Source organism: Symbiopectobacterium sp. RP (assembly GCF_050472005.1).
GTDB lineage: Bacteria > Pseudomonadota > Gammaproteobacteria > Enterobacterales > Enterobacteriaceae > Symbiopectobacterium.
Genome location: NZ_JBGOGS010000001.1, coordinates 1,188,003 through 1,296,326, shown reverse-complemented (window position 1 = coordinate 1,296,326; position 108,324 = coordinate 1,188,003). Strand labels below are relative to the sequence as shown.

Here is a 108,324-nt window from a genome sequence, read left to right as displayed (position 1 = left end):
TGTAAATCACACAGCGCCCACTTAGCGGGTGAGGCTATGACACGAATGAGCACTCTCTACAGCAGGCTTTCATACGGAAGCGGGACGGGCTTAATGGGCCTTGGCGCGTCTGCCAGAGCCTACGCCGCATCAACTACAGAGAGCGTATGGTTGCTTGCAGACAAAATGGCCGGGTTAACGCTCGGTGACTGGGCGATCATCGTCGGTATGGTCTGCACTATCGGCACTTTTGTAATCAACTGGTACTACCGCAGGAAGGAGTATCAGCTGAGGGAAAAAGGCGGTGCATGATGTCAAAAGCAAGCAAACTCAGTGCGGTAATGCTGGCGCTCATCGCTGCTGGCGCGACTGCTCCCGTGATGATGGCGCAATTCCAGACTGAAAAAGAGGGGATGCGTATAAACGCTTATCCTGACGGCGGCGGCATCTGGACGATTTGCGGTGGCGTGACACGGGTAGATGGCAAGCCGGTAGTGAAGGGCATGAAGCTGACCGCCGGGCAGTGCGCAAAGATTGATGCCGCAGAACAGCAAAAGGCGCTCGATTGGGTGGATCGCAACGTTAAAGTGCCGCTCACTGAGACTCAGAAAGTCGGCATTGCCTCATTTTGTCCGTGGAATATCGGTCCCGGTAACTGCTTCACCTCAACGTTCTACCGCAAATTGAATGCCGGCGATCTCATTGGTGCCTGCAAAGAGATTAAGCGCTGGATTTGGGACGGAGGCAAAGATTGCCGTATCCGCGCCAATAACTGTTACGGGCAGATAGCGCGGCGTGACCAGGAGGCGGAATTATCGTGCTGGGGGCTGGGCGCATGAGGCTATATTTCTACGCCGCTCTCGTTGCTCTGCTGGCTACACTGTCATTTGGCGTCTACTACTACCACGACGCATACAGTGATAAAGCGAAAGACCTCGAAGCAGCAGAGCGGCAACAAAAGCAGGCCGAAACCATCGCTGGAAATGTGATCCAGTCGATGCGCATCTTCACCGCCATCACACAGGCCAATCACGATGAAAAACAGCAGATACAGCAGCGGTCGGAAAATACCGGGGTTGACATCCGTGAAAAGTTATCGACTGATGAGTGTGCTGTTCGGCCTGTTCCTGATGATGTCGTTAGCAAGCTGCGAGAGCACGCGGACAGAATACGTAACGGCACCCGTCGTACCGATCCCCGCTGAACTTCTACAGGACTGCCCAGCGCCTGAAATCGCTCATCAAATGACATACGGCCAGAGCGTAGCGCTGAATGAAGAATTGCTGACCGTTATTGAGAAGTGTAACGCCGACAAGCGAAGCATTCGGGAAATCGAAGGATCCCGGAAGCATTTACCTGCCAGGTAGCTGTGCAACTCTGTGAAGAAGTGGCAAGGCTGTGAAACCAAACAATGAGGCTCGGTTAATCCGGGCTTTTTTTGTGTCTTGCAATATCCCCGCGCACCGAAAGCGCATCTAAAAACACCGAACCTGAACCTATGGAATGAGCCTTTGAGGGCGTCAGTTTGTGCTGGCGAGCCTTCGGTGGGCTGACGTTCTATTTCGGCAAAGGTTCATTTCATAGAAAAGGTAAACGCTATGAATAAATTATCGATAATCATAAGCGGCGTTGTGATCAAAACTGATCAATCAGGTTATTTTCGTCTGAATGATTTACAGAAAGCGGCTAAAAAATCAGAGGGGCAAAAGCGCTCAGAAAGAACATTTGAAATACATGAATTCATGCGCCGACCAGATACTAAGGGGTTGATAAGAGAGATAGAAAATGAAACTACGGGAAAACTCCGTAGTTTAGCCTTTTTCACTATTGAGGGGCGAAACGGTGGGACTTACGTGTGTAAAGAATTAGTTTACGCCTATGCTATGTGGATTAGCCCCAAATTCCACCTTCATGTTATACGCACGTTTGATGCAGCCGTTGCCAAAGAGCAGATACGTATTTCGTATCGTGATATGGCCCGGCTTGAGTACCGCCCATTGACCGATGCCATCAAGCACGAGCGTGAGGCACAGGGGAAAAACATTGCCCCTCATCACTTCAGCAACGAAGCTGACCTGATTAACCGCATTGCACTGGGTATGACATCCGCAAAATTTCGAGTCCACCATGAAATAGGTAAGAAAGAATCTCTCCGTGACTATCTGACGCCAGAGCAGATCCACTGCATTACCGAACTGCAACGCGCTAATACGGTATTCATTGGCATGGAATGGGACTTCGAGCAACGCAAAGCCACGCTGATGGGAATATTCAACAAAAACCATCGCCAACCGCTGATTGAAGAACAACACCGACTGGCGGCTTAGTATGACAAAAAGCGAAAGAGAAACCTTGAGGCCCGGTTAATCCGGGCCTTTTCATCGGTGCAGTGCATGCACCCATCACACGTCGGATCTTGTTTAGGAATGAGCCTTTGAGGAAGCAGCTGGCTAGTGCTGCCTTCGACGGGCTGATTTCCTATGCGCCAAAGGTTCATTACCTAAGTAAGGATAAGCACTATGCAAACAATCACCGTTCCGTTTCATGGAAATGCCCTGTATGTCGTTAACTGTAACGATGAACCCTATACCCCGATGCGCCCAATCATTGAGGGTATGGGGTTGGCATACCAGGGTCAGGCGGGTAAGTTGAAATCTCGCTTTGCCAAGGGGGTCATGGAAATCATGATCCCTACCCAAGGTGGCCCACAGAAGATGCTTTGTCTGGCTCTGCGCAAATTAAACGGCTGGCTTCAAACCAAAAATCGATAAGCCTCGTATCTCGTGGGGCTTTTTTTCGCCTGTAGTAAATCAAACCGTGCATTCGCGTACACTTCACTAGAGAGCTTTCCGTAGTGTGAGTCTGAGGCAGGGCGGTGGATCACCTCGTTCCGCTCTCGGCTGCCCATGTCTACGCGAACAGGCTCGCACCACAGAAGGTAAAAACGTCAAGTCGCAGTAGAAAAGCAAGCAGCAAGAAAGTCCACAAATCCGCCAAGCCCGGCGATAACCCACCATAGATCCTGTTTGGAAATGATTCTCAGAGGAATGCCAGTATAGCTGGTGAGCTTCTATGGGCTGTCATTTCTGGGCGCTGAGGGTCATTTCCAAAAGGAATACACAATGAAAGCATTAACGTTTAAAAAACATTCGATTTTGCCGTTTGATAACGGTGACGGGAAAATCTGGTTTACCAGTGCACATATGGCTGAATTGCTCGAATACGCTGATGAGAAATCAGTAAATCGCTTGTATAACCGCAATAAAAATGAATTTACAGACGAAATGAGCCGGGTGGTCAGTGTGACCTCTCGTAATAAAAACAAAGAGATACAATACAATCGTGTGCGTGTGTTTTCTCCGCGGGGAGGCCATCTGCTGGGTATGCTGGCGGATACCAAGATAGCCAAAGCATTACGCCGCTGGTTACTTGATCTGGTTGACAAAGAATCTCAGCCAAATTTGGCACTCATGAATATTAACCAGCTTAAAGAACTGACGCTGAGTGTTCGATATTTCAGCATGAACGCAGTATGGCTCATGGGATAGATAACCATTTTCAGAGGATTATTCTAAATGACCGCAATCACCGAATTAACAGACGTTCAGCAAATGAATCTTGAACTGCTGCGATTGGTTCAATCTGACACAGCAGCGGCAGAAAAGGCCATTGAATTTGTTGCTGGCGTTAAGCTGAATTACGAGCTGTTCAAAGACCAGTACACACTCGCAGCCGCCGAACAAACCCCGCTTGCTCGCACTGAAAAAGCTATCCGCGAGGCAAAAGAAGCGCTGACACTATTTGGATGAGGAAATGATTATGGCAGCGCCAAAGGGTAACCGATTCTGGGAGGCTCGTAGCAGTCATGGGCGCAACCCCAAGTTCGATTCGCCCGAGGCGCTATGGTCAGCCTGCTGTGAATACTTCGAGTGGGTAGAAGAGCACCCATTGTGGGAAATGAAGGCCTTCCCGTATCAAGGGGAAGTGACGCAGGAACCCATTGCAAAGATGCGAGCAATGACATTAACGGGTCTATGCCTGTTCCTGGATATTGCCGAAAGCACGTGGCAACTATATCGCGCTCGTGAAGATTTTATGGTGCTCACTACGCGAGCGGAGAAAGTCATCTACGACCAGAAATTCTCTGGCGCTGCTGCTGACCTGCTCAACGCAAACATCATTGCCCGAGACCTGGGCCTCAAAGAACAGTCGCAGGTTGAAGACGTGACACCTGATAAGGGAGATCGCGGCAAGCGGCTTTCCCGAATTCAGGAGCTTTTACGTGGCAAACGCAGCGACGATTGATATCGATGAGCTAACAGAAGACGAGCAGATAGAATTGCTCGAATTACTGGAAGAAGAAGAGAACTACCGCAAAACCCACCTGCTTTACGGGTTCACTCCATACAGCAGGCAAAGAGAATTTATCGACGCAGGGCATGATTACCCCGAGCGATGCTTTATGGCTGGCAACCAGTTGGGTAAATCTTATACCGGTGGTGCTGAGGTGGCCTTTCATCTCACCGGGCGCTATCCCGGCACTAAAGGATATCCAGATGACGGTAAATACGGCGAGGACTGGAAAGGTAAGCGCTTCTATGAGCCGGTTATGTTCTGGGTCGGTGGTGAGACTAACGAGACAGTAACGAAGACCACACAGCGCATTCTGTGTGGTCGTATCGAAGAGAATGATGAACCCGGCTACGGATCAATCCCGAAAGAGGACATCATTGGTTGGAAGAAGTCACCCTTCTTCCCGAACCTTGTCGATCACCTGCTTGTCAGGCACCACACTGCCGATGGTGTTGAAGATGGCATGTCTATCTGCTACTTCAAGCCGTACTCACAAGGTCGCACCCGTTGGCAAGGTGACACCATCCATGGGGTGTGGTTCGACGAAGAGCCGCCGTATGGCATTTATGGCGAAGGTCTCACGCGAACTAACAAGCACGGGCAATTCTCAATCCTGACATTCACCCCCTTGATGGGTATGTCTGACGTTGTAATCAAGTTCCTCAAAAATCCCAGCAAGGCGCAGAAGGTGGTCAACATGACCATTTATGACGCTGAACATTATTCTGATGAGCTGCGAGAGCAAATCATTGCTGGCTATCCAGAGCATGAGCGTGAAGCTCGTGCGCGTGGCATCCCGACGATGGGTAGCGGTCGCATCTTCCAGATACCGGAAGAGACGATTAAGTGCCAGCCGTTTGGATGCCCTGATCATTTCTATGTTATCGACGCGATGGATTTCGGATGGGATCACCCGCAAGCACAGATTCAACTCTGGTGGGACAAGGACGCGGACACAATATATGTCGCTCGCGTGTGGAAAGACAAAGAGAAAACAGCGGTTCAGGCATGGGGCGCTGTCAAATCATGGGCAAGTAAAATTCCCACGGCGTGGCCTCACGATGGCAATCAGCATGAGAAGGGCGGCGGTGAGCAACTTAAAGCTCAATATGCTGATGCCGGTTTCATGATGCTGCCTGAGCATGCAACGTGGCCCGATGGTGGTAACGCCGTTGAGCCAGGAATCACTGAACTGCGTGACATGATGCTCGATGGTAGGTTCAAAGTGTTCAATACCTGCGAGCCATTCTTTGAAGAGTTCCGCCTCTATCACCGCGATGAAAATGGAAAGATAGTCAAGATTAACGATGACGTTCTGTCTGCCGTTCGCTACGGCTACATGATGCGTCGCTTTGCCAGGCTGATGCGCGACATCAAGCAGCCGAAAGAGAAGAAAATCCCCGCACCAATCAAACCAATCCCACGGAGTAGGTAATGGCCGATAACAATACCCGGCTGAATGACATTCTCTGTCAATTTGACAGGGACTGGTGTTACAGCAAAGAGGCCAGAAACGAGGCGACAAACGATCTGTTCTTTAGTCGAGTGTCGCAGTGGGATGACTGGCTAAGTCAATACACGACATTGCAATATCGCGGGCAATTTGATGTTGTTCGCCCCGTTGTGCGTAAACTCGTTGCAGAAATGCGACAGAACCCAATTGATGTGCTGTTCAAGCCGAAAGACAATGCTAGCTCTGACGCCGCCGACATTCTGATGGGGATGTATCGCACCGATATGCGGCATAACACCGCGAAAATCAGCGTCAACATTGCCGTGCGTGAGCAAATTGAGGCGGGCGTAGGGGCGTGGCGTATCGTCACAGAGCACGAAGACCAGGACCCGACGAGCAATAATCAGATTATCCGCCGCGTTCCCATTCATGAGGCGTGCTCTCATGTGGTTTGGGACTGCAACAGCAAACAAATGGACAAATCTGACGCCAAACATTGCACGGTAATTTGTGCGATGAGTCAGGATGGGTGGAAAGCGTTTGCAGAAGAGCACGGGCTGGATGCTGAGAACATGCCGACATTCCAGTCGCCGGATAGCCATTACCTGTTTCCATGGATAACTAAATCGGTCTTCTATGTCGGTGAACACTACGAGGTAGAGGAAAAGAAGGAAACAGTATTCATCTATCAAGACCCACTGACAGGCGAACCAGTAAGCTATTTCAAGCGCGATATCAAGGATGTTATCGACGAACTGTCCGAGCGCGGCATGGTTAAAATCGGTGAGCGTAACGTCAAGCGTCGCCGTGTGTACAAAACCCTTCTGACGCTTACGGAAATACTGAAAGACCGGGAACTAAAAGCGGGTGAACATATCCCGATTGTTCCGGTATTCGGTGAGTGGGGATTCGTCGGCGATAAAGAAGTTTACGAGGGAGTTGTCAGACTGACAAAGGATGGTCAGCGCCTGCGCAACATGATTATGTCGTTTAACGCCGATATCGTAGCCCGGACACCGAAAAAGAAACCGATATTCTGGCCGGAGCAAATCGCAGGCTACGAATACATGTACGGCGGTAATGATGACTACCCGTACTATCTGATGAACCGCACTGACGAGAGTAACGGTGAGTTACCCGTACAGCCCATCGCATACATGGAAAACCCAGAGGTTCCGCAGGCCAACGCCTACATGCTGGAAGCTGCGACTAATTCAGTGAAAGAGGTCGCTAGCCTCGGTGTGGATGAGCAAGCGGCTAATGGACAAGTGGCATTCGATACGGTCAATCAGCTAAACCAGCGCGCCGATCTTGAAACGTATGTTTTTCTCGACAATTTGGCTACAGCGATGCGGCGAGACGGGGAGATATATTCATCCATCGTCAACGATATCTATGACGTACCGCGATCAGTATCAATGACGCTGGAGGATGGCAGCGAGAAAGACGTTCAACTGATGTCTCAGGTTGTTGACTATCAATCTGGTCAGGTCATCACACTCAATGATGTTCGCGGACGTTACGAGACGTACACGGATGTTGGCCCCTCCTTCCAGTCAATGAAGGAGCAGAACCGGAAGGAGATTCAGGCGTTACTTTCTTCTGTGCCGCAAGGCACACCAGAGTTCCAGATGTTGCTGCTGCAATATTTCACGCTACTTGACGGGAAAGGCGTCGAGATAATGCGCGAGTATGCAAACAAACAGTTGGTAATGATGGGCCTGAAACAGCCAGAGACACCAGAAGAGCAACAGATGGTCAAGGAAGCGCAACAACAACCGCAAGAGCCATCAGCTGAACAAATGCAGGCTCAGGGCGTATACCTGCAAGGTCAGGCTGAATTGCTCAAAGCGCAGAACCAACAGATGCAAATCCAGGTTGATGCAGCGAAGGTCGAAGGCCAGAACCAGCTTAACGCCGCCAGGGTTGCTGAAATCTTCAACAACATGGACCTGGATAAGCAAGCCGCATTCCGTGAGTTCCTGTCTCTCATGGGTAAATTCCAACAACAGAACAGCGATGACGCTCGCGCCAACGCTGAATTGCTTCTTAAAGGCACAGACCAGCAGCACAAGCAGAGGCTGGACGTGGCCAATCACCTGCAATCGCAGAGACAAAATACACCTTCCGGCAGCGTAGCCGAGAAATCACCTCAATAAGAGAGAGTTAATCATGACCGATACCACCGAAATTCAGGAAACTGAAGGCCAACCCCTGCACGTCGATAATGCGGCGGCAACCGCAGTCGATACAGCGCCAAATGCCAACGACGCACAGTCGCAGGATGCAGGCTTTGAGATTGTCCTGAAAGACGATGAGACAAAACCGAAACAAGACCCGGAAACCAATGCCAGGTTTGCAGCTAAACGCCTTGAGCGTAAGCGGCAGCGTGAGATTGAACAGCAGATGCAGGCGGTTCAACGTGGCGAGGTGCCGGAGAATTTGCGGGTTAATCCTGAGTTACCGCCTCAGCCAGACATTAATGATTATCTGTCTGATGCTGCAATGGAGAAGTACGGCTTTGATCAGGGTCGAGCGCTGGCGGCATTCCAGGCCGCTCAGTCTGACTGGCAAATCAAGGCGATGGACGCTCGTAGCAACGCAGTAGCGGAGCAAGGGCGAAAAACTCAAGCATTCACCCAGCAATCAGCGCAATACGTTGAAGCGGCGCGTAAGCACTACGATTCGGCAGAGAAACTCAATCTTCCCGACTATCAGGAGAAAGAAGATGCGTTCCGGCAGTTAGTCCCGGCAGGCGTGGACACTACCATTATGGATCTCTTTCCTGAAAAGTCGGCGGCCATCATGTATCACCTGGGCGCAAACCCAGAGAAATTACGCCGAATCCTGGCGCTTGACGGTCAACGCGCACTCATCGAACTCACTCGACTATCTGAGCAATTAACTCTCAAGCCTCGCGGGACTCAGGTTTCCTCCGCGCCCCCGGCTGACCAATCCATTGCAGGTGATGTGATGGCGGCTAACACCGACGCCATTCGCAGACAGATGGAAGCGGCAGCAAGCAAAGGTGACACGGAAGCCTATCGCGCACTCAAGGCAAAACTTAATAAAGGATCACGATAATGGCTTTGAACGAAGGTCAGGTAATTACCTACATGGTCGATGAAATCATCGAAACCGTGGAAAATATCACACCGATGGCTCAGCGCGTCGGTAAATACACTCCACCCGCTGGCGATATGCAACGTTCGCAAAACACCGTATGGATGCCTCTGGAACAGGAAGCGCCGACTCAACAGGGGTGGGATTTGACTGGTCAGGCTACAGGTATGTTGGAGTTGTTAGTCAAGTGCAACATGGGCGTGCCGGATAACGACTTTTTTACTCTGCGTGCTGATGATTTGCGTGATGAACGGTCAATACGCCGCCGTGCTGCTGCATCTGGTCAGAAACTGGCTAATAACGTTGAGAACGCTATCGCAAAACAGGCGGTTGAAATGGGCTCTCTGTTAGTTGCTAGCACGTCTCCGATTGGTTCCGCTAAAACAGGATGGGATTTCATTTCCGAGGCAGAGGCGCTTGTCTTCTCTCGCGAATTGAATCGCAGTGCTGGCCTGTCATTCTTCTTCAACCCTACCGATTATCGCGGTGCGGGTCAGGAATTGGTGGGTAAAGACTTCTACGGCCGCATTCCAGAGGAGGCATATAAATCTGGCACGATTCAGAAACAGGTCGCCGGGTTTAATGAGGTGCTTCGTTCACCCAAAATGCCAACGCTGTTAGCCTCTACGGCAACGGGTATCACGGTATCCGGCGCACAGAAATTCAAGCCGCAAGCATGGGTTGCTGACGCTGACGGTAACCGTGAAAACGTGGACAACCGCACGGCAACAGTGGCGTTAAGTTCTGGAACGGGACTGAAACGCGGCGACAAAATTTCGTTTGCTGGCGTCAAGTACCTTTCTCAGATGGCTAAAAACCTGCTGACACAGGATGCAACCTTTTCTGTTGTAGCTGTTAACGGCGCTCAAGTCACCATCACACCAAAGCCTATTGCTCTGGATGACACAGCATTGCTGCCGGAAGAACGCGCATACGCCAACGTAAACACCTCATTGGCCGACACTATGGCGGTGAACATTCTGAACACCACCACTGCGCAATCCAACGTGTTCTGGGCTGATGACTCTATCCGCCTTGTATCACAGCCGATCCCCATCAATCACGAATTGTTCTCTGGCATGAAAACCCAGAGCTTCTCAATCCCGAATGTGGGGCTGAACGGCGTTGTAGCCTATCAGGGTGATATCAGCACCCTGTCCGGTAAATGCCGCATCGCGTTGTGGTACTCGGCATGTGCGGTTCGCCCCGAGGCAATCGGTGTTGGGTTGGCTAATCAGGCATAACAAACAGGGGCTTCGTCCCCTTTATTTTGAGGTGCGCATGTCACAGATGATTTATAAGCCGGGCGGAAAAACGAAAGTCTGGAACACTACGGCTCACGTTATCGTCATTGATGAGGCTGACCTGGAAGAATATCTGGCTGATGGCTGGCTAGACCATCCGGGTAAGCTGTTTGATTCTCCTGAGCCTGTTCAACGCAAGAAGCCGGGGACAAAGCCCAAGGCGGTGAGTGATGCTGATAGCAACTAAAGGTGATTTGGTTAGGGCTGCGTTGCGTAGGCTGGCTATTGCCTCCAATGCCACCCTGATCGATGTCGAACCGCAGTCAATGCAGGATGCGGTAGACGACCTCGAAACAATGATGGCTGAGTGGTATCAGGACGGTAAGGGAATTATCACCGGCTATGAGTTTGCCGACATGAATAACCTGCCAGCGGAAGGTGACGACCACGGATTACGCTCTGGCGCTGTCAGTGCCGTATACCACAACCTGGCTTGCCGAATTGCTCCTGACTACTCACTCGAAGCTACCGCGAAAATCATCGCCACCGCGAAATACGGCAAAGAATTGCTCTATAAGCAGACCGCGATTGAGCGCTCCAGGCGAGCGCCTTACCCCAGCCGGATGCCGATTGGCAGCGGCAACAGTCCTGCCACGCTGAACGGCTGGCATTACTTCCCCGGAGAGAAGCCAGATGCCGATACAACAACTTCCCCTGATTAAGGGCGTTGGAAAAAACTTCCGGGACGCTGACTATGTTGATCTGCTTCCGGTCAATATGTTGGCGACACCCAGGCAAGTGCTGAACAGCAGCGGATATTTGCGCTCATTCCCCGGCATAGACAAGCGATCGGATGTTGCAGGTATATCGCGTGGCGCAATGTTCAACACTGCTCAGAATGCCGTATATCGCGTTTGTGGAGGTAGTCTGTATCGTGGCGCGTCGGTGGTTGGTTCGTTGTCTGGCTCTGGTCGTGTGCCGATGGCGCATAGCCGCAACTCTCAGGCGGTGATCGTCGGCGGTCAGGTTGTGCAATATGGCTACGATGGCACGGTGAAAACTGTTGCTAACTGGCCTGTATCGAGTGGCACCACGCAGTATCAGCTGGGCTCATCGCGTGATATCTGCTGGTCACGCGGTAACTACGTGTGGTCGAAAGATGGGACTGATTCGTTTTTCATCTCTGATTTGGATGATGAGGCTTTTCCCGATAAATACCGTGCTGAATACCGTGCGGAGTCACAACCAGACGGCATTATTGGTGTTGGTTCATGGCGTGATATGGTTGTGTGCTTCGGCACAACCACGACTGAGTATTTTTCTCTGACGGGTAACTCTGGTGCGGGTCAGGCGGTATACATCGCTAACCCGGCGTACATGGTCACAAAAGGGATAGCTGGGACGTTTTGCAAGTGCCCGTTTATGGACGCATTCGCCATTATCAGCAACCCGGCAACAGGCGCACCGTCTGTCTACCTGATTGACTCTGGTCAGGCCAAACCCATCGCATCAGCAACGACTGAGAAAACGCTACGCGAATACACTAACGCTGAGCTATCAACTGGCGTCATGGAGTCATTGCGTTTCGACTCTCACGAACTGCTGATTATCCACCTGCCACGTCATGTGCTGGTGTTTGATTCGTCGGTGAGCGAGAGCGGTCCACAGTGGGCCATCCTGAAAACGGGCCTGTTTGATGACGTGTACCGTGGGATTGATTTCTTCTACGAAGGCGGCGCTATCACATGCGGTGACAAGCTGGAATCTGTGACCGGACAGCTTAATTTTGCATCGTCTGCCCAATATGACAAACAACAGGAGCACTTGCTCTATTCCCCGCTCATCAAGGCGGACAACGCGAGACTGTTCGACCTCGAGCTTGAAGTATCGACGGGCGTTGCTCAATTCGCTGAACGGCTGTTTATCTCTACCACCACTGATGGCATCAACTACGGCAGGGAACAAATGGTGCCGTGGAATGCACCGTTCCGCTATGACCAGAGGGCGCTATGGCGTCGGATTGGGCGTGTGCGCAAAAACATCGGCTTCAAGTTCAGAATTATTACTAAAAGCCCGGTAACCCTATCAGGGCTACAAGTGAGGGTTGAGTGATGGCTGATGACTCACTAAACACGCCTGTGAAAGTTCGTGCTGTCAGTATCAAGGCTGTATCTCTTCCGGTCGGGTTCTCCCCGGCATATCAGCAATACGTGCTTAGCCAGGCGATGGACTTCACTCAGGTTGCAGGTAAGGCAAATCAGGCCGCCGATGGCGCATATAACGCTCAGGTTGTGAATGATGCTCAGAACGTGACACTTGCCGACCACGAGGGCCGGATTGCGCAATTGCGCATTGATGTTGATGGACATGAGATTCGAATAACAGCCAACACCAATTCGATCGCCGCTCTGGATGTCAGAGTAACTAGCGCCGAGGGGGCTATAACCCCCCTTCAGACGAGAATGACGGCAGCAGAGGGCAACATCACAACTCTGCAAACCAGCGTAGCAGCTATCCAGACTGATTATGCATCCAGGTCTGCCACCGCGCCCCAATCTCTCGCCAGCCCGCTAAACGTGGCTGCATCCTACTCTGTCAACGGCACCAAAGTATTAGGCCCGCAGCAAACCGGATGGACGGCAGCAGCCGGCACAGCATTTCTCGGCGCATTCAACGCTGACCAGTCATATGCAGCAGGTGCAACCTGTTCGCAGGCAGATATTCAGGCGCTGGCTGCTGGCCTCGTTGAAGCTCGTCAGCGCACAAAGGCGCTTGAAGATGCTTTACGCGCGCACGGCCTGATTAACTGAGGTTTCCCCATGATTAGCTTCACTCCCACCCGTAACATTGATGTTATCGAGACGGTGGCTAATGAGCCTGATATTCAGGCCGGAACAGCCAACGGAAACCATTTTTCATACAACCCTAACGAGCTTTATTTCGAAGTCGGCGTGTATCACAACTTCGCCGGGATCGTTCGGGCTATCGAGGTTCAGCCTGAATCGTACGAGTGTCACGCCATGTTTTTAGAGCATATGCGCGGGTTCAGTAAAGATATCGGACTGGCCTTCTGGCAATACTTTTTCACCTACTACGATGCTGAGTGCGTCCTGTCTATGGCCTCTGACAAGTTCAGAAAAGGCAAGTTTTACTGTGCGTCAATCGGGTTAAAGCGCCGGGGAGTAATCCCCAAATTCCTTGACGGCACAACTGACGTAACGATCTATTCAGCAACACGCGAGGAGCTAGGCTATGGGCGGCGGTAAAGGCGGAAGTAAAAATAATGGTGCGGCGGCACAAGCTGACGCCACGAACAGAGCCACAGAATTACAAAGAGAGCAATGGCAGACGGTGATGAATAATCTTTCGCCTTTTACGCCATTAGCACAGCAGTACGTCACTCAGTTGCAGGATTACTCATCCCTTGACGGTCAGAACAAAGCGCTGAATGAGTATTACAACTCCGCACAATATCAGGGCTTGGCAGACCAGGCGCGTAACCAGATTTTACGCTCGGCACAAGCTACAGGCGGACTAGGCTCTACTGCAACGGGAAACCAGTTGTCGTCCATCGCTCCCACGCTAGGACAGAACTGGCTATCCGGCCAGATGAATAATGCGAACAATTTGGCAAACATCGGATTGGGAGCATTGCAAGGGCAAGCCAACGCAGGTCAAACCTACACCAACAACACTGGGCAGTTATTGCAGCAGAACGCGGCGCTCGCCGCGGCCAACGCTAATAGGCCATCGGCGCTACAGCAGAGCATTTCTGGTGGATTTGGTGGTGCTCTTGCTGGCGGCGGCATTGCTAGTGCTCTGGGCATGTCTACGCCGTGGGGGGCTGGTATCGGTGCAGGTATCGGAATTCTAGGCTCGCTATTTTAAGGTGTGAACATGGCTACTTGGCAGCAGAATATTAACTCTGGCGGCTTTTTTGGTGGCGTTGGTCAGGTAAACACCAATGCACCACAAGCCAGTGATGTTAACGCAACGCCAGGACTGATTCGACAGAACAACGACTTTGCCCGCGCTGGCGGTAACAATATCGGCTTGCAGGCATTACAGGGGCTGCAAGGGCTGTCTGATGCTTACAAGCAAGACCAGCTACAGAAAACGCAAGCCGCATTCAATCAGGCCCATGCCAACGCATGGAAATCTGGTGACACGTCAGCATTGCGCGATTTCGCTGTGCAGAACCCGGCATTCATAGGTCAGGCTCAGCAGGCTGTTTCCGGCCTTGATGCTGGTCAGCGTTCCGATATGACCAATCAGGCCGCAAAGTTGCGGCTAGCACTGTCTCAGGGTCCGGATGCATATGCTCAGTATCTGCAAAAAAACTCAGGTGAGTTGTCTCGTGTTGGCGCTAATCCGGGCATTCTGGCGCAAATGGGGATACAAGACCCACAGGGTGCCGCGCAACTGTTTGACACTCTTGGTATGGCCGGGAGCGGTGATAAATATTTCGACATCCTGGATAAACTGCAAGGACGAGAGATTGACCGCGGCAAGCTGGCGGTTGATCAGGATAAAGCGGCGGAAACGGCGAGAAGCAATCGCGTTGGTGAGGCTCAAGGCTGGGCCAATGTTGATATTGCTCAGCAAAACGTCAAAGTGCGCAAGTTGGAGCTACAAGATAAAGCGCTGGACAGGAAAATACAAAACGAAACCAATCAGGTGCAATTGGGAATTTTGCAAGATAAACGAGCAGCAACGCAACGGGATCTTGGGCAGGCCAGGACGGATAAGGTCGACGCATACAATACCAGCATGGATACGATGACTCGCACCATTGACACGGCAAATAAGGTTCTTGACAGCCCCGGATTCACAGGATATTTCGGCGTCAACCTAATACCTGGCACTAACAGATGGATCCCCGGTACCGACGCGGCAGACACTAGCGCTCTGGTAGACACTCTCAAATCTCAGGGGTTCATGTCAGGAATTCAGCAAATGCGTGGACTTGGAGCCTTGAGTAATGCTGAGGGTCAAAAGGTGATGGACGCGATCGGAAACCTTTCGGCAAGCCAGTCTGAAAAATCGGCACGCGCATCGATAAAGGCCATCATTGACACAACGCAGATGGCTCAGAAGCGACTGCAACAAAAATATGGGAAGGATATCCCTGTGCAGCAGCCCAATCAGCAGCAATCACAGATGTCAGATGATGATCTGGTAAATAAATATCTCGGGGGCAGATAGTGGCATACGACCGCGAACAGCTTATGACCGCGTTACGCAACGCTGACGCGGCAGGGGATACGGAAGGTGCGACCAGGATTGCTCAGATGATCCAGTCTCAAGGGCAGCGAGCTCACTCACCTCAGCCATCATCACCAGGGGTATCGGCAGAGGAAAGCGCCAGACAGGAAAATGTGGTTAACAACGCCAATGGCTTCGACCGCTTTATGTTTGGGGTGATCAACGGGTTGATGGATGTTGGCAAGGGTGTTGGTTTGTTTGACGACATGACACCAGAAGAACAAGCGGCGATCAAGTCGGTTCAGCAGAAGCTGGCTGCCAAGCCATCTACTTCACAGGATGTTGGTGAGTTTGTCGGACAGGCTGCGCCATTTCTTGGCGGTGGCGGTCTGATAGCTCAAGCGCCTGCTCGTGCTGCAAGGCTAGCGGCTGCTGCTGGATTAGGTGCGGCAGAGGGTGGCATTGTGGCGAAAGGGACAGGCAATGATGTTGCCACTGGTGCCGCAGTGGGTGCCGTTGCTGGCCCTGTAGCTGATCTTGTTGGACCTGCCGTTGGTAAGGTCGCGGGGAAAATAAAAGAGGGTGCTGGCGATCTGTATCGCGCCGCCACAGGCATAGGTGGAGATTCTACTAGCGCTACGCTTGATAAAGCATCCAGCGCAATGAGTAATAGAATTATTGGAAACCAGAGGGCAATGCAGGGTTTTGCTCAAGAGGTTAGCCCTGACCAGAATGCCATTAATGCCATACGTGAACTGGGGATGGAGAATTACACCACTCCCGGCATGGTATCAAAAAACCCCACAGTCAGGGCGCTAGACAATGCAGTTGCCACGCTTCCAGGCACTGAAATCAATGAAGGGCATAAGCGATTCATCTCTGAGCTTGGGAAACGCGCCGATGAGTTGATCACCTCGTTTGGCGGTGATCTGGATAAGCAGGCAGTTTCCGACAGGCTGGCATCAAAGTTTGATAGCATCATATCAAACCTGCAAAATCAGTCTGACGAAATTTACAATAAGGTTGCTCAAAAGGTCCCAATCCGTGATCGCGTTGAGCCGAACAACACCGTGAGATTCTTGGAGGATCACGCGGACGATTTAGGCGGTATAGATGAGCTTACCCCGATATTAAAGAGGACGCTTTCACGGCTTGACCCAAATACTCTGCCAACATATGGCCGATTGGATAACGTCAGAAAGCAGGTTGGGCAGGCTATCGGTAATAAGGTAGGGTATTTCAAGGATGAAGAGGTTGGCACCCTTAAACAGCTTTACGCTGCCATTACGGATGATCAGCAGGTTGTTGCTGAAAAATATGGCGCTGGTGAATTGTGGAACCTTGGCAAAGAACTGGTGAAAACAAGAAAGGGAATTGAAGATAATGCAGAATTTGTGTTGGGGAAGAAATTACAGCAGTCCGCCGTACCAAAAGTAGAGTCAGCGATGGTGAGAATGTCACAGGGTAATGGATCGGACTTTCGCCAGCTTATGAGCGCCATACCTCAGGATATGAGGAAGGAGGTTGCGTTAACGTCCATGAACAAGGCATTCACCGCGAACGCTAAATCCCCCGGCCAGCAACTTGGCGTTGATGGGTTTGTTAAATGGTACAACGGTATGGCCAGGAATAAGTCGAATATGTCCGCGCTTAGAGATGCGATTGGCAATGACGCAGCGAATAGACTGGATACGATTTATCAGGCGGCAAAAGCCATGAACCGACTAAACACGGGCAAGCAATACGCGAGCAGCCTTGTCGATCAGCAGGTAAATAACTTTCTGAAAGAAAAAAGCGGACTGTCAAAGATATATGGAATTGCATCAAAGGCTGCCGCAGCAGAGGGAGTTACTACGTTATCGGGATTGCACGGAGTAGGTGCGGTAGGAGTAATATCCAGCGCCCTTTCCGCTGGAAAAACGAGCAGGATAAAAGCCGCAGATGCGCTGCTTTCGTCGCCAGAGTTCAAGTCAATGATCTTTCGCTCACAAAGCGCACGTATAGATAGAGCAGAAGTTAGGCGCGTAATTGAAAGTAAGGTGACGCGATCTAAAGCATATGAGCGATGGGCAAGCACATTATCAAGCGACGAGGCTAAAACCCTTGGTCGCGTTGGTTTGATAACGTGGTTATCCCGCGAGGATTAATCAACTCTAGTAATATTTCCATCCTTTTCCTGATAAATCTTACAGTTATCATTTTTGGATAACTTAATCATATCACCCAGAATCTTAAACAGATAATAAGCCGCAACAACGAAAGACACAGCGGTAATCATCGTGAGCGTGATGATTTGTGCTATGGCTTTAAGTGATGGGAATAAATAATAACTAATTGAAAAACTGGCAGTAATAACGATTAATCTGTACACAGACACCTCCGCCATGGATGGCTATTTTTTTACCATTTGGCGGAACACGCCACACATACCAGCATATTTAGACGAAAGCATGAGGTTTGTCACCAGCTCAGCTCCATCACCCAATTCGATACCTTCTCCGCTAACTGATTTTCCAGTAGAGGGGCTTTGTTGAATAATAGGTAATCATGCGGTTTTTCCATGCCAGTTTTGGTTGAAAATGCTTGTCATCTCAGGTGTACACTTTTCTCATGGGGCCTAACTGCATGATTTTACGTTGCGAGGATCCGTCGTTTCGCTGGACTACCAGCATAAAATCTATTTATTCAACAAAGCCCAGTAGCGGATGATGATGAAAAACTAGCCAGCGCCATCAGCGCCACAATAACGTACTTCATCCCAACCTCCCATTAAGGAAACCCCATGACCATAGAAGAACGCTTATCAGAACTTGAACTCACCGTTAAGGTGATGAAATGCCACCTCGGAGACGTTCATCTCGAAAGCCTGAAACGTCAGGTGGAAGAGTCAGAGGCCACAGCTAAAGCAAAGCGTGATAGTTATAATTCTACGCTGGAAGCGATTAAATCCGGTACTTATTGATGTTGGAACTGGTATCCAGATCGTCTCTATCGCCGGTGCGGTTTAGCTCATCAAAAACAGCCTGTCGCTCACTCTGGGGCAGCTTGGAGTACATGAGGAATACCAGCTTTTTCAGCTTCTTGATTTCGCGCTGTAGTTCTTCGTTTGACAAAACCTTACCGCCGTTCCAGTGGTTCATGCTTTATCCTTACCATACATAGTGTTAAGCGTCTTAAACACAACATCCTTGAACTGCTCGGCGTGCCGATCAGCCAATCGCTCTGCTTCGTTAGAGAATCCGGTTATTTTTAGCGGCTCATTTAGGGCGTCTTGTAGAATTTGCACGTACTCAGCGTTCACCGAACGGTTATTTGCTTTTGCTCTGAGCGCCAACTTATCACGCATCCCTTGCGGCATGTGGACAGTGAATTTATCGTCATCCCGCGCCATACCATCCCCCATATGCACATCAGGGGATAATAGGCGGGATTTTTTCCCCCCACAATAAAGGCACAGTGCTTCCATTGCTTTATTAAATAAACCAATTACCGCAGACCAGCGCTGTGGGGACTACTCACGCCCGGAGAAATATTTATGGCCGATATTACGCCAAACGTTGTTGTATCCATGCCGTCGCAACTGTTCACCCTACGCCGGGCGTTAAAATCCTGTAGCAATGGCAAAATTTATATCGGAAAAATCGATACCGACCCCACAATAGCCGAGAATCAGATACCCGTTTATCTGGAAAATGAAGACGGCAAATACACACCCGTAGCCCAGCCGCTCATCATCGGGACAGGTGGCTACCCTGTCTACAACGGGCAGATTGCCAAATTCGTGACAGAAGAAGGCCACGCCATGGCGATTGACGACGCCTACAACGTGCAGCAATTCTATTTCCCGAATGTGCTGAAGTATGACCCGGATCAGTTACGGGTAGAAATTGCATCTCCGGGAGGTGCTGACCTTGTTGGTTTTTCACCGGATAATACATATTTAGTTGGAACTGTCGGTAATGCGATTAAAGGAATTTCAGGAAGAAAAGGCCTTGTAATATATGCATCGGAAAACGGAATTGCAGGCGACGGAAGCAATTCGGATAAATCAAAACTAGAAGATTTAATGTCTACTGCGGTATCAAGAGCAATACCGTTGTATATTGATGTCGCTGGTGTATATAATCCGATAAAGTTCATATCAAATTTAGTTATTCACGTAACAAAAGATCTGACATTAAAATCAAACCCATCCACGACCCCGCAAGGGATTCAGGATTGTTTGTTTGAAATGGTTAACGTAAATGGATTTAAGTTAACATTCGACCCAAATGTTGTCATGCGGTCACAGAATCACGGGGCATATCAGGAGTTTAGCCATTGTATAAAAATTAAAGACGGCTCATCAAATGGCTACATTGGGAAACATATAGCTTATGATTTTGACGGTGATGGTATTTATATCAATAGAATAAGTAGTGTCACTATCGACGACCCAAAGGCATTGAGATGCGGTAGGAATGGAATTTCAGTGGCTGGCACTGCGATTGACGTGGTGATCAACAGCCCATACCACGCTGAGACAAACCCAAAGGGAGAAGCCATAAACTTATCGGCTATTGGCATAGAACCTAACGAATTCTGCGAGATGTCCCTGACGATAAACAACCCGGTTGGTTTTGGGGGCAGAGTTACTGCTTGTGGTTTGAATGTTTACCTTGAGCGGATAGAACGAAACGCTGTTAATCACGGACGTTTTAGCATCGTAGTTAACAACCCTGATTTCACTGAGTATAAGAAAAATATTCAAGCTGCAAGAAATACATGGAACTTAACCAGCGGTTACTCTCCATATGGGCGAGTAGTTATCAACGACCCAATCCTGACAAATCACACAGACAATGCTATTATTGTCGAATCCTGGCAAAGCTTAGGCGGAATAGCTCTTGATATTGTCAGCCCTGTAATTGTTATTACCAAATCACCAAATGGAACGCTTGGCTCAGATAGCGGAAATGTGATTTGCGTTACCAGAAACCAGGGTACATGGGTTGATAATAGCGTAATAGGGAATGTTAACATTAGCGATATAACGATTAATGATCGAACCACGTATGCTCATACTTCGTACTTCAAGTGTCGATATGGTCGATTTTGTAATGTGGTGTCATTTTTAGATATTAGGAACACTCAGTCGTCGATAGAGATCATAACTCTTCCGGAGCACGTTCGCGGTATATTGTCTCACGTGAGCATGACAGCAAGAAACAAACCAGACCAGGCATACACGACGACAACGACCTTAACTCCATCTGCTGCCTTAAGGCGTAACGCCAATACTGGAGGCTCCGTTACAACTATCATTTATACTCTGCCTGTCGTCCCCATTGGTACAGATATTGAAGTAGCCAACGTAGTAGGTGGATCAACGATATCCGTTGCACCTCCACCGGGAATGAGCATTGGCACTCTGGTTGCTGGGGCTGGTTACGACATTGTGAACTCAACTCAGATAGTCAGGTTTACTCGGGTTACTGCGGGGCGGTGGGCCATTCTTTAGAAACAGGCGTGCCGCGTGCGTGTCGCGCTGTGCCGATTTGTGACGTGCTGTGGCGTAAAAATGCGGTGTGAATGTGATTTGTCACGCCTAAGTAAGGGAGTCGGCAGGTCGAAATGGACGGTAAGTTATTGATAAAAAAGTCGTGTATTGTCGTGCTTTGTTGTGTTTTGTTGCCTGTTTTTTGAGCGATAAATTCAGTCAATATATTGATATTTAAAGTTTTTATGTTCTTTTGCTCTGCTATGTGGCTTACAGTAGCGTCAGGGCTACGTCGATATTGCCGCGTGTGGCGTTAGAATACGGGCACACGATATGAGCCTTTTCCACCAGTGTTTGCGCGGTTTCACGCGCCAACCCCGGCAGATCAATTTTCAATTCCACTTCAATATAGCTAAACGACTTAATTTTGATTACACCATATGGACTGAGAAGAAAATCTCTGTATCGCAACCACTCTCTCTTTTTTTGCTTTTTGCTTGTGCCCATTTATGCTCAATGGGGTTAAGATCTGGCGAATATGTAGGCAAATACTCCACCATATACCCTGCATCGATGATGACTTGTTGAATGTTATGTTTTTTGTGAAAAGTTGCATTGTCCATCACGATTACCCTGTTTTTAGGGAGTACTGGGATAAGGACTTGTGTGACCCAGGAATAGAAAACATCGCTGTTAATATTGATATCAAATAATCCGATAGCAAACAGCGTTGTGCCTAATAAAGCGCCGATAACATTTGTTCTTCCCGAGTTATGCTCATTTCTGGTGTACGGGGTTTCGGGGAGGGTGGCGTATCCTGCTGATTGATTTCGTGGATGATTTCAACAACAGAGAGATGATACCCCATGAAAAAGTCTACCCTACAGGTCTCCACAGAATTAGATATTGCCGGTGATCCCTTGCATGAACTCATTCGTAATGGTGCCAGGCAGCTGATAGCTGCCGCCGTTGAGGTTGAGCTCGAAGCCATGCTGCAACAACATGCTGAACGCCGCCTTGACGACGGGCGTCATGCTGTCGTTCGTAACGGCTATTTGCCACCGCGAACCATACAGACGGGTATTGGGGATGTTGAAATTAAAGTGCCCAAGGTCAGGGAGTGCAGCGGCAATGGAATATGCTTCAACAGCGCGTTGTTGCCGCCTTATCTGAAACGTGCAAAAAGCGTCGAAGAGTTGCTACCATGGCTGTACCTGCGAGGCATATCCACCGGTGATTTTTACGAAGCCCTGAGGGCGCTTCTCGGTGAAAAAGCGAATGGCCTCTCTGCCAGTACCATCAGCAGACTGAAACAGCAATGGCTTGAAGAGCACAGGCAATGGTGCCTGCGTGATTTAAGCGATACGCGCTACGTTTATTTCTGGGCCGATGGCATATACAGCCATGTCAGGCAAGATGATCGCCTTTGCCTGCTGGTCATTATCGGCGTCACTGAGCATGGACGTAAGGAGCTGGTTGCGGTCGAAGATGGTTATCGAGAGTCAGAAGCAAACTGGGCCGAACTTCTTAATGGCCTGCGAGCACGTGGCCTAACCGTATCTCCCAAGCTGGCTACGGGAGACGGTGCCCTTGGTTTTTGGAATGCAATGGCAAAGATATTCCCGGACACGCAGCACCAACGCTGTTGGGTGCACAAAACCGCTAATGTGTTGGCTTCACACCCCAAAGCCATGCAACCGAAAGTTAAGGCTGAGCTGCGGGAGGTTTGGCTAGCAGAGAGCCGCGATGCCGCTAATGAAGCCTTTGATGTTTTGTTGGCAAGGTTTTCAGCGAAGTATCGGCTTTGTTGAATAAATAGAACTTTTGGGTAATCATCGGAGCAGATCAACACAGTTGTTTCAAAATCAGGTCTCCATGGCAAAACAAAATTTTAAAATCACCAACTGGCCCTCTTATAACAAGGCCCTCAAGCAGCGCGCTTCTCTAACCGTATGGCTAGATGAATCAGCCATTGCTGCATGGACGGAAAAAAACACTACTGAACGGCGTGGACGACCGCTCCACTACTCAGATATGACCATCACCACAGTCCTGATGATGAAACGCGTGTTTGGCCTTTCATTGAGGGCTTTACAGGGCTTTGGTGACTCGATTTTTAAACTGATTAAATTGTCGCTGCATTGTCCAGACTATTCGCTGCTCAGCAAGCGAGCAAAGACAGTGAACATCATCATAAAAACGCCAACCCGTGGTGAAATCTCACATCTGGTCATTGATGGAACCGGCCTGAAGGTCTTTGGCGAAGGCGAATGGAAAGTCAGGCAGCATGGTGCCGACAGACGCAGGTATGGCGTAAGCTGCACCTGGCAGTAGACAGTGTGACGCATGAGATTATCTGTGCGGATTTGTCGCTCAGTGGTACGACTGATGCCCAAGCTCTACCGGCGCTGATAAACCAGACCCACCGGAAAATCAGAGAGGCATCGGCTGACGGCGCTTAGGATACAGTTTACTGCTATGATGCTCTGGTGAGGAAGAAAATAAGGCCGCTTATCCCGCCACGAAGGGGGGCGCAATATTGGCAAGATCGCTACCACGAGCGTAACCACGCTGTTGCAAATCAGCGCATTAGCGGTAGTAACGATATCTGGAAAAAGAAAGTGGGCTATCACCGGCGCTCAGTGGCTGAAACGGCCATGTTCCGGTTCAAAAGGCTTCTGGGTGGTCATCTAAGTCTGAGAGACTACGATGGTCAGGTGGGTGAAGCCATGGTCATGGTCAAAGCGCTTAACCTGATCACGCTATTAGGAATGCCGAACAGTATTCGCATCACGTAACAATCGACCCGTATGGGGCGCAGTCGTTACAAGTTCTGATTTATTCAACAAAGCCCGAAGTATCCTGCAGCGATGAAGAAGCTGGAGAAAGCTCGAGAAGAACTGCTGGCATTCTACGACTTCCCGTCAGAGCACTGGGCGTCAATAAGAACAACAAATCCGATTGAATCGGCTTTTGCGACTGTGAGGCTACGAAGCAGACGCGCGAAAAAAGGTCAACGAACGGTGGTTCGAGAGAAACAACCCTGTCAATGGTATTTAAGCTGCTCCAGTCAGCTCAGAAAAGCTGGAACCGACTAAGAGGATTTGACCTGCTGACCCTGGTTGTAAGCAACCAATTTAAGGATGGAGAACAGATTCACTAAGCATCAGAGCGGAACGTAGCCTGATCGCCATACACCAGATTTGCTAATAACTCTTTGGGGAATAGCCGTGAGTCCGTGGGGAAAACCACTTTCATCAATAAAAACAATAGGCTTACCTTCTTTTTCATACTGTTGTTTTTTTTTGTTGAAATGCTTGCAGGGCGCTTTCGTCGGCTTTCGGATGACGTATAGCCAAGCGACATTATTTTGATAACAATTAGCTGTATTTTTTTGCCACATATCAGGGCATTGGCTGTAATCATTTTTAAGTCGGTTGGCTATAGAGTTTTTTTATAGGTCAATCCCAGCTTTTTAAGAGCTTGCCAAATGGCTTTCTGACAAACGCCAAAACGCTCTGCACGTTCTTTTTGGTAAGCATCTGGATATGGTTCAACATCTTTTATCAACTCGGATTTATCGCTCTTTCGCTGACGCGTGGTCGATGCTTTTAACGCTATTTGATTAATCCAACGCGATACAGAGGCAGGGCCAATCCGAAATTGCTTCGCTGTTTCTCGGATACTCAACCCTTCTTCTTCCCGTGTAGATATCACTTTACGTCTAAAATCAATTGAATAGCTCATTTAAATAATGCAATCAAAATTAAGTCGTTTAGCTATATAGCAAACCGACTTAAAAATGATTACAGCCAATGCCCTGATATGTGGCAAAAAAATACAGCTAATTGTTATCAAAATAATGTCGCTTGGCTATATTCTCCGCCCAACGCGCGCGTGCTTGTCCTTAAACGTCATCTTTTTCCCGGTTGTCTGCCATGATGGAATAAAAGCGCCATAATCAAAGGGAATACGGGTTGATGACTAGGTTTTCCGGCGTCTGACATGTAGAATGCATCGGTTCTGGTGAAAGGGGAAGGCATTGCCGCCATTTTCATCACATGCGCATGCCAGACGGCAAGAATTTCAGAAATACCAAGGTAGAAAAACTTTTATAATGAAGCATATATGAAATTTCTCCATTATTGCCCATATCGAAAATTGACTGCGAGTCAAGAAGCGACAAGTTCCGCCAAATTACCCAAAAAAACTTCGCCAATGCTGCGTTTCTCAAAAAACCAGTTCAACAAGCTACGACAACTTCAGGCGTGTTAAGTCATCATTTTTGTGTCCATCTGTGTCTCCATATTTTATCATTGCCTCTATATCCGTGTCCGTGGTGGACACGGTTAGGAGTAAATCATTTATATTTCAGATGGTTACCTGAAAGCTTGTTTGAACAAAGAACGGGCAAAGGTAGAAGAAAAGGCGGATCGAGATGGCTTGTGGGTGAGGATATCAAAAAAAGGGGCTGTGACTTTCTTTTACCGCTATCGATTCCTTGGGAAGCAAGACAAAATGACGCTTGGAGGCTACCCGGCTCTGACGCTCAAAGCCGCACGCGAAGAAGTGGAGCGATGGGCGTTAGTGCTGGTTGGCGGCGAAAACCCAAAGATAAGGCGAGATCTAGGCTGTGTCCCTTAATTGCGTAACCGGCGGTAAAACAAGCGGATGCAGCCCAGTTTCACCATTGCTAGATAGTTTCTTGCCATTTTTTCATAACGTGTGGCGATCCGTCGATATTCCTTTAAACGGCCAAAACACCTTTCCACAACGTTGCGACGGCGATAAGCATCACGATCAAGTTGCGAGCGTCCATCTGAAGCCAGTTTTTCATTTGATTTTCTGGGAATAACCGTTTTTTATCCCTCTTTTTTTCAACTCGTTACGTAGTGCATTCCCAGAGTAGGCTTTGTCAGCCAGTACTGCATGGCCACGACGCTTCATGCTGCCGTTCTGGCGTTGCACGCCAATTCCGTCTAGGAGTCGTATAGCAAACCGACTTAAAAATGATTACAGCCAATGTCCTGATATGTGGCAAAAAAATACAGCTAATTGTTATCAAAATAATGTCGCTTGGCTATAACGCAAACAGGCTTTCGTGACCCTGCCCAGCACTCAGTTCGATGTTTAGCGGGATGCCGCTTCCGTCAGTAGCCATGTGGATTTTGGTGCCATAACCACCTCGTGAGCGACCTAGGCTATTATCGTTGGTAATATCGAGATGTTTTTTTGAGCGCCAGCCGCACATTTGAGCGCACGGATATTACTGCCATCCAGCGCAGCGGCTGACCAGTCAACAAGTCCATGATCATCAAGAAATGAAAGTAACTTATTGAAAATAATGTTAATGATTCCAGACTTTGACCATCTATTGAAACGGTTATAAACGGTTTTCCATGGGCCGTAACGTTCAGGTAAATCACGCCATGGTGCGCCTGAACACAGTATCCAGAACATGCTGTTGAAGATTTTTCGATGTTCTGCCCACGGCCGGCCGGCCCGCGGAGATGTCAAAACGGTTGGCAACAAGGGCTCAATGATTGCCCATGCTTCATCAGAAAGATCGTAGCGAGCCATAATCAAAAGTGTCGTAGAAACAGATGGATACTATAGCCAAACGACTTAATTTTGATTACATTATTTAAATGAGCTATTCAATTGATTTTAGACGTAAAGTGATATCTACACGGGAAGAAGAAGGGTTGAGTATCCGAGAAACAGCGAAGCAATTTCGGATTGGCCCTGCCTCTGTATCGCGTTGGATTAATCAAATAGCGTTAAAAGCATCGACCACGCGTCAGCGAAAGAGCGATAAATCCGAGTTGATAAAAGATGTTGAACCATATCCAGATGCTTACCAAAAAGAACGTGCAGAGCGTTTTGGCGTTTGTCAGAAGGCCATTTGGCAAGCTCTTAAAAAGCTGGGATTGACCTATAAAAAAACGCTACGTCATCCGAAAGCCGACGAAAGCGCCCGGCAAGCATTTCAACAAAAAATACAACAGTATGAAAAAAAGGTAAACCTATTGTTTTTATTGATGAAAGTGGTTTTCCACACGATACCCCACGGACTCACGGCTATTCCCCAAAAGGTCAACGGTGTTTTGGCCTGAAGAACGGGGGAGCCAAGGGAAGAACAAATGTTATCGGCGCGTTATTAGGCACAACGCTGTTTGCTATCGGATTATTTGATATCAATATTAACAGCGATGTTTTCTATTCCTGGGTCACACAAGTCCTTATCCCAGTACTCCCTAAAAACAGGGTAATCGTGATGGACAATACAACTTTTCACAAAAAACATAATATTCAACAAGTCATTATCGATGCAGGGTATATGCTGGAGTATTTGCCTACATATTCGCCAGATCTTAACCCCATTGAGCATAAATGGGCACAAGCAAAAAGCAAAAAAAGAGAGAGTGGTTGCGATACAGAGATTTTGTTCTCAGTCCATATGGTGTAATCAAAATTAAGTCGCTTAGCTATATAGATCAAGCAATTAAGGGACACAGCATAGATTAATGCCACCAAAGCACCACTCGCGTTACTTATAACAACAATCAGAGTACAGCTTATGCCATCAAAATTAGAGAATCATATCGCCGGGGCGTTATATGGGCAAATGCTAGGGGATGCGATGGGAATGCCATCGGAGCTGTGGCCGCGAGCACGCATCAAAGCGCATTTTGGGTGGATCGATCGCTTTCTGCCGGGTCCTGCGGATAATATCGCAGCCTGCTATTTCACGGCAGCTCAATACACCGATGACACTTCTATGGCGCTGGCACTTGCCGATGCGCTGATTGAATGCGAGGGTGACGTTGTGCCTGAAGTCATCGGTAACCACATCCTTACTTGGGCGCAACAGTTTGGTGCCTTTGAGAAAAATATTCTCGGCCCCAGTTCTAAAGCGGCGCTTTTTGCCCTAAAACAGGGTGCCTATATCAGCACCCTAGAAAATAACGGCATCACCAATGGTGCGGCGATGCGCATTTCTCCACTAGGCTGTCTGCTGCCGCCCATGCCATTATCCGATTTCATTGATGCCGTGGCGCTCGCGTCTAGCCCTACTCACAAATCAGATATTGCGGTGGCTGGCGCTACCGTTATTGCCTGGGCGATATCTCAGGGTATTGCGGAAAAAAGCTGGTCGGATATTCGGGCGACATTACCCGCAGTGGCACAAGCCGCGCAGGAAAAACGCGTAACCACCTACAGCCCAGCCTTGTCCGCGCGTCTGCAACTGGCATTGGAAACCGTGCAAAATGCACCCGACGACGACACCGCGTTAGAACAAATTTATCAACTGATTGGCACCGGAACGGAGATCATCCAGTCCGTCCCCGCCGCCATTGCGATGATGGAGCTGGCGCACACCGAGCCAAACCGCTGTTCCATTCTGTGCGCCAATCTGGGTGGCGATACTGATACCATCGGTGCCATGGCAACGGCTATCTGTGGTGCGCTCCACGGTGTTGAAAGCATTGATCCGGATTTCAAACGGCAGTTGGATGAGGTCAACGCGCTGGACATCGACGCCTACAGTTCCGCGTTAGCTCGCCTGCGTCAGCGTCGCATGGTGGTTTAAACAGCAGCGCGTGTGACAATGACATCTATCCGATTGGGGCAGGTATTAATCCTCTGAATAGAAGACATACATATCGGCACGGAAGTATAGCCAAGCGACTTAATTTTGATTACACCATATAGACTGAGAACAAAATCTCTGTATCGCAACCACTCTTTCTTTTTTTGCTTTTTGCTTGTGCCCATTTATGCTCAATGGGGTTAAGATCTGGCGAATATGTAGGCAAATACTCCAGCATATACCCTGCATCGATAATGACTTGTTGAATATTATGTTTTTTGTGAAAAGTTGCATTGTCCATCACGATTACCCTGTTTTTAGGGAGTACTGGGATAAGGACTTGTGTGACCCAGGAATAGAAAACATCGCTGTTAATATTGATATCAAATAATCCGATAGCAAACAGCGTTGTGCCTAATAACGCGCCGATAACATTTGTTCTTCCCTTGGCTCCCCAGTTCTTCAGGCCAAAACACCGTTGACCTTTTGGGGAATAGCCGTGAGTCCGTGGGGTATCGTGTGGAAAACCACTTTCATCAATAAAAACAATAGGTTTTCCTTCTTTTTCATACTGTTGTATTTTTTGTTGAAATGCTTGCCGGGCGCTTTCGTCGGCTTTCGGATGACGTAGCGTTTTTTTATAGGTCAATCCCAGCTTTTTAAGAGCTTGCCAAATGGCCTTCTGACAAACGCCAAAACGCTCTGCACGTTCTTTTTGGTAAGCATCTGGATATGGTTCAACATCTTTTATCAACTCGGATTTATCGCTCTTTCGCTGACGCGTGGTCGATGCTTTTGACGCTATTTGATTAATCCAACGCAATACAGAGACAGGGCCAATCCGAAATTGCTTCGCTGTTTCTCGGATACTCAACCCTTCTTCTTCCCGTGTAGATATCACTTTACGTCTAAAATCAATTGAATAGCTCATTTAAATAATGTAATCAAAATTAAGTCGTTTATCTATGCTGGAGAACCAATCCGAGCACGTGGATGCCAATGTGGCGGTACTGACGCGGCGTGAAGATATGATGGGGCGGGGAGAATGGCTGATGAACATCGATTTTGTTGCCGTGGCACTCTGCGATCACCCATTGCATCAACTCCCTGCGCCGTTACGTGAAGAAACGTTGTTGCGCTATCCGCTGGTACGAATCGCTTCCCGGGAAAACAGCATGCCATTGGCGGTATAGCCAACCGACTTAAAAATGATTACAGCCAATGCCCTGATATGTGGCAAAAAAATACAGCTAATTGTTATCAAAATAATGTCGCTTGGCTATAACGGCGGCCACTGAATATTGGACGTTCTCCACCGTAGAATCGGCGATTGAAGAGGTGATGCATCAGGTTGGTTATGGTTGGTTGCCGGAAGAGTGGATTACGGCACCGCTGGCGTCAGGCATGTTAAAAACGCTGGCATTAGGGCACGGCACGCGCCACGCTGCTGCACCTGATTGTCCGGCGGGCGCTGGCACCGCTGGATGAACAGGTGAAAACGTTGCTGACGCTATTTCGGCGCGCCAGCCGCAGTACGCCCCAAATGGGACGTACCGAATAAGCCTGCCTGTGGCTTAACGCGTGGGGAAGATGGGCAGCGGTGCGGCATCGGGGAAATACTCGTCCAGCGTATTCCAGTTGGGGGACTGTGACGATCCTTGCACGGCAACTATACAAGCGGCAACGCGATTGGCCAAATCGACCGCCTGCGCCAGCGGCCAGCCCGCAGCAAGGCCAGCCAGCAACCCGCTACAGTGCGCATCACCTGCGCCAATGCTGTCTACCACCGTGACCGGATACGGTGCCACTGCTTGCGGCTCGGTGTCCGGCGGGCAAATCCATGCTCCGTCCTTATCCAGTCGACAAATCAGCGTAAGCCCACTGCGTGCGGCGTACTGCTGTGCCAGCGCGATAATATCGCCTTCGCCCAGCAGGTGACGCGCCTCGTCTCGGTTTAGCGTCAATAGCGTGCGGCTGCCAAACAACGCCGTGATAAAGCCGGGCGGAATGCCCGGTAGACGAGGGCCGAAATCGATCAGTTTTTGCTGCGGCTGCGCCAGTACCCAGGCGCGCAGTGCGGCACCGCCAGTACCAAACAGCTCGTAGCCATTCACATAAATCAGCGTATCCGCAGCGGGTTGCAGACGTTGCAACATCGCTGCGGTGATATGGGCCTCACAGCCCGTGATGCTGATAAACGTGCGCTCGCCGCCCGGCTCCGCCAATGCCAGACACCAGCCGTTGTCCATATCGGGGTGGCGCATCAGCACAGGCAGATGCAGCGCTTTCATGGCGCTTTCTACCGCGTTGCCCCAGGTACCGTTGCCCACCGGCATACCGTTGAGCACCGGAACGCCAAGGGGGGTGAGTGAGCGCGCGACGTTAAAGGCACAGCCGCCGATTTGCAGTCCGTTGTCTTTGGCTTCCACATCTTCACCGCTGAGCGGCATACGTGGAACGCCCAGCAGCATATCGCCACAAGCACCGCCGATCACCAGTACGTGTCGAAGCGTTTTTTCTTCATGCATTAGTGATTCTCCTTAGGCTGTAGCATGACGTAGAGACCATAGGTTACGCCGCTGACGCCGAAGGAGAGGAACAGCCCAAGGCTGGAGTTCTCGAAGATACCGGTTGCCCACGGGCCATCGGTAAAGCCGGTCTTGGTCACCATCAGCCCGGCAAATGCGCCTAACAGCCAGCACAGTAATGGCACCCAGCGCACGCCGTTATTCTTGCCGTTGACGGCAAACAGCGCGTCGTTATCGTAGCCATCGCGTTGGCGCAGGCAGATATAGTCCAGAATAAACACCGCAGACCACGGGCCGAGAAACAGGCCGCAGAAGATCAGAAAGGCGATAAACGGCGAAAGGAAATCCTGCGATACAAACAGAACGTAGACCGCAACGCCTACCACCAGCACGGCATCCAGAGAAACCGCCACCGACTGGCGCAGTTTTACGCCGATAGACAACAGGTTGAGACTGGCAGAATAGAGGCTGAGCACCGCGATAGTGACGATACCCGCGGTGGCGGTCAGCAAATAGGGCACTGACATCCATGTTGGCAATACGGTTCCGATAAGGGCGATGGGGTTCGCCGAACTGGTTAACTCCGGTAACTGGGCTGAAAGTAAAATGCCCGCCAGCATCAGCAGGACCAGCGGTAACGCCGAGCCGCCGACCACGGCAAAAAAGACGCTGCCGCGCGTGGTGGTGGGGCTTTGATAGCGGCTGTAGTCCGCTCCGGCGATGGCCCAGCCGACCCCGGTACCCGCCGCAATCACGGATACGGCCGGGAGAAAACCAGTCAGCCAGTTGCCAGACGGCAGTGCCAGTACCACATCCCATGGGGTGTTAAACAAGATATAGGCCACAACGATAAGCGTCATGGTACCGAAGATTTTGGTGATCCAGCTTTGCATCAGGATCAGGGTATTTTGCCCAAGAATGCTCACTACAATGGTCAGGCCGCCAAACAGAGTCAGGCAGATAGCGGTCAGCGTGGTGCTGCTGGTAAAACCAACGGCTTCAAACAGGGCTACCAGCGTCAGTGTCCCGGTGGTCAGGTTAACGGCTTCCCAACCCATCAGGGTAAACCAGCCAAAAGCGGTAGGGGCGATATTGCCTTTCAGGCCAAACACAGCACGCGACAGGGTCAACGTAGCCGTGTGGCCCGTTTGCCCGGCAAACGAGGTATATCCTACCAGTGCGAAGCTGGCAACGCCTACAATGGCGGCGAGCAGCGACTGAATAAACGATAATCCGAATGAGACGATGATGGCACCATAAACGATGCCAAGAATACCAATATTCGCAGCGCACCAAATCCAGAACAGTTCTAATGGTTTTCCTGTGCGTTCCGCAGCAGGAACAATATCAATTCCCGTATTTTCAACTTGCCAAGTCTTATTCTGCTGTGTTTCACCCATGACGGCGGCTCCTTGTTGGCCTTAATGAAGCGGGTGGCGGAAAGGGCAGGCATGCAGTGACTATTGATAACGGCAGGCATGCCGAAGAGAGAGTCCGATGTTAAAACATAGCAGCGGAACGGCAGGACAGACAGTAATTTAATGCGTTTGTTGAATTGCGGTGTGAGGAGTACGCGTGGCGCTGGTGAGCCCTGGATGGCAGAGCAGAAAAATAAAGGAGCAGCCAAAATAGAATGACTGCTCCTGTTCTCAGTTCATGCGTGGGTGAAACGTGTGATACCGAGTGACAAAATAAAACAACTGTTAAAGGTGTTGTTATGTGCCTAAGTGTCTGGCACCAAGTATAGCCAAGCGACATTATTTTGATAACAATTAGCTGTATTTTTTTGCCACATATCAGGGCATTGGCTGTAATCAAAATTAAGTCGTTTAGCTATAAGCCAGAATTTGATTACGTCTTTCTTCCAGGAACATGGTCAGCTCGCTGCTGGATATGAGCCTAAAGGAGTGGCTATGGTTAAAAAGTGACTATTGTCATAGGATAATGGGCTTTGTTGAATAAACATATTTTATGCTGCACCCCCGGTGAAACGACAGATCCTCGCAACGCAAAATCATGCCGTTAGGCCTCATAAGAAAACTGTAAACCTGAGGTGACAAGCATTTTCTACCAAAACTGGCTTGGCAAAACAGCATGACTCACTATTATTCAACAAAGCTAGGATAATGGGCAAAACGGAAGTGTGTATGTGGGTGATGTATAACGAATTGCCAGCGCCAGCGATGTTCGTGGCGTGGGCGTCAGGGTAAACAGCCAGTTTATCAGAACAATATTTCAACCCTCTTAATAAAACGATGTGATATTTTTATGACAAATCAATTTGCTAACGGATAAACCACGATGGCAATTCGCCTAACAGCCTTATCTCAGCCACGCTTGGCACAGGCGTTTGTCGACTATATGCAAACGCAGAATATTCAACTGGAGTTACGCTTCTCTGGGCAGGAAGCGGAACTCTGGCTGGACGATGAGGCGCGGTTGACTGAAGTACAACAGGCGCTTGAGGTGTTCATTCAGGATCCGATGCATCCGCGTTATCAAGCGGCCAGTTGGCAGGCGGGATCAACCTCTTCGCCCCTGCGCTATGCGCGTTTCTCTTATTTGCAGACGTTACAGCAGCGCGCCGGCCCGCTGACGCTGGGTGTGATGGTTACCTGCATTGTAGTTTATCTGTGGATGACGATATTCGGTAACGATCGTGCCATGATATGGCTCCCTTACCCAGACGCAGGACAACAAGGCCAGATATGGCGCTGGTTCAGCCACGCTTTCCTGCATTTCTCCTTGCTGCATATTTTGTTTAACCTGATGTGGTGGTGGTATCTCGGCGGGCCGGTAGAGAAAATTTTGGGGACGCGCAAGCTACTGACCTTGGCGCTGCTCTCTGCGGTTGCCAGCGGCTGGATACAATCATTCTTCAGCGGCATCTATTTCGGGGGCTTGTCCGGCGTGGTGTACGCCTTGATGGGCTACGTCTGGCTATACGGTGAACGCGTGCCGTCGGGCCCGTTGTTCATGCAGCGCGGATTGATGGCCTTCGCATTGTTGTGGTTGATTGCCGGATATTTCGATATTTTAGGTCTACGCATTGCTAATGCCGCGCACGTCGTGGGTCTGGTTATTGGGTTGGTGCTGGCTTTTTGGGATACGCAGCAGAAAAAAGCATGATCGCAACCCGGTAGCATTACGGGGTGAGCGTTGCCAGCAGCACAGAGAAGTCTCAACCAGAGGGTTGAGTGGAAATCTGTTTTAGGGGAACAACGTGAGGCAAACACAGCGGCACGACGCCATCATTGAACTGGTGCGTCGGCAGGGATATGTCAGTACCGAAGAGTTGGTAGAACATTTTGCGGTCAGCCCGCAAACGATTCGCCGGGATCTTAACGATCTGGCGGAGCAGAACAAGATCCATCGCCACCACGGCGGTGCGGCACTGCCTTCCAGCTCGGTGAATACGGCTTACCACGATCGCAAGATGATGTGGTCAGATGAAAAAGCACGTATTGCACGTAAAGTCGCCAGCCAAATCCCGGATGGTGCTACGCTGTTTATAGATATCGGGACAACGCCAGAAGCGGTTGCCTATACGCTGTTGCAACATAAGGATCTGCGGGTCGTCACCAACAACCTGAATGTGGCGACGCTGTTGATGGGAAAAGAGGATTGCAGGTTGATTCTGGCAGGCGGCGAAGTGCGCACCCGAGACGGCGGCATTATGGGGGAAGCGACGCTGGATTTCATTTCTCAGTTTCGTCTGGATTTTGGCATCCTCGGCATTAGCGGCATTGACATGGATGGCTCCTTGCTGGAGTTTGACTACCATGAAGTGCGCACCAAACGGGCAATTATCGAGAATTCTCGCTGCGTTATGCTGGTCACCGACCACTCTAAATTCGGTCGCAATGCGATGGTGAATCTGGGCAACATGGACCTGATCGACTATCTTTTTACCGATCAACTACCACCACCCAGCGTAATGAAAATCATTGAACAACATAAGGTGCAGTTGGAGTTGTGCTGAGCCAGACGTGCCTTTTTCTGATTGATAACAGGGAAGAGGTACGATGGGAAAGCTGTCATTCAACCACACGCTGTTTATTGCTGTATTGCACCGCCAACGACAACACTATGGCGTGGAGGCGCTGACCTGCCTCAGCGCCCAACAGCAGTGGCATGTTGTCAGTACTGCGCTGGCGGAGCAGCTTGCCGCTCATCCGATAACCCCTCCTGATTTGCCGCTAGGCCGTCATGTTAACTACCTCTCCATGGAATTTTTACCGGGTCGCCTCACCGGCAATAACCTGATTTGTATTAGTCGCGACTAGATCTGACACTGGACCTTGAAAGGTTGAGAGTTACAGGTTTTGATATGGGTGTCTAATCCTTAAACAAAACGCGAGGTAACTCTCATGCTTCATACTAATAATCCCATTATCAAACACAAAGCCGGCCTGCTCAATCTCGCCGAAGAACTCGGTAACGTATCAAAAGCCTGCAAGATCATGGGCGTGTCACGCGATACATTTTACCGTTATAGCCAACCGACTTAAAAATGATTACAGCCAATGCCCTGATATGTGGCAAAAAATACAGCTAATTGTTATCAAAATAATGTCGCTTGGCTATACAGCCATGGTAGCAACTCTTCGACGCTTTTTGCACGTTTCAGATAAGGCGGCAACAACGCGCTGTTGAAGCATATTCCGTTGCCGCTGCGCTCCCTGACCTTAGGCACTTTAATTTCAACATCCCCAATACCCGTCTGTATGGTTCGCTGTGGCAAATAGCCGTTACGAACGACAGCATGACGCCCGTCGTCAAGGCGGCATTCAGCATGTTGTTGCAGCATGGCTTCGAGCTCAACATCAACGGCGGCAGCTATCAGCTGCCTGGCACCATTACGAATGAGTTCATGCAAGGGATCACCGGCAATATCTGGTTCTGCGGAGAGCTGTAGGGTAGACTTTTTCATGGGGTATCATCTCTCTGTTGTTGAAATCATCCACGAAATCAATCAGCAGGATACCCCACCCTCCCCGAAACCCCGTACACCAGAAATGAGCATAACTCAATATTCATCAATGGGTTAGTTTGATTTAAACAACCGCGTCTCTAAAAGATACGCAATTCATGCCCCTTTGACTTGCGCACTTCTGAAGGACTTGTCCAGCGCCTTCACCTGAGAATGCGTTGTTCCGTTGAGAGCTTATGTTGTTCAGAATAGGGGGTATGTTGTTCACAAATTCTGATTAAATTCATTAAATATTAATGCATTAAAAAATCATGAACAACAAGAACAACACCTTTTCGCCTATCTACATAAATAAGTTTTTCAGGTATAGCCAACCGACATTATTTTGATAACAGTCAGCTATGCTTTTTTTGCCGCATATCAGGGCATTGGCTGTAATCATTTTTAAGTCGGTTGGCTATAAGAGAATGACTTCCCCAATTACCTCTATCCAACTGCTGTACACTTCACGGAGACCTACAATATTTTTGTAGGTCGTGGGGTATGCCCAGCAGAAATCCTATAGCACAAGGGCTGAGGAGGTTTTGTGCAGCCATGTGTGAGCTTGGAAGGCTCGAACCCCCGAACCCCCGGTGTGCATTCTCTCGATGGATGGCACATCGTCCCTATTGTTGTGCGTGGATGTCTTTGCATACGGGGTGTGCATGGGGCTCGGGCGTCTACGAAATACTCTCGATATACGTTGGAAATATTTGCTCTCCGTCACTAGGACTGTGAGCGCTTATATGTCCTTAAAGCATTGAATTAATCCGTGGGGTATCTAGTGGGGTCATTTTTATATTCAGGCTTTGCCTAAACGAAGACAACGCCTTGTAAATAAAAGATAATTTATTTTTTATCAGTTCATGCCGTATTTTTTCAATTTCTTGCGCAGCGTACCGCGGTTGATACCCATCATCAGGGCAGCGCGGGTCTGGTTACCACGGGTGTACTGCATCACCATGTCCAACAGTGGCTGTTCAACTTCAGCCAATACCAGCTCATACAGGTCATTCACATCCTGACCGTTAAGTTGAGCGAAATAGTTCTTCAGTGCCTGTTTAACCGAATCGCGCAGGGGTTTTTGGGTTACCTGAGCCTGAGAGTTTACGGTAGAAACGGTCAATACGTCAAAATTCACGCGTTGTTCGAACATAGTTCTGTCAGCTCTTTTTCTGTTTACGCAAGATTTTCAAAATATGCCTCCAACGCCTCCAGCTGTTCGCTGGCATCCTCAATGGCGTTGAATGTGCGCCTAAACTGGTCATTGGGGGCGTTCTCCTGGAGATACCAGGAGACGTGCTTACGAGTAATACGGAGCCCCTTGCCCAGACCATAAAAGTCGTGCAATTCCCGTATGTGCTTGAAGAGCAAACGCTTCACTTCTGCCAACGGCATCGGTGCCAGTTGCTCCCCTGTGTCCAGATAATGCTGGATTTCCCGAAAGATCCAAGGTCTTCCCTGAGCAGCCCGTCCTATCATCAGGGCATCTGCCCCGGTGTAATCAAGAACCGCTCTGGCTTTATGCGGGCTTGTAATGTCGCCATTCGCGATAACGGGAATGGAAACGGCCTGCTTAACCGCCCGAATACTGTCGTATTCTGCCTCACCGTTGAACAGGCACGCACGCGTGCGGCCATGTACGGTAAGCGCCTGGATACCACAGGCTTCGGCCAGTCTGGCAATGTCTACACAGTTACGGTGCTCCGGTGCCCAGCCAGTACGAATTTTCAGCGTGACCGGTACGTCCACCGCCTTAACCACGGCGGAGAGGATTTGTTTTACCAAATCCGGATACTGCAACAGCGCAGAACCCGCCATCTTGCGGTTTACCTTCTTTGCAGGACACCCCATGTTGATATCAATGATTCGCGCGCCGAAATCGGTGTTGATTCTGGCTGCCGCAGCCATCTCATCAGGGTCGCTTCCGGCAATCTGCACGGCGCGGATCCTAGGTTCATCGCTGTGTACCATGCGCAGACGCGACTTATCCGAACGCCATACCTCCGGATTGGAGGAGAGCATTTCGGAGACCGTCATCCCAGCCCCCATGTCATGACAGAGCGTCCTGAAAGGGCGATCGCTGACGCCAGCCATGGGGGCGGCGATCAATCGATTAGCTAGCTGAAATTGTCCAATGTGCATAGACAAAGAGTGACCATACTGTGTCTGCAAGGGCGCGTATATTACGCATTTTTTACGCCAGATGAAAGGCCAAACTTTGAGCAATTGAGCGGAACAGATCAAGGAAATGTGTCTTCGCACAATTAAATTCTATAATTGTCTTTTTATTACAGCATGTTATAAGAAAAATCACTCATTGGTCCAACCATTGTACGATCAAACATTTCTGCGCAACACTATGCAAATGCCTGAACAGGCCGCGCCCGGTGGCGTTTTCATGCGCAATAACGGGTGGTTTCTCGCGCAATGGCTTTATCTCAAGGCCTGACGAGTGCCGCCAACCACCGTGAAACGGCTAAGGGCACTCGCCATAACGCTTAGCGCTTGACGCCCGTAATGCGGCACCACTCTTCTTTCTCAACAGTCGGGTCGAGGTCGAACAGGTCGGTGTAAGCTGCTGCCACGTTTTCTGCCTGTGAAGCCAGAATGCCTGATAATCCTAAATGTCCTCCTGCCTTGGGCAGTGTGCTAATCAGCGGTGACAGCTCGCGCAGTGGGCCTGCAAGGATATTGGCGACCACTACGTCGGCAGAGAGGTCATTGGGCTGGTCTTTCGGCAGATAGAGCGCCAAACGCTCTGAGACGCCGTTACGCTGTGCGTTATCGCGGCTGGCTTGAATGGCCTGAGGATCGATATCGATGCCAATCGCCTGTGCGGCACCCAGTTTCAATGCAGCGATCGCCAAAATACCAGACCCACAGCCAAAATCGATAACCGTCTTGCCCGCCAAATCCAGACTGTCGAGCCATTGCAGGCACAGGGAGGTGGTGGGGTGCGTGCCTGTACCAAAGGCCAGACCGGGATCCAGCATCACGTCAACGGCATTCGGATCGGGGATGTCACGCCAGCTCGGGTAGATCCACAGGCGTTTGCCAAACTGCATCGGGTGGAAGTTGTCCATCCACTCTCGTTCCCAGTCCTTATCTTCCAACTGCTCGATTTTATGGCGAAAACCAGCACCCAGTAACGGTTCTTGCTCCAGTTGGGCAATCACGTCCGGCATCTCGGTTTCGGCGTCGTACAGCCCAATCACATCGGTATCGCCCCATAAACGGGCTTCACCCGGCAGCGGCTCAAATACTGGCGTATCGTGGGTGTCCTGAAAGGTGACGGACACCGCACCGCTCTCGATAAGCGCATCGCCCAGTTGTTCAGCCTGCTCGCCCGTCGTATTGATTTTGAGTTGAATCCACGGCATAGCAGCCTCTGTTCCCGTTAATGTGAAAGTGTTGCGGCAGCGTTTGGCGTAGGGTTGCTGCCAAAACGGTTACCAATAAGAAATGCCACCAGGCTGAACGAAAGGGCGGGGACAATCGGGTGAAAGCCCGCCAGATTCAGCTTAAAGGTGGCAAGTAGAGTATAGCATAAGGCACCAACCATCATGGCGCTGAGCGCGCCGGTCGCATTGGCGCGTTCCCAATAAAGTCCGAGCACCAGTGGCCACAGGAATACCGCTTCCAGGCCGCCAAACGCCAGCAGATTGAGCCAGATAATCATTTCAGGCGGTCGCCAGGAGGCCAGCAGCGTCAGCACACCGAGCAGCAGCGTGGTGGCGCTGGAGAGCCATTTGATATGGCGTTCATTCTGTGCTTGGTGCGGTTTTACGCTCAGATACAGATCCTTGATGATGGTGGCAGACGCTTGCAGCAGGTGTGCGTTGATGTTGGCCATAATGGCGGACATGGGCGCGGCGAGGAAGAGGCCCGCTGCCAGCGGCGGCAGCACTTTCACCATCAGTTCCGGCAGCACTTGATCGGGAATGGTCAGGTTCGGCATGATAGCGCGTCCCAGCGCGCCGGCCAGATGCATACCCAGCATCAGCACGGTGATGACGATGGTGCCGATAATGATGCCGCGATGCAGCGCTTTGCTATCTTTGTAAGAGATGCAGCGTACGGCGGTGTTAGGCAGGCCGATGACGCCGAAGCACACCAATACCCAGAATGAGGCCATAAACGGAAAGGTGAGCGTCTGGCCGCTGCCGTGCGGGTCTACCAAGGCCGGATCGATCTGACGCAGCGTTTCTACCGCGCTGCCCAGTCCGCCAGCGGCAGAGATAATAGCCACCAGTAGCAATACTGTGCCGATCAGCATCACCACGCCCTGCATTGCATCATTGAGCACGCTGGCGCGAAAACCGCCGAAGGTAGTGTAAAGCGCTATCGTGACGCCGAAAATCAGCAAGCCAACGTCGTAGGGCACGTTAGCGGCAGTTTCCAGCAGGCGAGCGCCACCGATAAACTGCACTGCCATTGCCCCAATAAAGGCCACCAGCAGGCTCAGGCTGGCAAACCATACCAGCAGGCGACTGCCGTAACGTGCATACAGCATATCGTTCAGCGTAATGGCGTTGTAGCGTCGTGCCAGAATGGCGAATTTTTTCCCTAGAATGCCGAGAGAAAGCAGCATGGTTGGCACCTGGATCACCGCCAATAGTACCCAGCCCAGACCGTATTTATAGGCAGCACCTGGCCCACCGATAAACGAACTGGCGCTGACATAGGTGCCAATCAGCGTCATGGCGAGCACAAACCCGCCCATTGAGCGGCTACCAAGGAAGTACTCGTTGAGGAAATTGCCCTCGCGGTGGCGCAGATAGGCGTAAATCGACAACCCAAACACCAGCATCAGGTAGACGACCAGCGGCAGAATCACATCATTGTGCATCGTCGTCTCCTAACGGAATATCGCGAAATACCAGGTGCGTCATCAGCCAGCACAGCACGATAAACACCAGCGGCAGCAGCAGGCAGGAGAACTCAAACCAGCGCGGCAGCCCGGTCAACCAGGCGGTGTTGTCAGGCACGTAGGCGGTGACTACCCAGCCTACGAGGTAAAATAGCGTCAGGAACAGTGCCCATCGCGCCTCTTTGTGCGCTTGGGGGAAGCGTTTGTCCATGATTTTTTCCTGTAAAGCGGTACCAACATGCAAAAAGGCCAGCATGGCTGGCCTTTATACGTTTGTACGATGCAGATTATTGCAGACCGAGCTTTTTCTTCAGATAGTGGATATTGGTTCCACCGTGCTGGAAGTTCTCGTCGTTCATAATCTTCAACTGCAACTCAATGTTGGTTTTAATACCATCAATGATCAGTTCCGCCAAGGCGTTTTTCATTCGGGAAATCGCGATATCGCGACTTTCACCGTAAGTGATCAACTTGCCGATCATGGAATCGTAGTACGGCGGCACGGTATAGCCGGCGTAAATGTGCGATTCCCAGCGTACGCCAAAACCGCCCGGTGCGTGGAAACGGTTGATCTTGCCCGGACTTGGCAGGAAGGTGTTGGGATCTTCGGCGTTGATACGGCATTCCACCGCATGACCGCGCACGTTGACCTCTTCCTGTTTGATCGACAACGGTTGACCAGCAGCGATGCACAGCTGCTCTTTGATCAGATCGACGCCAGTGATCATCTCCGTTACCGGATGCTCAACCTGAATACGGGTGTTCATCTCGATAAAGTAAAACTCACCGTTTTCAAACAGGAATTCAAACGTACCGGCGCCGCGATAGCCGATATCCATACAGGCTTTAGCGCAGCGATCGCCGATGTAGCGACGCAAATCTGCCGTGATGCCCGGTGCAGGCGCTTCTTCCACCACTTTCTGGTGACGACGCTGCATGGAGCAGTCGCGTTCCGCCAGATAGATAGCGTTGCCCTGACCGTCAGCCAATACCTGAATTTCCACGTGACGCGGATTTTCTAGGTATTTTTCCATATACACCATGTCGTTATTGAAAGCGGCTTTCGCTTCCGCACGGGTCATGAGGATGGATTGTTCCAGATCTTTCTCGCTGCGCACCACTCGCATGCCGCGACCGCCGCCGCCGCCAGAGGCTTTGATAATCACCGGGTAGCCGATGCGTTTGCCAAAGGCGCGGTTCTTATCCATGTCGTCGCCCAGAGGGCCGTCAGAACCCGGTACGCACGGTACGCCCGCTTTCTTCATGGCAGAAATGGCAGAGACTTTGTCACCCATCAAGCGGATGGTGTCTGCGCGTGGGCCAATGAAGATAAAGCCAGAACGCTCGACCTGCTCGGCAAAATCCGCATTTTCGGACAAAAAGCCGTAGCCGGGGTGAATGGCCACGGCACCGGTGATTTCCGCGGCGGAAATGATCGCCGGGATGTTCAGGTAGCTTTTGGTCGACGGAGCCGGACCGATACACACGGTCTCGTCGGCCAGCAGCACGTGTTTCAGATCGCGGTCGGCGCTGGAGTGAACGGCAACGGTTTTGATGCCCAGTTCTTTACAGGCGCGCAAAATACGCAGCGCAATCTCTCCGCGGTTCGCGATAACGATTTTATCTAGCATGGTAAGCCTCGTTATTCGATGACAACCGGTTATTCAATGACAACCAAAGGCTCATCAAACTCAACCGATTGGCCGTTTTCAACCAGCACGGCTTTCACCACGCCTGCTTTATCGGCTTCGATTTGGTTCATCATTTTCATGGCTTCAACGATGCACAAGGTATCGCCGACGTTAACATGTTGCCCCACTTCAACGAATGCCTTGGCATCCGGGCTTGGGGTACGGTAGAACGTACCAACCATGGGAGAGCGCACGGTGTGACCGCTAACGGCCGCAGGCGCAGCGGCAAAAGCTGCTTCCGGGGCCACGGCGGTTGCCAGCGCAGGGGCCGGTTGCTGCATCATGGGCGCATAGGCTTGCTGCATCATCGGGTAGCTCGGTGCAGCAGGGGCACGACTGATACGTACTGATTCTTCACCTTCTGAAATTTCCAGTTCGGCGATGCCGGATTCTTCAACCAGTTCGATCAGTTTCTTGATTTTACGAATATCCATGGATGTGGTTCCGTACTCATTTGTTGAAATGGGTTTATTTAGTTTGACGTGGACAGGCGTTTTACCGCCGTCTGTAACGCATAGCCATATCCATCCGCGCCCAAGCCGCAAATCACACCCACTGCCACATCGGACAAGTAAGAGTGATGACGGAACGGCTCGCGAGCGTGCACGTTGCTCAGATGGATCTCAATAAACGGAATTTCCACGGCCAGTAGCGCATCACGTAATGCAACGCTGATGTGGGTAAATGCCGCCGGGTTAATTAAAATAAAATCCGTATTGCCGCGTGCCTGATGAATAGTATCAATCAGCACATGTTCAGCATTGGATTGGACATGGGAGAAGTGTACATTGAGCGCCTGCGCTTGATGTTCCAGACCGCTGACGATCTCTGCAAGCGTAGTGCTGCCGTACTTCTCTGGCTCACGGGTTCCCAGCAGATTCAGGTTGGGACCGTTCAAAAGCAAAATGTGAAATCTCTCTGCCATTGTGCCGCTATCTCCCGCGATACACCCAGTTTGTAGAAAAATGTGCCGCACAACATAGCGCGAAGCACATCGTTTGTCACCTTTTGGCAACGTAAATTGTTCACCGGGCGATAAGGTCGGGCATTATAACCATATCGTGGCAATTAGCAGCTAAATATAGCCAAACGACTTAAAAATGATTACAGCCAATGCCCTGATATGTGGCAAAAAAATACAGCTAATTGTTATCAAAATAATGTCGCTTGGCTATACTGGTCTTATCTCCGCAAATAGCTTTGACGCCCCCGCCGCGTGTGGCATTGCGCTACAGTCGCTTTCCCGGCATTAACGCCACCACTGGCGGAACTTTTTGTAACGCAGCGCCAACAAGATCAGCACACTTAGCCCATAGATCATTGGTTGCGGCGATAAGATTTTTACCGACCACAAATAATGAATGGGCGCGAGCACCGCGATAACATAGATAAGGTTGTGTAAGTGCTGCCAGTGACTGCCAAGCGCACGTTGTGCCGCCTGAAATGAGGTTACCGCCAAGGCTAGCAGCAGCCAGCTGAGTGCGCCCAGCGTAAGATAAGGGCGGTTAGTCAACTCCTGGCCCAACAAGGCATAGGTATCTACACATCATAAAGGGTTAAAAACCACCATAGCTAAGTGGGCAAGTTCTTCCAGGGTATAGTCTGCTAATATAGCCAAGCGACATTATTTTGATAACAATTAGCTGTATTTTTTTGCCACATATCAGGGCATTGGCTGTAATCATTTTTAAGTCGGTTGTCTATATCAATAACCTGCGTAGCAGTGCACCAGCACTGCGCTGAAGCCATTTTTTTACATCATGACCGGCACCTTTCAGCAGCTTAAAAAAGGATTCAATACCCCAGCGCCAGTAATACCAGCGAGCGACTTCCGCGCTGGTGAGCTCGTTGCTAACGTTTGTGAGCAGCGTCCAGCGTCCGATAAATTTACCGTAAGTATCGGTAAGGCGAACCACAACTAATCTGAGTGTCAGAGCTACGCCTGGCTGAACTTTCACTCGCCGTCCGGTGTTCTTGTCTTTCCGTTTCGGTTTTGCTGTTCGCGTTATGATCACGGATGTTTCTCCGATCTCCATATTGGCTTTTTGCCCTTTCCAGCCAACCTGTCCGTTTGCGATAAATGGCAGATCGTCTGCAATTTCACCAATTTTACGGGTGTCACCGCCCCACTCTGCCCGATGCCCTTCCTTTCCCCGGATAAGCCAACATATTCCCTAGGAGCTTAATGTGCGCATATGCCCGATAGAGTCACCTTCACGGTCAATGAGATGAACTAACTTCTTCCCGGTATCAAGAGACTCAACGCGGGCGATATCAGCCGTCAAAGTATCCATATGAGTCAGACTCTCAGACAAGCCCTCGGTTAGCGTTGAACGACAACCCGCCCTATCGGTTAGAATTTGAGACAGAGGCGCTATTGGTAAACCATTTGCAGCATCAAGCAGTAGGCGGGTTTGTAGTTCATAACCGACGTCGCCACCATGCGTCATTTTCAAACGTTCTTCTTTCCCATTGTGGGTACGAAACTGTAAATGAGACCAGTCATGAACGACGGGAGCGTATGGATGCGGGCTAAGTGCAACCTGCCGGAGAGCCAGCGAAATAATCGGTTCATTGAGCTGACTGAAGCTAATACGTTCATTATTAAAAAAACGCCAACCGGCCTGAGTAGTGGCGAATGTTGTTTTCTGCCCGCAGGCAAGGTCTTTAACGGCTGACGCCAATGGTGCTGCGGGAGTCATGTGTTGCTTAAGCAGACGCTGATAACGCCGGTTAAGGCGGGCATCAATCCCGCCGATGGATAAGTTGAGATCATGCAGCAACGTAATAGCAGATATTGCAAAAGATGTGTAGATATAGCCAACCGACATTATTTTGATAACAGCCAGCTATGCTTTTTTGCCGCATATCAGGGCATCTGTTGTAATCATTTTTAAGTCGGTTGGCTATACCTATGCACCTGCATTAGAGGATTTCCAGCAGTTCCACTTCAAAAATCAGTGCGCTGAACGGCGGAATAGATGTGCCTGCGCCACGTTCGCCATACGCTAGGTTATGTGGAATATAGAGTTCCCATTTGGAACCGACCGGCATCAGCGTCAGCGCTTCAATCCAGCCATGAATAACGCCGCTCACCGGAAACTCTGCCGGCTGCCCGCGCTGCACGGAGCTGTCAAACACGCTGCCATCGATCAGGCGGCCCGTATAGTGCACACGCACGCGATCTTGACGTGCGGGGATCGCCCCTTCCCCTTGGGTCAACACGCGGAATTGCAAACCGGACTCAGTCTGGTTGACGCCGTCTTTACCGGCATTGTCTGCCAAGAAATTTTGACCTTCAACGGCCAACGCTTGCTGGCGCTCACGGCGCACCGCATCAGCACGTTCATGAATTTCACGCAGCGCACGATGTACAACATCCACAGGCACGGCGGGCGCATTGCCTGCCAGTGCATCACGCAGACCTGCCACTAGGGCTTCAGGGATCAACACTTCCAGGCCAGACTCTTGCAGCTGTTGACCAACCTGCAAACCAATACCGTAACTGGCCTGCGCCTCAACGCTCTCGTAAGAAGGGGGGCCCATGGATGTTCCTCATTGTGTAAGAAAATGAAAACGCAGCATAATAGCGCTGGACGGCAGGGTAAAATCTTCTGTGTGATCGTTATACCCGTCATACTTCACGTTGCAGAGACGTTGGCAGTGCGCAGATCCCGCGAAAGTCGGCGCACAGTCGAGAAAACCGACTCTACCAGTATGAAAGGCGAGCGAATACCATGCCCTATTCTATACTAAGGGTTCCACTTTCTCTCAAATTTGTTACCTTAAGCATCAACACGTTAGCGATTATGACTCTTGTATTACTTTCGTTGGCGTGTTACCTATATACTGGGCAGCTTTACAGGTTGCTATCGTTGCAAGAGAGGTCACCATGGGCAGAATCGCGCCCAGGAAACGAGTAGCCCCCGCAAGGGATTATCAAGCGCTGATTCGCAGCGTTCTACACGTTCTTCCACGTTTGCCTTTGGCTCGGGCCGAAAAACAGCGTAATGCGCCCTCTCTCCTTCTGTCGGCACTGCTTGAGCGTGTGCGTGATCTATTGAGAGGACTGTGGCATCACCCTGACAGCTACCACTGGATGGATCCGTTGCCTGCCTTCCACCGCCGTGCGATTATGATTGCCTTCGCACTGCTGCTGATCGCACTACTGTGGCCCTATTCGCCGCCAACATCGCGGACTCCGTCATCTGCCACCCCCATCACACTTAATGAATCAGCGCCAATGCACGCTAACCTCGCAGACAGCACGCCAGCCTGGCAGACTTACCCGATTGCCGCAGGACAAACGCTGGTGCAGCTGTTCAGGGATAATAACCTGCCCGTCAACGACGTTTTCGCAATGGCCCAGGTGGAAGGAAGAGATAAGCCACTGAGCAACCTGCGTGCCGGGCAACAGGTCAAACTGCGGCTCAATGCGCAAGGAATGGTGTCTGAGTTGGAGATTGAAACAGCGGATGGCCAGCGGGTGCACTTCACGCGCCAATCCGATGGCGTATTTCTTCGCACGCGTTAAGGTCTGTTCAGACGTTACACTGCGCGAGCAGAAAATCCCGTAGTACCTGCGCATGATTGCGCTGTGGATCTCTGCTGCCATAGAGCAATGTGACTTCACCCGAGCACGCAAGTGCCGACGTAATGATCTGCCAATGGCGTTGTTGTGCCAGTTCGGCGCGATACTGCGCAACAAAAGCGTCCCACGCGTCTTGCGCTGCGTGGAATGCCTGACGCAGTGCTGTGCTGGGCACAACCGCTTTAAGCCACTGCGCGCCTTCCAGCCGCTCTTTTCGAACACCGCGTGGCCAGAGCCGGTCCACCAGAAACGTGGGGTGCGCAAAAGGCCCTTGCACATCATAAACCCGCTGTAAATGAATGTGCGGTACATCAGTGGCTGCGGACATATAGCCAAGCGACTTAATTTTGATTACACCATATGGACTGAGAACAAAATCTCTGTATCGCAACTACTCTCTCTTTTTTTGCTTTTTGCTTGTGCCCATTTATGCTCAATGGGGTTAAGATCTGGCGAATATGTAGGCAAATACTCCACCATATACCCTGCATCGATGATGACTTGTTGAATATTATGTTTTTTGTGAAAAGTTGCATTGTCCATCACGATTACACTGTTTTTAGGGAGTACTGGGATAAGGACTTGTGTGACCCAGGAATAGAAAACATCGCTGTTAATATTGATATCAAATAATCCGATAGCAAACAGCGTTGTGCCTAATAAAGCGCCGATAACATTTGTTCTTCCCTTGGCCCCCCAGTTCTTCAGCCCAAAACACCGTTGACCTTTTGGGGAATAGCCGTGAGTCCGTGGGGTATCGTGTGGAAAACCACTTTCATCAATAAAAACAATAGGTTTACCTTCTTTTTCATACTGTTGTATTTTTTGTTGAAATGCTTGCCGGGCGCTTCCGTCGGCTTTCGGATGACGTAGCGTTTTTTTATAGGTCAATCCCAGCTTTTTAAGAGCTTGCCAAATGGCCTTCTGACAAACGCCAAAACGCTCTGCACGTTCTTTTTGGTAAGCATCTGGATATGGTTCAACATCTTTTATCAACTCGGATTTATCGCTCTTTCGCTGACGCGTGGTCGATGCTTTTGACGCTATTTGATTAATCCAACGCGATACAGAGGCAGGGCCAATCCGAAATTGCTTCGCTGTTTCCCGGATACTCAACCCTTCTTCTTCCCGTGTAGATATAGCCAAGCGACATTATTTTGATGAGCACTATTTTCGCCAATTAACCTTTCGCGATGAAGGCAATTATGGGCGTTATTATTCCGTGTTGGTGGACATTGGTTATTATCTGACATCCTGTGCCAAGGTATTTACCGCGCTGAGTTGGAATAAATATGGGCTTTGTTGAATAAACATATTTTATGCTGCACCCCCGCTGAAACGACAGATCCTAGCAACGCAAAATCATGCAGTTAGGCATCATAAGAAAACTGTAAACCTGAGGTGACAAGCATTTTCTACCAAAACTGGCTGGAAAAATAGCATGACTCACTATTATTCAACAAAGCCATAAATATGATGAGAGTTGGGGAGGGATGCAAATTATTGATCAGGTTTCTGGGGAGCAGGGATATATTGGCGGTCACGCGGCGGGTATTGCCAATGAGTATTACATGGTGACAGCAGGCCTGACATACCGTTTTTAATCATCACCAAGGGGGGCCAGCGAGGTTTGCGCTGTCGTGGGGGAGCCGGCCCCATCAACCGATGATGTCAGAATAACAGATCGAAACCGGTAATGATTTTTATTCAAAAAAATTGACTTATCACAGCAAATCACTTAGCTATTTATTACCGAGCAATGGCGCTATTCTTCTCTTCATCGAAAGCACTTCGCTTTCTACCTAACCGCAGAGATAAGGATTAGCATCATGAAAACCATCAAAACTTTTGCAGCAGTATTGGCCCTGACTTCTCTCTCTTTCGGCACCTTCGCCGCAGAGCAGATGGGTACCGTTTCCGTGAGTGGCGCTAAAACGCTGAGCGGTTTTGAATCGCAAGTTGCCGCTAAAGCACAGGCAGCAGGTGCATCTTCTTACCGTATCGTTTCTGCTACCGGTGATAACCAACTGCGCGGCACGGCAGTTCTGTATAAATAAGTGAAGCCGAGCAAATGTTACAAGGGGAGCCAATGGCTCCCTTTGCTTATACCCGTCATACTTCAAGTGGCTACACGCATTATTCGCCACATCCTTGGGCCTCACCTCTTACGAGGCCGCTGCGCGCGGCGTTCAAATCTGCTCCCGGCAGATTTGTCACCCGAATCACTTCCTTGAGTAAGCTCACCGGAGTGAATGAATCTCATCCCTGAGATTCACCCTTCGGGCCAGCGCTTGCGGTCTTCCTGTAGCTCGAATTATTTAGGGTATACAAAAAAGCTAACGTTTTTTAAATGCGGTGGCCAGTGCATCGCTCATGGCGCTATTACCTGCTGCGCTCTGCGGTTGTTTTGCACGCGGTGCATGATGAGCTGGGCGAGATCCGGTGTTGCGTTGGGCTCCGCTGGCGCTACGGCGTGACGGGGTGTCACCCGGCTGTTCATCGAGACGCATGGTCAGCGCGATACGCTTACGTTGCAGATCGACTTCCAGCACCTTGACCTTCACAATATCACCGGCTTTCACCACCTTGTGCGGATCGTCGACATAGCGATCGGACAGCGACGAAATGTGCACCAAGCCATCCTGATGTACGCCAATATCCACGAAAGCGCCAAAGTTAGTGACGTTGGTGACCGCCCCTTCGAGCACCATACCCGGCAGCAGATCGTTGAGCGTTTCCACCCCTTCGGCGAACGCAGCGGTTTTAAACTCCGGTCGTGGATCGCGCCCCGGTTTTTCCAACTCTTTCACGATGTCTGTCACCGTGGGTAAGCCGAAGCGAGTGTCAGTGAAATCCACCGCCTTGAGTTTGCGCAGCGCGGCGGTGTCACCCATCAAATCGCGCAGTGTCTGGCGTGTGGCTTCCAGAATGCGTTCGACCACCGGGTAGGCTTCAGGGTGAACCGTCGAGGCATCCAGCGGGTTATCGCCGTGGTTGATACGTAGGAATCCGGCGCACTGTTCGAAGGCTTTTGGCCCCAGGCGACTGACCTTGAGCAACTGTTGACGGTTGTCAAAGCGTCCGTTTTCGTCACGCCAGTTGACAATATTCTGCGCCATCATTTTGCTAAGCCCAGCAACACGCGTCAGCAGCGCCACCGATGCGGTATTCAGATCGACGCCCACTGCGTTAACGCAGTCTTCCACCACCGCATCGAGCTTTTTCGCCAGTTGCACCTGGCTTACATCGTGCTGGTATTGGCCGACACCGATGGATTTTGGATCGATCTTCACCAGCTCAGCCAGAGGGTCCTGCAAGCGACGCGCAATAGAAACAGCACCGCGCAGGGAAACATCCAGATCGGGGAACTCCAGCGCCGCCAGCTCTGATGCAGAATACACCGAAGCACCTGCCTCACTGACAATCACCTTCTGGGCATTGATTGCCGGAAACTGTTTTTGTGTATCGAGGAAGAAACGTTCGGTTTCACGTGATGCGGTACCGTTACCGATCGCCACGAGTTCTACCTGATGCTTAACGCACAGTGCCGCAATGATAGGGGCCGCCTTGGCAGCCTGTCCAGTATGTGGGTAAATCGTATCCGTGGCAACCAGTTTGCCAGTTGCATCTACTACCACGACTTTCACACCTGTGCGCAGACCCGGATCGAGCCCCATGGTGGCGCGTATTCCGGCAGGCGCGGCCATCAGCAGGTCGTGCAGGTTGCGTGCAAACACATTGATGGCTTCTTCTTCGGCCTTTTCACGCACGGTGCCCATCAGCTCGGTTTCCAGATGCAACAGCACCTTGATACGCCAGGTCCAGCTGATCACCGCACGACGCCAACTATCGGCAGGAGCGTTGTTGAGCTGCAAATTCAGGTGTGAAAGGATGATCTGCTCACCTTGGCTTTCGCGCGGCGGTTCGTCAAACTGTGGGTCGGCGTTCAGGGCGAGTTGCAGTACCCCTTCGTTGCGGCCGCGAAACATCGCCAGTGCACGGTGTGATGGCACGCTGGCGATCGGTTCTTGATGGGCAAAGTAGTCACGGAACTTCGCGCCTTCATCCTCTTTGCCTTCGACCACGCGTGCAACCAGATGGGCATTTTTCCACAAATAGTCACGCACCTTGGCCAGCAAGATGGCATCTTCTGCGAAACGCTCCATCAGAATGTAGCGCGCACCGTCCAGAGCGGCTTTGACATCGGCAACACCTTTGTCTTCGGCGACATAGGCCAACGCCGCCTCTTCAGGCACCTGGCTTGGGTCTTGCCACAGTCTGTCTGCCAGCGGTTCAAGCCCGGCTTCGATGGCAATTTGCCCACGAGTACGGCGTTTGGGCTTGTATGTCAGATAGAGATCTTCCAGCTCAGTCTTACTCAGGGTGCCGTTAATCGCCAGAGCCAACTGCGGTGTTAATTTTCCTTGCTCTTCGATAGATTCCAGAATGATCTGACGCCGTTCTTCCAGTTCGCGCAAGTAACCGAGGCGGGTTTCCAACTGGCGCAGTTGGGTATCATCCAACCCGCCAGTCACTTCTTTACGGTAACGAGCGATGAACGGTACGGTGTTCCCTTCGTCCAGCAGGCGGACAGCGGCGTCAACCTGCTCCTTTCGCGCCTGCAATTCGCTGGCGATAATCTGGCTCAGTGCATCATTCATAATCGGAATTCAATCATCATCAAGGGGTGAGTTAACTAATCGGGGACAGTTATACGGATTGCGTAGTAAAAATGCCAGCCTGCATTATGACCTCTCAGAAAATTTACCTATGTCAATTTTTCAGCAAATTGTTCGAATTTGAAGCCTTTTTTCGCGTATTAAGTGTTATTAGTCGCGACTAGATCTGACACTGGACCTTGAAAGGTTGAGAGTTACCGGTTTTGATATGGGTGTCTAATCCTTAAACAAAACGCGAGGTAACTCTCATGCTTCATACTAACAATCCCATTATCAAACACAAAGCCGGCCTGCTCAATCTCGCCGAAGAACTCGGTAACGTATCAAAAGCCTGCAAGAGCATGGGCGTGTCACGCGATACATTTTACCGTTATCAGGAACTGGCTGCTGAAGGCGCCATTGATGCGCTGGTTAACCAGAACCGCCGGGTTCCGAACCTGAAGAACCGCGCCGACGAAGCCACTGAACGCGCGGTTGTTAATTATGCTATTGAGTTCCCGCCCCATGGGCAGCACCGGACCAGTAATGAGCTGCGTAAAAAAGGCGTATTTATCTCCGGCAGCGGCGTGCGCTCCATCTGGCAACGACACGACCTGGAGAACTTCCGTAAACGCCTGAAGGCGCTTGAGGAAAAGGTCGCCAGAGAAGGCATTGTCCTTACCGACGCTCAAATCGCAGCCCTGGAGAAGAAGGCGCACGATGATGAGGCCTGCGGTGAAATCGAGACGGCACATCCCGGGTATCTGGGCTCGCAGGACACCTTCTACGTGGGCAATCTGAAGGGGGTGGGCCGTATCTACCAGCAGACGTTCGTGGATACGTACTCGAAAGTGGCACACTGCAAGCTGTATACGAATAAAACACCGCTCACCGCCGCCGACCTGCTCAATGATCGCGTACTCCCGTTCTACGAGGCTCAGGGACTGCCGGTGCTGAGAATACTGACCGACAGGGGTACGGAGTACTGTGGTAAAGTGGAGCAGCATGATTATCAGCTTTATCTGGCTATCAACGATATCGAGCATACGAAAACGAAGGCGATGTCTCCGCAGACGAACGGCATCTGCGAGCGCTTCCATAAAACCATTTTGCAGGATTTTTATCAGGTTACGTTCCGCAAGAAGTTATATGGAGACCTGGAAAGCCTGCAGGTAGATCTGGACAACTGGTTGTGGCATTACAATAATGAGCGAACTCATCAGGGAAAAATGTGCTGCGGGCGTACGCCGATGGCCACTTTACTCGATGGAAAACGGAGCTGGGCAGAAAAGAATCTGAACCAGATGTAATCTGACAGACACCCACCTGTATAAATAATCGGTAACTGTCAGATCAGGTCTGAGCTAGTACATATTAAGGAAAGGTGCGGTACGGAGTGTGCTCTGGCTGTGTTACGGTAATGCGGCGCAGATTCACGTTATGGGGTGTCATGTTGGTGAAAGGCGCATTCGGACGGGAGAAAGAATAATGACACTCAAGAAATCCATCCTGACGATGGAAGGAAAAAAGAACATTGCACTCAATGTGTGCTCGGGTGTGTTGGGCAAAGAGGCCGTAGACATTCGTCCGTTATAGTCAAGCGACATTATTTTGATAACAATTAGCTGTATTTTTTTGCCACATATCAGGGCATTGTCTGTAATCATTTTTAAGTCGGTTGCCTATAGGTGCGCAGGGGCTGTGTAGCTACGATCCGGGGTTTAATAACACGGCCGGGTGTGAATCCGCCATCACCTATATTGACGCCGCTAATAGAGTGCTGTTGCATCGGGGGTTTCCGGTGGAGCAGCTGGCTGAGAAATGTGATTTCACCGAGGTGTGTTACATCATGCTGCACGGTGATGCGCCGAATCGTGAACAGTACGATCAGTTTGTCAACAGCATCACACGACATACCATGACTCCCGCAGCACCATTGGCGTCAGCCGTTAAAGACCTTGCCTGCACGCAGAAAACAACATTCGCCACTACTCAGGCCGTTTGGCGTTTTTTTAATAATGAATGTATTAGCTTCAGTCAGCTCAATGAACCGATTATTTCGCTGGCTCTCCGGCAGGTTGCACTTAGCCCGCATCCATACGCTCCCGTCGTTCACGACTGGTCTCATTTACAGTTTCGTACCCACAATGGGAAAGAAGAACGTTTGAAAATGACGCATGGTGGCGACGTCGGTTATGAACTACAAACCAGCCTACTGCTTGATGCTGCAAATGGTTTACCAATAGCGCCCCTGTCTCAAACTCTAACCGATAGGGCGGGTTGTCGTTCAACGCTAACCGAGGACTTGTCTGAGAGTCTGAATCATATGGATGCTTTGACGGCTGATATCGCCCGCGTTGAGTCTCTTGATACCGGGAAGAAGTTAGTTCATCTCATTGACCGTGAAGGTGACTCTATCGGGCATATGCGCACATTAAGCTCCTAGGGAATATGTTGGCTTATCCGGGGAAAGGAAGGGCATCGGGCCGAGTGGGGCGGTGACACCCGTAAAATTGGTGAAATTGCAGACGATCTGCCATTTATCGCAAACGGACAGGTTGGCTGGAAAGGGAAAAAAGCCAATATTAACAGCGATGTTTTCTATTCTTGGGTCACACAAGTCCTTATCCCAGTACTCCCTAAAAACAGGGTAATCGTGATGGACAATGCAACTTTTCACAAAAAACATAATATTCAACAAGTCATCATCGATGCAGGGTATATGGTGGAGTATTTGCCTACATATTCGCCAGATCTTAACCCAATTGAGCATAAATGGGCACAAGCAAGAAGCAAAAAAAGAGAGAGTGCTTGCGATACAGAGATTTTGTTCTCAGTCCATATGGTGTAATCAAAATTAAGTCGCTTTGCTATAGTCGCGACTAATACAAATAAATGGTTCGCCGACTGGGGAGAGATGTTCGGTGATATAGCCAAGCGACTTAAAAATGATTACAACAGATGCCCTGATATGCGGCAAAAAAGCATAGCTGGCTGTTATCAAAATAATGTCGGTTGGCTATAACGTTTGTGAGCAGCGTCCAGCGTCCGATAAATTTACCGTAAGTATCGGTAAGGCGAATCACAACTAATCTGAGTTGTATTAGTCGCGACTAGATCTGACACTGGACCTTGAAAGGTTGAGAGTTACCGGTTTTGATATGGGTGTCTAATCCTTAAACAAAACGCGAGGTAACTCTCATGCTTCATACTAACAATCCCATTATCAAACACAAAGCCGGCCTGCTCAATCTCGCCGAAGAACTCGGTAACGTATCAAAAGCCTGCAAGAGCATGGGCGTGTCACACGATACATTTTACCGTTATCAGGAACTGGCTGCTGAAGGCGGCATTGATGCGCTGGTTAACCAGAACCGCCGGGTTCCGAACCTGAAGAACCGCGCCGACGAAGCCACTGAAGGCGCGGTTGTTGATTATGCTATTGAGTTCCCGCCCCATGGGCAGCACCGGACCAGTAATGAGCTGCGTAAAAAAGGCGTATTTATCTCCGGCAGCGGCGTGCGCTCCATCTGGCAACGACACGACCTGGAGAACTTCCGTAAACGCCTGAAGGCGCTTGAGGAACAGCTAATTGTTATCAAAATAATGTCGCTTAGCTATACCAGCAGACGTTCGTGGATACGTACTCGAAAGTGGCACACTGCAAGCTGTATACGAATAAAACACCGCTCACCGCCGCCGACCTGCTCAATGATCGCGTACTCCCGTTCTACGAGGCTCAGGGACTGCCGGTGCTGAGAATACTGACCGACAGGGGTACGGAGTACTGTGGTAAAGTGGAGCAGCATGATTATCAGCTTTATCTGGCTATCAACGATATCGAGCATACGAAAACGAAGGCGATGTCTCCGCAGACGAACGGCATCTGCGAGCGCTTCCATAAAACCATTTTGCAGGATTTTTATCAGGTTACGTTCGGCAAGAAGTTATATGGAGACCTGGAAAGTCTGCAGGTAGATCTGGACAACTGGTTGTGGCATTACAATAATGAGCGAACTCATCAGGGAAAAATGTGCTGCGGGCGTACGCCGATGGCCACTTTACTCGATGGAAAACGGATCTGGGCAGAAAAGAATCTGAACCAGATGTAATCTGACAGACACCTGTATAAATAATCGGTAACTGTCAGATCAGGTCTGAGCTAGTACATCTGAGTGTCAGAGCTATGCCTAGCTGAACTTTCACTCGCCGTCCGGTGTTCTTGTCTTTCCGCTTCGGTTTTGCTGTTCGCGTTATGATCACGGATGTTTCCCCGATCTCCATATTGGCTTTTTTCCCTTTCCAGCCAACCTGTCCGTTTGCGATAAATGGCAGATCGTCTGCAATTTCACCAATTTTACGGGTGTCACCGCCCCACTCGGCCCGATGCCCTTCCTTTCCCCGGATAAGCCAACATATTCCCTGGGAGCTTAATGTGCGCATATGCCCGATAGAGTCACCTTCACGGTCAATGAGATGAACTAACTTCTTCCCGGTATCAAGAGACTCAACGCGGGCGATATCAGCCGTCAAAGCATCCATATGAGTCAGACTCTCAGACAAGCCCTCGGTTAGCGTTGAACGACAACCCGCCCTATCGGTTAGAGTTTGAGACAGGGGCGCTATTGGTAAACCATTTGCAGCATCAAGCAGTAGGCTGGTTTGTAGTTCATAACCGACATCGCCACCATGCGTCATTTTCAAACGTTCTTCTTTCCCATTGTGGGTACGAAACTGTAAATGAGAGCAGTCGTGAACGACGGGAGCGTATGGATGCGGGCTAAGTGCAACCTGCCGGAGAGCCAGCGAAATAATCGGTTCATTGAGCTGACTGAAGCTAATACGTTCATTATTAAAAAAACGCCAACCGGCCTGAGTAGTGGCGAATGTTGTTTTCTGCGCGCAGGCAAGGTCTTTAACGGCTGACGCCAATGGTGCTGGGGGAGTCATGTGTTGCTTAACCAGACGCTGATAACGCCGGTTAAGGCGGGCATCAATCCCGCCGATGGATAAGTTGAGATCATGCAGCAACGTAATAGCAGATATTGCAAAAGATGTGTAGATACCTATGGCTTCAGGCGCTGGAGACGTTCGGTGGGACATGGGATCACCACTATCCGCAGATAAGCCGGAGCTGGCAGTCAAACTGGGCCAACCTGTCGACATTCTTCTCGTACCCGCAGGAACTTCGCAACGTAATCTACACGACGAACGCTATAGAATCACTGAACAGCGTGCTCCGGCATGCAATCAAGAAACGCAAGGTGTTCCCGACTGATGACTCGGTGAAGAAGGTCGTATGGCTGACAATCCAGGCGGCATCACAGAAATGGACGATGCCCTTACAGGACTAGCGTATGGCAATGAGTCGCTTTATTATCGAGTTCGGTGACCGCCTTGACGGTCACTTCTGAGGAAAGGCATTTACACAAAATCTTAAACAGGCTCGTATCGTGTGGGAAACCACTTTCATCAATAAAAACAATAGGTTTACCTTCTTTTTCATACTGTTGTTTTTTTGTTGAAATGCTTGCCGGGCGCTTTCGGATGACGTAGAGTTTTTTTATAGGTCAATCCCAGCTTTTTAAGAGCTTGCCAAATGGCCTTCTGACAAACGCCAAAACGCTCTGCACGTTCTTTTTGGTAAGCATCTGGATATGGTTCAACATCTTTTATCAACTCGGATTTATCGCTCTTTCGCTGACGCGTGGTCGATGCTTTTGACGCTATTTGATTAATCCAACACGATACAGAGGCAGGGCCAATCCGAAATTGCTTCGCTGTTTCTCGGATACTCAACCCTTCTTCTCCCCGTGTAGATATCACTTTACGTCTAAAATCAATTGAATAGCTCATTTAAATAATGTAATCAAAATTAAGTCGTTTATCTATAACGCTTCAATGAACGTGATGGGTAGCGGAGGTGCAGTGCCTGAACAACTTGAGCTTTTTGCTGTTCCCAATCCTTGTCGTGGCGTGTGCCAAACGGATGCGCGCGGTTATTGTCTGGGTTGCTTCCGCAGTCTCAGTGAACGTTTCTCCTGGGGGCAGATGAGCGATGCGCAAAAACAGGACGTGCTGAGGCTTTGCCGGCAGCGCGAAAAACGGATGTTACGTTCGGAAAAGGCTACACTGAATAGCGAGTGGCAGCAGTCTTCGTTATTCAACGATGAGTAGTGCGGCTACGGCCCTAATAACTTATGTTGCATAATGCAGAGAGAACAACTCTTTTGCACCGTTATGCGTTGAGAGAATTTCCTCAAGGTGTATATATTTGGTATAACAGCAATGTGGCTGGCGCCATTATGGATAAATTATTAAGCAAGGGGCATTTTTCATTTTTTTTAAATCAGAGTTTATTGCAATCCAGGGATATAACTTAGTACGCTAATAATAAGGAGATGTTATGGAATTGCCGTTAGGTTCTGATTTGGCCAGATTGGTTCGCGTGTGGCGATCACTAATTGATTTTCGCCTGAAACCGCTGGAATTAACACAGACGCATTGGGTTACGCTGCATAATATATACCAACTGCCTCCGGGGCAGTCGCAGATTCAATTGGCAAAAGCCATTGGCATCGAGCAGCCTTCACTGGTAAGAACATTGGATCAGTTGGAAGAGAAAGGGCTGATTACTCGAAGTATTTGTGCGCACGATCGGCGTGCAAAACGCATCGCGTTGACCGATGCTGCAGAGCCGATCATCCAGGCGGTTGATGATGTGATAAGCCAAACGCGTGGTGAAATCTTGCTGGGTATTTCGGTACAGGAAGTCAGTGCACTGACTGGCCTTATTGCACGCCTAGAGAAAAATATTCTCGCATTACATGAGAGCCATGAAAGCCATCATTGATGTGTCACCAGAGGCTTTGTTGAATAAATCAGAACTTGTAACGACTGCGCCCCATACGGGTCGATTGTTACGTGATGCGAATACTGTTCGGCATTCCTAATAGCGTGATCAGGTTAAGCGCTTTGACCATGGCCATGGCTTCACCCACCTGACCATCGTAGTCTCTCAGACTTAGATGACCACCCAGAAGCCTTTTGAACCGGAACATGGCCGTTTCAGCCACTGAGCGCCGGTGATAGCCCACTTTCTTTTTCCAGATATCTTTACTACCGCTAATGCGCTGATTTGCAACAGCGGGGTTACGCTCGTGGTAGCGATCTTGCCAATATTGCGCCCCCCTTCGTGGCGGGATAAGCGGCCTTATTTTCTTCCTCAGCAGAGCATCATAGCAGTAAACTGTATCCTAAGCGCCGTCAGCCGATGCCTCTCTGATTTTCCGGTGGGTCTGGTTTATCAGCGCCGGTAGAGCTTGGGCATCAGTCGTACCACTGAGCGACAAATCCGCACAGATATAGCCAACCGACTTAAAAATGATTACAACAGATACCCTGATATGCGGCAAAAAAGCATAGCTGGCTGTTATCAAAATAATGTCGGTTGGCTATAATCTCATGCGTCACACTGTCTACTGCCAGGTGCAGCTTACGCCATACCCTGCGTCTGTCGGCACCATGCTGCCGGACTTTCCATTCGCCTTCGCCAAAGACCTTCAGGCCGGTTCCATCAATGACCAGATGTGAGATTTCACCACGGGTTGGCGTTTTTATGCTGATGTTCACTGTCTTTGCTCGCTTGCTGAGCAGCGAATAGTCTGGACAATGCAGCGACAATTTAATCAGTTTAAAAATCGAGTCACCAAAGCCCTGTAAAGCCCTCAATGAAAGGCCAAACATGCGTTTCATCATCAGGACTGTGGTGATGGCCATATTTGAGTAGTGGAGCGGTCGTCCACGCCGTTCAGTAGTGTTTTTTTCCGTCCATGCAGCAATGGCTGATTCATCTAGCCATACGGTTAGAGAAGCGCGCTGCTTGAGGGCCTTGTTATAAGAGGGCCAGTTGGTGATTTTAAGATTTTGTTTTGCCATGGAGACCTGATTTTGAAACAACTGTGTTGATCTGCTCCGATGATTACCCAAAAGTTCTATTTATTCAACAAAGCCGTCACCAGACAGAATAATGCGTGGGTAGAATAAATGTCCATCAAGCCGAATTGAATAATGCACTGTATTCAAACATGACATCACGCCACGATCCTTTACCTGATCTCTATTTCTGGTGAATTATTGATGCCGTGTGGATGTTTTTTTACTGAAAAAAGCGGGTGAGGTTTTAGCCTAGGCAGGTGATATACCTTTTGACATCTTTTTTAGATGGTATGCTATTTTTCGTTAAAAACGTGTTGTACCCGACGCGTTTTGTACCAATGCAATTATTTGTTCAGCATGCCTGTACGATCGAGGCTGAATTGTGTCCGAATGAACTTTTCATGTGATGTGAAGTGACATTATTGACCTAAGCAATAATGCAGGTTATCACCACTGTGCCGGTGGTGATAACAGAAAATAGAGGCGTGTTTATCGTGGTGCTACAGTCACGTTCTGGCCGTTGCTGGACATGGCAACACGTTGGCCTACGCTGAAATGGGTATCACCCTGGCGTTGCACAACCATGATGGTGGTGCCATCATCACGACGGATTTCCAATTCGACGCCCTGAACGCGGTTCATCGCACCTTGTGCACTTTGCCCCGCTACGCCACCCGCTACAGCTCCTGCTGCGGTTGCCAGTGAACGACCCGTGCCACCACCGATGGTGTTACCCAAGAACCCACCCAGTACTGCGCCACCAATAGCGCCCATGGTGCCATTCTCATCGCCAGCCTGAATCTGTACAGGTCGTAATGAAACGATGGTGCCATAAGTTACAGTACGAACCTGTTTGGCTTCAGAGGCGCGATAAACGTCACCGGACAGCGAACTGGTGTTGGCACAGCCCGCCAATGTCATACCGGCTAAAGTAATCACAAGTAAACGCTTCATCATATATAAGACTCCTGTAATCGCAATGTGTCAGCTTTCCGTTACTGAAGGCTAACGTGGTAATGCTTATCAAACGGTCACTGCGAAACGCCAAATTGGCCGTTGCGCACAACTCACCCTGATATAATAGGATTATATTGATAATGAAAAATGGCTAAAGTTCCTTGCTGCCACTATTCTCTTTTCTCTTTCATCCTATTGGCGCATATGTTCATTTTATAGCAAAAAACGGCCTTTTTTTCCTCAAAATAAACGCGCATTCAAAGAATAGGATAACGAATCCGCCGTAGAATGAAGAATACCTGAGCCGTTCGCCCGCTCGCCATGTTATTTTGTAAACAAGTGCCGCTTGGTTTATGGGGGTTTTGTGTGCGTGTACAGCACGGGATGGGAAATACACCGTTATGAAATCAGGCAGATACATCGGAGTGATGTCGGGCACCAGTCTGTACAGTGTCGATGTGGTTCTTGCAGCGATTGATGAGCACACGGTCGCGCAGCAGGCGAGCTATTGTCATCCAATGCCGTTGGCATTGAAGCAAGCGATTCTGGACGTGTGTCAGGGGCAGGCGGTAACGCTGTCAACGTTAGGTCAGCTGGATACACGCCTCGGCAAGCTGTTTGCCGAAGCAGTGCTAATACTGTTGAAACAGACCGAACTCGATGTCAGCGATATCATGGCAATCGGCTGCCATGGACAAACGGTGTGGCACGAACCGGTCGGTGACGCGCCTTGTACGCTGCAAATCGGTGATAACAACCAGATTGCTGCGTTGACAGGTATCACCACGGTGGGCGATTTTCGCCGACGTGACATCGCGCTTGGCGGGCAGGGTGCGCCGCTGGTGCCGGGTTTTCACCATGCGTTGCTGATGCACCCGGATGAGCGTCGCGTAGTGCTCAATATCGGGGGGATTGCCAATATCTCCCTGCTGGCGCCTGACTGTCCGGTACGTGGCTATGATACTGGGCCAGGGAACATGTTGCTGGATGCCTGGATCTGGCGTCGTCAGGGGCAACCCTATGATAAAGACGCGCAGTGGGCGGCAACCGGACAGGTTAACGTCTCCTTGTTGCGCCGCATGCTGGCCGATCCCTATTTCGCTTTACCTGCACCTAAAAGCACCGGGCGCGAATACTTTAATATGGGCTGGCTGGAAAAGCAGCTTGCGGGATATGGCACCCTTGCGCCTCAGGATGTACAGGCCACACTGTCGGAGCTAACCGCCGTCAGCATTGCCGACCAGGTGCTGTTAACGGGAGGCTGTGAACGTGTGCTGGTGTGCGGCGGCGGGGCGCGCAATCCCCTGTTGATGGCGCGTCTGTCTGCATTGATGCCCGGCATTGAGGTCAATACCACCGATGAGTGTGGCGTGAACGGCGACGATATGGAGGCGCTGGCTTTTGCCTGGCTCGCTGCGCGCACCTTGTCGGGACTGCCCGGTAATCTGCCGTCAGTGACCGGTGCCAGCAACGCGACGATATTGGGGGCGATTTTTCCCGTTCTGAACGACTAATCAGATTTTGCTGAGAGGTCGTTGTAAAACCCGTTGTTACACTGTTGTTTTCTGTGACTCGACAGGCTGTGTCGTGGTCACTTGGTGATAACCTTCAGACAGGTAACAACGGGAAAGTAACAATGAAAATAATGCTATCGGGCCGCGCGGGCGTGCTGTTAGGGCTTATGATTCTGTCCGGCTGTAGCGGTTTTAACCGGCAGACACCGGTAAAAACGCTGCATTATCAGTGTGGCACCCTGCCGCTCACCGTGACGCTGAAACAGGATATCCAGCCAGCGGAAGTGCATTTCCTGCTGGATGGCGAGCGTCTGCAACTTCCTCAGGTGGTTTCTGCCTCAGGCACCAAATACAGCAATAACCGGTATACCTTCTGGAGCAAGGGGGAACGCGCCTTTATTGAGCGCAGCGGACACATCATTGCGGATGATTGCCTTCTACAGAATGCGCCTTGACCCAACGTGTTACATTGAGATTTTCCCGCTGTGGGCGCAGAATGGAATGATGATTTTCGTCCCGACACACCACAGCAGGATGTTATGACACAGGACAACACTCCACTTCCCTCCGCCGCATTTCCGACTGAAGATGAAATTGCGGACGTCAGACGCGAATATACTCGTGGCGGTTTACGCCGCAATGAATTGACCGCCAACCCACTCGATTTGTTTGATAAGTGGCTCAAGCAGGCGTGCGATGCGCGCCTGTCCGATCCTACCGCGATGTGCGTTGCCACTGTCGATGAGCAGGGCCAACCCTACCAGCGCATCGTGTTGCTCAAACACGTCGATGAGCAAGGTATGGTGTTTTACACCAATCTGGGCAGTCGCAAGGCACAGCATCTGGCGCTGAATTCGCGTATCAGTTTACTGTTTCCCTGGCACAGCCTGGATCGCCAAGTGATTGTGACGGGGCATGCTGAACGTTTATTCACCATCGAGGTGTTGAAATATTTTCACAGCCGGCCGAAAGAGAGTCAGATAGGCGCTTGGGTTTCACAACAATCGAGCCGCATATCGGCCCGTGGCGTGCTGGAAAGCAAGTTCTTAGAACTGAAACAAAAATTCATGAAAGGCGAGGTGCCGTTACCGAGCTTTTGGGGCGGATACCGTGTGGCCATTGATACTGTCGAATTTTGGCAGGGCGGGACGCATCGTCTGCATGACCGCTTTATCTACCAGCGCGACGGCGAGAACTGGCAAATCGATCGTCTGGCACCTTAAGTGCTGCGAATTGTAGCAAATATCCCCTTTAAATACTGGCGCTCCCCTCGGGGGAGCTTTATTCTATGACGTTACGTTATTTCCCTTGGAATACGTTTTTTAAACATCGTTTATTTTACGAAAATGGAGCTATTGATGGCGAGTGGTAACCTGATTCAACAATTGCAAGAGCGGGGCCTGGTTGCTCAGGTAACGGACGAAAACGCGTTAGCAGAGCAGCTGGCGCAGGGGCCAATTGCACTGTATTGCGGTTTCGATCCGACCGCTGACAGCTTGCATTTGGGGCATCTGGTGCCGCTGTTGTGCCTGCGTCGCTTCCAGCTTGCGGGACACAAACCCGTGGCATTGGTCGGTGGAGCTACTGGACTTATCGGCGATCCGAGCTTTAAAGCCACAGAGCGTAAACTCAATACCAACGAAACCGTGGGCGAGTGGGTTGAGAAGATTCGCGATCAGGTGTCGCCGTTCCTGGATTTTGATTGCGGCGACAATAGCGCTGTCATGGCGAACAACTATGACTGGTTCGGCGGCATGAACGTGCTGACTTTCCTGCGCGATATCGGTAAGCACTTCTCCGTTAACCAGATGATTAACCGCGAAGCGGTGAAACAGCGTTTGAACCGTGATGATGTGGGTATCTCTTTTACCGAGTTTTCTTACAACCTGTTGCAAGGATATGATTTCGCGGCGTTGAACGAAAAATATGGCGTTGCGTTGCAGATCGGCGGCTCCGACCAATGGGGTAATATTACCTCCGGGATCGATCTGACCCGTCGCTTGCACCAGAATACGGTGTTCGGCCTGACCGTTCCGTTGATCACCAAATCAGACGGCACCAAATTTGGTAAAACGGAAGACGGCGCAGTCTGGCTGGATGCCAAGAAAACCAGCCCGTATAAATTCTACCAATTCTGGATCAATACCGCCGATGCGGATGTTTATCGTTTCCTGAAGTTCTTTACCTTCCTCAGCATTGAAGAGATTACCGCGTTGGAAGAAGAGGAAAAAAACAGCGGCAAGGCGCCGCGCGCCCAGTATGTGCTGGCAGAAAACGCCACGCGTATGGTGCATGGTGAAGAGGGTCTGCAAGCGGCGCAGCGCATTACGCAGAGCCTGTTCTCAGGTGCACTGAATGCGCTGACAGAGAATGACTTTGCCCAGTTGGCACAAGATGGCATGCCGGTTATTGAACTGGGGCGTGATGCTGACTTGCAGCAGGCATTGGTAACGGCCGAACTGGTCCCTTCTCGTGGTCAGGCGCGTACCATGATCGCCTCAAATGCGGTGACCATTAACGGTGAAAAACAGTCTAACCCTGAGTATGCCTTCACGAATAGCGATCGTCTGTTTGACCTCTATACGTTGCTACGCCGTGGTAAAAAGCACTACTGCCTGATTTGTTGGAAGGCATAAGAAAACAACATGGATACATGCATAAAGGAGCGAAGGCTCCCTTTATTCTTGGTAACACTCCGAGGTTAGTGATAAGCAAGGTCAGGTTGTTGATAAATGAAAAACATTCTTTCTATTCAGTCCCATGTGGTTTTTGGACATGCAGGGAACAGTGCCGCAGAGTTTCCGATGCGGCGTATGGGCGCAAACGTTTGGCCGCTCAATATGGTACAATTCTCCAATCATACGCAGTATGGGCAGTGGACCGGTAGTGTGATGGATGCCAGTCATTTGACCGACATTGTGCAGGAGATTGCCAATATTGACAGACTGGCGCGTTGCGATGCGGTGCTGAGTGGCTATATAGCCAAGCGACTTAATTTTGATTACACCATATGGACTGAGAACAAAATCTCTGTATCGCAACCACTCTCTCTTTTTTTGCTTTTTGCTTGTGCCCATTTATGCTCAATTGGGTTAAGATCTGGCGAATATGTAGGCAAATGCTCCACCATATACCCTGCATCGATGATGACTTAGAGTTATGCTCATTTCTGGTGTACGGGGGGGTCGGGGAGGGTGGCCTATCCTGCTGATTGATTTCGTGGATGATTTCAACAACAGAAAGATGATACCCCATGAAAAAGTCTACCCTACAGGTCTCCGCAGAACCAGATATTGCCGGTGATCCCTTGCATGAACTCATTCGTAATGGTGCCAGGTAACTGATAGCTGCCGCCGTTGAGGTTGAGCTCGAAGCCATGCTGCAACAACATGCTGAACGCCGCCTTGACGACGGGCGTCATGCTGTCGTTCGTAACGGCTATTTGCCACCGCGAACCATACAGACGGGTATTGGGGATGTTGAAATTAAAGTACCTAAGGTCAGGGAGCGCAGCAGCAACGGAATATGCTTCAACAGCGCGTTGTTGCCGCCTTATCTGAAACGTGCAAAAAGCGTCGAAGAGTTGCTACCATGGCTGTACCTGCGAGGCATATCCACCGGTGATTTTCATGAAGCCCTGAGGGCGCTTCTCGGTGAAAAAGCTAATGGCCTCTCTGCCAGTACCATCAGCAGACTGAAACAGCAGTGGCTTGAAGAGCACAGGCAATGGTGCCTGCGTGATTTAAGCGATACGCGCTACGTTTATTTCTGGGCCGATGGCATATACAGCCATGTCAGGCAAGATGATTGCCTTTGCCTGCTGGTCATTATCGGCGTCACTGAACATGGACGTAAGAAGCTGGTTGCGGTCGAAGATGGTTATCGAGAGTCAGAAGCAAACTGGGCCGAACTTCTTAATGGCCTGCGAGCACGTGGCCTAACCGTATCTCCCAAGCTGGCTACGGGAGACGGTGCCCTTGGTTTTTGGAATGCAATGGCAAAGATATTCCCGGACACGCAGCACCAACGCTGTTGGGTGCACAAAACCGCTAATGTGTTGGCTTCACACCCCAAAGCCATGCAACCGAAAGTTAAGGCTGAGCTGCGGGAGGTTTGGCTAGCAGAGAGCCGCGATGCCGCTAATGAAGCCTTTGATGTTTTGTTGGCAAGGTTTTCAGCGAAGTATCCTGCAGCGATGAAGAAGCTGGAGAAAGCTCGAGAAGAACTGCTGGCATTCTACGACTTCCCGTCAGAGCACTGGGCGTCAATAAGAACGACAAATCCGATTGAATCGGCTTTTGCGACTGTGAGGCTACGAAGCAGAGGCGCGAAGAACGGTGGTTCGAGAGAAACAACCCTGTCAATGGTATTTAAGCTGCTCCAGTCTGCTCAGAAAAGCTGGAACCGACTAAGAGGATTTGACCTGCTGACCCTAGTTGTAAGCAACGTCCAATTTAAGGATGGAGAGCAGATTCACGAAGCATCAGAGCGGAACGTAGCCTGATCGCCATACACCAGATTTGCTAATAACTCTTGCGATACAGAGATTTTGTTCTCAGTCCATATAGTGTAATCAAAATTAAGTCGCTTGGCTATAATCAATCCCTCTATACCTCATGAGACTTAAAGGGTGCTACTCCCTGATGATGCGCTTTACTGCCATAACCTTGACGTTGTCACATTCACCCGCAGGGTGTTCTCTGACATAATAGCGTTCACTTTGCTGGCGTAATCCTAGTGCACCGTATCGCGTTTTGCCCGATCTCCCGACGCAAAGACGTCGGCGAATGGAGTCATCATGGAAGCATTTACCTCAGGTTTACTCGCGCTTGAGCAAGCGCTGCAACGTATGCTGGCGCTGGTTTCACCGCTGGCGCAGACCGAAATCATCTCTCTTGAACAGGCTGCGGGCCGCATTACCGCCACCGATATTACCTCCCCTCTCGACGTGCCCGCATTTGCCAATGCCGCGATGGATGGCTATGCCATACGCATGGTTGATCTGGCACAGGGTGATGCACTACTGCCCGTGGCAGGGAAAGCCTTTGCGGGTAACCCGTTCGTTGGTGACTGGCCCGCAGGAAGTTGTATCCGCATCATGACCGGCGCACCGGTTCCGCCGGGGACAGAGGCGGTTATCATGCAGGAATACGCCGAAGCAGAGGCTAACGGCGTGCGTTTCACGCATCCAGTGAAGGTTGGGCAAAATATCCGTCTGGCAGGGGAAGACATTCAGCGCGGCGCGCGCGTCCTACCGGCAGGCAGCGCATTGGGGCCAGCCCGTTTGCCGCTGCTGGCATCGCTGGGCGTGGCTGATGTCACCGTGATACGCCGTCTGCGCGTGGCCCTATTTTCTACTGGCGATGAGTTACAGCGTATCGGTCAGCCATTACAGGCAGGGCAAATCTACGACACCAACCGTTTTGCGGTACGCCTGATGCTGGAAAAACTGGGCTGCGATATTCTCGATCTCGGCATCATCCGCGACGATCCGGTAGCCCTGCGCGACGCGTTTCAACGCGCCGACAGTGAGGCCGATTTGGTCATCAGCAGCGGCGGCGTTTCGGTGGGAGAAGCCGATTACACCAAACAGATTCTGGACGATATTGCCAACATCCATTTTTGGAAGTTGGCGATCAAGCCCGGCAAGCCGTTCGCCTTCGGCAAACTGCGTCAGGCCTGGTTCTGCGGCCTGCCCGGTAATCCGGTCTCTACTGCCGTCACCTTCTATCAATTGGTGCAACCGCTCATCGCGAAGCTTTCCGGCCACAGCCAGTGGCACTTCCCGCCGCGCCAGCGAGTAAAAGCGGCCTCGGCATTGAAGAAAAACCCAGGCCGCCTCGATTTTCAACGCGGTATTGTTAGCCGAAACGATCACGGTGAGTTGGAGGTCAGGGCCACGGGCCATCAGGGCTCGCACATCTTCAGCTCATTCAGCCTTGGCAACTGCTTTATCGTATTGGAAGCCGAGCGCGGTGCGGTAGCCGCCGGTGAGTGGGTTGAAATCGAACCCTTTAATGCCCTGCTGGGAGAGTGATGATGTCAACAACCGCTCCCGAAGCACCAGAGAGTGAGGATGCGCTTAGCCACAGCGAAATGCTGCGCTACAACCGCCAGATTATGCTGAAAGGCTTCGATTTCGATGGGCAGGAAGCGCTAAAAGCGGCCAGCGTACTGGTGGTGGGGTTAGGCGGCTTGGGTTGTGCCGCAGCACAGTACCTGGCAGCGGCGGGCACAGGACATCTGACGCTGCTGGATTTTGACACCGTTGTGCTTTCCAACCTGCAACGCCAGGTTTTGCACCGCGATGCACGTATCGATATGGCGAAGGTCACCTCTGCCGCTACGGAACTGGCCACGATTAACCCCCATATTTCACTCGAGTGCATTAACGACGATCTGGCGGATGAAGCCTTGCAGGCGCTGGTAAACCGCCATCAGGTGGTACTGGATTGCACCGACAACGTAGCGATACGCGATCGTCTTAACCGCTTTTGTTTTCACAGCAAAACGCAGCTGGTTTCTGGTGCCGCCATTCGCATGGAAGGTCAGATCAGCGTGTTTACCTATGGTGAACAAGAGCCCTGCTACCGCTGCCTGAGCCGACTGTTTGGTGAAAACGTGTTAACCTGCGCCGAAGCTGGGGTGATCTCCCCGCTGGTTGGTATCATTGGTGCCTTACAGGCGATGGAGGCGATCAAACTGCTGGCGCATTTTGGCGAACCGGCCGTCGGTCGGTTGGTATTGTATGACGCCATGACCACACAGTTTCGCACGATTACGCTACCCAAAAGTCCACACTGTGAGGTGTGCGGACACTGATCTGGCTGCGGTAGCGCGGGTTACCCCCCATAGGTTGAGCACATTTTTGCTTAGCAGCTATTCTTCTATGGTATTGAGTTATCAAACTTGAACCTGTCACCCAAGGGTGGCAGAGTATCACTGGTATTTTGCGTCAAGGTTGCGAAATAACATACTGATGAGGAATGACTAGAGGGGAATAACGCATGAGCAACGCATTTTTGCAGGCTATCAAGGTTCGCCGTTCCATATATAGCCAAGCGACTTAATCTTGATTACACCATATGGACTGAGAACAAAATCTCTGTATCGCAACCACTCTCTCTTTTTTTGCTTTTTGCTTGTGCCCATTTATGCTCAATGGGGTTAAGATCTGGCGAATATGTAGGCAAATACTCCACCATATACCCTGCATCGATGATGACTTGTTGAATATTATGTTTTTTGTGAAAAGTTGCATTGTCCATCACGATTACCCTGTTTTTAGGGAGTACTGGGATAAGGACTTGTGTGACCCAGGAATAGAAAACATCGCTGTGCCTAATAAAGCGCCGATAACATTTGTTCTTCCCTTGGCTCCCCAGTTCTTCAGGCCAAAACACCGTTGACCTTTTGGGGAATAACCGTGAGTCCGTGGGGTATCGTATGGAAAACCACTTTCATCAAAAAAAACAATAGGTTTACCTTCTTTTTCATACTGTTGTATTTTTTGTTGAAATGCTTGCCGGGCGCTTTCGTCGGCTTTCGGATGACGTAGAGTTTTTTTATAGGTCAATCCCAGCTTTTTAAGAGCTTGCCAAATGGCCTTCTGACAAACGCCAAAACGCTCTGCACGTTCTTTTTGGTAAGCATCTGAATATGGTTCAACATCTTTTATAGCCAAGCGACATTATTTTGATAACAATTAGCTGTGTTTTTTTCCACATATCAGGGCATTGGCTGTAATCATTTTTAAGTCGGTTGGCTATACCTATGCTCATGATACAGGGGATGCAGTCATCAAATTTATCGCGGAGCAGTTAAGAGACGGTTCTCGCGACAGCGATATTTTATGCCGCAGCGGCGGCGAGGAATTTTTAGTGCTGTTTCCGGAAACGTCGCAGGAAATTGCCGAGCAGATCGCCGAGCGGCTGCGTACCAGCACAGAGGCGATGGCATCGCCTGCGGGTCATATCACCATTTCACTGGGCGTTTCTCTGTGGCGCGCAGACAAAAACGGCGATTTTACCATCGATCAGGCACTGAAGTTGGCTGATAAAGCGCTCTACCGCGCCAAGCAGGAAGGTCGTAATCGCGTGGTACTGGCTCTAGGTGCTTGAAGATTGCGGGAGTGAAGATAACGCTAGATTATAACTGTATATATAACCATACTTAATACTTCTCTTTTGGCTGAGGTATTCACGCGTGGTGCAGGTGTCTCAGGGGTTTATTCTTACCCGCCACTGGCATGACACCCCCGCTGGCATTCAGATTGATCTCTGGCTCGCCACCGACGGTGGTCCGGTGCTGGTTTCATTGCCACCGCAACAGGCAGTGGCCTTCATTCCCGCGCAGCAGCAGGCGCGCACTGAAGTGCTGCTGAATACCGATACTTCAGTGACCCGTAAGCAGCGTCCCCCCTCGTTGCGCCCTTTGATGTTGCTAGATTTCCACCACCAGCCGCTGCTGGGCCTCTATTGTTCTCATTACCGCCAACTGCTGGCACTGGAAAAGCGATTACAGGAAGCGGGCATTACCGTTTATGAAGCGGACATCCGCCCCCCCGATCGCTATAGCCAAGCGACATTATTTTGATAACAATTAGCTGTATTTTTTTGCCACATATCAGGGCATTGGCTGTAATCATTTTTAAGTCGGTTGGCTATATCTGATGGAGCGCTTTATCATCGCGCCGGTGTGGTTCAGCAGTCAGCCTGCCGGGCCGAATGCGGTGGTTCACGCTCAGATGGAGCCCAGCCCGGACTATAGACCCAGATTAAAGCTGGTGTCGCTCGATATCGAAACCAGCAGACACGGTGAGCTTTACTGCATCGGGCTGGAAGGGTGTGGGCAGCGTCAGGTGTATATGCTGGGCCCTGAGCCCTATGATGTGCCGTCTGCCCCTGAATTTGCGCTGGAATATGTCAACAGTCGCCCGCAATTGTTGAAGAAACTCAACGCCTGGTTCCGATGTCATTATCGGTTGGAATCTGGTGCAGTTTGATCTGCGCGTGCTGCAAAAACATGCCGAGCGTTATCGCATCCCGCTGCGCTTGGGCCGGGGCAATCAGGAACTGGAGTGGCGCGAGCACGGTTTCAAACAGGGGCATTTCTTCGCCAGTACGCCAGGGCGGCTGATTGTAGACGGCATTGAAGCCTTGAAATCCGCTACCTGGAATTTTCCCTCTTTTAGTCTGGAGTACATGTCCCAGACGCTGCTGGGGGAAGGCAAACTGTCGGATAATCCCTACCAGCGCATGGATGAAATCGAGCAGCGCTTTGCACACGATAAACCCGCCCTCGCCCGCTATAACCTTCAGGACTGTGAGCTGGTCACGCGCATTTTTGAAAAAAACGAGCTGATGCCGTTCCTGCTGGAACGCGCCACCGTCACCGGATTGGCGGCGGGTCGGTCGCTGCATTCAGCCACCTGTATCTACCGCGCATGTATCGTCTTGGCTACGTAGCCCCTAATCTGGGCGAAGTTGCCGTGGAGGCTAGCCCCGCCGGCTTTGTCATGGATTCATCTCCTAGGCTGTACGATTCGGTGTTGGTGCTCGATTATAAAAGCCTGTACCCCTCGATCATCAGTACCTTTCTTATCGACCCGGTGGGGTTGATTTGCGGCATGCAACAGCCGGATGACTACGCGTCAGTGCCCGGCTTTCGTGGTGCCCGCTTCTCGCGCCAGCAGCATTGCCTGCCCGCCATTGTCGAGCAGATTTGGCAGGGACGCGATGCCGCCAAGCGTGCCGGGAATAAACCGCTTTCGCAGGCGCTGAAAATCATCATGAACGCTTTCTATGGCGTGTTGGGTGCCAGCGGCTGCCATTTCTTCGATCCGCGGCTGGCCTCCTCAATCACCCTGCGCGGTCACGAGATTATGCAGCAAACTCGCGCCTTGATTGAGTCGCAGGGCTATCAGGTGATCTACGGTGATACCGACTCCACTTTCGTCTGGCTGAAACGCCCGCATGATAATGCATAGGTATCTACACATCTTTTGCAATATCTGCTATTACGTTGCTGCATGATCTCAACTTATCCATCGGCGGGATTGATGCCCGCCTTAACCGGCGTTATCAGCGTCTGGTTAAGCAACACATGACTCCCGCAGCACCATTGGCGTCAGCCGTTAAAGACCTTGCCTGCGCGCAGAAAACAACATTCGCCACTACTCAGGCCGGTTGGCGTTTTTTTAATAATGAACGTATTAGCTTCACTCAGCTCAATGAACCGATTATTTCGCTGGCTCTCCGGCATCTTGCACTTAGCCCGCATCCATACGCTCTCGTCGTTCACGACTGGTCTCATTTACAGTTTCGTACCCACAATGGGAAAGAAGAACGTTTGAAAATGACGCATGGTGGCGACGTCGGTTATGAACTACAAACCAGCCTACTGCTTGATGCTGCAAATGGTTTACCAATAGCGCCCCTGTCTCAAACTCTAACCGATAGGGAGGGTTGTCGTTCAACGCTAACCGAGGGCTTGTCTGAGAGTCTGACTCATATGGATGCTTTGACGGCTGATATCGCCCGCCTTGAGTCTCTTGATACCGGGAGGAAGTTATAGCCAAGCGACTTAATTTTGATTACACCATATGGACTGAGAACAAAATCTCTGTATCGCAACCACTCTCTCTTTTTTTGCTTTTTGCTTGTGCCCATTTATGCTCAATGGGGTTAAAATCTGGCGAATATGTAGGCAAATACTCCACCATATACCCTGCATCGATGATGACTTGTTGAATATTATGTTTTTTGTGAAAAGTTGCATTGTCCATCACCATCACGATTACCCTGTTTTTAGGGAGTACTGGGATAAGGACTTGTGTGACCCAGGAATAGAAAACATCGCTGTTAATATTGATATCAAATAATTCGATAGCAAACAGCGTTGTGCCTAATAACGCGCCGATAACATTTGTTCTTCCCTTGGCTCCCCCGTTCTTCAGCCCAAAACACCGTTGACCTTTTGGGGAATAGCCGTGAGTCCGTGGGGTATCGTGTGGAAAACCACTTTCATCAATAAAAACAATAGGGTTACCTTCTTTTTCATACTGTTGTATTTTTTGTTGAAATGCTTGCCGGGCGCTTTCGTCGACTTTCGGATGACATAGAGTTTTTTTTTATAGGTCAATCCCAGCTTTTTAAGAGCTTGCCAAATGGCCTTCTGACAAACGCCAAAACGCTCTGCACGTTCTTTTTGGTAAGCATCTGGATATGGTTTAACATCTTTTATCAACTCGGATTTATCGATCTTTCGCTGACGCGTGGTCGATGCTTTTAACGCTATTTAATTAATCCAACGCGATACAGAGGCAGGGCCAATCCGAAATTGCTTCGCTGTTTCTCGGATACTCAACCCTTCTTCTTCCCGTGTAGATATCACTTTACGTCTAAAATCAATTGAATAGCTCATTTAAATAATCTAATCAAAATTAAGTCGTTTAGCTATAGTTCATCTCATTGACCGTGAAGGTGACTCTATCGGACATATGCGCACATTAAGCTCCCAGGGAATATGTTGGCTTATCCGGGGAAAGGAAGGGCATCTGGCCGAGTGGGGCGGTGACACCCGTAAAATTGGTGAAATTGCAGACGATCTGCCATTTATCGCAAACGGACAGGTTGGCTGGAAAGGGAAAAAAGCCAATATGGAGATCGGGGAAACATCCGTGATCATAACGCGAACAACAAAAGCGAAACGGAAAGACAAGAACACCGGACGGCGAGTGAAAGTTCAGCCAGGCGTAGCTCTGACACTCAGATTAGTTGTGGTTCGCCTTACCGATACTCACGGTAAATTTATCGGACGCTGGACGCTGCTCACAAACGTTAGCAACGATCTCACCAGCGCGGAAGTCGCTCGCTGGTATTACTGGCGCTGGGGTATTGAATCCTTTTTTAAGCTGCTGAAAGGTGCCGGTCATGATGTAGAAAAATGGCTTCAGTGCAGTGCTGGTGCACTGCTACGCAGGTTATTGATGCTATAGCCAACCGACATTATTTTGATAACAGCCAGCTATGCTTTTTTGCCGCATATCAGGGCATCTGTTGTAATCATTTTTAAGTCGGTTGGCTATAGCATGGCATGTGTGCTGGTATGGCGGCTGCAACGTGCTGAAGGAGACGACAATGCGGCAGCCCGTCAGTTAATTTGCCGATTATCCGGACGACAACAAAAACGAGGGCGTAAAGAAAGCGCCCCAGCGCTGCTTGCCGGACTATCCATCCTGCTAAATACCTTGATGTTATTAGCAGACTATACCCCGGAAGAACTTGCCCACTTAGCTATGGTGGTTTTTAACCCTTTATGATGTGTAGATACCTATGCATGATAATGATGAGGCCATCGAGATAGGCCGTAATCTGGCCCAGTTGGTCAATCACTGGTGGCAAAACCACCTGCAACAAACGTTAGGGCTCACCAGCGCGCTCGAATTGCAATTTGAAACCCACTACTGCCGCTTTTTGATGCCAACCATTCGCGGTGCGGAACAGGGCAGCAAGAAGCGCTATGCGGGAATGACGCAGACGCCTGACGGGGAAAAAATCGTTTACAAAGGGCTAGAAACGGTACGCACCGATTGGACGCCGCTGGCGCAGCAGTTTCAACAGCAGCTTTATGCGCGTATCTTCCGCCAGCAGCCGTATCAAGCCTAGCTGCGAGAATATGTCGAAAAAAACCTGAACGGCGAGTTTGACGATCTGCTTGTCTACCGTAAACGGCTGCGTCGTCCGCTGAGTGATTACCAGAAAAACGTACCACCGCACGTGCGTGCCGCCCGACTCGCTGACGACTACAACCGCCAGATAGGTCGCCCGCTTCAATACCAGAATGACGGTTGGCTCAGCTATGTGATGACGCTCAACGGCCCAGAGCCTTTGGAAACCCGGAATTCTACGCTGGACTATACTCACTACGTCGAGCGCCAACTGCAACCGGTGGCTGATGCTATTCTGCCGTTTTTACAGGATGATTTTTCCAGCCTGATTACCGGCCAGATGGGATTATTTTAAGCGTTGAATGGATGACGAATGCCGCGCCTTCCATTACCATATCCCTCTTTTAATGCCTGACTGAAAACGGGTATGCATTACCACCACTACTCATTCATCTCCAAAGGGATTAACGACAGGCTTTACTCTGTCCGACATGCCCGACAATGACAAATATCGAGCTACGAATTTATGCTTTTTACACTTGGTCAACGCTGGATCAGCGATACGGAAAGCGAGCTGGGACTGGGCACGGTTGTTGCTCTGGATGTACGCATGGTCACACTGCTTTTTCCCGCAAGCGGAGAAAATCGCCTCTATTCGGGAAGCGATGCTCCGATCACCCGTGTCATGTTTAATTCTGGCGATACCGTCACCAGCCACGAAGGCTGGCAGCTCAGCGTCACTGAAACCCGCGACGAAAACGGGCTGATCGTTTATATCGGTGAACGCCTTGATGACGGTACACCGGCAGAGCTGCACGAAGTGATGCTGGACAGCAAGTTGACCTTTAATAAGCCGCAAGACCGCCTGTTTGCCGGACAGATCGATCGTATGGACCGCTTTGCCCTGCGCTATCGCACGCGTTTGCACCAACAGGCTCAAGCATTGCAGCCTTGGGGGGGCCTGCGCGGCATGCGCGCCAGCCTGATCCCCCACCAGTTGCACATTGCGCGCGAAGTGGGTCAACGCCACGCGCCGCGCGTACTGCTGGCCGATGAAGTGGGTCTGGGCAAGACCATTGAAGCCGGGATGGTTATCCACCAGCAATTGCTGGCCGGGCGCGCTGAACGCGTGCTGATTGTGGTACCGGAAACCCTGCAACATCAGTGGCTGGTGGAGATGCTGCGCCGCTTTAACCTGCTGTTCTCCTTGTTTGATGATGATCGCTATGCCGAGGCCAGACTCGACAGCAGTAACCCGTTTGAGACCGAGCAGTTAATCATCTGCTCCCTGGGTTTTGTTCAGAAAAATGCGGCACGCTTTGAACAAGTGCTCGCCGCCCAGTGGGATTTACTGGTGGTCGATGAAGCACACCATCTCGCCTGGAGCGAAGCCGCCCCTAGCCCTGAATATCAGGCGATTGAGCAGTTGGCACAACGCATTCCTGCCGTGCTGCTGCTGACGGCAACCCCTGAGCAACTCGGCCAGGAGAGCCACTTTGCTCGCTTGCGACTGTTAGATCCAAATCGTTTCCACGACTACCGTGAATTCGTTAAAGAACAGCAGCAGTATCGTCCGGTGGCGGATGTCGTTGCTCTCCTGCTTGCCGATGAAAACCTCAGCAAAGATGAGATAAACCTGCTCACCGAATTGCTGAGCGAGCAAGACTGCGAACCGCTACTCAAAGCTGTCAATAGCGACACCACCGATCGCCAAACCGCACGGCAGGAACTGATTGCCATGCTCATGGACAGACACGGCACCAGCCGCGTGCTGTTCCGCAATACGCGCCAAGGTGTGAAAGGCTTCCCGCAGCGTGTGCTACACCAGATCAAGTTACCGCTGCCCGCGCAATACCAGACGGCTATTAAAGTCTCCGGCATCATGAGCGGCAGTAAAACGCCGGAAGCACGCGCGCGCGACATGCTGTACCCGGAGCAGATTTACCAAATGCTGGAAGGGGACGATGCTACCTGGTGGAATTTTGATCCGCGCGTTGAGTGGCTGCTCGGTTACCTGACCGCCAATCGCGACAAAAAGATATTGGTGATTTGCGCCAAAGCCGCTACTGCTTTGCAGCTTGAGCAGGTATTACGCACGCGTGAAGCAATTCGCGCTGCCGTATTCCATGAAGGGTTGTCTATCCTTGAGCGCGATCGCGCGGCAGCATATTTTGCTTCGGAAGAAGATGGTGCGCAGGTACTGATCTGCTCGGAGATCGGTTCCGAAGGGCGTAACTTCCAATTTGCCAGCCACCTGATCATGTTCGATCTGCCGTTTAATCCGGATCTGCTGGAGCAGCGTATCGGACGTCTGGATCGTATCGGCCAAACGCAAGAAATTCAGGTGCTGGTGCCCTACCTGGAAAACACCGCACAGGCGCTTCTGGTACGGTGGTATCACGAAGGGCTCGATGCCTTCGAACATACCTGTCCAACGGGCCGTACCATTTATGATGCTCATTACAGCACGCTGATTGAGCGCCTGAGCGTTCCCACAGAGAGTGACGGGCTGGATGAATTTATTCGTACCTGCCGTCAACAGCACGATGCACTGAAAGCGCAGCTCGAACTCGGCCGCGATCGCCTGCTGGAAATGCACTCCAACGGCGGTGAAGCCGCGCAGATGCTGGCTCAATCCATCGAGGAACAGGACAACGACGTCAACCTGGTCACTTTCGCTCTGAATCTGTTCGATATTGTCGGCGTGAATCAGGAAGATCGCAGCGATAATCTGATTATTCTCACACCTTCCGATCATATGCTGGTGCCGGATTTTCCCGGCTTGCCGCAGGATGGCTGCACCATCACCTTCGAACGTGAGCAGGCGCTGTCGCGGGAAGATGCACAGTTTGTCAGCTGGGAACATCCGCTGATCCGCAACAGCATGGATCTGATTTTGTCCGGAGATACCGGTAGCTGTGCCGTGTCACTGCTGAAAAACAAAGCGTTGCCCGTGGGGACGCTACTGGCTGAGTTGGTCTACGTGGTGGAAGCACAGGCACCTAAGCAGCTGCAGTTGACCCGCTTCCTGCCGCCGACACCGTTACGTTTACTGATGGATCGCACCGGTAAAAATCTGGCTCTGCAGGTAGAGTTTGAAAGCTTTAACCGCCAGCTCAACACGGTAAACCGCCATACCTCCAGCAAATTAGTGAATGCGGTACAAGCCGACGTTCACAGTATGTTGCAGCAGGCCGAACCCTTGGTGGCCGCTCAGGCGCAGCAATTGATTATCGATGCGCAACAGCAGGCTGATCTGCAACTGCGCCGCGAACGGGAACGGTTGGAAGCCCTGAAGGTGGTTAACCCGAACATCCGTGACGGTGAACTGCTGGCGCTGGAAACACAGCGGGAACAGGTGCTGCTCAATCTGCATCAGGCTAACTGGCGGCTGGATGCCATTCGTTTGGTAGTGGTCTCTCACCAGTAGTCAATAATGCCGGCGGCAACGGCCTCTCCGTTGCCGCCGCAGGAGCCATCATGGAACCCTATAACCCGCCCATCGATCCCTGGCGGCACGTGTTGTATAGCTAAACGACTTAATTCTGATTACATTATTTAAATGAGCTATTCAATTGATTTTAGACGTAAAGTGATATCTACACGGGAAGAAGAAGGGTTGAGTATCCAAGAAACAGCGAAGCAATTTCGGATTGGCCCTGCCTCTGTATCGTGTTGGATTAATCAAATAGCGTCAAAAGCATCGACCACGCGTCAGCGAAAGAGCGATAAATCCGAGTTGATAAAAGATGTTGAACCATATCCAGATGCTTACCAAAAAGAACGTGCAGAGCGTTTTGGCGTTTGTCAGAAGGCCATTTGGCAAGCTCTTAAAAAGCTGGGATTGACCTATAAAAAAACTCTACGTCATCCGAAAGCCGACGAAAGCGCCCGGCAAGCATTCCAACAAAAAATACAACAGTATGAAAAAGAAGGTAACCCTATTGTTTTTATTGATGAAAGTGGTTTTCCACACGATACCCCACGGACTCACGGCTATTCCCCAAAAGGTCAACGGTGTTTTGGGCTGAAGAGCTGGGGAGCCAAGGGAAGAACAAATGTTATCGGCGCTTTATTAGGCACAACGCTGTTTGCTATCGGATTATTTGATATCAATATTAACAGCGATGTTTTCTATTCCTGGGTCACACAAGTCCTTATCCCAGTACTCCCTAAAAACAGGGTAATCGTGATGGACAATGCAACTTTTCACAAAAAACATAATATTCAACAAGTCATCATCGATGCAGGGTATATGGTGGAGTATTTGCCTACATATTCGCCAGATCTTAACCCCATTGAGCATAAATGGGCACAAGCAAAAAGCCAAAAAAGAGAGAGTGGTTGCGATACAGAGATTTTGTTCTCAGTCCATATGGTGTAATCAAAATTAAGTCGCTTGGCTATATAACGGCTTCAGCTTGTGATGACATTGAGCGTGCTAGGGCGGAAAGTTACCTAAAAGTTGCTCAGGCGTTGGGGCAACAGGTAAGCGATATGCCTGCTGTCACCGGGCCTGCAACAGTGTCAGCGGAGCACATTGCGGTACTGGATGACTTCGCCAAGTCTATAGGTATGGATCTGAGCATCGGTCAGTTAACATTATTGGCGCGCGGGGAGCGTTTGCGTATTGACGGCTGCATTGTCTCCGCCACCAGTAGCGGAGAGCTGATACGCCGAAAAGGTACCGGCGTTGACCGGAAGACTGCTGATTTGTGGCAGCATATGAAACTACGTCATAATATTGACAGTGGAAATATCAGGTATGATCCCGTTGGCAGCTATGCCGAAATGCTGAAAAAAGCAGATACGGCTGCGTGGGACAGGTTGTTTGGCACGAGGAATCAGCTGAACGGTTAGCAATAATGATTGCCCTGAATGACGTAGATGGATAATAAACGGGTGTTTTATCTATTTTGTTGTCGAAATTACTATAAAATCGGCAGCTACGTGATTTTGTTGTATGATTTACAATGAAAATGAGCAACAAAATACAAAAAGGGTACTCACATGAAAAGCCTGATACACATCCCGCCAAAGCGTAGTGAACTTATACATGACCTGAATCAGTGCCTGAACATTCTTGATCCCGAGTTAAGGAATGGTCTCGCAGCTTATAATATTCCCGGGCTGACAGATGATGCCATACTCGACCACAAAGGGCGTTACCTTCACTGGGATGACATAAAAAACAGGCACCAAGAATACGATACGGCCTTGGCAAAATGGTCAATTATCAAAATAGCCCGTAAACCCTTTTTTGCGCCAGCTTTCGGCTATGGTGTCAGTTACATTGCAACGCCCAACCTCACCCGCATCGCCTCACTGGTGGATCAACGCTGCACAACCGCAGGGCTGAATGCGCTTATTGCCACCTACAGGGTAACCGATGAAAGCATTCTGGATTTTGCTGATGAGGAAAGTATTGCCTCCAGTCAGTTGGAAGGGGCGGCAACAACCCGTGTGATCGCAAAAAAAATGCTGAGGGATGGCAGAAAGCCACGCACAGAAGGCGAACAGATGATTATATGCAATCGTCTCCTGATGAATATGGCCTGGTCACACAGACATGAAGACATGTCTCTCGATCTGCTACTTGATTTTCACAGGGAAGCAACGACAGGCGTTGATGATAAAAACTATCACCCGGGAGAACTCCGCACGACTGATGATGTATGGGTCGGGGATGATATGGGAAATGTTATCCATCGCCCACCGGAAGCCGCCGAAGTCATGGAAGCTCTCCGTTCGTTGCTATTGTGGGCGAATATGTCTCACGAGAAAGAGACAGCATGGAAAAGATACATGCACCCCATGACCAAGGCGATCATCCTTCATTTTTATATTGGATACATACACCCGTTCTACGACGGTAACGGCAGGGTTGCACGCGCGCTGTGTTACTGGATGTTGTTCAGAACGGGTTATTCCGCTTTCCGCTATATATCCATCTCAAAACTGTTGAAAGAGGCCCCAAAAGAATACGCGCGGGCGTACCTGAGAACTGAAACCGATGATATGGATCTGACCTACTTCATTGAATATCAATCCAGGATTATTGAGCGGGCCGTTAACGACCTTGTCGCTCATGTTGAAACTTCTGCGTTCCGGCTTCAGGAGCTGCGCGCGTGGATGGCAGATACGGGGCTGTTGACGCACCTGAGCGATTTACAGATGAGTATCGTCACCTCGATGATCTACTTCCCTGAACGTGAATACACAATAAAAAGTGTGACCGAAAAATACGGCGTTGCCAGAAGCACCGCTCAGGTTGCCCTTGAATCCCTGGTCAACGCCAGAATAATGACAAAAGCGGGAGGTTCGGGGAGAACGCCAGCAACCTATACCGGGCGAAAATCACCGGAAAAACTGAAAGCGGGCTTGCTTAACTTGCAGCACGATTAGCCTGATGACATAACGCAGAAAAGCACCTCTCATGGCGCTTTTTTTTGTTTGCACAATGCCGCACAATTTTGCACAAATTTTTTGATGCTATTTTTATCCTTTGCGCCCTGTGTCGGCGCGGTTTTGGGTGAGATCTGCACATGCACAAAAACACGCAGGTTTGCTGCGTGCAGGTGACGGGGGAGTAGCATCCGCGAAAGGGGGTGGGTAGGGTCGGCTTGAACCCTCAATATGCTGATGGATTTCCGCCGTTCTGCGTGATTGTTTCGCGTTTGGAGAGACCGCGCGCAGACTCATGCCATCGCCTCACAGCGTGGCGTTGAGGCGCATTTGTGCGCGGGTGTTTTATAGGAGGAATGTGGGTACTTCAGCGGGCTTGCGTTGTCGGTGAAGTGAATAATTTTGAAGGAAAATCGCCGCAAAGCGCGGCGGTGAGGTGGGTTACTATTCGGCTTTCAGCAAGGCGTAGGGGTTGAAGCGGATCACTTCCATACTCAGCCAGTCATTGACATGCTTCAGCGCTTCCATGACCGGCATCAGTTCGTTAATGGCAAACACCCGTGCCGCTTTCTCAACGTCACCGAATGAGCCGTTGCCCTCCGGCATGGCCCCCATCAGTTGCGGCGACACACGGTGCGCGGCAAGGATATCGTCACGGGTAACAGACTTGATATTCAGGAATTCATCCTTGGCCGATATCTGACTGAAAGGGATGATTTGTATAGCAAAGCGACATTATTTTGATAACAATTAGCTGTATTTTTTTGCCACATATCATGGCATTGGCTGTAATCATTTTTAAGTCGGTTGGCTATATATGGAGACCTAGAAAGCCTGCAGGTAGATCTGGACAACTGGTTGTGGCATTACAATAATGAGCGAACTCATCAGGGAAAAATGTGCTGCGGGCGTACGCCGATGGCCACTTTACTCGATAGAAAACGGAGCTGGGCAGAAAAGAATCTGAACCAGATGTAATCTGACAGACACCTGTATAAATAATCGGTAACTGTCAGATCAGGTCTGAGCTAGTACACATTATGGGCGGGATCAGTTAAATTTGGCGCTGTAACGAAAAGCCCCGCAATTATCAATCGCGGGGCTTTTTGCTGTTTAAATTGTTCACAGTGGGTTAATAATGCGCCCTACTCTACTCTGCTAATCCGAATGGCTTTGTTGAATAATAGTGAGTCATGCTGTTTTGCCAGCTAGTTTTGGTAGAAAATGCTTGTCACCTCAGGTTTACAGTTTTCTTATGAGGCCTAACTGCATGATTTTGCGTTGCGAGGATCTGTCGTTTCACTGGGGGTGTAGCATAAAATATGTTTATTCAACAAAGCCAATCCGAATCTGAACCACGCAAAACCGATGTCGCCACTGGATAATTTCAAAAACAAAAAAACCACCTTGCGGTGGCGTAATAGTATTTATAACCAATTGTTTTTATTAACTTAAATGATGGTGCCCGGGGTGGGGCTTGAACCCGCACAGCGCGTACGCCGAGGGATTTTAAATCGTGCGTGATTATCATATAAAACATATAGATAATGTAATTTTTCATAATACTTCTTGAGATTTACCACACTGTTTATCAAGGGGTTACAATGAGCTATGTAATTTAATTATGAACTTATTGACCGTGGATTTGGACTACATTACTGTATGCATAACCAGCGTATTAGTTATGTAAACCAAGGGGAAAACCCACCATGAAAGTTGAAGTCACGATCGCCAAAGAGAAGAAGTTACCGAACGGTGCCGTTGAAGCGCTGCAAAAGGAGTTTGGCCGCAGACTAGAAGCCAGATTTCCCGATTGTCAGTTAACAGTACGCAGGGCGGGGAGTGATGGATTAACGGTATTCGGTGGGGACAAGGACGAGGTAAGCGAAATGCTTCAGGAAACGTGGGAATCGGCAGACGATTGGTTTAACTGAACAGAGAGATAGGATTGATATAACGCTTGACGGATAGCACCAAAGGGGCTATTATTTATCACATGAGGTAGCGGAACCGCCGCAGCGCGAACCCCGAAAGGATGAACGATGAGCACGAACGAAATGACAACCGCCGAACTTGAAAAGATTCATGCTGAAATCGCCAAGTTGATGGCCGAGACAGCAAAGATCAACAGGGAAACGATATGGTATCCCGTCGCCGTTGCAACCGGCTTGATTGGTGCGGTGGCCACAGTCACGGCCCTCATCATCAAACTGATTTAACTGAAGCCCCGCGAGGGGCTTTTTAATAGGCTTCTTTATGCGACTGATTAACGACTACACGCCCCCTACCCCGGATGATCTGAACAATTTGAAAGACACGCTGAGCTATACCGGCAACCAAATGGCAGACCTCGCCGGGGTAGCCAGCAATAGCCAGTGGCGCAAGTACACCGGGGGCGAATCCCCTCGCGCCATGTCCCCGCACATCCTGTTTTATATGGCGGCACAGCTTGCACTATCAGATGATGAGTTACAGCGTGTTGTTAAGAAGATGCATGAGATAGGAGCCGAAATCCGCTGATGAACAAAACAGGTTTTCAAGGAACGACAATCTGCGTACTTGCTAGCAATGACAAACTCATACTGTGCCCGGAAGGTTCTTACTCCGCGATCGAAGACTCCGGGTTCTATGTCGTTCTTCTGGTGATGGGTAACGATGCCTGAACCATCCATCCTGATCTGGTATTCACGCAGGAAGATGCGCTCGACATTATTGCCGAGCGACGAGGTTTTTCACTCGCTCCCTCACGTTAACAAATCAAAAACGAAATACCTTTTCAGCACCAAACCACTATCAAAATTAAAAAAATGACGCATTCTTAACGATATCCTTTCACAAAAGATAGATTCGTTGAGAATCATCTGTTAAAGTGAAATCAAAGTATTTACATTGCCCCCTTGTTTTTTCACTCGCTTATTTTATCCTATGAATATAAACTATCGTCCCGATATTGATGGCCTTCGAGCCATTGCCGTTTTATCCGTTATCGCTTTTCATTTAAATCAGCGCTGGCTTCACGGTGGCTTTATTGGCGTTGATATTTTCTTTGTGATATCGGGTTTTTTAATCACTAAAATTATTTACACCGACATCTTAAACAAAGAGTTTAGCTTTAAATCTTTTTATCAGAGGAGAATTAACCGCATTTTACCGGTCTTTTTTGTGGTCATGTTCTGCACGACTTTTGCAGCGTGGTATGTGTTATTGCCGAATGATTTCACGCTGTTTATGGAGAGTTTAAAGTCAACCACTTACTTTTGGGAAAATATGTGGTTTGCTTATAATACAGGTGGCTATTGGGATTCATCGGCAACAGATATGCCAATACTACATACTTGGAGCTTAGCCGTTGAAGAGCAGTTTTATATTGCGCTGCCTTTTTTATTATTCTTTTTATTTAGGTTAAAATTTAATCGTTCAAAAATTTTAGTGACGCTTGGGCTAATTGCATTCATCTCATTTTTACTGGCGCAACTGTCACCGCTATCAGCATTTTTAACCAAGTATAATTACTATTCACTTATCACAGGCAGAGCTGGCGAGCTATTAATTGGATCTATCATTGGCATTTTGTCAGTTAAAAGAACAATGGAAACTGGTGAGATAGTACGTGATGATAAAAATCATCTAGCTATTAAAAATAGCTTGACAATAATCGGATTTTTGATGATGTTATTGTCAATTATCTTCTTATCTAAAAAACATCTATTCCCGAGTTTTTGGGCAGTTATTCCCACTCTCGGCGTAGCGTTAATTATTTTTTGTTACGATAAGAATACTTATATAGCTAAATTACTTTCGATTAAACCCATCGTTTTCATCGGCACAATTTCATATTCGTTATATTTGTGGCACTGGCCGATTATTGTGCTTGCTCGTAAATATTTATTCGTTGATAACTTTACGACTATCAATGAATATTTAGTCGTTATTTTATTTATTATTTTTCTTTCATTATTTAGCTTTTATGTGGTTGAGAAACCTTGTCGTAAACATAATAAAACCTTTAAATTCTCATTGATTTCGTATTACATTCTCCCCTCGGCTATAATTTTTATAACTTATGCATTTGAAGGAAAAATAAATTCATCATCTTATGCAAAATATGAAGAAGCAGTTAAGCCATATAAATTACAAACACAATATTTAAATCCTGAAAATAACTTTTGTGACGAAAGAATTATAGGAAATTGTGTTTTTGGTGATAAATCTAAAAAGCCAAAAATATTGATGATTGGGGACTCTCATGCTGGGCATTACTCTCCTTATTTGGATGAGGCAGGTAAAAAATATGAGTTTGCAGTAAAAATTATCAATTACCATGGATGTGAATTTTTACCTGAGCAAGAAGATGAAAAAAAATGGGCTGTTTTATCGCAAAAAGAACCTTGCATAAAAGCAATGGATGATATAAAAAACGAAATTGACCAATATCCAATAATCATCTATGCCTTAAAATATAACTTATTTCCAATGGAATCTGAATTTTTAGCGAGTAAATACTTGCCCAAAATGGTTTCAAAATTAAAAGAACAGCAAGTGATTGTGTTAGCTCAAGTTCCAACGGTTAGCGAAAATAAACGGTTAAAGTTTATGAATGCTTTTTTAAAAGGGAAACATTACCAATCCAATGAATTTTTAACTTATGAAGAGAAAACTGCAAATAACTTAGTTAAAAGTGAGTTGAAAGGTAAAGCTATATTTTTTGATCCTTTATCTTATTTAGATGAAAACGCTAAAAAAGAATGGCCTATATACCATGGATTAATGGCGTACTCATTCCATAGCCATTTAAATGAATATGTTACTCGAAAATGGTCTGGAGAGGTACTTCCAAAACAAAAAGAATTTTGGGAGAGTGTTTTAAAACAGATAAATAATAAAGCGGTAAATTAGGTTTAGTTAAAAGGCAAGGTAACCAGTTAGGCTGTGTCCCTTAATTGCTTGAGCTATAGTATTCATCTGTTTCTACTACACTTTTGATTATGGCTCGCTACGATCTTTCTGATGAAGCATGGGCAATCATTGAGCCCTTGTTGCCAACCGTTTTGACATCTCCGCGGGCCGGCCGGCCGTGGGCAGAACATCGAAAAATCTTCAACGGCATGTTCTGGATACTGTGTTCAGGCGCACCATGGCGTGATTTACCTGAACGTTACGGCCCATGGAAAACCGTTTATAACCGTTTCAATAGATGGTCAAAGTCTGTAATTATTAACATTATTTTCAATAAGTTACTTTCATTTCTTGATGCTCATGGACTTGTTGACTGGTCAGCCACTGCGCTGGATGGCAGTAATATCCGTGCGCTCAAATGTGTGGCTGGCGCTCAAAAAAACATCTCGATATTACCAACGATAATAGCCTGGGTCGCTCACGAGGTGGTTATGGCACAAAAATCCACATGGCGACTGACGGAAGCGGCATCCCGCTAAACATCGTACTGAGTGCTGGGCAGGGTCACGAAAGCCTGTTTGCGTTACGACTCCTGGACGGAATTGGCGTGCAACGCCAGAACGGCAGCATGAAGCGTTGTGGCCATGCAGTACTGGCTGACAAAGCCTACTCTGGGAATGCACTACGTAACGAGTTGAAAAAAAGAGGGATAAAAACGGTTATTCCCCGAAAATCAAATGAAAAACTGGCTTCAGATGGACGCTCGCAACTTGATCGTGATGCTTATCGCCGTCGCAACGTTGTGGAAAGGTGTTTTGGCCGTTTAAAGGAATATCGACGGATCGCCACACGTTATGAAAAAATGGCAAGAAAGTATCTAGCAATGGTGAAACTTGGCTTCATCCGATTGTTTTACCGCAGGTTACGCAATTAATGGACACAGCCTAGTATAACTGGTTTAATGAGATTATAATTTAAATTGTGTAATTGCCTGTTTTGATATGTTTACGCCAACAACGGAGACAGGCACATTATGGACGAAAAGAAGCTTAAGGCACTCGCTGCCGAACTGGCCAAAGGCCTTAAAACAGAAGAAGATCTCAGGACTGCCCCCACCCTGTAGAAAAATTCTGTCCTCGCAGCGAAGCCTGTTCGAAGGCCTCTGGGCTGACACCGCAAGGTGACTGTGTTGGCGCGTCCGGTTGTGGAAGACTTTAATGTATCGAAGATATCCATCCTGACCCTGTGTTCACTCCTGAGGATGCGCTCGACACCATCGCCGAGCGCTAATGGTGTAGGCCAGAGCGTCAATGTCCAATTCCATCACTGTGCCATTAGGCTGTGTCCCGCAATTCATTTTCACCGATTGGACATGAGAAAAACACATCAAATCTGTTCGTTTTTTGGACTAACTCCGTGTGTTTTTACAATCAAGAACTGCCTGTATTGTACGATTTTTCATCTACTATGCAATTAAGGGACACAGCCTAGTATTTGACATACTGAAAAAGAATTACAAAATCATGTCGCGTCAACACCCCACGGGGGGGAATAATTAGATCTAACTCAACTACCAATGGCGTGATAGCAAACCTCCATTGCACTTCCTGAGCAGGTTGCGCTGAAAACGTTCCATCCCACAGTAAACCCTGTTTTTGATAAATTTTTGACTCTCATCAACCAGCCGTTATCACCAGTGGTGCCATTTTCCTTGACAAAAATTAGTGGGATTTCCGTGAAAACTTTCGGGAAAACGACATCAGGTACCGCGCCATACGTTGAACTAAAACGAGCAAAAATCTCAATCTTCCCGTCCGCATACTTTCGCCAGTAGTAGCCAGTCCTCGAGCCAGTATCTACGATTTCTACTAAACCGAGGTTTTCGGGAGTGAGATTAATATCTTTCGAGCCATCAAACTCAATGCCATTAATTTTTCGTGCCGTCGCTAGTTTAGTCGCCGCTGCCGCCGTCCCCGTTGTCGCCAGTGCCCCAATATTCGCGGGGGTTAAGGCAATATTGGCCGAATCGTCAAACGCCACACCATTGATGGTGCGTGCCGTCGTCAGCTTATCCGCTGTACTGGCGGTATCAGCCGTAACACCGTTAGCCGCCGCAGTAACCGTATATTGGTCGAGCCGTCAAACGCCACACCGTTGATGGTGCGTGCGGTGGCGAGTTTGGTCGCTGTGCCAGCATTGCCCGTGGTCGCCTGATTACCCGCTGCATTAACCCCTGGGAGATTAATGTTTGCCGTGCCGTCAAAAGATACCCCACCAATGGTGCGCGAGGTGGCCAGCTTGGTCGCTGCGGCTGCGGTTGCCGTCGCCAGTAATCGACTATTGGCGTTATCGTTGGCAGCCTTTACCGCTTTCGGCGTAGCCGCTACGGCTTCGTTACTACTGTTTGTATCGCTACTGAGTTTAGCGATCCCGGCGACTGTCGTTGAGGCTTTTGGAAGATTATCCGCTGCATTTTGTTTTAATGCAGCCAACAACGATTGCTGCAACACAGCCACGTCGCCATCATCCAATACATCGTTTTTGCTTTCATCCGCAATGAATTGCGCCACCACACTCGCAATCACCGTCGCCTGGCGGATCGCCTTGTTAATTTGTGCCGATGACGCTTTACCGGATTGAAATCCTGCCGACCGTGCAGGCAAGGTTTCATAATCAGATTGCGCGGTAACATTGGCACCGCTCGCCGTGGCAAACGGCTTAAATTCATTTTTAGCCATTGAGTGCTGTCTCCCATGCGCCGGTATCAAAACCGGTGATAAATGCATTTTCGATATCAAAACCAAAGAATTGATTGCCCACCGAGGGATATAAAATATCCTCAGCAAACACCCCCGCTGCTTTGACGGTTAAATACCCTTGCCGGATCACCGCCAATATTTCCCGTGAAACAGAACCAATCGATGTTTCCGGAAATACCCATACCGACACCATCATGTCCTGATTGTCGATAATCTGCATAGTTAACCCCGATCCCGCCGTGGCGAAGTCGAGAATGGCAGGCAGCGAGTCGTTATTTCGTTTAGCTCTTTGCAGTCGGGCAACGCGTCATAAACGGGGCCGACACCGTAGGCGCTGGCGGGGATCTTCATCCAGCGAGGAACGGCAACGGGAAATTCATGATAGCCAGACTCGCGCGCGGTGCACTTGCCCTGGACGTCGATGTGATACGACGCAAAGCGCATGTTTTTTGCGAGACGGGCATTGACCACATAGGTATCACGCGGAAAAATGGCATGAATAAAATCGAATTTCGCGTCAGGTTTTTTCTTGGCCTCGTCGCGGATTTTGTCGCTCACGTTTTTGTCGCCAAATTCTTTTACCGCCTGCTCTGCGGTTAACGGGTAGCAGCGATACAGGGTGTCAACAATGCCATCACGACGAGACGATGAGACATAGCACTGCGATAGCGGCCACTGCTGGAAGGTAAAGCCGCCCTGCTCCTTGTCCTCATCGATGTAAAGTGCGAACCAGCCAGCAATAACCACATCCAAACAGGCTTCGTAGGCTTCCGCGTCAAAATTGGCCGCGTGAATGTTTTCCCATACCAGCGTTGCGCAGGTGGATAGCCACGTTTTTTGCTCGTCGGTGAGGCTTTCGCTGTTTAAATCCATCCACTGCGCATTAGCGGGCGTCATACCGGACATAAGCGCCGAGGCAAGAATGCGCGTGCTGTCCGTTGCGGTACCGTCCAGCAACTGCGCCACCCTGGATTTAGCGCTGCTGGCGTCCAGTACATCGGAAGAAAAGCCCGCCCCGCGCAACGGGTAGGTGAAATCAAAGCACTCGCGCCAGGCCGATTCATTGGACTGGCGTAATGCTTTCAGTGAATCCGCCCGACGGATTATTTTGCTGGCTGTTTCGTTGACCACGTTACGCCCCCAAGTTGGTTTTACCGCTTGCACCAGACGCAAGCAGTGACGTGCCGGAATCCGCTGCCCCTTCTGAACCCGTGGCAAGCAGGGATGATCCCTTTTTACGTTTACGGCGTGCGGCTGAATCCGCGTTTGCTGCCTTGGCGGCGGCGTCTGCTGCTTTGGCGGCTTCCGCTTCTGGGTCGTACCGCACAACGGTGGGTGAACCTCCTCCACACATGACGGATTCTCCTTAGCTGGGAACGTGCCAGCCCTTGTCAGTCAGTACGGGGGCTTTATGCGGCTTGCGCTGCCCGTCCTCGTTGGTGACTGCGGTACTGGTGGTTTGCGTGGTGGCCTGTTTAACCAGGTCGATAAAATCGAGGTTGTTCGTTAACGGCTGATCCGTGAGGTCGGTAAAGCCATACGCGTCGAATTTAGTGATGATTTGAAAGGCGGCGGCGTTCAGCCCAGAAAGCGCCGCGTTGCGGGCTGTGACAGCGTCTGTAGCAATACCGCTTCCACCATCTGCGTCCGCATCAGTAATAACCGTTGCGCCAGCGGTGGCGGCGTTCAGTTGTTCAGGGGGGTTAGCCGTACCCTCCACCTCCGATGACGTAATGATTTCGCCCGGAACTTCGATTTGCTTTTTAGGTCGACCCATGTTGCTTACTCCGTTGGCATTTGGAGCTTGCAGCATGCGTAAAGGCCTGTTCGGTTTCCCGACTAAATCATTCACACGGTACTACCACGAAAAATAAATTGCTGGCGATAAACAATCATCGGCAAGCGGTCACGACCCCGATTTGTGATCCGGCACCAGAATGCAACCAAGCTTTCGCCATCTCCGTGTTTTGGCTCTGAGCCGCTTTTCCAACCGTGCACCGTGGATTTTGATACGCCCACTTCGCTGGCAAGTTCATACAGCGTTACGCCGGTTCTGGTGATATCGGTGATAACCCGGAACCAATCGACACGGAAAGTAGCGACGAGCGGCATTTTTGGCCCCTTAAACGCGCGCGTGCGCGAGGGTGAAGAGAGGAAAAACAGCAATCCCGGATTTCGAAAAACGCGGAAAACAGAATTTTGTTCTTTCTGCTCGCGGAGCGACCCGCCATTTTTCAGCACTAAATTCTTTCTCTGTGCACGGGATAAAATTCTGGTTCATTAAAATTTCCCCTCTTCGATTAGTACCGCTTGTGTTCTCATTACCCCTTCTGCGTGATAAAGCCGTGCTGTATCCGAATCAATGTGATGTGTACGGTGATCTACTTCGTCATGGCATGCACTACAGCCCCATGCTGCTTGGCGGTCATCGAGTTTTATTCCCATGCCACAGGTGTCCGACATGCGGTAATGCGTTAGTACGGTAGTTTCCGGGTTGAAATTGCAGACGCCGGGAATACGGATCTGACAGTCGCGGCCTCTGGCCTCTTTTTTGAAGTCCGTCATGCGGCGAACTCCATAAGCTGGGCGGCGGCGTTCTCTGCTGATTGCTGGGTAGGAAAGGTTTTTGACAGGATGAATGTCCAGAGAACATCCAGTGTGGCTTTGTACAGGGCGTGAAATTCGATTTCTTCCATTTTTGCGAACGATATCGATCGCGGCTCTTTGTGCAGGCTACCGTCTGGCAGCTCGTATACTTCGTAATGGCCGGACTCGATAGTCACCCAGCGGCGGAATGCTTCGAATGATTTTACCGTGCTGATATTTGCAGCGCGTTTTTTGGCTACGCCATTCAGGTATTCATCAGCAGCGGCCTGTAATGCGTCTTCGCTTCCTGCAAAGTGAGCGAGAAAACGAACGTAGCCGCGTATCAGTTTTTTTTCTGTCGGGGATATGGCCCCGCCTGTCGGTTGCCAGTATTCGAAACCGAGGTTAAGCAGTGAAAAAAACTTGCGGTGAAAAGCCGGGTTTCTGACCTGCCTGATATCGGCAGAGACAACGGCCCCGACTTTTATCCTCTGAATAAAATCTTTTGAATCCGGTGTGGCGGGTATCAGTATTCCACCAGCAGATTTTGTAAATGAATACTGCGCCATCGTTCCCCCTGATAGCGCAGTAATTTGGGTTGCCGGGTGTTCAATCCGGCACTGTTAATTATAGTGCTTTTCCCCTAGTTTTTCAATCCTGTAGCCTGCTGATTTTGCTATATCTATCAGCGCGTTAAGCGTTGCTATGTGCTCGTCTTCCGCAATCATGCGAACACTGACAACTCTTCCATGCTCTATACGCATTGCTACTTGGCAATTCTCAGGTAGGTTTTTAATTAGGTATTCAATATCAACCACTTAAACCCCATCACATTCGGATAATTAAACTCCGTATGATTATTACATCAAGGGGCTGTATATAAAAACAGTATCTAGCTATTTGTTATGCGTAGTTTGATTTCATGCCATCCGCTTGTGTTCCAGCATTCAGAGTCACCCTGCATGCAACACTCTGTGACGGGCAATGACTCGCCACATTTACCGCAACGTTGCTTGCTGAGCGATTTAATCCGCTGTCGCACTCTGGCGTCGTCCTAGCGGATCAGCAACTGGATATACTCGTCCATGTCGTAGGGCTCTTTGCCTGGTCGCCGTACAGCGCAGTTCCGGCGCAGCATGTCCAGTTCCTGAGTATCGAGGTTAAGTTCAAACTTTGTTACGCCAGCCTCCCGCTGGGCGGCTTTACGTTCTGCTGGGGATTTAGGCATTTTTCACCTCAACATTAATCCCTGTCACAACATCGTCATTGATAGATATGATTAACACATCGTTCTCAGTGAAAGGTGAAAGCGGCTCACTTTCCGGTTGGAGGTGTAGCCTGACGCCGCCGTTATAGGTGACGTATCTCACTCTATACCAATCATCAAACACTTCGATAACATCATTTGGCTTGATTGCCAGTGGGTGCTTTCTCTCAAGATGTCGGATACGCATCTACTCCCCCTTATACCTCTACCGTTTTTGGCATCTTTCGTGTTGGTTGTTATAGCAAACCGACTTAAAAATGATTACAGCTAATGCCCTGATATGTGGCAAAAAAATACAGCTAATTGTTATCAAAATAATGTCGCTTGGCTATATCGATATTGCCAGCGAAGCGAGGCGTTGTTCCGTGAACGCGCGATTGCTGAAGCAAGACGGCGTTACCGTCCGATGCCGATCACTGGCCGCTGCTACAGTTGTGAAGAGAAAACGCCCGGTAATTTTTGCTGTCCGGAATGGCTTTGTTGAATAAACATATTTTATGCTGCACCCCCGGTGAAACGACAGATCCTCGCAACGTAAAATCATGCAGTTAGGCCTCATGAGAAAAGTGTACACCTGAGATGACAAGCATTTTCAACCAAAACTGGCATGGAAAAACAGCATGATTACCTATTATTCAACAAAGCCGTTCCGCTTGACAAAAGGGGTAGCATGGTGGGTTGTGCAGGATTCGAACCTGCAACCGAAATTTTTTATCTTATTGATTATAAATAATTTATTAAAAAGTGAATTTACTGCGGCTCTTTTACGGCGCTTCCTCTGTCCGGGTGTAGTCGTCTAGCTCATAGCATTTTTAATGGCAGGTGCTTTTACCTTAGTTGGATCATCGGTTTTAAAGACCTTCAATCGTTTACTGAAGAACATCACTTCTGAGCCCTTATATCGCTCTTGAGCACTGTAGTTTATTCCATACACTAATGATGATGCCTTATAAATACCTTGGATCTCAGGAATATTATCGTAAGAAACAATCCATGGTGTTTTAATATCATTCTGTACTACTTTTGCAACATTAACATGGTCACCATGTTCATAATGGTTGATATATAATCCCTTACCTTTTATGTAATATGGCGGGTCTAAATATGTTAATGATTTCTTAGGCAATTGAACAACTATTTTTTATGAAATCAATTGCATCCATGTTATACAAGTCTATTCTTTCACGGTTTTTTGATATTTTCTTTATCCGAGAAATTAAATCACTTTTGTTATAGCGAGCATCAAGCTTCCATTGCCCTTCTTGATTTTTACCACCAATCACACCGCCTTTTAATATTCCAGAACGATTTGTTCTATTAAGAAAAAAGGAAGAAAAACCAATTGTTAGCATATCATGGCCTTTGGGATTATTAATTATTTCTTTCTGTTTGAACCACTCATTCATTGTGACTTCAGTTCCTTCAATTAAAGTACACAGGTGGTCTGCATTATTTAATACAGTGTGCCAAAAGGCATAAACAGAAATATTAATATCATTAAGAATGATTTTTTCAGCTACATTTAAATGTAAAAGCTTCAGCGCTAAACCAGCCCCTCCAGCATATGGCTCTGCATAATGTATAGGCGAAAGCTTATTATCTTCAATAATCCGAAGCATGAAATTTGAAAGCTTGCCTTTGCCGCCAGGATAGCGAAGTGGGGTGTTAAAACGCATATGATACCTCTAAATGTCAGTTCTAAAGTATATCAAAAAAAGGGCTTTATGGACATCACATAAAGCCCTTTGCAATCAATCAGTTGCCAGACAGATACGAAGTGATAGTAGCAGAGTCAACGCCATGTCCATTTGTCATAATAATTTTAAGATTTTTGATTAATTCATGCTTGAAACTATCGGATTCCACTATAGCCAACCGACTTAAAAATGATTACAGCTAATTGTTATCAAAATAATGTCGCTTGGCTATACATAACCAAATAAGATGAACGGGAATCAATAATCTTATTCAGTGTCATCGTTTTTCCTGCCAGATTGCTCTGGATAATGCTGGATAAATAACCCGGGCCTTAATCCCCTAGCATCTTTATCTGAATTCCTCGTTTCGGGGGATATTTGGTCAGCATAACTATCTCTAATTCCTGCACTGACGGCGCGGTTGCGATTGGTCGAGCGAACGGGATCACGGCGTGGCCCCACCTTAACGGTACGCGGGTTTAATACGCCCTCTTCTTCCGCTATCCACATGCCGGAAATACTCGGGTCAGCGGCGGCTTTTTCGGCCTCAATCAACTGTGTGCGTAACTGCTGGTTTTCCTCCTGGTATTCTTTCGCCGTGCGGCACAGCCGGTTAGCTAGTGCGCTGGCCTCATCCAAATCACTTTGCAATTTGCAAAACGCGGCAATGGTACCAGCCTGAACTGACTCACTGGCAGGGATTTTCAGCGTTTCCCGAATGCTGTCCAGTTCCAGAGATTTAATACTGTTGGCCTCCGCCAGCATTTCCACGCGGTTAGCTATACCGTTTAAAACGTCGAGCTCTTCCTGCGTTTTGGTCATGTTTGCTGCGTCATGCACTGCGGCGGTCATTCCTGCCGTTGATATGGTGGTCATGTGGCATTGCCTCTTAATTCTCTGTATTCACGCCAGTAATTCAGGCGCGCCCTGAAGTGCTCCCGGTACTTCTCATCAACCGTTTCGATCTCACGCACGATATCGGTTCGTGGAATGCGGCATTCAGACAGCATGCGTACCAGGTAACAGGCGCGCAGATCGAGCCATTCCATATCGCGGTATTCCTGTGACCATTCTCCACGGTTGTGAGGTAGACCGGGCGGAAGGTAATCCGACTTCCTAGTCATGGTTTGGTCTTACCTTTTGTTGGTTAAGCGCTGGTCAGGCGCGGTTAAAAGGGTTTCATTGGCTCTTTTTTGGTGTAACGCTTTAGTCTTCCGGCCTCTGATTTGGCTTTTCTCTGCGTAATGTCCTCATCTGTGGTATCCCTGAAATATCCCTCCGTAAACAGTACATGAGCGGTACCGGATGGCCCCTCTCGGTTTAATCGCAAAATTAATTCTGTTAGCTCTGGGTCTGCGTGTTCGTCATGAACCCCCTCGCGGTAAAGCCCGATCCAGATGTCGCAATCCTGCTCGATTTGCCCGGTATCCTTACTGTCAGATGGTAAAGGGCGTTTGTCGGCGCGCTGCTCCAATCCACGGTTTAGCTGGGTAAGCAGCAGCACTATGCAATCCAGTTCTTTCGCCAGATTTTTAAGCCCTGTAGTGATCGCGCCATAACTAATATCGCGGCGCTCTGCTGCCTCACCACGCATCAGGGTGAGATAATCGACGGCCACCAGCCCTACATTGCCGCGCTGGCGTTTTATGCGGCGTGATTCTGAGGCGATATGGGCCAGAGATACACCGGGCGTGCTGTCGATAAACATGTTTGATTCGGCAATATCTTTGGCAATCTCAAACGCTCGTGGCATGTCAGTGTCGTTTTCAGCGCCAACATAAAAAATATTGGAGCTGATACGCGCTTCCTGGCTGATAATGCGCTCGATAATGCCCCTGTCTGTCATTTCGAGGCTAAACAGCAATGTCGGCAGTCGGTGATTTAATGCGAAGTGCGCGGCCACGCGGTTATAAAATGCGGTTTTCCCCATTTTCGGCCTGGCACCCACCACTACCAGCGATCCACGCAACACCTGTTTCGGGGCCATAATGCGATCAAGGTCTTTTATGCCCAGCGTCAGCCCTGCAGCGTGCTCTGGGTCTCTGAACCGGTGATCGACGTCCTCAACCCATTCCTCGATCACTTCCAGCGCCGGGCGCAATCCGCCACGTTTGCCAGAGCTTGCCGCTTCAAATGCCTGATTAACTAACCGCTGTGCAGCGCTTAACCGATCTTCAATGCTCATGTTTCCATGGGCGACGATGATTTCTGCACTCGCGGTTAATTTGTGCTGCACATAACGCGCCACGGCGTTATCGCGCACAATTCGGGCGTAAGCGGTAACGTTGGCCGCTGCGGGTACCCTGCAAATCTGCGCCAGATAACCAAAGTCGCCAACGATATCCAATTCTCCGCGCTTCGTTAGCTCATTACTCAGCGTGATCAGGTCGGTTGGCTGGTGATTTTTAACCAGGTCCGATATGCCGTGGTAAATCAACTGGTGCGCCCGGTTATAAAACGATTCCGGTTTCAGCATCGCCATCACCGCGCTGCGGGCGTCGTCTTCGGTGGTCAGCATCAACCCGCCCAGCGTGGCCTGTTCTGCGTCGGTATTGTGCGGCGGTACAAATTCACCCATGGGTTGATCTCCTGTAGCTGTCCCATGCGAACGGAAGCACCGACACGCTTTCCATAACGCGATCCATGGCTCTGTAGCCCAAAAAACCGTCCAGTTCGTCACGAGTGAAATTGCTGATCAGGATGCACGGAAGCATGCGCTCATAGCGCGTATTGATAATTTCCGACACCAGCAGACGTTCTGAATCCGTACCGTGCTGCATGCCTATCTCGTCGATTACCAACAGCTCTTTTTCACAGTAAAACCCGATAACGTCATACTCGGTGCGCTCGCTGTTCTGCCGCCATGAGTCCCGCATAGCGCGAATAACCCGTTGTGCCGTGGTCATGTACACGTCGGTTTCGTAGTTCTCCATCAGTCCGCGCATGATGGCCACTGCCAGATGCGTTTTCCCCGTTCCCGGGCGGCCAATCATCAGCAGGTTGGAGCCGTTTTCGTAAATCAGCCCCCACTCATTCACGAATTGCGTACAGGCGTTTAAAACCTCCTGTGCGGCGTTATTTGTGAGATTGAAGTTATCCAGCGACGCCGAGGCGAATCGACGCCCTACCCCGCATTCCTCCATCAGGAGCGTGGTAATTTCGCTGGTTTGTTCCTGTGTTGTGGTCATGGTCTTGCCCCTCGTTTCATCCCAAGTTGTGCTGTGCCGTAATCACGGTTGAGCATGTCTTGCGTGGTGTCAGATGATTTTCCAGCAGGTCTTGGTGGTTGCGGTTGTGCAGATACCACCCATGGGTTTTCCCATTCCCGGCTGGTACCGTAAAACCGCTGTGCTTGCATGACGTACGGCGTACCAATTTGGCCCTTGGCAGCGCAGAACGTGGCGTAACGTTGGGTGGCGGCTAGCAGGGCAGCAGGTGTAACACCCTCTTTGACGCGAGCCCGCCAGTGTTTGAATGCATGGTTTTTTGGGTTTGAGCCTTCTCGCTTGGGAAAAGCTTTCCAGCAAGATTCAAATTCAGCCAAGTGGGGATCGGTGGATTTCTCACCCGTGTCATCGGCAGATGGCACAAGTGTTTTTTTGTTTATATTCAGTTCTTGTTTTAATTCATTACTTATTAGTGGGGGATTTGCCGTCTTCGGGTCAACCGTCGCCGGATTATCCGTCTGCGGTGATATTTGAGGCACTTCGCTGACGACGTACGACACACCATCAAACGCACCGCTGTTGCTCCGTTTGGTATCCGCATGCAGGTATCCGGCCTGTTTTAACTCGTTGAGTAATCCCCGCACGGCATCACGCCCAGCGGATTTACCCGATCCCTGAGTCTGGTTAATCAGGTGAGCGACGGAAACCTCCCAGTTATCGAGCTTACCCAGAAAGTAAATCAACAAGCCGCGCGCCCCCCAGGAGAGCGAGAGGTCTTCACTGATTGATTTATCCAGCGTATAAAACTGCGATTCTGGCCGTGGGCCTCGTCTGATAGCCATGATCACACCCCCAGCGCTTCAGCGATTTGTCTGCATGCCGCCTGATACTGCTCCGGTGTCAGTTTATTCTGCCTGAGTTCCATTTTGCGCTGCTCGTACTGCTCCCACATGGACAGCGCAGCAGCCCTGCGGCCTTCAAAAATAGCTTCAACATCCGCAACAGTCGCAGGTGTCCCATTGACCCGGAAACCATTCCGGTAGGTGATTCGGTCGATTCTGGTAAGCATTGGTCTTGCCTCGTTAAGCGGTGGTCATCCGCATGTTTTTTTGCGATACGGCATGCATGGCCCCACAGGCCATTTCTATTCGCTGAGTCACGTCACGATCGTTTAGCATCACGGCAATAACAGCGGTCGAAAACTCACGAATTGCCACGGTTAGCAGGTATGTCGTGCCAGTTTCACCCAGCAGCCGGGCACGGCGTTCTGCGGGTAGCACTGTGTGAAAAATCGGTGCCAGTGCCTCGAGCTTTCGGTGTGATGCCGCCGTATCAGCACGCAGCCAGCGAAATAACTGCTGCCTGTTGTTGTAAATGGCTTTCCAGTCAACAGCGCCATTGTGTTCTATCGGATAGAGACGGATCGCCGGATCACCGCCAATCTCAAAAAATGCCCGTGACACTTCAATCGCTACCGACTCTTGGCCGGCATCAGCCGCCCATGCTTCGATCTCATCTTTCAATGCCTGAATGTTCATTGCGTCTCCTGTCGCAAGTTGATTATTGATAATCAGATTTTTGAAGCAGCACCGATTAGCCTGCATCTGTCGAACGGTTCTCATACAACGAGGGATCGTATTTCAGTTCCCCGTTGGTGAGGCGTTCTAGGCGCGCGGCGCGGCGTTCGGGGATTACGTGGCCCCAACGGGATACCGATGCTTGCGAAACTCCAGCCGCTTCCGCCAGTTTGGTTTTGCTGCCAAAGAATTTTATTGCGTCGTCTTTTAACACATTTACCTCCATTCAACTTAACTTTTATTAGTAATTTATGACTTAATAAATACTAAGTCAACATAATTTATATTAAGCACTATGAAAACGAATGAACTGCCTGAGCGCATGAGAGCCCGTAGAACCGAACTCAACATGTCACAGCAACGACTGGCGGATGCTGTGAAGGTTTCTCATGTCACAATCTTCAAATGGGAAAATGGCGATACGGAACCGAAAGGGAAAAACCTGTTTACCCTGAGCAAAGCGCTTAGATGCTCTCCGACATGGTTACTTTTTGGAGACGAGTCAAGCCAACCAACCCCTGCGCCAGAACTACCCACGGCTTTGGATGAAAGACAGCAAAAGCTAATTTATCTATTTGATTCTCTTCCCGAATCTGAGAAAGAACGGCACATTTCAGAGCTTGAAGGGAAAGTTGATGGCTTTAACGCCCTGTTTGAAGAGCTACTAATCGCAAGAAAAAAAACTAATAAAAAATAATCTAAATATCACTGTGTTAACCTTAACTTGTCTTTTGGCTTAACTTTTTGAAAGCAAAGTTGCTTTCCATTAAGCTTACTATTAGTTAAGGTTTGTCTCATTGGTAGCGAACAATCCCGTTCGCCGCGAGGCAAGACCAATACCAGCGCAGTAGTTTGGGTGACAGTTCTGACACCCCGGAAAGACGGGTGAAGTAAGACCGAAGCAGCAGGAACCTAGCCGCCTGACAGAGGAATCAAGCAGGCACAATTAACACGTTCTGTTTTAACAACAGATGGAGGCACCAATGCTTAACACTGACGAACGACTTTACTACGCAGGAGCAGGAGAAACCCTGAAAACGCTATTGCTCCATGTCTATCAAGAAGAAGCCCTGAAGAAATCGCAAAAGAATGAAAGTGACGAACAAGCTTTTGCAAACCGGGCCAAGCAGATCGCCGTCGGCGTTCGCGACGCATATCTGACACTGCTTCACGTTCCGCTACCGCAACGTGGTGGTGATTTCGATTTAGCGCTTAGCCAGAAGATCGCGAAAAACCTTAAATATCTGCTCGCCGATGAGATTAACGGGAAAGGTCAAGCAGGCTGATTAGCCGTTCTTTCTTCTCGGTACCGTCGGGGAAAAAACGCAGCAAGCGTTCGCTGAACTGGTTCTCCGATTCAGCAACGAGGGCTGATACAACAGTTTTTAGCAGCTCGACATCGTTAATCAGTTCTTCAACTTCTGGTGATTTAGGCATTTTAGTTTTCCTCTTTGTTTGTGGTGAACAGAGGATACTACGAACCGGGCGTGATGGTGTATCCCGGCACCAATTACGTAGCCACAGCGGGAAAGTGTGGCAGGCAAGACCTGACGGCGGGAAAGACCGCGCCAATATCAGGAAAGGCGGTCGTAAGTTCTGGGAGTGTTTGGACAGTAAAGCGACGTCGGATAGCGTAACCGACACTGCAAGTGTTGCTGTGTGTCGTTTCGGCGGTGCGGTGTATTCCCAACCAATTCGCCAATTTTTTCGTAGACGTAAAAAAGCCCACCGTCAGGCAGGCTTCTTTACCCCGGTTCACTGACCAAAGTTTGCCGGGAAGTTGATAGAAAGGGACCAACCTTTCTATCGAGGCAAGACCAATACCAACCTAAGCCGATACTGATCGGCACGATTATACGAGGTTCGCTATGAAAGCGCCAGAAATCACCGTGAAGTTGTATATCCATTTCAACACCCATTTAGAAAAAGTCGAAGCTGTAGCGTGTGACATGTCACACCTTCAAGGCTGGATCCTTTTGGGTACCCACGATGTAACCATTACCGTTCCGCCACACGCCCCTATCGATCTGATTGACCGCCAGATTGAATCACTCAAAAACCAGCAATCTAACGTGTTGGCCGACTCACTGGCGAAAGACCGGGATATTGAAAAAGAAATCCAGCGCCTGCTGTCCATAAAGGAAAGCGCTAACCCTGACTATCTGAATAACTGAGGTAAGACCAATGCCAATCTTTATCTTGTTGTACACGCCCAAAAAAGGGGCACAGAAAAACGGCGCTGTCCCGTTGGCCATAGCGCTGGATGAAAAAAATAAAAAGCTGGCTGAGATGGGCGCTACTTGGCAACTGGAAAAAGAGTTTCCCGGTGCCAGCGATAACTTTTTCAAACCTGAAATCACCGAGGATGCTGTGGGTTCGCCCCGCCCGCCCGTTGGTGTATTTGATGAGAAATTCCCGCAAGAAAATGAATTGATTGATGGCGTATGGCGTCGCAAAGAAACGCAGCCGCAAATCAACCCGAATGACCTCGTTAATTTTTCTGCGCTGCCATTAAACGAAAAAGCCGCTGCGCTGGTACTTTACGGGCAGTATGAAATTAACGAGCACGAGCATTCGATGATTTGTGATTTCCTTGCCGACGATGAGCAAGATCTCGACTCATCCACCATCATTGATGCCCTGTTACAGAATCAGGCACTGGAACAGATGTACCCGCAATCATTGCTAGAATTGGTACAGGCCATCCACAAACAATTCCCCGCACCGTCAGAATCACCGATGCGTGTTATTAAGTTCGTGAATGATTGGGTATACAAACCATCCGATCGCCAACAACAAGCAACCGTTAATAACGCGCCAGCCGCCAATGATTCACCGTCAGAAATTGCAGGTTTAGACCATGAGCGCCCCTATCAGCACACTTACCGTACGTTGAGCCGTGAGGTTGCTATTGCGCTGGCAAACGATATTGACGATCCGTGGTCTGTCAGCAAGGAGCAAACTGACAAGGGCGATAAACTGATTCAGGCGGATGATGAAGCCTATAAGCGCTGGTCTACCCAATTAAGCATTGTCGAAAAAGTGCTGACAATTCCGCGCCCGGTTATTTTCACCCTGATCGCTGAGGCCAAAAAGCATCCTTCTCTTGCTACCGATCCAAATGGTCGCAAGAGTTTTGTTGATGAATTTCTCACGGCATGGCGCGCCACGCAGCCGGAACCAGAGGCACCAGCACAGGAAGCCAATAGTGTGCAAGTCAGCAATCTGGGTGAAGGACGTTTCTCTGTTGATGTTCTGGTCGGTTCCACCCCCTCAAATCAGGGCGAAAAAGCGGAAGTGCGCGAAGCAGCTACGGCAGAGACTACCGCGCAGCAGGCAAAAGAAACCCTCGAAAAAATGGGCTATGGCGTCTACGCAGCCGAACCCGAAGCACCAGCACCAGCACCAGCACCAGCACCAGCACCAGCAGATGATTTTCAGTCCCGCGCCGCTGCTGTTGAATCAGAAATTGCAGAGAAGCCCGTTGCCGAGCAAGAGAATCTCAGCATCTGGAAGCGCGTACAGCGTACCGATCCACGCTACACCAAACCGCTGACGGGTACCGGTTTTGAAGGTACCAGCATCAACAGCGAATACATGATCATGCGGGCTAACGAAATCTTTGGCCCGGTTGGTAGCGGCTGGGGCTATCGCGTTCTGGAAGAGAAAATGATCCCCGGTGCGCCACTGAGTGAAACGCTGTATGACGACAACAAAAAATTCATCGGCATAAAACTGCTGCGTGATGCGGACGGATCGCTTATCAGTGAATTGAATCACTCGCTGAAAATCGCCTTTTGGTACCTCAACGATGAAAGCGAGCGTTCAGAGATCGAGGCTTACGGTGCCACACCGTACATGTACAAAACCAAACATGGGATTAAAACGGACTCAGAAGTCATCAAGAAAAGCCTTACTGACGCCATTAAAAAGTCGCTCTCTCTGCTTGGTTTCAGTGCCGATGTATGGCTTGGCATGCATGACAACCCCGAGTATGTCACCGAAAACGAGATCGAGTTCAAAATTAAGAACGCCAGCGATAAAGCCGAGGACACCGTGCGGCTGCGTACTGAACTGGATGAAAAGTTAACCAAGAACGCGGCCACGCTGGAAAGCGCCGTCAGCGTAAACGAGGTTAATAAAATATTCGGCACCGTCGCCCGAGAACTGGAAATACACCGCAAGAGTGCAGAGGCCAAAGGCGACACAGAATATGCGAAATACTTGGCTGGGCGTTTGCGTCGCCTGAGCCAGATTAAAGACGAGCGCATTGCAGCGCTGAAAGCCAATGAAGGAGAAACAGTATGACAACGACCGCTATTGCAATCGCTAATGATATGAGAAAACTCCAAGAACTCTTGGAGAGCTCTGATGATATTACGCCGGAAATGATAGCCGATACCATGGAAGGTAACGACATGGCGCTGGGCGACAAACTGGATGCAGCTTACATTCATATTCGAAATCTCGAAGGGCAGGCAAAGACCTGTGACGAGGAAGTCAAACGTCTGGCTGACCGTAAAAAATCGTTTGAGAGCCGCGCCAAGTCCATCAAGCAGTATGTTTTAAACAGTTTGCTGGCTGCTGGGCGAAATAGCCTGAAAACAACAACCAACACCTTTACGGTACGAAAGGGTGCACCAAGTGTGATTGTAGATAATATTGACGCAATCCCTGGTGATTTTGTCAATACTGTCGTTACCAACGCGGCCAAGAAAAAAGAAATTAAGGAAGCTATTGAAGCGGCGGAAGCTGCTGCTGCCGAGATCATGGCCCGTGGAGAAATACCGCCTGACGAACTGCTGAACCCTGTTCCCGGGGCGAACATTGAAATCGGGGCGCAATCGCTACAAGTCCGTTAACGCGAGGCAAGACCAATGCTACGAATCTTTGTCCAACGTGGCGATAAGATACACTTTAAATTTCCTGACGGGTCAGACGCAATGATCGGGATACCGAATAGGGGTTATTTAGAGTTCTACTTTCCCCGTGAAGTGAAAATCACGCGCGAAAAAAGGAAGTCCACCGAATTGATTATTAATAATCAGAAATCATAACCCCATCCAAATAACATGGTGGCCTTTACGGAGGTCACCATGCAGCGATGGAAACCGGGCGAATGCCTGTTATCAGAATTTGACATCAAGATCGGACGGCTTGCCGCCAGTGTGAGAAAGAAAACCCTCACGCAGCAGGAAATAGACCAGGCCTGCGCGCTTGCCGACTCCATTATTAACAACCTGAGGCAAGACCATGAGCGACCTATTAAGCGACGACGAATTAATAGAACTGACGGGCTATAAGTACCCGTCCAAACAATGCGAGGCACTGACAAGAGCGGGGATCTCATTTATCACACGCAGGGATGGCCACCCCAGCGTTACCTGGTCAGCACTCAATGCCGCGTTGTCAGGCGTTAGCGTAAAAGCAGTACCGAACGAACACCCAGAACAGCCCAATTTTGACGCGATGTAATTATGCCAAGGAAGAGAAAAGATCCTAGGGATAACGCCTTGCCGCCGCGTGTATACAGGGGAAAAAGTAAATATGAGTTTCACCCTATCGGCGGTGGCTCGATTACATTGTGCCCGCTTGATTCACCCATTTCGGTGATATGGGAAAAGTATCAGGCAGCGAACAACTATCAGGAGGATAAATTTACCTTTGAGAGAATGGCGCAGCGATTTATGCAATCACCTGATTTTCTCGATCTGGCTGGCGAGACACAAAAGGATTACCGGAAATACGCGGGCAAGATGTTGCCGGTATTTGGTGCCATGTCACTGGACGCCATTAAACCGGAACACGTCAGAAAATATCTTGATAAGCGCGGCGTTAAAAGTAAAACGCAGGCCAACCGGGAAAAGGCGTTTATGTCTCGGGTGTATCGGTGGGGTTTTGAACGTGGGCTATGCAAAGCCAACCCATGCCAGGGTGTTAGGCAGTTCAAGGAAACAGCGCGGGATCGGTACGTGACGGATGATGAGTATCGCACCCTATTTTCAGTATCGCCAGCGGTGGTAAAAGTGGCGATGGAAATAGCCTACCTATGCGCGGCCCGCCAAGGGGATATTTTGGCAATGACCAACCAGCAACTATTGGACGATGGGATCTTTATCGCGCAAGGGAAAACGGGGAAAAAACAGATCAAGGCATGGACGGGTAGACTTCACGCAGCCATTGAAATGGCGCATCAGATGCCAGTAAACAGCGGTGTGTGTAGTCAATACATTATCAGGCAGTCAACCGGAGGACGTTACACGTGGGACGGTTTTAACAGCCGCTGGCGCAAGGCAAAGCAAGACGCGGCGGTCGCGTTCCCGTACCTGAGTTTTGATTTCACGTTTCACGACCTGAAGGCAAAAGGCATTTCCGATCTCGATGGCACACTTGCAGAAAAACAGGCCATTTCCGGGCATATGACGATCGGGCAAACAGCGCGTTACGACCGTAAAATTCCCATTGTTCCGGTAGTTGGCGGTCAGAATAAAAAATCGAAATAATTGCATGTTTACCAAACACGCAAAAATCATATTAGGTAAGATATTAGGAAAGCCGCTTCCGTGCATAAAAAAACCGCCTTAACGACGGTGACTAATATGGGATATCTTACTTATTATTATGGCTTTTCTGTGTGGTGCCCGGGGCGGGACTTGAACCCGCACAGCGCGTACGCCGAGGGATTTTAAATCCCTTGTGTCTACCGATTTCACCACCCGGGCGAAAATTGGAGGCGCGTCCCGGAGTTGAACCGAGGTAGGCGGATTTGCAATCCGCTGCATGGCCACTCTGCCAACGCGCCTTTATTCTGCCTACTAACCCAAAACTTCAGGTCATATCAATAAGCTTCCACTTGTAACCCATTGATTAAATAAGATTTTTTCATTTCCGTTTCAGGAATGGACGCTATTATGGACTGGTTACGTGCAGATGGCAAGCCCTTTGTCGCCGGGATAAAACCAAACGCTCAAAAGCTCACCACGACAGCTCATTATTTACAACTCTCACTGCATTTATCAGCAAAATGGCTGTTTAGTCGGCAAATATTCACCCGCCCAGACCGCAGTAACATCATTATCTTGGCTCAGCGTAAATGCCGGACAACGACAAAAGCGTACAATATCCACCACCACCAGTAAACCAAGCGACTGGGGGTTGATAGAGTTATGCTCATTTCTGGTGTACGGGGTTTCGGGGAGGGTGGCGTATCCTGCTGATTGATTTCGTGGATGATTTCAACAACAGAGAGATGATACCTCATGAAAAAGTCTACCCTACAGGTCTCCGCAGAACCAGATATTGCCGCTGATCCCTTGCATGAACTCATTCGTAATGGTGCCAGGCAACTGATAGCTGCCGCCGTTTAGGTTGAGCTCGAAGCCATGCTGCAACAACATGCTGAACGCCGCCTTGACGACGGGCGTCATGCTGTCGTTCGTAACGGCTATAGCAAAGCGACTTAATTTTGATTACACTATATGGACTGAGAACAAAATCTCTGTATCGCAACCACTCTCTCTTTTTTTGCTTGTGCCCATTTATGCTCAATGGGGTTAAGATCTGGCGAATATGTAGGCAAATACTCCAGCATATACCCTGCATCGATGATGACTTGTTGAATATTATGTTTTTTGTGAAAAGTTGCATTGTCCATCACGATTACCCTGTTTTTAGGGAGTACTGGGATAAGGACTTGTGTGACCCAGGAATAGAAAACATCGCTGTTAATATTGATATCAAATAATCCGATAGCAAACAGCGTTGTGCCTAATAAAGCGCCGATAACATTTGTTCTTCCCTTGGCTCCCCCGTTCTTCAGGCCAAAACACCGTTGACCTTTTGGGGAATAGCCGTGAGTCCGTGGGGTATCGTGTGGAAAACCACTTTCATCAATAAAAACAATAGGTTTTCCTTTTTTCATACTGTTGTATTTTTTGTTGAAATGCTTGCCGGGCGCTTTCGTCGGCTTTCGGATGACATAGAGTTTTTTTTATAGGTCAATCCCAGCTTTTTAAGAGCTTGCCAAATGGCCTTCTGACAAACGCCAAAACGCTCTGCACGTTCTTTTTGGTAAGCATCTGGATATGGTTCAACATCTTTTATCAACTCGGATTTATCGCTCTTTCGCTGACGCGTGGTCGATGCTTTTGACGCTATTTGATTAATCCAACGCGATACAGAGGCAGGGCCAATCCGAAATTGCTTCGCTGTTTCTCGGATACTCAACCCTTCTTCTTCCCGTGTAGATATCACTTTACGTCTAAAATCAATTGAATAGCTCATTTAAATAATGTGATCAAAATTAAGTCGTTTAGCTATATCAGCCGTCAAAGCATCCATATAGCCAACCGACTTAAAAATGATTACACCCAATGCCCTGATATGTGGCAAAAAATACAGCTAATTGTTATCAAAATAATGTCGCTTGGCTATATCGTTGGTGATATCGAGATGTTTTTTTGAGCGCCAGCCGCACATTTGAGCGCACGGATATTACTGCCATCCAGCGCAGTGGCTGAGCAGTCAACAAGTCCATGAGTATCAAGAAATTAAAGTAACTTATTGAAAATAATGTTAATAATTCCAGACTTTGACCATCTATTGAAACGGTTATAAACGGTTTTCCATGGGCCGTAACGTTCAGGTAAATCACGCCATGGTGCGCCTGAACACAGTATCCAGAACATGCCGTTGAAGATTTTTCGATGTTCTGCCCACGGCCGGCCGGCCCGCGGAGATGTCAAAACGGTTGGCAACAAGGGCTCAATGATTGCCCATGCTTCATCAGAAAGATCGTAGCGAGCCATAATCAAAAGTGTCGTAGAAACAGATGGATACTATAGCTCAAGCAATTAAGGGACACAGCCTAGCCTTACAAGCGCGACTCGGGCAGAGCGCACTGATCGATGAGCATATTCACTGGGCAATTGAGCAACAATTGGCACGCCGTGCCGCTCAGTCTATCGACGTGCAGTTGCCGCAGAAAAAACGGCTTATTCGTGCTATTGAAAAAGGATTACCGCGCGATGCCTGAGGTGTTGCCAGACGGTCATATCATCCTGGCCCCCCCTGTGCATAAATAAAAAACTCCTTGCCAATCAATTCCTGAAGAAAGTGCAAGTGATCGCCTTAACATTTTGATAAGTTA

General features: G+C 49.6%; 125 protein-coding genes, 2 tRNA genes and 31 pseudogenes. 88 read left to right on the top strand and 70 right to left on the bottom strand.

All coding sequences use genetic code 11. The features are described from left to right. Positions 1-36: 36 nt before the first annotated feature. The 21 genes from ACD630_RS08540 (at position 37) to ACD630_RS08440 (ending at position 17,504) form a co-directional block, all read left to right on the top strand. The gene (locus ACD630_RS08540) at positions 37-291 is read left to right on the top strand and encodes a phage holin (RefSeq protein WP_430358828.1); all 255 of its coding nucleotides are present in this window, start codon (positions 37-39) and stop codon (positions 289-291) included. After that, positions 291-818 carry a lysozyme gene (locus tag ACD630_RS08535; protein ID WP_430359821.1) on the top strand — a complete coding sequence of 176 codons (528 nt, stop codon included), beginning with the start codon at positions 291-293 and terminating at the stop codon, positions 816-818. The genes ACD630_RS08540 and ACD630_RS08535 overlap by 1 nt, the downstream gene beginning before the upstream one ends. Further along, on the top strand, positions 815-1,183 hold the full coding sequence (locus ACD630_RS08530; protein WP_430360124.1) for a hypothetical protein: 369 nt from the start codon (positions 815-817) through the stop codon (positions 1,181-1,183). Before ACD630_RS08535 ends, ACD630_RS08530 begins: the two co-directional genes overlap by 4 nt. After that, complete coding sequence (gene lysC, locus ACD630_RS08525; protein ID WP_430359959.1) at positions 1,083-1,346, top strand: Rz1-like lysis system protein LysC; 264 nt, start codon at positions 1,083-1,085, stop codon at positions 1,344-1,346. The genes ACD630_RS08530 and lysC overlap by 101 nt, the downstream gene beginning before the upstream one ends. Positions 1,347-1,577: 231 nt before the next feature. After that, on the top strand, positions 1,578-2,306 hold the full coding sequence (locus ACD630_RS08520; protein ID WP_430358783.1) for a KilA-N domain-containing protein: 729 nt from the start codon (positions 1,578-1,580) through the stop codon (positions 2,304-2,306). Between the two features lie 192 nt (positions 2,307-2,498). After that, positions 2,499-2,750: a phage antirepressor N-terminal domain-containing protein gene (locus ACD630_RS08515; protein WP_430358782.1), complete on the top strand. Its 252-nt coding sequence runs from the start codon at positions 2,499-2,501 to the stop codon at positions 2,748-2,750. A gap of 351 nt (positions 2,751-3,101) precedes the next feature. Next, the gene (locus ACD630_RS08510) at positions 3,102-3,527 is read left to right on the top strand and encodes a BRO family protein (RefSeq protein ID WP_430358781.1); all 426 of its coding nucleotides are present in this window, start codon (positions 3,102-3,104) and stop codon (positions 3,525-3,527) included. A 27-nt stretch (positions 3,528-3,554) separates the two neighbouring features. Continuing rightward, a complete protein-coding gene (locus ACD630_RS08505; protein WP_291972560.1) occupies positions 3,555-3,788 on the top strand; it encodes a DUF2560 family protein in 234 nt (77 codons plus the stop codon). Positions 3,789-3,798: 10 nt separating this feature from the next. Then, entirely contained in the window at positions 3,799-4,284 is a 486-nt protein-coding gene (locus tag ACD630_RS08500; protein WP_430358780.1) for a DNA-packaging protein, read from the top strand. Beyond that, entirely contained in the window at positions 4,262-5,767 is a 1,506-nt protein-coding gene (locus ACD630_RS08495; RefSeq protein WP_430358779.1) for a terminase large subunit domain-containing protein, read from the top strand. The genes ACD630_RS08500 and ACD630_RS08495 overlap by 23 nt, the downstream gene beginning before the upstream one ends. Next, complete coding sequence (locus tag ACD630_RS08490; protein ID WP_430358778.1) at positions 5,767-7,944, top strand: portal protein; 2,178 nt, start codon at positions 5,767-5,769, stop codon at positions 7,942-7,944. Before ACD630_RS08495 ends, ACD630_RS08490 begins: the two co-directional genes overlap by 1 nt. A 13-nt stretch (positions 7,945-7,957) precedes the next feature. Then, positions 7,958-8,869, top strand: coding sequence for a scaffolding protein (locus tag ACD630_RS08485; RefSeq protein WP_430358777.1), 912 nt, complete (start codon positions 7,958-7,960; stop codon positions 8,867-8,869). Beyond that, positions 8,869-10,152 (top strand): P22 phage major capsid protein family protein, encoded by a 1,284-nt coding sequence (locus ACD630_RS08480; protein WP_430358776.1) that lies wholly within the window; start codon positions 8,869-8,871, stop codon positions 10,150-10,152. Before ACD630_RS08485 ends, ACD630_RS08480 begins: the two co-directional genes overlap by 1 nt. Before the next feature lie 46 nt (positions 10,153-10,198). After that, a complete protein-coding gene (locus ACD630_RS08475) occupies positions 10,199-10,399 on the top strand; it encodes a hypothetical protein (protein ID WP_430358775.1) in 201 nt (66 codons plus the stop codon). Further along, positions 10,383-10,874 (top strand): packaged DNA stabilization gp4 family protein, encoded by a 492-nt coding sequence (locus ACD630_RS08470; protein WP_430358774.1) that lies wholly within the window; start codon positions 10,383-10,385, stop codon positions 10,872-10,874. Before ACD630_RS08475 ends, ACD630_RS08470 begins: the two co-directional genes overlap by 17 nt. Further along, positions 10,846-12,264 (top strand): packaged DNA stabilization protein, encoded by a 1,419-nt coding sequence (locus tag ACD630_RS08465; RefSeq protein ID WP_430358773.1) that lies wholly within the window; start codon positions 10,846-10,848, stop codon positions 12,262-12,264. Before ACD630_RS08470 ends, ACD630_RS08465 begins: the two co-directional genes overlap by 29 nt. After that, the gene (locus ACD630_RS08460) at positions 12,264-12,962 is read left to right on the top strand and encodes a phage tail protein (RefSeq protein ID WP_430358772.1); all 699 of its coding nucleotides are present in this window, start codon (positions 12,264-12,266) and stop codon (positions 12,960-12,962) included. Before ACD630_RS08465 ends, ACD630_RS08460 begins: the two co-directional genes overlap by 1 nt. 9 nt (positions 12,963-12,971) lie before the next feature. Continuing rightward, a complete protein-coding gene (locus ACD630_RS08455) occupies positions 12,972-13,418 on the top strand; it encodes a DUF2824 family protein (RefSeq protein ID WP_430358771.1) in 447 nt (148 codons plus the stop codon). Further along, a complete protein-coding gene (locus ACD630_RS08450; protein WP_430358770.1) occupies positions 13,405-14,040 on the top strand; it encodes a DNA transfer protein in 636 nt (211 codons plus the stop codon). The genes ACD630_RS08455 and ACD630_RS08450 overlap by 14 nt, the downstream gene beginning before the upstream one ends. Before the next feature lie 9 nt (positions 14,041-14,049). Continuing rightward, the gene (locus tag ACD630_RS08445) at positions 14,050-15,357 is read left to right on the top strand and encodes a phage DNA ejection protein (protein ID WP_430358769.1); all 1,308 of its coding nucleotides are present in this window, start codon (positions 14,050-14,052) and stop codon (positions 15,355-15,357) included. After that, on the top strand, positions 15,357-17,504 hold the full coding sequence (locus tag ACD630_RS08440; RefSeq protein ID WP_430358768.1) for a hypothetical protein: 2,148 nt from the start codon (positions 15,357-15,359) through the stop codon (positions 17,502-17,504). The genes ACD630_RS08445 and ACD630_RS08440 overlap by 1 nt, the downstream gene beginning before the upstream one ends. Here the strand turns inward: ACD630_RS08440 and ACD630_RS08435 are convergent. Continuing rightward, complete coding sequence (locus ACD630_RS08435; RefSeq protein WP_430358767.1) at positions 17,501-17,743, bottom strand: hypothetical protein; 243 nt, start codon at positions 17,741-17,743, stop codon at positions 17,501-17,503. The genes ACD630_RS08440 and ACD630_RS08435 overlap by 4 nt on opposite strands. Positions 17,744-18,139: 396 nt before the next feature. On the opposite strand from ACD630_RS08435, the gene ACD630_RS08430 reads away from it, so the two are divergent. Then, positions 18,140-18,319: a hypothetical protein gene (locus tag ACD630_RS08430; protein WP_430358766.1), complete on the top strand. Its 180-nt coding sequence runs from the start codon at positions 18,140-18,142 to the stop codon at positions 18,317-18,319. On the opposite strand, the gene ACD630_RS08425 is transcribed toward ACD630_RS08430, so the two are convergent. Both ACD630_RS08425 and ACD630_RS08420 read right to left on the bottom strand, forming a co-directional pair. Next, the gene (locus ACD630_RS08425) at positions 18,300-18,497 is read right to left on the bottom strand and encodes a hypothetical protein (protein WP_430358765.1); all 198 of its coding nucleotides are present in this window, start codon (positions 18,495-18,497) and stop codon (positions 18,300-18,302) included. The genes ACD630_RS08430 and ACD630_RS08425 overlap by 20 nt on opposite strands. Next, positions 18,494-18,748 carry an Arc family DNA-binding protein gene (locus tag ACD630_RS08420; RefSeq protein WP_430358764.1) on the bottom strand — a complete coding sequence of 85 codons (255 nt, stop codon included), beginning with the start codon at positions 18,746-18,748 and terminating at the stop codon, positions 18,494-18,496. Before ACD630_RS08420 ends, ACD630_RS08425 begins: the two co-directional genes overlap by 4 nt. Positions 18,749-18,892: 144 nt before the next feature. Here ACD630_RS08420 and ACD630_RS08415 point away from each other — a divergent pair, with 144 nt between their 5' ends. Further along, positions 18,893-20,857, top strand: coding sequence for a phage head-binding domain-containing protein (locus tag ACD630_RS08415; RefSeq protein ID WP_430358763.1), 1,965 nt, complete (start codon positions 18,893-18,895; stop codon positions 20,855-20,857). Between the two features lie 249 nt (positions 20,858-21,106). Here ACD630_RS08415 and ACD630_RS08410 read toward each other — a convergent pair. Beyond that, positions 21,107-21,244 (bottom strand): annotated as a pseudogene (locus tag ACD630_RS08410) (organic hydroperoxide resistance protein); the annotation flags it as partial. Positions 21,245-21,267: 23 nt separating this feature from the next. Further along, positions 21,268-21,606 (bottom strand): annotated as a pseudogene (locus ACD630_RS08405) (transposase); the annotation flags it as partial. A gap of 96 nt (positions 21,607-21,702) precedes the next feature. On the opposite strand from ACD630_RS08405, the pseudogene ACD630_RS08400 reads away from it, so the two are divergent. The 3 pseudogenes from ACD630_RS08400 to ACD630_RS08390 form a co-directional block, all read left to right on the top strand. Beyond that, positions 21,703-22,635: pseudogene (locus tag ACD630_RS08400) on the top strand (IS256 family transposase); the annotation flags it as partial. Between the two features lie 76 nt (positions 22,636-22,711). Continuing rightward, positions 22,712-23,634: pseudogene (locus ACD630_RS08395) on the top strand (IS5 family transposase). A gap of 57 nt (positions 23,635-23,691) precedes the next feature. Beyond that, positions 23,692-23,999 (top strand): annotated as a pseudogene (locus ACD630_RS08390) (transposase); the annotation flags it as partial. On the opposite strand, the gene ACD630_RS08385 reads toward ACD630_RS08390, so the two are convergent. Together ACD630_RS08385 and ACD630_RS08380 are read right to left on the bottom strand one after the other, a co-directional pair. Further along, on the bottom strand, positions 23,996-24,262 hold the full coding sequence (locus ACD630_RS08385) for a hypothetical protein (protein ID WP_430358762.1): 267 nt from the start codon (positions 24,260-24,262) through the stop codon (positions 23,996-23,998). The pseudogene ACD630_RS08390 and the gene ACD630_RS08385 sit on opposite strands and share 4 nt — an antisense overlap. Before the next feature lie 15 nt (positions 24,263-24,277). Further along, positions 24,278-24,583, bottom strand: coding sequence for an IS630 transposase-related protein (locus tag ACD630_RS08380; protein WP_430358761.1), 306 nt, complete (start codon positions 24,581-24,583; stop codon positions 24,278-24,280). A 55-nt stretch (positions 24,584-24,638) separates the two neighbouring features. Between ACD630_RS08380 and ACD630_RS08375 the strand changes: the two genes are divergently transcribed. Then, a complete protein-coding gene (locus ACD630_RS08375) occupies positions 24,639-24,797 on the top strand; it encodes a hypothetical protein (RefSeq protein ID WP_430358760.1) in 159 nt (52 codons plus the stop codon). A gap of 401 nt (positions 24,798-25,198) precedes the next feature. Then, positions 25,199-25,465 (top strand): annotated as a pseudogene (locus ACD630_RS08370) (Arm DNA-binding domain-containing protein); the annotation flags it as partial. 11 nt (positions 25,466-25,476) lie between these two features. On the opposite strand, the pseudogene ACD630_RS08365 reads toward ACD630_RS08370, so the two are convergent. Further along, positions 25,477-26,416 (bottom strand): annotated as a pseudogene (locus ACD630_RS08365) (IS5 family transposase). A 68-nt stretch (positions 26,417-26,484) separates the two neighbouring features. On the opposite strand from ACD630_RS08365, the gene ACD630_RS08360 reads away from it, so the two are divergent. From ACD630_RS08360 to ACD630_RS08345, 4 genes and pseudogenes are all read left to right on the top strand, one after another. Then, a complete protein-coding gene (locus ACD630_RS08360; RefSeq protein WP_430358759.1) occupies positions 26,485-26,952 on the top strand; it encodes an IS630 transposase-related protein in 468 nt (155 codons plus the stop codon). Beyond that, positions 26,865-27,197 (top strand): annotated as a pseudogene (locus ACD630_RS08355) (transposase); the annotation flags it as partial. The gene ACD630_RS08360 and the pseudogene ACD630_RS08355, both read left to right, overlap by 88 nt. Before the next feature lie 32 nt (positions 27,198-27,229). Next, positions 27,230-27,364, top strand: coding sequence for a hypothetical protein (locus ACD630_RS08350; protein ID WP_430358758.1), 135 nt, complete (start codon positions 27,230-27,232; stop codon positions 27,362-27,364). Between the two features lie 52 nt (positions 27,365-27,416). Next, positions 27,417-28,430, top strand: a complete 1,014-nt coding sequence (locus ACD630_RS08345) for an ADP-ribosylglycohydrolase family protein (protein ID WP_430358757.1) — start codon at positions 27,417-27,419, stop codon at positions 28,428-28,430. Here ACD630_RS08345 and ACD630_RS08340 read toward each other — a convergent pair. Both ACD630_RS08340 and ACD630_RS08335 read right to left on the bottom strand, forming a co-directional pair. Then, a complete protein-coding gene (locus ACD630_RS08340; protein WP_430358756.1) occupies positions 28,427-28,615 on the bottom strand; it encodes a hypothetical protein in 189 nt (62 codons plus the stop codon). The two genes, ACD630_RS08345 and ACD630_RS08340, sit on opposite strands and share 4 nt — an antisense overlap. After that, positions 28,540-29,361, bottom strand: coding sequence for an IS630 family transposase (locus ACD630_RS08335; RefSeq protein ID WP_430358755.1), 822 nt, complete (start codon positions 29,359-29,361; stop codon positions 28,540-28,542). Before ACD630_RS08335 ends, ACD630_RS08340 begins: the two co-directional genes overlap by 76 nt. Before the next feature lie 121 nt (positions 29,362-29,482). Between ACD630_RS08335 and ACD630_RS08330 the strand changes: the two are divergent. Continuing rightward, positions 29,483-29,991: pseudogene (locus ACD630_RS08330) on the top strand (hypothetical protein); the annotation flags it as partial. Positions 29,992-30,004: 13 nt separating this feature from the next. Here the strand turns inward: ACD630_RS08330 and ACD630_RS08325 are convergent. The 3 genes from ACD630_RS08325 to ACD630_RS08315 form a co-directional block, all read right to left on the bottom strand. Next, entirely contained in the window at positions 30,005-30,958 is a 954-nt protein-coding gene (locus tag ACD630_RS08325; protein WP_430358754.1) for a PfkB family carbohydrate kinase, read from the bottom strand. Then, positions 30,958-32,358, bottom strand: coding sequence for a purine-cytosine permease family protein (locus tag ACD630_RS08320; protein WP_430358753.1), 1,401 nt, complete (start codon positions 32,356-32,358; stop codon positions 30,958-30,960). Before ACD630_RS08320 ends, ACD630_RS08325 begins: the two co-directional genes overlap by 1 nt. Positions 32,359-32,458: 100 nt before the next feature. Then, entirely contained in the window at positions 32,459-32,776 is a 318-nt protein-coding gene (locus ACD630_RS08315; RefSeq protein WP_430358752.1) for a hypothetical protein, read from the bottom strand. Positions 32,777-33,259: 483 nt separating this feature from the next. Between ACD630_RS08315 and glpG the strand changes: the two genes are divergently transcribed. From glpG to ACD630_RS08295, 4 genes and pseudogenes are all read left to right on the top strand, one after another. Continuing rightward, the gene (glpG, locus tag ACD630_RS08310) at positions 33,260-34,087 is read left to right on the top strand and encodes a rhomboid family intramembrane serine protease GlpG (RefSeq protein ID WP_430358751.1); all 828 of its coding nucleotides are present in this window, start codon (positions 33,260-33,262) and stop codon (positions 34,085-34,087) included. 94 nt (positions 34,088-34,181) lie between these two features. Continuing rightward, positions 34,182-34,940 carry a DeoR/GlpR family transcriptional regulator gene (locus ACD630_RS08305; RefSeq protein ID WP_430358750.1) on the top strand — a complete coding sequence of 253 codons (759 nt, stop codon included), beginning with the start codon at positions 34,182-34,184 and terminating at the stop codon, positions 34,938-34,940. Positions 34,941-34,983: 43 nt separating this feature from the next. Then, on the top strand, positions 34,984-35,244 hold the full coding sequence (locus tag ACD630_RS08300) for a hypothetical protein (protein WP_430358749.1): 261 nt from the start codon (positions 34,984-34,986) through the stop codon (positions 35,242-35,244). An 84-nt stretch (positions 35,245-35,328) separates the two neighbouring features. Beyond that, positions 35,329-35,460 (top strand): annotated as a pseudogene (locus ACD630_RS08295) (helix-turn-helix domain-containing protein); the annotation flags it as partial. A gap of 83 nt (positions 35,461-35,543) precedes the next feature. Here ACD630_RS08295 and ACD630_RS08290 read toward each other — a convergent pair. From ACD630_RS08290 to aroQ, 9 genes and pseudogenes are all read right to left on the bottom strand, one after another. Next, a pseudogene (locus ACD630_RS08290) lies at positions 35,544-35,891 on the bottom strand (transposase); the annotation flags it as partial. Positions 35,892-36,789: 898 nt separating this feature from the next. Next, positions 36,790-37,086, bottom strand: a complete 297-nt coding sequence (gene fis / locus ACD630_RS08285) for a DNA-binding transcriptional regulator Fis (protein WP_430358748.1) — start codon at positions 37,084-37,086, stop codon at positions 36,790-36,792. A 23-nt stretch (positions 37,087-37,109) separates the two neighbouring features. After that, positions 37,110-38,075 carry a tRNA dihydrouridine synthase DusB gene (gene dusB, locus ACD630_RS08280; RefSeq protein ID WP_430359958.1) on the bottom strand — a complete coding sequence of 322 codons (966 nt, stop codon included), beginning with the start codon at positions 38,073-38,075 and terminating at the stop codon, positions 37,110-37,112. Positions 38,076-38,431: 356 nt separating this feature from the next. Then, positions 38,432-39,313, bottom strand: coding sequence for a 50S ribosomal protein L11 methyltransferase (prmA, locus tag ACD630_RS08275; protein WP_430358747.1), 882 nt, complete (start codon positions 39,311-39,313; stop codon positions 38,432-38,434). 17 nt (positions 39,314-39,330) lie between these two features. After that, on the bottom strand, positions 39,331-40,782 hold the full coding sequence (panF, locus tag ACD630_RS08270; RefSeq protein ID WP_430358746.1) for a sodium/pantothenate symporter: 1,452 nt from the start codon (positions 40,780-40,782) through the stop codon (positions 39,331-39,333). After that, positions 40,772-41,014 (bottom strand): YhdT family protein, encoded by a 243-nt coding sequence (locus ACD630_RS08265; RefSeq protein WP_430358745.1) that lies wholly within the window; start codon positions 41,012-41,014, stop codon positions 40,772-40,774. Before ACD630_RS08265 ends, panF begins: the two co-directional genes overlap by 11 nt. Positions 41,015-41,090: 76 nt before the next feature. Further along, positions 41,091-42,434: an acetyl-CoA carboxylase biotin carboxylase subunit gene (accC, locus tag ACD630_RS08260; protein WP_430358744.1), complete on the bottom strand. Its 1,344-nt coding sequence runs from the start codon at positions 42,432-42,434 to the stop codon at positions 41,091-41,093. A 29-nt stretch (positions 42,435-42,463) separates the two neighbouring features. Continuing rightward, positions 42,464-42,928: an acetyl-CoA carboxylase biotin carboxyl carrier protein gene (gene accB, locus ACD630_RS08255; RefSeq protein WP_430358743.1), complete on the bottom strand. Its 465-nt coding sequence runs from the start codon at positions 42,926-42,928 to the stop codon at positions 42,464-42,466. Between the two features lie 38 nt (positions 42,929-42,966). Next, positions 42,967-43,419, bottom strand: coding sequence for a type II 3-dehydroquinate dehydratase (aroQ, locus tag ACD630_RS08250; protein WP_430358742.1), 453 nt, complete (start codon positions 43,417-43,419; stop codon positions 42,967-42,969). Between the two features lie 175 nt (positions 43,420-43,594). Between aroQ and ACD630_RS08245 the strand changes: the two genes are divergently transcribed. Continuing rightward, positions 43,595-43,747 (top strand): hypothetical protein, encoded by a 153-nt coding sequence (locus ACD630_RS08245; RefSeq protein WP_430358741.1) that lies wholly within the window; start codon positions 43,595-43,597, stop codon positions 43,745-43,747. On the opposite strand, the pseudogene ACD630_RS08240 reads toward ACD630_RS08245, so the two are convergent. From ACD630_RS08240 to ACD630_RS08220, 5 genes and pseudogenes are all read right to left on the bottom strand, one after another. Then, positions 43,744-44,025, bottom strand: a pseudogene (locus ACD630_RS08240) (sulfoxide reductase heme-binding subunit YedZ); the annotation flags it as partial. The gene ACD630_RS08245 and the pseudogene ACD630_RS08240 overlap by 4 nt on opposite strands. A 25-nt stretch (positions 44,026-44,050) precedes the next feature. After that, a complete protein-coding gene (locus ACD630_RS08235; RefSeq protein WP_430358740.1) occupies positions 44,051-44,179 on the bottom strand; it encodes a hypothetical protein in 129 nt (42 codons plus the stop codon). A 15-nt stretch (positions 44,180-44,194) separates the two neighbouring features. Beyond that, positions 44,195-44,530, bottom strand: a complete 336-nt coding sequence (locus ACD630_RS08230; RefSeq protein WP_430358739.1) for a hypothetical protein — start codon at positions 44,528-44,530, stop codon at positions 44,195-44,197. A gap of 138 nt (positions 44,531-44,668) precedes the next feature. Next, positions 44,669-45,277 (bottom strand): hypothetical protein, encoded by a 609-nt coding sequence (locus ACD630_RS08225; protein ID WP_430358738.1) that lies wholly within the window; start codon positions 45,275-45,277, stop codon positions 44,669-44,671. A 142-nt stretch (positions 45,278-45,419) separates the two neighbouring features. Continuing rightward, the gene (locus tag ACD630_RS08220; RefSeq protein WP_430358737.1) at positions 45,420-46,040 is read right to left on the bottom strand and encodes a peptidylprolyl isomerase; all 621 of its coding nucleotides are present in this window, start codon (positions 46,038-46,040) and stop codon (positions 45,420-45,422) included. A gap of 346 nt (positions 46,041-46,386) precedes the next feature. On the opposite strand from ACD630_RS08220, the gene ACD630_RS08215 reads away from it, so the two are divergent. Next, the gene (locus ACD630_RS08215) at positions 46,387-47,028 is read left to right on the top strand and encodes a LysM-like peptidoglycan-binding domain-containing protein (RefSeq protein ID WP_430358736.1); all 642 of its coding nucleotides are present in this window, start codon (positions 46,387-46,389) and stop codon (positions 47,026-47,028) included. Between the two features lie 7 nt (positions 47,029-47,035). On the opposite strand, the gene ACD630_RS08210 is transcribed toward ACD630_RS08215, so the two are convergent. Beyond that, positions 47,036-47,413: a DUF488 domain-containing protein gene (locus ACD630_RS08210; RefSeq protein ID WP_430359957.1), complete on the bottom strand. Its 378-nt coding sequence runs from the start codon at positions 47,411-47,413 to the stop codon at positions 47,036-47,038. A 23-nt stretch (positions 47,414-47,436) separates the two neighbouring features. Then, entirely contained in the window at positions 47,437-48,231 is a 795-nt protein-coding gene (locus ACD630_RS08205) for an IS630 family transposase (RefSeq protein WP_430358735.1), read from the bottom strand. On the opposite strand from ACD630_RS08205, the gene ACD630_RS08200 reads away from it, so the two are divergent. The 3 genes from ACD630_RS08200 (at position 48,140) to ACD630_RS08190 (ending at position 49,142) form a co-directional block, all read left to right on the top strand. Beyond that, the gene (locus ACD630_RS08200) at positions 48,140-48,391 is read left to right on the top strand and encodes an omptin family outer membrane protease (protein ID WP_430359956.1); all 252 of its coding nucleotides are present in this window, start codon (positions 48,140-48,142) and stop codon (positions 48,389-48,391) included. The two genes, ACD630_RS08205 and ACD630_RS08200, sit on opposite strands and share 92 nt — an antisense overlap. 145 nt (positions 48,392-48,536) lie before the next feature. Continuing rightward, positions 48,537-48,689: an omptin family outer membrane protease gene (locus ACD630_RS08195; RefSeq protein ID WP_430359955.1), complete on the top strand. Its 153-nt coding sequence runs from the start codon at positions 48,537-48,539 to the stop codon at positions 48,687-48,689. Between the two features lie 225 nt (positions 48,690-48,914). Further along, positions 48,915-49,142 carry a YdgH/BhsA/McbA-like domain containing protein gene (locus ACD630_RS08190; protein WP_430358734.1) on the top strand — a complete coding sequence of 76 codons (228 nt, stop codon included), beginning with the start codon at positions 48,915-48,917 and terminating at the stop codon, positions 49,140-49,142. A gap of 279 nt (positions 49,143-49,421) precedes the next feature. On the opposite strand, the gene ACD630_RS08185 is transcribed toward ACD630_RS08190, so the two are convergent. Beyond that, positions 49,422-51,746, bottom strand: a complete 2,325-nt coding sequence (locus ACD630_RS08185) for a Tex family protein (protein WP_430358733.1) — start codon at positions 51,744-51,746, stop codon at positions 49,422-49,424. A 266-nt stretch (positions 51,747-52,012) separates the two neighbouring features. Between ACD630_RS08185 and ACD630_RS08180 the strand changes: the two genes are divergently transcribed. Next, positions 52,013-53,053 carry an IS481 family transposase gene (locus ACD630_RS08180; RefSeq protein ID WP_430358732.1) on the top strand — a complete coding sequence of 347 codons (1,041 nt, stop codon included), beginning with the start codon at positions 52,013-52,015 and terminating at the stop codon, positions 53,051-53,053. A gap of 138 nt (positions 53,054-53,191) precedes the next feature. Here the strand turns inward: ACD630_RS08180 and ACD630_RS08175 are convergent, their stop codons facing one another. Beyond that, positions 53,192-53,410, bottom strand: a complete 219-nt coding sequence (locus tag ACD630_RS08175) for a hypothetical protein (RefSeq protein WP_430358731.1) — start codon at positions 53,408-53,410, stop codon at positions 53,192-53,194. A gap of 29 nt (positions 53,411-53,439) precedes the next feature. Between ACD630_RS08175 and ACD630_RS08170 the strand changes: the two are divergent. Beyond that, positions 53,440-53,664: pseudogene (locus tag ACD630_RS08170) on the top strand (citrate/2-methylcitrate synthase); the annotation flags it as partial. Between the two features lie 528 nt (positions 53,665-54,192). After that, positions 54,193-54,594, top strand: a complete 402-nt coding sequence (locus ACD630_RS08165) for a transposase (RefSeq protein WP_430359954.1) — start codon at positions 54,193-54,195, stop codon at positions 54,592-54,594. A gap of 6 nt (positions 54,595-54,600) precedes the next feature. Here ACD630_RS08165 and ACD630_RS08160 read toward each other — a convergent pair whose 3' ends face one another. Beyond that, positions 54,601-54,747 carry a hypothetical protein gene (locus ACD630_RS08160; RefSeq protein ID WP_430358730.1) on the bottom strand — a complete coding sequence of 49 codons (147 nt, stop codon included), beginning with the start codon at positions 54,745-54,747 and terminating at the stop codon, positions 54,601-54,603. A gap of 197 nt (positions 54,748-54,944) precedes the next feature. Between ACD630_RS08160 and ACD630_RS08155 the strand changes: the two are divergent. Further along, positions 54,945-55,855, top strand: a pseudogene (locus tag ACD630_RS08155) (IS481 family transposase). Between the two features lie 34 nt (positions 55,856-55,889). Here the strand turns inward: ACD630_RS08155 and ACD630_RS08150 are convergent. Next, complete coding sequence (locus tag ACD630_RS08150) at positions 55,890-56,774, bottom strand: hypothetical protein (protein ID WP_430358729.1); 885 nt, start codon at positions 56,772-56,774, stop codon at positions 55,890-55,892. A 41-nt stretch (positions 56,775-56,815) separates the two neighbouring features. Here ACD630_RS08150 and ACD630_RS08145 point away from each other — a divergent pair. Continuing rightward, positions 56,816-57,097 (top strand): annotated as a pseudogene (locus ACD630_RS08145) (transposase); the annotation flags it as partial. Positions 57,098-57,245: 148 nt separating this feature from the next. On the opposite strand, the gene ACD630_RS08140 reads toward ACD630_RS08145, so the two are convergent. Beyond that, positions 57,246-57,599, bottom strand: a complete 354-nt coding sequence (locus ACD630_RS08140; protein WP_430358728.1) for an IS630 transposase-related protein — start codon at positions 57,597-57,599, stop codon at positions 57,246-57,248. Positions 57,600-57,671: 72 nt separating this feature from the next. Between ACD630_RS08140 and ACD630_RS08135 the strand changes: the two genes are divergently transcribed. Both ACD630_RS08135 and slyA read left to right on the top strand, forming a co-directional pair. Then, complete coding sequence (locus ACD630_RS08135) at positions 57,672-57,920, top strand: DUF1289 domain-containing protein (RefSeq protein WP_430358727.1); 249 nt, start codon at positions 57,672-57,674, stop codon at positions 57,918-57,920. Between the two features lie 229 nt (positions 57,921-58,149). Further along, entirely contained in the window at positions 58,150-58,596 is a 447-nt protein-coding gene (gene slyA / locus ACD630_RS08130) for a transcriptional regulator SlyA (protein WP_264642926.1), read from the top strand. A 67-nt stretch (positions 58,597-58,663) separates the two neighbouring features. Here slyA and ACD630_RS08125 read toward each other — a convergent pair. Both ACD630_RS08125 and ACD630_RS08120 read right to left on the bottom strand, forming a co-directional pair. Continuing rightward, a pseudogene (locus ACD630_RS08125) lies at positions 58,664-59,681 on the bottom strand (IS5 family transposase). A gap of 489 nt (positions 59,682-60,170) precedes the next feature. Next, a complete protein-coding gene (locus ACD630_RS08120) occupies positions 60,171-60,638 on the bottom strand; it encodes a glycine zipper 2TM domain-containing protein (protein ID WP_430358726.1) in 468 nt (155 codons plus the stop codon). Positions 60,639-61,039: 401 nt separating this feature from the next. Between ACD630_RS08120 and anmK the strand changes: the two genes are divergently transcribed. The 5 genes and pseudogenes from anmK to pdxY form a co-directional block, all read left to right on the top strand. Next, positions 61,040-62,152 (top strand): anhydro-N-acetylmuramic acid kinase, encoded by a 1,113-nt coding sequence (gene anmK, locus ACD630_RS08115; protein WP_430358725.1) that lies wholly within the window; start codon positions 61,040-61,042, stop codon positions 62,150-62,152. Positions 62,153-62,274: 122 nt separating this feature from the next. Beyond that, positions 62,275-62,607, top strand: a complete 333-nt coding sequence (locus tag ACD630_RS08110) for an MliC family protein (protein WP_430358724.1) — start codon at positions 62,275-62,277, stop codon at positions 62,605-62,607. Positions 62,608-62,691: 84 nt separating this feature from the next. Next, entirely contained in the window at positions 62,692-63,375 is a 684-nt protein-coding gene (gene pdxH, locus ACD630_RS08105) for a pyridoxamine 5'-phosphate oxidase (RefSeq protein WP_430359953.1), read from the top strand. A gap of 135 nt (positions 63,376-63,510) precedes the next feature. Next, positions 63,511-64,788: a tyrosine--tRNA ligase gene (gene tyrS, locus ACD630_RS08100; protein WP_430358723.1), complete on the top strand. Its 1,278-nt coding sequence runs from the start codon at positions 63,511-63,513 to the stop codon at positions 64,786-64,788. 96 nt (positions 64,789-64,884) lie between these two features. Beyond that, positions 64,885-65,196: pseudogene (gene pdxY, locus ACD630_RS08095) on the top strand (pyridoxal kinase); the annotation flags it as partial. Here the strand turns inward: pdxY and ACD630_RS08090 are convergent. Next, positions 65,154-65,282 carry a transposase gene (locus tag ACD630_RS08090; protein WP_430358722.1) on the bottom strand — a complete coding sequence of 43 codons (129 nt, stop codon included), beginning with the start codon at positions 65,280-65,282 and terminating at the stop codon, positions 65,154-65,156. The pseudogene pdxY and the gene ACD630_RS08090 sit on opposite strands and share 43 nt — an antisense overlap. A gap of 123 nt (positions 65,283-65,405) precedes the next feature. Here ACD630_RS08090 and ACD630_RS08085 point away from each other — a divergent pair. Beyond that, a pseudogene (locus tag ACD630_RS08085) lies at positions 65,406-66,656 on the top strand (IS256 family transposase). Here the strand turns inward: ACD630_RS08085 and ACD630_RS08080 are convergent. Continuing rightward, on the bottom strand, positions 66,626-66,754 hold the full coding sequence (locus ACD630_RS08080; protein ID WP_430358721.1) for a hypothetical protein: 129 nt from the start codon (positions 66,752-66,754) through the stop codon (positions 66,626-66,628). The pseudogene ACD630_RS08085 and the gene ACD630_RS08080 sit on opposite strands and share 31 nt — an antisense overlap. A 196-nt stretch (positions 66,755-66,950) precedes the next feature. On the opposite strand from ACD630_RS08080, the gene moeA reads away from it, so the two are divergent. Further along, complete coding sequence (gene moeA, locus ACD630_RS08075) at positions 66,951-68,189, top strand: molybdopterin molybdotransferase MoeA (RefSeq protein ID WP_430358720.1); 1,239 nt, start codon at positions 66,951-66,953, stop codon at positions 68,187-68,189. Next, positions 68,189-68,974, top strand: coding sequence for a molybdopterin-synthase adenylyltransferase MoeB (moeB, locus tag ACD630_RS08070; protein WP_430358719.1), 786 nt, complete (start codon positions 68,189-68,191; stop codon positions 68,972-68,974). The genes moeA and moeB overlap by 1 nt, the downstream gene beginning before the upstream one ends. A 362-nt stretch (positions 68,975-69,336) precedes the next feature. Here the strand turns inward: moeB and ACD630_RS08065 are convergent. Together ACD630_RS08065 and ACD630_RS08060 are read right to left on the bottom strand one after the other, a co-directional pair. Then, positions 69,337-69,453, bottom strand: a pseudogene (locus tag ACD630_RS08065) (IS630 family transposase); the annotation flags it as partial. Further along, on the bottom strand, positions 69,426-69,836 hold the full coding sequence (locus ACD630_RS08060) for a transposase (RefSeq protein ID WP_430358718.1): 411 nt from the start codon (positions 69,834-69,836) through the stop codon (positions 69,426-69,428). The pseudogene ACD630_RS08065 and the gene ACD630_RS08060, both read right to left, overlap by 28 nt. A 52-nt stretch (positions 69,837-69,888) precedes the next feature. Between ACD630_RS08060 and ACD630_RS08055 the strand changes: the two genes are divergently transcribed. From ACD630_RS08055 to ACD630_RS08040, 4 genes and pseudogenes are all read left to right on the top strand, one after another. Next, positions 69,889-70,272, top strand: coding sequence for a GGDEF domain-containing protein (locus tag ACD630_RS08055; RefSeq protein ID WP_430358717.1), 384 nt, complete (start codon positions 69,889-69,891; stop codon positions 70,270-70,272). Between the two features lie 85 nt (positions 70,273-70,357). Further along, positions 70,358-70,724, top strand: a pseudogene (locus tag ACD630_RS08050) (DNA polymerase II); the annotation flags it as partial. A 96-nt stretch (positions 70,725-70,820) separates the two neighbouring features. Further along, positions 70,821-72,128: pseudogene (locus tag ACD630_RS08045) on the top strand (DNA polymerase II); the annotation flags it as partial. A 47-nt stretch (positions 72,129-72,175) separates the two neighbouring features. Continuing rightward, on the top strand, positions 72,176-72,727 hold the full coding sequence (locus tag ACD630_RS08040; RefSeq protein WP_430358716.1) for a hypothetical protein: 552 nt from the start codon (positions 72,176-72,178) through the stop codon (positions 72,725-72,727). A 19-nt stretch (positions 72,728-72,746) separates the two neighbouring features. Here ACD630_RS08040 and ACD630_RS08035 read toward each other — a convergent pair whose 3' ends face one another. Genes ACD630_RS08035 through ACD630_RS08025 form a run of 3 tightly spaced genes read right to left on the bottom strand, consistent with a single transcriptional unit; the run spans position 72,747 to position 73,576 of the window. After that, complete coding sequence (locus ACD630_RS08035; protein ID WP_430359952.1) at positions 72,747-73,223, bottom strand: IS630 family transposase; 477 nt, start codon at positions 73,221-73,223, stop codon at positions 72,747-72,749. Continuing rightward, complete coding sequence (locus ACD630_RS08030; RefSeq protein WP_430359951.1) at positions 73,106-73,450, bottom strand: IS630 transposase-related protein; 345 nt, start codon at positions 73,448-73,450, stop codon at positions 73,106-73,108. Before ACD630_RS08030 ends, ACD630_RS08035 begins: the two co-directional genes overlap by 118 nt. After that, the gene (locus tag ACD630_RS08025; RefSeq protein WP_430358715.1) at positions 73,451-73,576 is read right to left on the bottom strand and encodes an IS630 transposase-related protein; all 126 of its coding nucleotides are present in this window, start codon (positions 73,574-73,576) and stop codon (positions 73,451-73,453) included. Positions 73,577-73,652: 76 nt separating this feature from the next. Here ACD630_RS08025 and ACD630_RS08020 point away from each other — a divergent pair, with 76 nt between their 5' ends. The 7 genes and pseudogenes from ACD630_RS08020 to ACD630_RS07990 all read left to right on the top strand — a co-directional run bounded on the left by ACD630_RS08020 (position 73,653) and on the right by ACD630_RS07990 (position 81,227). Next, complete coding sequence (locus ACD630_RS08020; RefSeq protein WP_430358714.1) at positions 73,653-74,150, top strand: hypothetical protein; 498 nt, start codon at positions 73,653-73,655, stop codon at positions 74,148-74,150. Positions 74,151-74,165: 15 nt separating this feature from the next. Further along, positions 74,166-74,474: a hypothetical protein gene (locus tag ACD630_RS08015; RefSeq protein WP_430358713.1), complete on the top strand. Its 309-nt coding sequence runs from the start codon at positions 74,166-74,168 to the stop codon at positions 74,472-74,474. A 16-nt stretch (positions 74,475-74,490) separates the two neighbouring features. After that, positions 74,491-75,177 (top strand): annotated as a pseudogene (locus ACD630_RS08010) (DNA polymerase domain-containing protein); the annotation flags it as partial. Between the two features lie 171 nt (positions 75,178-75,348). Then, positions 75,349-78,252 carry an RNA polymerase-associated protein RapA gene (rapA, locus tag ACD630_RS08005; RefSeq protein WP_430358712.1) on the top strand — a complete coding sequence of 968 codons (2,904 nt, stop codon included), beginning with the start codon at positions 75,349-75,351 and terminating at the stop codon, positions 78,250-78,252. A gap of 132 nt (positions 78,253-78,384) precedes the next feature. Further along, positions 78,385-79,206, top strand: a complete 822-nt coding sequence (locus ACD630_RS08000) for an IS630 family transposase (protein ID WP_430358711.1) — start codon at positions 78,385-78,387, stop codon at positions 79,204-79,206. After that, on the top strand, positions 79,131-79,682 hold the full coding sequence (locus ACD630_RS07995) for a hypothetical protein (RefSeq protein ID WP_430358710.1): 552 nt from the start codon (positions 79,131-79,133) through the stop codon (positions 79,680-79,682). Before ACD630_RS08000 ends, ACD630_RS07995 begins: the two co-directional genes overlap by 76 nt. Before the next feature lie 150 nt (positions 79,683-79,832). Continuing rightward, the gene (locus ACD630_RS07990; RefSeq protein ID WP_430358709.1) at positions 79,833-81,227 is read left to right on the top strand and encodes a Fic family protein; all 1,395 of its coding nucleotides are present in this window, start codon (positions 79,833-79,835) and stop codon (positions 81,225-81,227) included. Positions 81,228-81,671: 444 nt separating this feature from the next. Here ACD630_RS07990 and ACD630_RS07985 read toward each other — a convergent pair. Next, positions 81,672-81,950, bottom strand: a pseudogene (locus tag ACD630_RS07985) (phage portal protein); the annotation flags it as partial. Positions 81,951-82,043: 93 nt separating this feature from the next. On the opposite strand from ACD630_RS07985, the pseudogene ACD630_RS07980 reads away from it, so the two are divergent. The 6 genes and pseudogenes from ACD630_RS07980 to ACD630_RS07955 all read left to right on the top strand — a co-directional run. Then, positions 82,044-82,205 (top strand): annotated as a pseudogene (locus ACD630_RS07980) (IS481 family transposase); the annotation flags it as partial. A gap of 731 nt (positions 82,206-82,936) precedes the next feature. Continuing rightward, positions 82,937-83,161, top strand: coding sequence for a DinI-like family protein (locus ACD630_RS07975; RefSeq protein ID WP_430358708.1), 225 nt, complete (start codon positions 82,937-82,939; stop codon positions 83,159-83,161). Positions 83,162-83,269: 108 nt separating this feature from the next. Then, positions 83,270-83,446 carry a hypothetical protein gene (locus ACD630_RS07970; protein ID WP_430358707.1) on the top strand — a complete coding sequence of 59 codons (177 nt, stop codon included), beginning with the start codon at positions 83,270-83,272 and terminating at the stop codon, positions 83,444-83,446. Positions 83,447-83,483: 37 nt separating this feature from the next. Further along, entirely contained in the window at positions 83,484-83,747 is a 264-nt protein-coding gene (locus ACD630_RS07965; RefSeq protein WP_430358706.1) for an XRE family transcriptional regulator, read from the top strand. A gap of 405 nt (positions 83,748-84,152) precedes the next feature. After that, on the top strand, positions 84,153-86,123 hold the full coding sequence (locus tag ACD630_RS07960; protein WP_430358705.1) for an acyltransferase family protein: 1,971 nt from the start codon (positions 84,153-84,155) through the stop codon (positions 86,121-86,123). 89 nt (positions 86,124-86,212) lie between these two features. Continuing rightward, positions 86,213-87,057 (top strand): IS5 family transposase gene (locus tag ACD630_RS07955; RefSeq protein WP_430358704.1). Its coding sequence is split into 2 segments (ribosomal slippage): positions 86,213-86,558 and positions 86,558-87,057, totalling 846 coding nucleotides; the frame shifts between segments, so codons are not numbered across the junction. A 632-nt stretch (positions 87,058-87,689) separates the two neighbouring features. On the opposite strand, the gene ACD630_RS07950 is transcribed toward ACD630_RS07955, so the two are convergent. The 11 genes and pseudogenes from ACD630_RS07950 to ACD630_RS07900 all read right to left on the bottom strand — a co-directional run bounded on the left by ACD630_RS07950 (position 87,690) and on the right by ACD630_RS07900 (position 92,922). Continuing rightward, entirely contained in the window at positions 87,690-88,163 is a 474-nt protein-coding gene (locus ACD630_RS07950; RefSeq protein ID WP_430358703.1) for a hypothetical protein, read from the bottom strand. A 23-nt stretch (positions 88,164-88,186) separates the two neighbouring features. After that, positions 88,187-88,861 (bottom strand): phage tail protein, encoded by a 675-nt coding sequence (locus tag ACD630_RS07945; protein WP_430358702.1) that lies wholly within the window; start codon positions 88,859-88,861, stop codon positions 88,187-88,189. Beyond that, positions 88,854-89,156 (bottom strand): annotated as a pseudogene (locus ACD630_RS07940) (DUF2612 domain-containing protein); the annotation flags it as partial. The pseudogene ACD630_RS07940 and the gene ACD630_RS07945, both read right to left, overlap by 8 nt. Before the next feature lie 2 nt (positions 89,157-89,158). After that, positions 89,159-90,013: pseudogene (locus ACD630_RS07935) on the bottom strand (portal protein); the annotation flags it as partial. A 235-nt stretch (positions 90,014-90,248) separates the two neighbouring features. After that, positions 90,249-90,695 carry a hypothetical protein gene (locus tag ACD630_RS07930; protein WP_430358477.1) on the bottom strand — a complete coding sequence of 149 codons (447 nt, stop codon included), beginning with the start codon at positions 90,693-90,695 and terminating at the stop codon, positions 90,249-90,251. 35 nt (positions 90,696-90,730) lie between these two features. Further along, on the bottom strand, positions 90,731-91,123 hold the full coding sequence (locus tag ACD630_RS07925) for a hypothetical protein (protein ID WP_430358701.1): 393 nt from the start codon (positions 91,121-91,123) through the stop codon (positions 90,731-90,733). Positions 91,124-91,162: 39 nt separating this feature from the next. Continuing rightward, the gene (locus ACD630_RS07920; RefSeq protein WP_430358700.1) at positions 91,163-91,447 is read right to left on the bottom strand and encodes a DUF1364 domain-containing protein; all 285 of its coding nucleotides are present in this window, start codon (positions 91,445-91,447) and stop codon (positions 91,163-91,165) included. Further along, positions 91,444-92,037, bottom strand: a complete 594-nt coding sequence (locus ACD630_RS07915) for a DUF1367 family protein (RefSeq protein ID WP_430358699.1) — start codon at positions 92,035-92,037, stop codon at positions 91,444-91,446. Before ACD630_RS07915 ends, ACD630_RS07920 begins: the two co-directional genes overlap by 4 nt. A 54-nt stretch (positions 92,038-92,091) precedes the next feature. Then, positions 92,092-92,286, bottom strand: coding sequence for a hypothetical protein (locus ACD630_RS07910; RefSeq protein ID WP_430358698.1), 195 nt, complete (start codon positions 92,284-92,286; stop codon positions 92,092-92,094). Between the two features lie 74 nt (positions 92,287-92,360). Next, positions 92,361-92,696, bottom strand: a pseudogene (locus ACD630_RS07905) (hypothetical protein). Then, the gene (locus tag ACD630_RS07900) at positions 92,689-92,922 is read right to left on the bottom strand and encodes a hypothetical protein (protein WP_430358697.1); all 234 of its coding nucleotides are present in this window, start codon (positions 92,920-92,922) and stop codon (positions 92,689-92,691) included. The pseudogene ACD630_RS07905 and the gene ACD630_RS07900 overlap by 8 nt, the downstream one beginning before the upstream one ends. A gap of 70 nt (positions 92,923-92,992) precedes the next feature. Between ACD630_RS07900 and ACD630_RS07895 the strand changes: the two genes are divergently transcribed. Continuing rightward, entirely contained in the window at positions 92,993-93,223 is a 231-nt protein-coding gene (locus ACD630_RS07895; RefSeq protein ID WP_430358696.1) for a hypothetical protein, read from the top strand. 119 nt (positions 93,224-93,342) lie between these two features. Then, positions 93,343-93,468 (top strand): hypothetical protein, encoded by a 126-nt coding sequence (locus ACD630_RS07890; protein ID WP_430358695.1) that lies wholly within the window; start codon positions 93,343-93,345, stop codon positions 93,466-93,468. Between the two features lie 63 nt (positions 93,469-93,531). Here ACD630_RS07890 and ACD630_RS07885 read toward each other — a convergent pair. The 9 genes and pseudogenes from ACD630_RS07885 to ACD630_RS07845 all read right to left on the bottom strand — a co-directional run bounded on the left by ACD630_RS07885 (position 93,532) and on the right by ACD630_RS07845 (position 99,390). After that, positions 93,532-94,411, bottom strand: a pseudogene (locus ACD630_RS07885) (DNA adenine methylase). Between the two features lie 288 nt (positions 94,412-94,699). Next, complete coding sequence (locus ACD630_RS07880; protein ID WP_430360132.1) at positions 94,700-95,308, bottom strand: hypothetical protein; 609 nt, start codon at positions 95,306-95,308, stop codon at positions 94,700-94,702. After that, a complete protein-coding gene (locus tag ACD630_RS07875; RefSeq protein ID WP_430358694.1) occupies positions 95,305-95,481 on the bottom strand; it encodes a hypothetical protein in 177 nt (58 codons plus the stop codon). Before ACD630_RS07875 ends, ACD630_RS07880 begins: the two co-directional genes overlap by 4 nt. Before the next feature lie 119 nt (positions 95,482-95,600). Then, entirely contained in the window at positions 95,601-97,010 is a 1,410-nt protein-coding gene (locus tag ACD630_RS07870; protein WP_430358693.1) for a replicative DNA helicase, read from the bottom strand. Then, on the bottom strand, positions 97,003-97,620 hold the full coding sequence (locus tag ACD630_RS07865) for an ATP-binding protein (RefSeq protein ID WP_430358692.1): 618 nt from the start codon (positions 97,618-97,620) through the stop codon (positions 97,003-97,005). Before ACD630_RS07865 ends, ACD630_RS07870 begins: the two co-directional genes overlap by 8 nt. Then, positions 97,617-98,441: a hypothetical protein gene (locus ACD630_RS07860; RefSeq protein ID WP_430358691.1), complete on the bottom strand. Its 825-nt coding sequence runs from the start codon at positions 98,439-98,441 to the stop codon at positions 97,617-97,619. Before ACD630_RS07860 ends, ACD630_RS07865 begins: the two co-directional genes overlap by 4 nt. A gap of 2 nt (positions 98,442-98,443) precedes the next feature. Then, positions 98,444-98,668: a hypothetical protein gene (locus ACD630_RS07855; RefSeq protein WP_430358690.1), complete on the bottom strand. Its 225-nt coding sequence runs from the start codon at positions 98,666-98,668 to the stop codon at positions 98,444-98,446. 13 nt (positions 98,669-98,681) lie between these two features. Continuing rightward, positions 98,682-99,137, bottom strand: coding sequence for a toxin YdaT family protein (locus ACD630_RS07850; protein ID WP_430358689.1), 456 nt, complete (start codon positions 99,135-99,137; stop codon positions 98,682-98,684). Between the two features lie 55 nt (positions 99,138-99,192). Continuing rightward, on the bottom strand, positions 99,193-99,390 hold the full coding sequence (locus tag ACD630_RS07845) for a Cro/CI family transcriptional regulator (RefSeq protein WP_430359950.1): 198 nt from the start codon (positions 99,388-99,390) through the stop codon (positions 99,193-99,195). An 81-nt stretch (positions 99,391-99,471) separates the two neighbouring features. Between ACD630_RS07845 and ACD630_RS07840 the strand changes: the two genes are divergently transcribed. Together ACD630_RS07840 and ACD630_RS07835 are read left to right on the top strand one after the other, a co-directional pair. After that, complete coding sequence (locus tag ACD630_RS07840) at positions 99,472-99,873, top strand: helix-turn-helix domain-containing protein (protein WP_430358688.1); 402 nt, start codon at positions 99,472-99,474, stop codon at positions 99,871-99,873. A gap of 286 nt (positions 99,874-100,159) precedes the next feature. Beyond that, complete coding sequence (locus ACD630_RS07835) at positions 100,160-100,462, top strand: hypothetical protein (protein ID WP_430358687.1); 303 nt, start codon at positions 100,160-100,162, stop codon at positions 100,460-100,462. Here ACD630_RS07835 and ACD630_RS07830 read toward each other — a convergent pair. Next, a complete protein-coding gene (locus ACD630_RS07830) occupies positions 100,437-100,613 on the bottom strand; it encodes a hypothetical protein (protein ID WP_430358686.1) in 177 nt (58 codons plus the stop codon). The genes ACD630_RS07835 and ACD630_RS07830 overlap by 26 nt on opposite strands. A gap of 431 nt (positions 100,614-101,044) precedes the next feature. Between ACD630_RS07830 and ACD630_RS07825 the strand changes: the two genes are divergently transcribed. The 6 genes from ACD630_RS07825 (at position 101,045) to ACD630_RS07800 (ending at position 105,679) form a co-directional block, all read left to right on the top strand. Further along, positions 101,045-101,350, top strand: a complete 306-nt coding sequence (locus tag ACD630_RS07825) for a hypothetical protein (RefSeq protein WP_430358685.1) — start codon at positions 101,045-101,047, stop codon at positions 101,348-101,350. Between the two features lie 10 nt (positions 101,351-101,360). Continuing rightward, complete coding sequence (locus tag ACD630_RS07820) at positions 101,361-103,484, top strand: exodeoxyribonuclease VIII-like protein (protein ID WP_430358684.1); 2,124 nt, start codon at positions 101,361-101,363, stop codon at positions 103,482-103,484. Next, complete coding sequence (locus ACD630_RS07815) at positions 103,481-104,038, top strand: siphovirus Gp157 family protein (RefSeq protein WP_430358683.1); 558 nt, start codon at positions 103,481-103,483, stop codon at positions 104,036-104,038. The genes ACD630_RS07820 and ACD630_RS07815 overlap by 4 nt, the downstream gene beginning before the upstream one ends. Before the next feature lie 210 nt (positions 104,039-104,248). Continuing rightward, the gene (locus tag ACD630_RS07810) at positions 104,249-104,479 is read left to right on the top strand and encodes a hypothetical protein (protein WP_430358682.1); all 231 of its coding nucleotides are present in this window, start codon (positions 104,249-104,251) and stop codon (positions 104,477-104,479) included. Further along, positions 104,430-104,651: a DUF4224 domain-containing protein gene (locus ACD630_RS07805; RefSeq protein WP_430358681.1), complete on the top strand. Its 222-nt coding sequence runs from the start codon at positions 104,430-104,432 to the stop codon at positions 104,649-104,651. Before ACD630_RS07810 ends, ACD630_RS07805 begins: the two co-directional genes overlap by 50 nt. A gap of 2 nt (positions 104,652-104,653) precedes the next feature. Then, positions 104,654-105,679 (top strand): phage integrase central domain-containing protein, encoded by a 1,026-nt coding sequence (locus ACD630_RS07800; protein ID WP_430358680.1) that lies wholly within the window; start codon positions 104,654-104,656, stop codon positions 105,677-105,679. Between the two features lie 132 nt (positions 105,680-105,811). Here the strand turns inward: ACD630_RS07800 and ACD630_RS07795 are convergent. Together ACD630_RS07795 and ACD630_RS07790 are read right to left on the bottom strand one after the other, a co-directional pair. Further along, positions 105,812-105,898: transfer RNA gene (locus ACD630_RS07795), tRNA-Leu, on the bottom strand. A 6-nt stretch (positions 105,899-105,904) separates the two neighbouring features. Next, positions 105,905-105,978 (bottom strand) — tRNA-Cys (locus tag ACD630_RS07790). Between the two features lie 97 nt (positions 105,979-106,075). Here ACD630_RS07790 and ACD630_RS07785 point away from each other — a divergent pair. After that, entirely contained in the window at positions 106,076-106,315 is a 240-nt protein-coding gene (locus ACD630_RS07785; protein ID WP_430358679.1) for a hypothetical protein, read from the top strand. A 120-nt stretch (positions 106,316-106,435) separates the two neighbouring features. Beyond that, positions 106,436-106,624, top strand: a pseudogene (locus tag ACD630_RS07780) (IS256 family transposase); the annotation flags it as partial. Between the two features lie 26 nt (positions 106,625-106,650). On the opposite strand, the gene ACD630_RS07775 reads toward ACD630_RS07780, so the two are convergent. Then, the gene (locus tag ACD630_RS07775) at positions 106,651-107,097 is read right to left on the bottom strand and encodes an IS630 family transposase (RefSeq protein WP_430358678.1); all 447 of its coding nucleotides are present in this window, start codon (positions 107,095-107,097) and stop codon (positions 106,651-106,653) included. Continuing rightward, positions 107,094-107,459: an IS630 transposase-related protein gene (locus ACD630_RS07770; RefSeq protein ID WP_430357993.1), complete on the bottom strand. Its 366-nt coding sequence runs from the start codon at positions 107,457-107,459 to the stop codon at positions 107,094-107,096. Before ACD630_RS07770 ends, ACD630_RS07775 begins: the two co-directional genes overlap by 4 nt. Positions 107,460-107,468: 9 nt before the next feature. Between ACD630_RS07770 and ACD630_RS07765 the strand changes: the two genes are divergently transcribed. Then, positions 107,469-107,639, top strand: a complete 171-nt coding sequence (locus ACD630_RS07765) for a hypothetical protein (RefSeq protein WP_430358677.1) — start codon at positions 107,469-107,471, stop codon at positions 107,637-107,639. On the opposite strand, the pseudogene ACD630_RS07760 reads toward ACD630_RS07765, so the two are convergent. Next, positions 107,633-107,983: pseudogene (locus tag ACD630_RS07760) on the bottom strand (IS5 family transposase); the annotation flags it as partial. The gene ACD630_RS07765 and the pseudogene ACD630_RS07760 sit on opposite strands and share 7 nt — an antisense overlap. Positions 107,984-108,042: 59 nt before the next feature. On the opposite strand from ACD630_RS07760, the pseudogene ACD630_RS07755 reads away from it, so the two are divergent. After that, positions 108,043-108,210, top strand: a pseudogene (locus ACD630_RS07755) (tRNA epoxyqueuosine(34) reductase QueG); the annotation flags it as partial. Positions 108,211-108,324 lie beyond the last annotated feature (114 nt).

Excerpts from the sequence above, each read along its gene's own strand:
- ACD630_RS08540 (WP_430358828.1), top strand. The coding sequence starts at position 37 with ATGACACGAATGAGCACTCTCTACAGCAGGCTTTCATACGGAAGCGGG.
- ACD630_RS08535 (WP_430359821.1), top strand. The coding sequence starts at position 291 with ATGTCAAAAGCAAGCAAACTCAGTGCGGTAATGCTGGCGCTCATCGCT.
- ACD630_RS08530 (WP_430360124.1), top strand. The coding sequence starts at position 815 with ATGAGGCTATATTTCTACGCCGCTCTCGTTGCTCTGCTGGCTACACTG.
- lysC (WP_430359959.1), top strand. The coding sequence starts at position 1,083 with ATGAGTGTGCTGTTCGGCCTGTTCCTGATGATGTCGTTAGCAAGCTGC.
- ACD630_RS08520 (WP_430358783.1), top strand. The coding sequence starts at position 1,578 with ATGAATAAATTATCGATAATCATAAGCGGCGTTGTGATCAAAACTGAT.
- ACD630_RS08515 (WP_430358782.1), top strand. The coding sequence starts at position 2,499 with ATGCAAACAATCACCGTTCCGTTTCATGGAAATGCCCTGTATGTCGTT.
- ACD630_RS08510 (WP_430358781.1), top strand. The coding sequence starts at position 3,102 with ATGAAAGCATTAACGTTTAAAAAACATTCGATTTTGCCGTTTGATAAC.
- ACD630_RS08505 (WP_291972560.1), top strand. The coding sequence starts at position 3,555 with ATGACCGCAATCACCGAATTAACAGACGTTCAGCAAATGAATCTTGAA.
- ACD630_RS08500 (WP_430358780.1), top strand. The coding sequence starts at position 3,799 with ATGGCAGCGCCAAAGGGTAACCGATTCTGGGAGGCTCGTAGCAGTCAT.
- ACD630_RS08490 (WP_430358778.1), top strand. The coding sequence starts at position 5,767 with ATGGCCGATAACAATACCCGGCTGAATGACATTCTCTGTCAATTTGAC.
- ACD630_RS08485 (WP_430358777.1), top strand. The coding sequence starts at position 7,958 with ATGACCGATACCACCGAAATTCAGGAAACTGAAGGCCAACCCCTGCAC.
- ACD630_RS08480 (WP_430358776.1), top strand. The coding sequence starts at position 8,869 with ATGGCTTTGAACGAAGGTCAGGTAATTACCTACATGGTCGATGAAATC.
- ACD630_RS08475 (WP_430358775.1), top strand. The coding sequence starts at position 10,199 with ATGATTTATAAGCCGGGCGGAAAAACGAAAGTCTGGAACACTACGGCT.
- ACD630_RS08470 (WP_430358774.1), top strand. The coding sequence starts at position 10,383 with ATGCTGATAGCAACTAAAGGTGATTTGGTTAGGGCTGCGTTGCGTAGG.
- ACD630_RS08465 (WP_430358773.1), top strand. The coding sequence starts at position 10,846 with ATGCCGATACAACAACTTCCCCTGATTAAGGGCGTTGGAAAAAACTTC.
- ACD630_RS08460 (WP_430358772.1), top strand. The coding sequence starts at position 12,264 with ATGGCTGATGACTCACTAAACACGCCTGTGAAAGTTCGTGCTGTCAGT.
- ACD630_RS08455 (WP_430358771.1), top strand. The coding sequence starts at position 12,972 with ATGATTAGCTTCACTCCCACCCGTAACATTGATGTTATCGAGACGGTG.
- ACD630_RS08450 (WP_430358770.1), top strand. The coding sequence starts at position 13,405 with ATGGGCGGCGGTAAAGGCGGAAGTAAAAATAATGGTGCGGCGGCACAA.
- ACD630_RS08445 (WP_430358769.1), top strand. The coding sequence starts at position 14,050 with ATGGCTACTTGGCAGCAGAATATTAACTCTGGCGGCTTTTTTGGTGGC.
- ACD630_RS08435 (WP_430358767.1), bottom strand. The coding sequence starts at position 17,743 with ATGGCGGAGGTGTCTGTGTACAGATTAATCGTTATTACTGCCAGTTTT.
- ACD630_RS08430 (WP_430358766.1), top strand. The coding sequence starts at position 18,140 with ATGACCATAGAAGAACGCTTATCAGAACTTGAACTCACCGTTAAGGTG.
- ACD630_RS08425 (WP_430358765.1), bottom strand. The coding sequence starts at position 18,497 with ATGAACCACTGGAACGGCGGTAAGGTTTTGTCAAACGAAGAACTACAG.
- ACD630_RS08420 (WP_430358764.1), bottom strand. The coding sequence starts at position 18,748 with ATGGCGCGGGATGACGATAAATTCACTGTCCACATGCCGCAAGGGATG.
- ACD630_RS08415 (WP_430358763.1), top strand. The coding sequence starts at position 18,893 with ATGGCCGATATTACGCCAAACGTTGTTGTATCCATGCCGTCGCAACTG.
- ACD630_RS08385 (WP_430358762.1), bottom strand. The coding sequence starts at position 24,262 with ATGATTACAGCCAATGCCCTGATATGTGGCAAAAAAATACAGCTAATT.
- ACD630_RS08380 (WP_430358761.1), bottom strand. The coding sequence starts at position 24,583 with ATGAGCTATTCAATTGATTTTAGACGTAAAGTGATATCTACACGGGAA.
- ACD630_RS08375 (WP_430358760.1), top strand. The coding sequence starts at position 24,639 with ATGATTACAGCCAATGCCCTGATATGTGGCAAAAAAATACAGCTAATT.
- ACD630_RS08360 (WP_430358759.1), top strand. The coding sequence starts at position 26,485 with ATGAGCTATTCAATTGATTTTAGACGTAAAGTGATATCTACACGGGAA.
- ACD630_RS08350 (WP_430358758.1), top strand. The coding sequence starts at position 27,230 with ATGGGCACAAGCAAAAAGCAAAAAAAGAGAGAGTGGTTGCGATACAGA.
- ACD630_RS08345 (WP_430358757.1), top strand. The coding sequence starts at position 27,417 with ATGCCATCAAAATTAGAGAATCATATCGCCGGGGCGTTATATGGGCAA.
- ACD630_RS08340 (WP_430358756.1), bottom strand. The coding sequence starts at position 28,615 with ATGGGCACAAGCAAAAAGCAAAAAAAGAAAGAGTGGTTGCGATACAGA.
- ACD630_RS08335 (WP_430358755.1), bottom strand. The coding sequence starts at position 29,361 with ATGAGCTATTCAATTGATTTTAGACGTAAAGTGATATCTACACGGGAA.
- ACD630_RS08325 (WP_430358754.1), bottom strand. The coding sequence starts at position 30,958 with ATGCATGAAGAAAAAACGCTTCGACACGTACTGGTGATCGGCGGTGCT.
- ACD630_RS08320 (WP_430358753.1), bottom strand. The coding sequence starts at position 32,358 with ATGGGTGAAACACAGCAGAATAAGACTTGGCAAGTTGAAAATACGGGA.
- glpG (WP_430358751.1), top strand. The coding sequence starts at position 33,260 with ATGGCAATTCGCCTAACAGCCTTATCTCAGCCACGCTTGGCACAGGCG.
- ACD630_RS08300 (WP_430358749.1), top strand. The coding sequence starts at position 34,984 with ATGGGAAAGCTGTCATTCAACCACACGCTGTTTATTGCTGTATTGCAC.
- fis (WP_430358748.1), bottom strand. The coding sequence starts at position 37,086 with ATGTTCGAACAACGCGTGAATTTTGACGTATTGACCGTTTCTACCGTA.
- dusB (WP_430359958.1), bottom strand. The coding sequence starts at position 38,075 with ATGCACATTGGACAATTTCAGCTAGCTAATCGATTGATCGCCGCCCCC.
- prmA (WP_430358747.1), bottom strand. The coding sequence starts at position 39,313 with ATGCCGTGGATTCAACTCAAAATCAATACGACGGGCGAGCAGGCTGAA.
- panF (WP_430358746.1), bottom strand. The coding sequence starts at position 40,782 with ATGCACAATGATGTGATTCTGCCGCTGGTCGTCTACCTGATGCTGGTG.
- ACD630_RS08265 (WP_430358745.1), bottom strand. The coding sequence starts at position 41,014 with ATGGACAAACGCTTCCCCCAAGCGCACAAAGAGGCGCGATGGGCACTG.
- accC (WP_430358744.1), bottom strand. The coding sequence starts at position 42,434 with ATGCTAGATAAAATCGTTATCGCGAACCGCGGAGAGATTGCGCTGCGT.
- accB (WP_430358743.1), bottom strand. The coding sequence starts at position 42,928 with ATGGATATTCGTAAAATCAAGAAACTGATCGAACTGGTTGAAGAATCC.
- aroQ (WP_430358742.1), bottom strand. The coding sequence starts at position 43,419 with ATGGCAGAGAGATTTCACATTTTGCTTTTGAACGGTCCCAACCTGAAT.
- ACD630_RS08245 (WP_430358741.1), top strand. The coding sequence starts at position 43,595 with ATGATTACAGCCAATGCCCTGATATGTGGCAAAAAAATACAGCTAATT.
- ACD630_RS08235 (WP_430358740.1), bottom strand. The coding sequence starts at position 44,179 with ATGATTACAGCCAATGCCCTGATATGTGGCAAAAAAATACAGCTAATT.
- ACD630_RS08230 (WP_430358739.1), bottom strand. The coding sequence starts at position 44,530 with ATGGAGATCGGAGAAACATCCGTGATCATAACGCGAACAGCAAAACCG.
- ACD630_RS08220 (WP_430358737.1), bottom strand. The coding sequence starts at position 46,040 with ATGGGCCCCCCTTCTTACGAGAGCGTTGAGGCGCAGGCCAGTTACGGT.
- ACD630_RS08215 (WP_430358736.1), top strand. The coding sequence starts at position 46,387 with ATGGGCAGAATCGCGCCCAGGAAACGAGTAGCCCCCGCAAGGGATTAT.
- ACD630_RS08210 (WP_430359957.1), bottom strand. The coding sequence starts at position 47,413 with ATGTCCGCAGCCACTGATGTACCGCACATTCATTTACAGCGGGTTTAT.
- ACD630_RS08190 (WP_430358734.1), top strand. The coding sequence starts at position 48,915 with ATGAAAACCATCAAAACTTTTGCAGCAGTATTGGCCCTGACTTCTCTC.
- ACD630_RS08185 (WP_430358733.1), bottom strand. The coding sequence starts at position 51,746 with ATGAATGATGCACTGAGCCAGATTATCGCCAGCGAATTGCAGGCGCGA.
- ACD630_RS08180 (WP_430358732.1), top strand. The coding sequence starts at position 52,013 with ATGCTTCATACTAACAATCCCATTATCAAACACAAAGCCGGCCTGCTC.
- ACD630_RS08175 (WP_430358731.1), bottom strand. The coding sequence starts at position 53,410 with ATGATTACAGACAATGCCCTGATATGTGGCAAAAAAATACAGCTAATT.
- ACD630_RS08140 (WP_430358728.1), bottom strand. The coding sequence starts at position 57,599 with ATGAGCTATTCAATTGATTTTAGACGTAAAGTGATATCTACACGGGGA.
- slyA (WP_264642926.1), top strand. The coding sequence starts at position 58,150 with ATGGAATTGCCGTTAGGTTCTGATTTGGCCAGATTGGTTCGCGTGTGG.
- ACD630_RS08120 (WP_430358726.1), bottom strand. The coding sequence starts at position 60,638 with ATGATGAAGCGTTTACTTGTGATTACTTTAGCCGGTATGACATTGGCG.
- anmK (WP_430358725.1), top strand. The coding sequence starts at position 61,040 with ATGAAATCAGGCAGATACATCGGAGTGATGTCGGGCACCAGTCTGTAC.
- ACD630_RS08110 (WP_430358724.1), top strand. The coding sequence starts at position 62,275 with ATGAAAATAATGCTATCGGGCCGCGCGGGCGTGCTGTTAGGGCTTATG.
- pdxH (WP_430359953.1), top strand. The coding sequence starts at position 62,692 with ATGACACAGGACAACACTCCACTTCCCTCCGCCGCATTTCCGACTGAA.
- tyrS (WP_430358723.1), top strand. The coding sequence starts at position 63,511 with ATGGCGAGTGGTAACCTGATTCAACAATTGCAAGAGCGGGGCCTGGTT.
- ACD630_RS08090 (WP_430358722.1), bottom strand. The coding sequence starts at position 65,282 with ATGGTGGAGCATTTGCCTACATATTCGCCAGATCTTAACCCAATTGAG.
- moeA (WP_430358720.1), top strand. The coding sequence starts at position 66,951 with ATGGAAGCATTTACCTCAGGTTTACTCGCGCTTGAGCAAGCGCTGCAA.
- moeB (WP_430358719.1), top strand. The coding sequence starts at position 68,189 with ATGATGTCAACAACCGCTCCCGAAGCACCAGAGAGTGAGGATGCGCTT.
- ACD630_RS08025 (WP_430358715.1), bottom strand. The coding sequence starts at position 73,576 with ATGAGCTATTCAATTGATTTTAGACGTAAAGTGATATCTACACGGGAA.
- ACD630_RS08020 (WP_430358714.1), top strand. The coding sequence starts at position 73,653 with ATGCGCACATTAAGCTCCCAGGGAATATGTTGGCTTATCCGGGGAAAG.
- rapA (WP_430358712.1), top strand. The coding sequence starts at position 75,349 with ATGCTTTTTACACTTGGTCAACGCTGGATCAGCGATACGGAAAGCGAG.
- ACD630_RS08000 (WP_430358711.1), top strand. The coding sequence starts at position 78,385 with ATGAGCTATTCAATTGATTTTAGACGTAAAGTGATATCTACACGGGAA.
- ACD630_RS07995 (WP_430358710.1), top strand. The coding sequence starts at position 79,131 with ATGGGCACAAGCAAAAAGCCAAAAAAGAGAGAGTGGTTGCGATACAGA.
- ACD630_RS07990 (WP_430358709.1), top strand. The coding sequence starts at position 79,833 with ATGAAAAGCCTGATACACATCCCGCCAAAGCGTAGTGAACTTATACAT.
- ACD630_RS07975 (WP_430358708.1), top strand. The coding sequence starts at position 82,937 with ATGAAAGTTGAAGTCACGATCGCCAAAGAGAAGAAGTTACCGAACGGT.
- ACD630_RS07970 (WP_430358707.1), top strand. The coding sequence starts at position 83,270 with ATGAGCACGAACGAAATGACAACCGCCGAACTTGAAAAGATTCATGCT.
- ACD630_RS07965 (WP_430358706.1), top strand. The coding sequence starts at position 83,484 with ATGCGACTGATTAACGACTACACGCCCCCTACCCCGGATGATCTGAAC.
- ACD630_RS07960 (WP_430358705.1), top strand. The coding sequence starts at position 84,153 with ATGAATATAAACTATCGTCCCGATATTGATGGCCTTCGAGCCATTGCC.
- ACD630_RS07945 (WP_430358702.1), bottom strand. The coding sequence starts at position 88,861 with ATGGCTAAAAATGAATTTAAGCCGTTTGCCACGGCGAGCGGTGCCAAT.
- ACD630_RS07930 (WP_430358477.1), bottom strand. The coding sequence starts at position 90,695 with ATGCTGCAAGCTCCAAATGCCAACGGAGTAAGCAACATGGGTCGACCT.
- ACD630_RS07920 (WP_430358700.1), bottom strand. The coding sequence starts at position 91,447 with ATGACGGACTTCAAAAAAGAGGCCAGAGGCCGCGACTGTCAGATCCGT.
- ACD630_RS07915 (WP_430358699.1), bottom strand. The coding sequence starts at position 92,037 with ATGGCGCAGTATTCATTTACAAAATCTGCTGGTGGAATACTGATACCC.
- ACD630_RS07900 (WP_430358697.1), bottom strand. The coding sequence starts at position 92,922 with ATGCGTATCCGACATCTTGAGAGAAAGCACCCACTGGCAATCAAGCCA.
- ACD630_RS07895 (WP_430358696.1), top strand. The coding sequence starts at position 92,993 with ATGATTACAGCTAATGCCCTGATATGTGGCAAAAAAATACAGCTAATT.
- ACD630_RS07890 (WP_430358695.1), top strand. The coding sequence starts at position 93,343 with ATGGAAAAACAGCATGATTACCTATTATTCAACAAAGCCGTTCCGCTT.
- ACD630_RS07880 (WP_430360132.1), bottom strand. The coding sequence starts at position 95,308 with ATGACCACCATATCAACGGCAGGAATGACCGCCGCAGTGCATGACGCA.
- ACD630_RS07875 (WP_430358694.1), bottom strand. The coding sequence starts at position 95,481 with ATGGAATGGCTCGATCTGCGCGCCTGTTACCTGGTACGCATGCTGTCT.
- ACD630_RS07870 (WP_430358693.1), bottom strand. The coding sequence starts at position 97,010 with ATGGGTGAATTTGTACCGCCGCACAATACCGACGCAGAACAGGCCACG.
- ACD630_RS07865 (WP_430358692.1), bottom strand. The coding sequence starts at position 97,620 with ATGACCACAACACAGGAACAAACCAGCGAAATTACCACGCTCCTGATG.
- ACD630_RS07860 (WP_430358691.1), bottom strand. The coding sequence starts at position 98,441 with ATGGCTATCAGACGAGGCCCACGGCCAGAATCGCAGTTTTATACGCTG.
- ACD630_RS07855 (WP_430358690.1), bottom strand. The coding sequence starts at position 98,668 with ATGCTTACCAGAATCGACCGAATCACCTACCGGAATGGTTTCCGGGTC.
- ACD630_RS07850 (WP_430358689.1), bottom strand. The coding sequence starts at position 99,137 with ATGAACATTCAGGCATTGAAAGATGAGATCGAAGCATGGGCGGCTGAT.
- ACD630_RS07840 (WP_430358688.1), top strand. The coding sequence starts at position 99,472 with ATGAAAACGAATGAACTGCCTGAGCGCATGAGAGCCCGTAGAACCGAA.
- ACD630_RS07835 (WP_430358687.1), top strand. The coding sequence starts at position 100,160 with ATGCTTAACACTGACGAACGACTTTACTACGCAGGAGCAGGAGAAACC.
- ACD630_RS07830 (WP_430358686.1), bottom strand. The coding sequence starts at position 100,613 with ATGCCTAAATCACCAGAAGTTGAAGAACTGATTAACGATGTCGAGCTG.
- ACD630_RS07825 (WP_430358685.1), top strand. The coding sequence starts at position 101,045 with ATGAAAGCGCCAGAAATCACCGTGAAGTTGTATATCCATTTCAACACC.
- ACD630_RS07820 (WP_430358684.1), top strand. The coding sequence starts at position 101,361 with ATGCCAATCTTTATCTTGTTGTACACGCCCAAAAAAGGGGCACAGAAA.
- ACD630_RS07815 (WP_430358683.1), top strand. The coding sequence starts at position 103,481 with ATGACAACGACCGCTATTGCAATCGCTAATGATATGAGAAAACTCCAA.
- ACD630_RS07810 (WP_430358682.1), top strand. The coding sequence starts at position 104,249 with ATGGTGGCCTTTACGGAGGTCACCATGCAGCGATGGAAACCGGGCGAA.
- ACD630_RS07805 (WP_430358681.1), top strand. The coding sequence starts at position 104,430 with ATGAGCGACCTATTAAGCGACGACGAATTAATAGAACTGACGGGCTAT.
- ACD630_RS07800 (WP_430358680.1), top strand. The coding sequence starts at position 104,654 with ATGCCAAGGAAGAGAAAAGATCCTAGGGATAACGCCTTGCCGCCGCGT.
- ACD630_RS07785 (WP_430358679.1), top strand. The coding sequence starts at position 106,076 with ATGGACGCTATTATGGACTGGTTACGTGCAGATGGCAAGCCCTTTGTC.
- ACD630_RS07775 (WP_430358678.1), bottom strand. The coding sequence starts at position 107,097 with ATGAAAAAAGGAAAACCTATTGTTTTTATTGATGAAAGTGGTTTTCCA.
- ACD630_RS07770 (WP_430357993.1), bottom strand. The coding sequence starts at position 107,459 with ATGAGCTATTCAATTGATTTTAGACGTAAAGTGATATCTACACGGGAA.